The following is a 115,343-nucleotide window of genomic DNA, read 5'->3' as shown; positions in this document are numbered from 1 at the left end:
GAACGACGCCCTTCTCCCCTGCCCGGGGAGAAGGGCGTTTGGCCCCGACAAACAGGGAAACCCGGGGATTGTCACCAGAAATACCACTTTATCTCCAGGAAAAGGCCTGATACCCTAATATTGTCAACAATCGGACGACATATGCCAGATCTCAACGACCAACTCGGGCAACAGGGTGTCACCTTGGCGGATCGGGTCTTTGCGCGCCTGCGCCAGGCCATCGTCGAGGGTGAGATCCCTTCGGGCACCAAGATCAGCGAACCGGAACTGGCCAGTGAATACGGCATCAGCCGCGGCCCCCTCAGGGATGCCATCGGGCGCCTGGAGGCCTGTCACCTGGTGGAGCGTCGTCCCAACGTGGGTGCCCGGGTGGTCTCCCTCACCCAGGAAGATCTGCTGGAACTCTATCTACTGCGCGAGGCCCTGGAAGGCATGGCCGCCCGCCTGGCTGCGGAACGCATGTCCGGCCGCGACATCGACGAGTTGCGCAAGCTGCTCAAGCAGCACCAGGAACGGGCGGAACTGCAGGAAGGCATCGCCTATTTCCAGACCGAGGGCGATCTGGACTTTCATTACCGCATCATCAAGGCCAGCGGCAATGTCCGCCTGATCAAGCTGCTGTGCGACGACCTGTACCACCTGATGCGCATGTACCGCTTCCAGTTCGGTATGGCCAGCTCCCGGGCCCTGATCGCCTTCCGGGAACATGGTCACATCGTCGAGGCCATTGCCGACCGGGACCCGGAAATGGCGGAACTCATCATGCGCCGCCATATCCGCAGTTCACGGATCAACGTGGAACTGCTGTTTGACGAGAAGGCCCCCAAGGGAGCCAGGGCCACCCCGGCCATTCGCTCCGCCAGTGCCGCCAACGGCGCCGGCGCGGCCCCGCCGCTCTGACCACCACGCATCATCCCCTCAATATAAGGAGATCCAATGACCGAGCCATCCACGCCAGGCGCGCGCCTGCGTCGCGCCGTTGAAGAAGAGCACCCGCTGCAGGTGGTGGGCACCATCAATGCCTATCACGCGATGATGGCCGAACACGTGGGCTACCGGGCACTGTACCTGTCCGGCGGCGGTGTCGCCGCCGGTTCCCTGGCCCTGCCGGACCTGGGCATCAGCACCCTGCACGACGTGCTGGAAGACGTACGCCGCATCACCTACGTGACCGATGTTCCCCTGCTGGTGGATGCGGATACCGGCTTCGGACCCAGCGCCTTCAACATCGGTCGCACGGTCAAGGAACTGATCCGCGCCGGGGCCGCCGGCTGCCACATCGAGGATCAGGTCCAGGCCAAGCGCTGCGGTCATCGCCCCGGTAAGGCCATCGTCACCAAGGACGAAATGGTGGACCGCATCAAGGCCGCCACCGATGCCCGTGACCGGGATTTCGTCATCATGGCCCGTACCGACGCCCTGGCCGTGGAAGGCATGGACTCCGCCATCGAACGGGCCGTGGCCTGTGTCGAGGCCGGTGCCGACATGATCTTCCCCGAAGCCATGAACACCCTGGAACAGTACCAACAGTTCGTGGATGCCGTCGGCGTCCCGGTGCTGGCCAACATCACCGAGTTCGGCAGTACCCCCCTGTTCACCACGGAAGAGCTCAAGGGCGTGGGCGTGAGTCTGGTGCTCTACCCCCTGTCCGCGTTCCGCGCCATGAACAAGGCGGCCCTGAACGTGTTCGAAGCCATCCGCCGCGACGGTACCCAGCAGGGTGTCATCGACACCATGCAGACCCGCATGGAGCTCTACGAGCACCTGGGCTACCACGCTTACGAAGAAAAACTGGACCAGCTATACCGCAAAGGCGGCTAAGACGGAGAATGACGAAAATGACCGAGACCGAAATCGCCAAGCCCAAGCCGAAGAAATCGGTAGCCCTGTCGGGCACGGCTGCTGGCAATACCGCCATCTGCACCGTGGGCCGCACCGGCAACGACCTGCACTACCGGGGCTATGACATCCTGGACTTTGCCGATGAAGCGGAGTTTGAGGAAATCGCTCACCTGCTGATCCACGGCACCCTGCCCAACGCCGCCGAACTGGCCCGCTACAAGGCCCGTCTGAAGTCCATGCGCGGCCTGCCCGCCGCCCTGCAGACCGCCCTGGAGCAGATTCCGCCCTCCGCCCACCCGATGGACGTGATGCGCACCGCCGTGTCCATGCTGGGTACCCTGGAGCCGGAAAAGGAAGACATGAACGTGGCCGGCGCCCGTCTGATTGCCGATCGCCTGGTGGCTTGCCTGGGTTCCGCCCTGCTCTACTGGTACCACTTTGCCCATAACGGCCGCTGCATCGACGTGGAAACCGACGACGACAGCGTGGGCGGTCACTTCCTGCACCTGATGCACGGCAGCACCCCGCCGGAAGCCTGGGTGCGAGCCATGCACACCTCCCTGAACCTGTATGCGGAGCACGAGTTCAACGCCTCCACCTTCACCGCCCGTGTGGTGGCAGGCACCAACTCCGACATCTACTCCGCCATCACCGGCGCCATCGGTGCCCTGCGGGGTCCCAAGCACGGCGGCGCCAACGAAGTGGCCTGCGACATCCAGCAGCGTTACCACAACGCCGACGAGGCCGAGGCTGACATCCGCGAGCGCGTCGCCCGCAAGGAGATCGTGATCGGCTTCGGCCACCCGGTCTATACCCTCAGCGACCCGCGCAACAAGGTCATCAAGGACGTGGCCCGTCGCCTGTCCGAGCAGGAAGGCTCCATGCGCATGTATGACGTGGCCGATCGCCTGGAGACGGTGATGTGGGAACTGAAGAAGATGTTCCCCAACCTGGACTGGTTCTCCGCCGTGTCCTACCACATGATGGGCATCCCCACCGCCCTGTTCACGCCGATCTTCGTCATTGCCCGCACCACCGGCTGGGCGGCTCACGTGATCGAGCAGCGTCAGGACGGCAAGATCATCCGCCCCAGCGCCAACTATGTGGGTCCGGAAAACCAGTCCTGGGTACCGATGGACCAGCGGGCCTGAATCTGACGGTCTGATGTCTGGCAAAGCCCCTCTTTCCCGGATGGAAAGAGGGGCTTTTTTGTCATCCCCCCTGTTTTCTGTAACCTGGGAACACCCTCTCAATCACTTGAGGAATCCATTGATGAATCAACCCCATTTCCAGGATCTGGACCACGGCATCACTCTGATCGATGCCCAGGTGGTGCGTCACGGCCTGGCCGCCAGCTATCTGATCGTGGAGAACGGTCGCGCCGCCTTCGTGGAGACGGGCACATCCCACTCCGTGCCGGTGCTGCTTGAGGTGCTGGAACACAAGGGTCTGTCCCGGGAACAGGTGGACTACGTCATCCCCACCCATGTGCATCTGGACCATGCCGGTGGCGCCGGGACCCTGATGGCCCAGCTTCCCAATGCCAGACTGGTGATCCATCCCCGGGGCGCCCGGCACATGATCGATCCCTCCAGGCTCATTGCCGGTGCCACGGCGGTGTACGGTGAAGCGGTCATGGCACGGGATTTCGGCACCATCCTGCCGATCCCCGAAGACCGGGTGATTCAGGCCGGCGACGGTGACAGTGTGTCCCTTGGCGGCCGGGAACTGGTGTTTCTGGACACCCCGGGGCATGCCCTGCATCACTTCTGCGTGGTGGACGAGAAGGGCCGGGGCATCTACACCGGTGACACCTTCGGCATTGCCTACCGGGAGTTGGATACCGAACGGGGGGCCTTTGTGTACCCCACCACCACGCCGGTGCAGTTCGATCCCGAGGCCCTGCATGCCTCGGTGGACCGGCTGGTGGCCCAGGGGCTGGATTACATGTACCTGACCCATTTCGGCCGGGTGGGCGGCGAGTCGCTGGGCCGCTTGCAGACCGAGCAGCATGAGATGATCGAGGAATTTCTGGCCCTGGGGCGTGCCCACCGGCGGGACGGCGAAGGCCGGCACCAAGCCCTGTGCGATGGCATGATGGCCCTGTTCGTGAAACGACTGGCCGCCCATGGCTGTCGGTTGCCGGAATCCAGGATTCGGGAACTGCTGACGATGGACGTGGAACTGAACGTGCAGGGGCTGGAGGTGTGGCTGGACAAGCAGCCGGCGGGATAGGCCGCCGCGATGAGCCCCTCTCCCGCAGGGGGAGAGGGGTTGGGGCGAGGGGAATCAGGACTACCGCGGACCCTTCGCCTTAGCCTCGATGCGACGGCGGTGCAGGACCGGCTCGGTATAGCCGTTGGGCTGCTCCCGGCCACGGAACACCAGGTCACAGGCGGCCTGGAAGGCCACGGAAGCCTCGAAGTCCGGAGCCATGGGATGGTAGGACGGATCGCCGGCATTCTGCTCGTCCACCACGCCGGCCATGCGTTTCATGGTCTCCATCACCTGGGCTTCGGAGCAGATGCCGTGATGCAGCCAGTTGGCAATGTGCTGACTGGAAATACGCAGCGTGGCCCGGTCTTCCATCAGACCCACATTGTTGATGTCCGGCACCTTGGAACAGCCGATGCCCTGATCGATCCAGCGGACCACGTATCCCAGGATGCCCTGGGCATTGTTGTCCAGTTCCTGCTGGATCTCCTCGGCCGTCCAGGTCGGACTGGCCTCCACCGGAATGGCGAGGATGTCGTCCAGGGCGGCGCGGCGCCGGCCCGCCAGGGATGCCTGCACCTCGGCCACGTTCACCTGATGATAATGCAGGGCGTGCAGGGTGGCCGCCGTGGGGGACGGGACCCAGGCGGTATTGGCACCGGCCTTGGGATGGGCCACTTTCTGCTGCAGCATCTGCGCCATCAGATCCGGCATGGCCCACATGCCCTTGCCGATTTGAGCACGGCCCTTGAGGCCGCAGGCCAGACCCACGTCCACGTTCCAGTCCTCGTAGGCGGACAGCCAGCGGGCCGCCTTCATGGCCCCCTTGCGCATCATGGGGCCGGCTTCCATGGAGGTGTGCATTTCGTCACCGGTACGGTCCAGGAACCCGGTATTGATGAAGACGATCCGCTCCTTCACGGCGCGGATGCAGGCCTTGAGGTTCACCGTGGTGCGGCGCTCCTCGTCCATCACGCCCATCTTCAGGGTGTTGCGCTTCATGCCCAGGGCATCTTCCACCCGGGCAAAGAGCTGCTCGGCAAACGCCACTTCCTCCGGGCCGTGCATCTTGGGCTTGACGATGTAGACCGAGCCGCAGCGGGAGTTGTGCAGACCGTCGCCGCGCTTGAGATCGTGCAGGGCGATCAGGCTGGTGATCATGCCGTCCAGGATGCCCTCGGGCACCGGATTGCCGTCCTGATCCAGCACGGCGTCGATGGTCATCAGGTGACCCACGTTGCGCACGAACATCAGGGACCGCCCCGGCAAGGTCAGGCTGCCGCCCTGGGGACGGACATATTCCCGATCCGGATTCATGCGACGGACCACTTCCCGGCCGGCCTTGTGGAAGCCGGCGGTCAGGTCGCCCTTCATCAGGCCCAGCCAGTTGCGATAGACCACCACCTTGTCCTCGGCATCCACCGCGGCCACGGAGTCCTCGCAGTCCATGATGGTGGTGAGGGCCGACTCCATGAGCAGGTCCTTGATGCCGGCGCTGTCGGTCTTGCCGACGGTGCTGGAGGGGTCAAACTGGATCTCGAAGTGCAGACCGTTGTGGGCCACAAGGATGGCCTTGGGGGCGCCGGCATCGCCCTGGTAGCCCTTGAACTGTTCCGGATCCTTGAGTTCACTCAGGCTGCCGTCGGCCAGGGTGACCTGCAGTACACCCTGCACCACCGCGTACCCCCGGGATCCCACATGACTGCCGCGGGCCAGGGGGGCCGCCTGGTCGAGGAATTCACGGGCAAAGGCGATGACCTTTTCGCCACGCCGGGGATTGTAGCTGCTCCCGCGTTCGCAGCCGTCCTCTTCGCTCAGGGCGTCGGTGCCGTAGAGGGCATCATAGAGGCTGCCCCAACGGGCATTGGCGGCATTGAGGGCGTAACGGGCGTTCATCACCGGCACCACCAGCTGCGGTCCGGCCTGGCGCGCGATCTCCGGGTCCACCTGTTCGGTACCGACCTGGAAATCGTCCCCTTCCGGCTGCAGATAGCCGATTTCGGTCAGGAATGCCTTGTAGGCGGCCATGTCCACCGCGCCGGGATGCTGGCGATGCCAGACATCGATACGGGCCTGGAGATCATCCCGTTTGGCCAGCAGTTCGCGGTTTCTGGGCGCCAGGTCGTGAATGATGGCATCCAGGCCGTTCCAGAAGGCGTCGGCGGCCACGCCCGTGCCGGGCAGTGCCTCGTCGTTGATGAAGTCGTGCAGCTCCCGGGCAACCCGCAGGCGGCCCGCCGAGACGTAATCATTCATGAAAGCTGTCCTCTGCTCGAAATTCAGGAGGGTGGGTCGTAACACCCCACGCAACTCGACTACTGGATCACCACCAGCGAGCCGTCGGGCATCAAATCGTACAGTTCTATCACATCCCGGTTGGTCATGCGCACACAGCCCTCGGAAGCCGGGCGCCCGATCAGGCCCTCTTCGTCGGTGCCGTGGATATAGATGAAGCGGGAGAAGGAATCGATCCCCTCCCCCCGGTTGATGCCGTACTCCAGCCCTTCCAGCCACAGGATGCGGGTGGTGATGTTGTCTTCCGGAGTACGCCGGGGTTCGGTGACGATATCGGCAATCCTGCCGGTATCCACCCGACCGCGGAACACGGTGCCCAACGGGGCCTCGTCACCGATCTTCTGGCTGATCCGATGCACGCCCAGGGGTGTTCGATAACTACCCGCCTGATTGCCGATGCCGTGACGGGAGGTGGACACCGGGAACTCCCGTTTCACCCGACCGTCCCTGACCACATAAAGCCGCTGGGTGTCCACGCGGACGATGGCCACCGGGTCCGCCATGAAGTACTGGGGAAAGTCCGACTCCAGCCGCTCCATGACGGGCTGGTACCAGGGCAGCACGATGGTGTCATCGTCATGCACCGGATCGGTCTCCTCCAGTACCCAGGCCCCCACCGAACTCAGGGGGAACAGGCATACGCAGATCCAGCACGCCAGGGCCAGACACAGACGCCTCACGTCAGGCGTTGTTGTGGAGGTCCAGATTGGCGTATTCGCGGTCCTTTTTCCGTTTGGCCAGATCATTGCGGCGTTGTTCCAGGTGTGTCAGGTAGTCGGGGCTGACCCGGGTGACGTATTCACCCGTGAATACGGAGCAGTCGAACCGCTCCAGCCGTGGGTTGCCCTTGCGCACGGCGCCCATCAGGTCTTCCAGATCCTGATAGATCAGGCGATCGGCCGCAATAGCCTCGCAGACCTCCGCTTCGGTGCGCCCATGGGCGATCAGTTCCTGGGCGGCGGGCATGTCGATGCCGTAGACGTTGGGATAGCGCACCGGCGGAGCCGCGGAAGCGAAATAGACCTTCCGTGCACCGGCCTCGCGGGCCATCATGACGATCTCCCGCGAGGTGGTACCGCGCACGATGGAGTCATCCACCAGCAGCACGTTCTTGCCCTTGAACTCCAGACCGATGGCATTGAGCTTCTGGCGCACCGACTTTCTGCGCTGGGTCTGACCCGGCATGATGAAGGTGCGACCGATGTAGCGATTCTTGATGAATCCCTCCCGGTATTTCACGTTCAGCTCGTGGGCCATCTCGATGGCCACGGTACGGCCGGTATCCGGGATGGGGATGATCACGTCGATGTCGTGATCCGGCCATTCCCGCAGAATCTTCTTGCCCAGGCGCGTGCCCATGCGCATGCGGGCGCGATGCACCACCACGTCGTCCATCACCGAGTCGGGACGGGCAAAGTAGACGTACTCGAAGATACAGGGGGAAAGGACGGGGTTTTCCACGCACTGCTGCAGATGCACCGTGCCGTCCATCTCGATGTAGATGGCCTCGCCCGGCGCCAGATCCCGCACCAGCTCGAAGCCCAGGGTATCCAGGGCCACGCTCTCGGAGGCCACCATGTATTCCGTGCCCTCTTCGGTTTCCCGCCGGCCGTAGACCACCGGCCGGATGCCGTGGGGATCACGAAAGCCCAGGATGCCGCGACCGCAGAACATGGCCACCACCCCGTAGGCCCCCTGACAGCGCCGGTGCACACCGCTCACCGCCCGGAACAGGGCCTCGGGGGTGAGGGACAGGCCATCCTGACGGATCAGTTCCTGGGCCAGGATGTTGAGCAGGATCTCGGAATCGGATTCCGTATTGATGTGGCGCCGGTCCTGCAGGAACAGCTCGCGCTTGAGTTCGGCGGCATTGGTGAGGTTGCCGTTATGCCCCAGGGTGATGCCGTAGGGAGAGTTCACATAGAAGGGCTGGGCTTCGGCCGAGGAAGCACTGCCGGCGGTGGGATAGCGCACATGGCCGATGCCCATGTTGCCGGTGAGACTGCGCATGTGCTGTTGGTTGAACACATCGCGCACCAAGCCGTTGTCCTTGCGCAGATGAAGATGCCCATCCTCGTCGCAGGTCACGATACCGGCGGCATCCTGACCGCGATGCTGCAATACCAGGAGGGCGTCGTACAGCGCCTGGTTGACGGGGCTGCGACCGACAATTCCGACTATCCCGCACATGGGGTGTGCCTCTTTGGTGATTCTGGGAAGACAGGAGCCCGATCAGGCCCCGAAAGAAAAGTGAGACGCCAGATCCGGTGGCAGATAATCGCGCAACCACAGGGCGATGCGCTCGAAATGGGGAACCAGGAGGCTGTCCTGCCACCAGGGTTCCTGCGGAATCACCGTCAGGCCCATGAGCAGGATCACCACGGCCACGATCAGGCCGCCGCGGGCCAGGCCGAACACCGCACCGATGCTGCGGTCCGTCCCCGACAGGCCCGTCTTCTTGACCAGCTGACCCGCCAGAACATTGACGATCCCGCCCATCAGCAAGGTGACGATGAACAGGATGGCAAAGGCAATACCCAGCTTGAGGGTGGGGTCTTCCAGACCGAAGGGCAGATGCTCGGCAGCCACCCCCGAATACGCCAGGGCGATCCAGAAGGCCAGAATCCAGGTAGCCAGGGAGATGGCTTCCTTGACGAAGCCACGGAACAGGCTGATCACCGTGGAAACGGCCACGATGCCCAGAATGACGAAGTCGATCCAGATCATGTTCATGCAGATGAAAGTGTCGTGACGCGGAGTGTAACAGAGATTGGGGCGTTCATCGGCAACCGGGAAACGAGCCGTCAGGGATGGCTGACCACGATGCCTCTGAGGGACTGCTCATCCTGGAGCCGGGTCTGCAGGGTCTGAGCGGCATGACGCTCCAGCTCCGGGCCCACCTTCACCCGATACAGGACCCGACCATCGGCGCTGGTGCGCTCCACAAAGGCCGGGAATCCGGCGCGACGCAGCCGATCGGCTTCTCCCCGTGCGTTGGCCTCCTGACCGAAACTGCCCACCTGAACCACCCAGCCGCCGGCAACCGGTGTGCCGGGCTCGGGGGTTCGGGCTACCGGCGGGCTGCGAGGTTCCGCGGGCGGCGGTGGCGCCGGTGCCGCCTCGGGCACGGCCCGGGCCTGCGGGCGGGGCTGGGGCGGCGATGTCGAAGGCATCGGGGATTCCCGCACGACCGACGGTGGCGGCGCCGCGGTCTGCGGTGCCGGCGCCAGGCGCTGCTCCTGGATCGGTGCCGGGACGGGGCGTTCGAAAACCGGTTCCGGCGGCACCGGTTCGGACAGGCTCAGGCGCGCCTCCCGTCCGGCACCATCCAGCAGCATGGGAAGGAAAATGACGGCCAGTGCCACCAGCACGGCAGCCCCGACAAGGCGTTGTTTCAATGGTGTTTCCACGGCTTGGACGTCCTCGGGCGGCAAGTATAAACCATTCCCCGCCCCAAGACCCGCCCCGGCTTCAATCCCCTTCATCGAATTCCCGCTTGCCCAGCCTCAGGTGCATGAGCACGCCGGCGCGTCCCCGGGCATCCTCATGGCGATCCATACCGTAGGGCATGAAGCCTTTTTCGTAGCACATGAGCAGGGCCGGAACGTCCTCTGTGGCCACCTGCACGTGCATCTCCCGGCAACGGGCATCCCGGAAGGCACGTCCCATGAGGTGATCCAGCAGATGGGAACCGATCCCCCGCCCCCGCAGATCAGGACGCACCACCAGATGGCTCACGAAGCCCGCCCCACCCGGCTCCAGGGAGTGCAGGACGCCGAAGGCCACCACCGCCCCCCGGTATTCCACCACTTCGGCATGGGCACTGCCGGCAATCACTGTTCGCAGCCATTCCGGTGATACCGGATGGGCCGCACCGGGGAAGACCCAGTCCGCCTCGCGGGCGTCCGCCGGCAACTGACTGATGACATCCAGATCCGCCGCCTCGGCGGCACGGATGACAAGACGCGATGGATCGTACTTCACGTTCGATAAAACCTCTTTGGATCGCACTGACAGCCTCCCGAGTCCCGATCCGGAACCGCCACCGGCGGCATGGATCCTTCGGACGGCATGGTAGACTGCCCCATTCATTCATTGCCTGCGACACGACGCAATGCACGCCGTCTCTCTCAACACCCGGGAAGCCTATCGCGAATGCCTGCGGCAGGCCCACAGTCACTATGAAAACTTCCCGGTGGCCTCCAGACTGGTGCCGGCCCGCCTGCGCGGCCCCATCGCCGCGATCTATAGCTTTGCCCGCCGCGGCGACGATCTTGCCGACGAGGGTGATCGGCCCGCCGCGGAGCGCCTGGCCGCCCTGGACGACCTGGCGGCGCGCCTGGATGCGGCGGCGGCCGGGACACCGGATCCCGACCCGACCTTCATCGCCCTGGCCCACGCCATCCCCGCCCACGGCCTGCCCACTTCCCTGTTCCATGATCTGCTCAACGCATTTCGTCAGGATGTCGTGAAGACCCGCTATGAGGACTTCGGCGAAGTGGTCCGATATTGCCGCTGCTCCGCCAACCCGGTGGGACGGTTGCTGCTGCACCTGAGCGGCGAGGCCGATGAGCGGCGCCTGGCCCTTTCCGATGCCGTCTGTACCAGTCTGCAGCTGATCAACTTCTACCAGGATCTGGCCCAGGATTACCACGAGATGGGGCGGATCTACATCCCCCGGGATGACATGGCGCGCTTCGGTGTCACCGAGGCCCATTTTCGCGACCGTGTGACCGACACGCCCTTTCGCCAACTGATGCAGCACCAGTACCGGCGCGCCGACCAGCTGCTGCGCAGCGGCGCCCCCCTGGGCGGCCTGCTCAGGGGGCGCATCGGCCTGGAGATCCGCCTGATCATCGTGGCCGGCGCCCGGGTCCTGTGGCATCTGCAGCGTCAGCAGGAGGATCTGTTCTCCCGGCCGCGGCTGCAGACCCGGGATTACCTGGTGATTCTGCGCGACGGCCTCATTCCCCGTCGCCGCTGACACACCGACCTGTGGTAGTTTAAGGCCCTGGCGACAACCAGAACCAAGGCCCCATGACCCCCGACCAGTACTGTCAGGAAAAGGCCGCCGGCAGCGGCTCCAGCTTTTATTACAGCTTCCTGTTCCTGCCTCCGGAACGGCGCCGGGCCATCACGGCCCTCTACGCCTTCTGCCGGGAGGTGGATGACGTGGTGGACGAATGCCATGACCCGGCCGTGGCCCGTGCCAAGCTGGACTGGTGGCGGGAAGAAGTGACCCGTACCTTCCAGGGCCGTGCCACCCACCCGGTCTGCCAGGCCCTGCAACCCCTGCTGGAACGCTTCAACCTGCCGGAGGAGCATTTCCGGGAAATCATCGACGGCATGCAGATGGACCTGGACTATGATGCCTATCCCTCCTTCACGGAACTCTCCCTCTACTGCTATCGGGTGGCTTCCGTGGTGGGCCTGATGTCGGCGGAAATCTTCGGCTATGAAGACCGACAGACCGCCCGCTATGCCCACGACCTGGGTATGGCCTTCCAGCTCACCAACATCCTGCGTGACGTCCTCGAAGACGCCCGGCGGGGCCGCATCTACATCCCCCTGGATGAACTCAAGCGGTTCGACGTGCAGCCGGTGGACCTGCAAAGACCCCAGACCTCGGAACACCTCCAGGCCCTGTTCGCCTTCCAGGCGGATCGTGCCCGGGAATACTACCGCCGGGCCTTCGAGCATCTGCCGGAATCCGATCGCTACGCCCAGCGCCCGGGCATCATCATGGCGGCCATCTATCGCACCCTGCTGGACGAGATCGCCGCCGACGGCTACCGGGTGCTGGAACAGCGGGTCCGGCTCACCCCCCTGAGAAAATTCTGGATCGCGTGGCGGGTCGCCCGCCAGGAAAAACGCCGTCACCGGAAGGCCGCGCGATAATGACCCACCCTGACACCGACATCTGCATCGTGGGTGCCGGCTGGGCCGGACTGAGCGCGGCGGTACGACTGGCCCAGGCCGGCAGACAGGTCACGGTACTGGAGGCCGCCCCGACCCTGGGCGGCCGGGCACGGCAGGTGGACCTGGACGGTCTCCCCCTGGATAACGGCCAGCATCTGCTGCTGGGCGCCTATACCCATGTCCTGCGGATGATCGAGACCATGGGTCTGCAGGAGTCCCGCATCTTCCTGCGCATGGCCCTGGATCTGAACATGCGGGAATCGGGCGTACCGGAACTGTCCATCTCCAGCCTGTTCCTGCCGGCCCCGTTCCATCTGCTGGCCGGACTGCTCACGGCCCGCGGCATGCCCGGCAAGGACCGCCTGCAGGCCCTGCCCGGCCTGGCGCGGCTGATGCGCTGGAATGGCCCGGAAGACATGCCGGTGTCCCGACTGCTGCATGAGCACCGGCAACCCGACACCCTGATCCGGCAACTCTGGATCCCCCTGTGCCTGGCCACCCTTAACACCCATCCCGCCGAGGCCTCGGCCCGGCTGTTCACCGCCGTGCTCAAGGGCGCATTCTCCGGCCATCGCAGCCATGCGGACCTGCTGATTCCGAAGGTCAGCCTGGGCGAGGCCCTGCCGGAGCCGGCCCGTCGCCACATAGAGTCCCTGGGAGGGTCGGTGATCACCGGTGCCCGGGTCCGGGCCGTGGGTCGCGATGGCGACGGCTTCAGGCTGCGGCTACGGGAAGGAGAAACATGCCTCGCCCGTCAGGTGATCCTGGCCACCCCCCATGACATCACTGCCCGGCTGCTGGCCGATTTTCCCACCCTGGCGAAAACCGCCGCCAACCTTGCCGCCCTGCCCTGCGAACCCATCTGCACCGTCTACCTGCGCTATCCGGAGGAGACCCGCCTGAGCACGCCGTTCCACGGCATGCTGGGCACCACCGGGCAATGGGTCTTTGATCGGCGCTTCACCGGCCAGCCCGGCGTCATGGCGGTGGTCATCTCGGCCTCCGGCCCGCACATGGACCTGGACAACCAGGCCCTGGCAACCCAGATCCAGGCGGAGTTGCACATGCTCTTCCCTGCCTGGCCCGCTCCCCTGCAGCACTGGGTGATCCGGGAAAAGCAGGCCACCTTCAAGGCGGCGGTGGACTGCGACCAACTGCGTCCGGGCAACCGTACCGCCGAGGCCGGCCTGTGGCTGGCGGGGGACTACACGGACAACGGCCTGCCGGCCACCCTCGAAGGGGCGGTCATCAGTGGGCTAGAATGCGCCGAATCACTGCTTCATTCGAACGATCCAACCACGGAATAGCCGCGCAAAATGATGATCCCGCAACAACTGCTCACCTATGCTCCGGCCCCGGACCTGCTCAAGGATCGGGTCATCCTGGTGACCGGTGCCACGGGTGGCATCGGTCGCGCCCTGTCCCTGGCCTGTGCCACCCACGGCGCCACCGTGATCCTGCTGGACAAGGTGATCAAGTCACTGGAAAAGGTCTACGACGAGATCGAAGCCGCCGGCGGTCCCCAGCCGGCCATCTACCCCATGAACCTGGAAGGCGCCACCGCCAAGGATTACCAGGATCTGGCGGAGAACGTGGGCAACGAATTCGGCCGCCTGGACGGTCTGGTCCACAATGCCGCCTTCGTGGGGTATCTGACGCCGCTCAAGCACTATGACCTGGAACTGTGGGCCAGGGTCATGACAGTGAACCTGCACGCCCCCTTCCTGCTCACCCACGCGGTGCTGCCGCTGCTGGAGCAGTCCCCCGACCCGTCCGTGGTGTTCTCCACCCATGACTGCCAGAAGGCCTACTGGGGGGGATTCGGGGTGGCCAAGGCAGGCCTGAAGGGACTGATGGACATCCTGTCCAAGGAGTATCAGGGAGATCGCAAGATGCGGGTCAACGGTGTGGACACCGGCCCGATCCGCAGCCGGTTGCGGGCGGAGCAGTATCCGGGCGAGGACCCTGCCACGCTGGCCACCCCTGAAGAGGTCATCGGGCCGTATCTGTATCTGCTGGGGCCGGATGCCGGTCAGACCACCGGGCAGAACCTCAAGCTGGCCTGACACATCGCCCGCAAGGGACAGCCTTCGCAGCGTGGCCGGGGGCGGCAGAAGGTCTTGCCGTGGGCGACGATCAGGGCATGGAACTCGTTCAGGACCGGGACATCCGCCCCCAGTACCGCCTCGACCCCGGTCCTGAGCACGTCATAGGGCTCATCTCCCCCGGCCAGTTCCAGGCGGGCAAACAGACGTCGGGTATAGGCATCCACCACGAACACCGGCCGCTCGAAGGCATACAGCAGGATGTCGTCCGCCGTCTCCGGCCCCACCCCCTTCACCGACAGCAATCCCCGGCGCAGGGCCTCGGTGGACCAGCCCCTCAGGGCGGTCTCCCCGCCCTGCTCCAGATACCAACGGCAGAAGGCCTGAAGCCGTCCCGCCTTGACGTTGAAATATCCGGAAGGCCGGATCAGACCGGCAAGATCATTGCGAGGCAGGGCCGCCAGGCTCTCCGCGTCCAGCACTTCGGCCGCCTTGAGGTTGGCGATGGCCCGCTCCACGTTGGTCCAGGCGGTATTCTGGGTGAGGATCGCCCCCACCATCACCTCGAAAGGCGTCTCACCCGGCCACCAGTGCATCGGCCCGTAATGGGTCGATAGCCGTTCCAGGACCGGATGAAGACGCTCCGGATTCACCGCCCAGGGGCTCGACGGGTCTTGGGAGGACGGATGATGCGGGACTTGCGGGGCGCCTTCCAGGACAGGCCCGCCTGCTGATACAGGGCCTTCATCTCCTGGGACTCCAGCTCCCGCCAGCGGCCCAGGCGTAGCCCGGTCCCCAGCTGAATGCAGCCGTAGCGTACCCGGATCAGGCGACTGACGGTAATGCCTTGGGACTCCCACAGGCGCCGCACCTCACGGTTGCGGCCTTCCTTGAGGGTCACGTGGTACCAGTGGTTTGCACCGGTACCCCCGGCCTCCCGGATATCGTCAAAACGGGCCGGGCCGTCCTCCAGTTCCACGCCGGCCAGCAACCGCTGGATCACCGCCGGTTCCACCGCGCCCAGCACCCGCACGGCGTATTCCCGCTCCACCTCGGTGGAAGGATGCATGAGCCGATTGGCCAGCTCGCCGTCGGTGGTGAACAGCAGCAATCCGGAGGTGTTGAGGTCCAGCCGGCCGATGCTCACCCAGCGGCCCTGGCGTAGCCGGGGCAGATGTTCGAATACGGTGGGGCGACCTTCGGGGTCGGAGCGGGTGGTCACTTCCCCTTCCGGCTTGTGATAGACCACCACACGCGGCGCGGGGACCTCCACGGAGACGGGGCGGCCGCGCACGGCGATCTGGTCTTCCGGGCCGGCCTGATCACCCAGCTGGGCCACCTTGCCGTTGACGGTCACCAGGCCCTGGGCGATCCAGCGCTCCACCTCTCGACGTGAACCCAGACCCGCCTGGGCCAGCAATTTGTGGAGACGTTCGGTCATGATGTGTTATCCATCGCTGTCAAACCGGTAGTGTACTGATCCGCCCCCCCTTTCCGCCACAGGACGATTCCCCATGAGCGACACCCGCCACTTCATCCCACTGGACATCGCCGTACTGACGGTCTCCGATTCACGCACCCTGGCGGAGGATACCTCCGGGCAGGCACTGGTGGACGGGCTGACCCAGGCGGGGCATCGGGCGGCCGACCGGCAACGGGTGGCGGACGACATCTACCAGATCAGGGCCGTGGTCTCGGCCTGGATTGCCGACCCGGAGATTCAGGTGGTTCTCACCACCGGCGGCACCGGCATCACCGGTCGGGACGGGACACCGGAGGCGGTGGCACCCCTGCTGGACAAGGAAATCGAGGGGTTCGGCGAGCTGTTCCGGATGCTCTCCCACGAGGAAATCGGCACCTCCGCCCTGCAGTCCCGGGCGCTGGCGGGGGTGGCCAACGGTACCTATGTGTTCTGCCTGCCCGGCTCTTCCGGTGCCTGCCGCACCGCCTGGACCCGGCTGATCCAGTCCCAGCTTGACCACCGGACCCGGCCCTGCAATCTGGTGATGCTGATGCCCCGACTCAAGGAGCAATAGTCCCGCTGATTACCGGTTCGTTTCCGCCCGGGACCGCGCCGGGTCGGGATCCATACCCAGATCCTTCAACTCCATCAGGCTGGGCAGATCATCCAGGGACGACAGATTGAAATAGTCCAGGAACCGGGGCGTGGTCCCGTACAGGGCCGGACGCCCCGGTACCTCCTTGTGTCCCACCACCCGCACCCACTCCCGCTCCGTCAGGGTCTTGATGATCTGGGTACTCACGGTCACCCCACGCACCGCCTCGATCTCCGCCCGGGTGATGGGTTGTCGGTAGGCAATCAGGGCCAGGGTCTCCAGCAGGGCGCGGGAATACCGCGGCGGCCGTTCCTCCCACAGGCGGGAAATCCAGGGCGAGAGGGCCTCGCGCACCTGGAAACGGTAGCCGCTGCCCACCTGACGCAACTCGTAGCCCCGGTCGTCACAGGCCTGGGCCAGGGCATCCAGGGCCTTGCGCAGTTCGGCCCGGGAAGGCCGCTCGGCGTCCTCGAACAGCCGTTCCATCTGTTCCAGGGAGAGGGGGCGATCAGCGGCCAGAAGGGCGCCTTCCAGAATGCGACAGAGCAGTTCAGGTGTCATGGGCAACATCGGCGCGTCTTGCCGCGCTCAGGTAGATGGGGGCAAACAGTTCCGCCTGCGCCAGCTCCACCAGATGGGCCTTGAGCAGTTCCAGCACCGCCAGGAAGGTGACCACCACCCCCCGCCGGCCTTCCTCCAGGGTGAACAGGGCCGCAAACGGCACCGGCCCTTGCCCCAGGGCCTCCAGCACCCGGGACATGCGCTCGCGCACCGACAGGGGCTCCCGCCGGATCTGATGATGGGTAAACATATCCGCCCGCTGCAGCACCTCCCGCAGGGCCAGCAACAACTCATCCAGCCCCACCTCCGGCAGTGGTCGCTCGCCCGTGAGCGGCGGCGGCTCCAGGGTGGCCGGGAAGATATCCCGCTCCAGCCTGGGCAAGTCGTCCAGGTCCTGTGCCGCCTGCCTGAACTGTTCATATTCCTGCAGCCGCCGCACCAGTTCGGCCCGGGGATCGTCCTCGTCCTCCACCGCCGCGGACCGGGGCAGCAGCATGCGGGACTTGATCTCCGCCAGCATGGCCGCCATCACCAGATACTCCGCGGCCAGTTCCAGACGCATCTCCTGCATCAGCTCGATATACCCCATGTACTGACGGGTGATCTCGGCAATGGGGATGTCCAGAATATCCAGGTTCTGGCGCTTGATCAGGTACAGGAGTAGATCCAGCGGCCCCTCGAAGGTCTCCAGAAAGACCTCCAGGGCATCCGGCGGGATGTAGAGATCCCTGGGCACCAGGGTCAGCGGTTCTCCGCGGACGATGGCCAGCGGCGCCCCCCCGGCCTGCCCGGCACCGTCCGGCGCCGGTGACAGGGCCGCGGGTTCGGCACTCATCGGTAGGCCAGCCCCATGCTGCGCCGGACTTCATCCAGGGTATCCCGGGCGATGTCGCGGGCGGCCTCGCAGCCTTCCGCCACCACGGACCGGACCAGGTTCGGATCGGACTCGTATTCCCGGGCACGGGCCTGCATGGGCCGCAGTTCGTCGAGCACCGCATCCACCACCGGCTGCTTGCATTCCACGCAGCCGATACCGGCGCTACGACAGCCCTCCTGCACCCACTGATGGACATCCTCGCCGGTGTAGATCTGGTGCAGGGACCAGACCGGGCATTTGTCCGGATTGCCCGGATCGGTGCGGCGCACCCGGGCCGGGTCCGTGGGCATGGTACGGATCTTCTTTTCCACCTCCGCCGGCTCATCCCGCAGGGAGATGGTGTTGCCGTAGGACTTGGACATCTTCTGGCCGTCCAGGCCGGGCATCTTGGAGGCCTTGGTGAGCATGGGGTGGGGTTCGGGCAGGATGATGCGGCCGCTGCCTTCCAGATAGCCGAACAGACGCTCCCGGTCACCCAGGGAGATGTTCTGCTGGCTTTCCAGCAGGGCGCGGGCCACGTCCAGGGCCTCGTCCTCACCCTGTTCCTGGTAGCGGCGGCGAAGATCCCGGTACATGCGGGCGTTCTTCTTGCCCATCTTATCGGCGGCCGCCTCGGCCTTTTCCTCGAAGCCGGGTTCACGCCCATAGAGGTGATTGAAGCGACGTGCCACCTCGCGGGTGATTTCCAGGTGGGCCACCTGGTCCTCGCCCACCGGCACCAGACCCGCCTTGTAGATGAGGATGTCCGCGCTTTGCAGCAGCGGGTAGCCCAAAAAACCGTAGGTGGCCAGATCCTTTTCCTTGAGCTTTTCCTGCTGGTCCTTGTAGGTGGGCACCCGCTCCAGCCAGCCCAGGGGCGTGATCATGGACAGCAAAAGATGCAGCTCGGCGTGTTCCGGCACCCGGGACTGGATGAAGATACGCGCCGAACCCGGGCTCACGCCCGCCGCCAACCAGTCCACCACCATGTCCCAGACGCTCTCGCCGAGGATGCCGGGATCTTCATAGTGGGTGGTGAGGGCGTGCCAGTCGGCCACGAAGAACAGACATTCATAGGAATGCTGCAATTCGACCCAGTTCTTGAGGACGCCGTGATAATGACCCAGATGCAGTCGGCCCGTCGGACGCATGCCGGACAGGACGCGCTGGTTTTGTGCAGGCAGGGAACTCAAGTGGACTCCTTGGGTGTGCTCGATGGGATGAAGGTTGAAGACTTAAGGTGGTTACATGCGCCAGGACGGCAGTGCAAACAGGGTCTGGATCAGATCCACGATGAACCCGAAAATGGGAAACAGGACCGCCCCCAGGATGCCCGTGAACAACAAAGCCAGAACGATCACCAGGCCATAGGGCTCCAGACGCTCGTAACGGGCGGCGATCCGGGCGGGCAGGAAACCGGCCACCACCCGTCCCCCATCCAGGGGGGGGATGGGCAGCAGGTTCAGCACCATCAGCAGGATGTTGATGGTGATTCCCGCCATGCCCATGTAAATCAGGGGCACCGCCGCCCAGTCGAAGGTCCCCTGCAGCATCAGGCCGATCTTGATCATCAGCGCCCAGAACAGGGCCATGAGCAGGTTGGCGGTGGGTCCGGCGGCGGCCACGATGGCCATGTCCCGCTGGGGATTGCGCAGATTCCGGGTATTCACCGGTACCGGCTTGGCCCAGCCGAAAACGAAGGGGGGCGCCGGCGTCAGGGCGGTGAAGATCAGCAGGCCGATGGGCACGGCGATGGTCCCCACCGGATCGATATGCTTGATGGGGTTGGCGGTGAGACGACCCAGCATCTTGGCCGTGGGATCTCCCAGTTGCTTGGCCATCCAGCCGTGGGAGGCCTCATGCAGGGTGATGGCAAACAACACCGGCAAGGCCCAGATGGCGATGATCTGCAGAATGCCTTCCATCAGTCCGTCCTCCGCGCCCGAACCGGCCTCACTCCTCCACTCCGGGGGGCACTTCGCCCTTGCCCCGACGCACCAGTCGAGGCACGTCGCTTTCCATGTCGATCACGGTGGTGGGCTCCAGGCCGCAGGGGCCGCCGTCGATGATCAGGTCCACCTGGGAGGACAGGCGTTCCTGAATCTCGTAGATATCGGTCAACGGCAGGTCATCGCCGGGCATCTCCAGACTGCTGCTCATGAGCGGCTGTCCCAGGGACTTGAGCATGGCCTGGGTGATGGGGTGATCCGGCACCCGCAGGCCGACGCTCTTGCGCTTGGGATGCTGCAGGCGTCGGGGCACCTCGTGGGTGGCCTTGAGCAGGAAGGCATAGGGACCGGGGGTGAGGCTCTTGAGCAGACGGTAGGAAGTGTTTCCCACCTTGGCATAGGTAGCGATCTCGGACAGGTCGCGGCAGACCAGGGTGAGGTGATACTGCTCATCCAGCTGACGGATACGCCGAATGCGCTCCATGCCGGACTTGTTGCCGATGGCGCAGCCCAGGGCGTAGCAGGAATCGGTGGGGTAGACGATGACCCCGCCGTCCTGCACCACTTCCACCACCTGCTGGATCAGGCGGGGTTGAGGGTCCACCGGATGGATCTCGATCACGCGGCTCATGGCAATTCCCGGTTATTCGGTATCAGGAGGGTGATTTTATCAGACCTGCGGGCTTGTGCCCGAATCATCTTGGAAGTTCTGAAACAGCCGCCCCTGTGCCAACCCCCCACCATGCGCTACCCTAAGCGCCATTACCCATCAACCAGGGAGTCCCATCGATGCTCTACGCCATCATCAGCCAGGACGTGGAAGACAGCCTGGAGAAGCGCCGCGGCGCCCGTCCCGCCCACCTGGAACGCCTGCAGGCCCTGCAGGACGCGGGGCGGCTGGTGCTGGCCGGGCCACACCCGGCCCTGGACATGGAAGATCCCGGTCCAGCCGGATTCACCGGCAGCCTGGTGGTGGCCGAGTTCGACTCCCTGGATGCCGCCAAGGCCTGGGCCGACACGGACCCTTATGTGGCGGCCGGTGTCTATGCCCAGGTGACGGTCAAGCCCTTCAAATTGGTGTTTCCCTGATTCCGGCCCTGCCTTGAACCCGCCCATCACCACAAGGACCCCATTGCAGATGCACTCCTTCAAGCTGATTCCCCTGGCTGCCGCCCTGGCCTTCACCCTGTCGGCCTGCTCCGGCAACGACCCCGAAACGACGACCGACGCCACCCGCGGCGAGCCGGTGGCCATGGTCAACGACAGCCCCATCTATGACAGCGACCTGGCCGATTTCCTGTCCCTGAGCCGCATGTCCGGCCACCATGGCGGCATGCAGACCCCGGACATGGCGCTGGAGGAGCTGATCAACATGGAACTGCTGCGCCAGGCGGCCCTGAGGGCGGGACTGGACAAGGATCCGCGGATGGTGCGGCAGATGGAACGCATGCGCACCAACCTGCTGATCAACACTCAGGTGGAGAATTTTCTGGACGACCTGAACTTCACCGAGGCGGACCTGCGCGCCGAATATGACCGTCAGGTGGCGGACATGGACACCCTGGAACTGCGGGCCCGCCATATCCTGGTGGCGACGCAGGAAGAAGCAGCGGCGCTGATCACACGCCTTGAGGCGGGAGAAGACTTCGCGGCCCTGGCACGGGAATATTCGGAGGATGGCTCCGCCTCCGCCGGTGGCGATCTGGGCTGGTTCAGCGCGGACATGATGGTGCCGGACTTCTCGGACGCGGTACTGGCGTTGGAGAATGGCCGTTTCACCCATGAGCCGGTGGAAACGGAATTCGGCTGGCATGTGATCCTGCGCGAAGACAGCCGGGACATCGAGCCGCCCCCCTTTGCCGAAGTGCAGGAACAACTGGAGCAGATCCTGGCCCGAAGAGCCCTGCAGGACTATGTGGAACGGCTCCGACAGGAAGCCCGGGTGGAAGTGCGTGAGGACCGCCTTTCTCCCTGACGGCGGGCCGACCCACTCAGGCCCCTCTCCCCTTGGGAGAGGGGTTGGGGTGAGGGCCGAAAAGACTCAGGCTTCCTGAATCAGCCCGGACAGCAACGCCGTCCGGGTACGCATCAGGGCCTCGTCCCCCCGCGACTCCACGTTCAGCCGGATCACCGGTTCCGTGTTGGAACCCCGCAGATTGAAGCGCCAGTCGCCGAAGCCCATACTCAGGCCATCGGTGTCATCTTCTTCCAGGGCACGATCCCGGAACACCTGGCCGATCCTGGCAAGGGTCCGCGCCACGTCCGCCACCCGGAAATTGATCTCGCCGCTGCAGGGAAAGGCCCGCATCCGCTCGTCCACCAGCGCGGACAGGGGCTGACCGGTCCGGCACATGCGCTCGGCCACCAGCAGCCAGGGAATCATGCCGCTGTCGCAGTAGGCAAAGTCGCGGAAGTAATGATGGGCCGACATCTCCCCGCCATAGAGGGCGTCTTCGAGACGCATGCGCTCCTTGATGAAGGCATGTCCGGTCTTGCTCATCACCGGCACGCCACCGGCCGACTGAACCATTTCCACCGTGTTCCAGGTCAGGCGCGGGTCATGGACAATTTTCTCCCCCGGATGGCGTTCCAGCAACTGGGCCGCCAGCAGCCCCACCACGTAATAGCCTTCCACGAACCGGCCCTGCTCGTCGAACAGAAAGCAGCGGTCGAAATCGCCATCCCAGGCGATTCCCAGATCCGCTCCGTGGGCCTTCACCGCGTCGGCGGTGGCACTGCGGTTCTCCGGCAACAGGGGATTGGGAATACCGTTGGGGAAACGGCCGTCGGGGGCATGGTGAACCCGGGTCACCCGGAAGGGCAACCGGGCGGCCAGGGCATCGAAGGTGGGACCGGCGGCCCCATTGCCCGCATTCACCACCAGATGCAGCGGTCTGAGCACCGACTCATCCACCAGACCCAGCACCCGCTCCACATAGCCGGCCATCACGTCCAGCGGCTCGTCCCGGCCCATCTGCACATGGCCCTCGACCGGGACGGCATCACGGGCCAGGGCCTCGATCTCGTTCAGGCCGCTGTCGCCGCTGATGGGCACGGCGCCCGCCTTCACCAGCTTCATGCCGTTGTAGTCCATGGGATTGTGGCTGGCGGTGACCATGATGCCGCCCCCCATGCCGGGCAGTGACGCGGCATGGTAGACGGTCTCGGTGCCGCACAGTCCCAGGGACCGGGTGTCCACCCCCGACTCGTTCAATCCCTGCACCAGTGCTCGCGCCAGTGCCGGACTGCTCAGACGAATATCCTCGCCCACCGCCACCGGCCCCGCCGGACGGATGACGCGGGCGTAGGCCCGGCCGATGCGCCGGGCCAGCTCCGGATTCAGCTCATCGGGGACACGGCCGCGGATGTCATAGGCCTTGAAACAGGCAAGACGATCGGTCATTGCATCAAACCTTATAGAAGTCCCGATACCAGCGCACGAAGTTCTCCACGCCCTGCTCCACCGGCGTACACGGACGATACCCGACGTCGTTCACCAGGTCCTGCACGTCCGCATAGGTATCCGGCACGTCACCCGGCTGCAGGGGCAGCAGGTTCTTTTCCGCCTTCATGCCCAGGCAGTCCTCCAGTACCTGAATGTAATGGAGCAGTTCCACCGGCTGGTTGTTGCCGATGTTGTAGAGCCGGTAGGGGGCAAAGCTGGTGGCGGAGTCGGGCTCGGCACCGGACCAGGCCGGGTTCGGCTCGGCCACCCGGTCCAGGGTGCGGATCACCCCTTCCACGATGTCATCGATATAGGTGAAGTCCCGGCGATGACGACCGTAGTTGAAGACATCGATGGGTTTGCCCTCCAGGATGTTGCGGGTGAACATGAACAGGGCCATGTCCGGGCGCCCCCAGGGGCCGTAGACGGTGAAGAAGCGCAGCCCCACCGTGGGCAGGCCGTAGAGGGAGCTATAGGTATGGGCCATGAGTTCATTGGCCTTCTTGCTGGCGGCGTAGAGGCTCATGGGATGATCCACGTTGTCGTGGACGGTGAAGGGCATGGTGGTGTTGGCCCCGTAGACGGAACTGGAGGAGGCGTAGACCAGGTTCTCCACCCCGTGGTGACGGCAGCCTTCGAGGATGTTGATGAACCCCACCAGATTGGTTTCCACATAGGCGTGTGGATTCTCCAGGGAATAGCGCACCCCGGCCTGCGCCGCCAGGTTCACCACCCGCTGGGGCTTGTGACGGGCGAACAGGTCTTCCATCGCGGCACGATCGGAGATATCGGCCCGCACGTCCGTAAAGCCGGGATGGGCCTTCACCCGCTCCAGACGGGCCAGCTTGAGATTGACGTCGTAATAGTCGTTGAGATTATCGACGCCGATGACCTCATCCCCCCGCGCCAGCAGACGCAGGGCCAGGGCCGAGCCGATAAAGCCGGCAGTGCCGGTGACCAGGATTTTCATCAAAGACTCCAATAGGCCTGGGTGGCCCCCACGACGGACGGGGACAGGGCCGATTTCACGTCGATCAGCACCCCGCTTGAGGCCAGGCGCCGGGCAAGGCTGTCGGACCCCGCCGCCAGGTAGGCCCGGTGAGGCACGGCCAGGATCAGCCCGTCCAGGTCCTGGAAGGCCTCCAGGGGCGACAGGGTCAGACCGTATTCATGGTGCGCCTCCTGGGCATCCGCCAGCGGGTCATGGATCAGGGGTTCGATGCCGAACTGGCGCAGTTCCTTGATGATGTCGGGCACGCGGGAGTTGCGCAGGTCCGGGACATTTTCCTTGAACGTGAGCCCGAGAATGCCCACCCTACCCTGCTTCACGGGGCGATCCTGCTCGATCAGCAGCTTCACCAGGCGCTGGGCCACGTAGGCCCCCATGCCATCGTTGATGCGCCGGCCGGCCAGGATCACCTGGGGGTAGTAGCCCACGGCCTTGGCCTTGGTGGTGAGATAGTAGGGGTCCACGCCGATGCAGTGCCCCCCCACCAGACCGGGGCTGAAGGGCAGGAAGTTCCACTTTGTGCCGGCGGCGGCCAGAACATCCCGGGTGCGGATGCCCAGACGATCGAAGATCAGCGCCAACTCGTTCATCAGGGCGATGTTCAGATCCCGCTGGGTATTCTCGATCACCTTGGCGGCCTCGGCCACCTTGATGGTGGGCGCCCGATGGACGCCCGCCTCGACGATGCGTCCGTAGGCCTCGGCCACCCGTTCCAGCGTCGCCTCGTCCTCGCCGGAGACCACCTTCACGATGCGGGTCAGGGTGTGTTCCTTGTCACCGGGATTGATGCGCTCGGGGGAATACCCCAACTTGAAGTCCACCCCCTGACGCAGACCGGAAATCCGGGCCAGGAGCGGTCCGCAGATCTCCTCGGTCACGCCGGGATAGACCGTGGACTCGAACACCACCACCGCCCCGGGCGACAGTACCCTGCCCACGGTCTCGCAGGCGGACAGCACCGGCCGCAGATCGGGCTGGCGATTGTCGTCGATGGGGGTGGGGACGGTGACCACGAAGAAGGTGGTTCCCACCAGATCGCGAGGATCGGTGGTGTATTTGAGGGTGCTGGCCTTGAGTTCTTCGGGCGTGACCTCGCCGGTGAAGTCGTGGCCTTCCTGGAGCGTGCCGACCCGACGTTCACTAATATCAAACCCGACCGTCCCGGGATAGTGGGCCGCAAAACCCATGGCCACGGGCAGCCCGACATACCCGAGACCGATGACACCGATCTTTTCGCTCATTGCGTGGGTTCCTTGGAAAGGGAGTGTTCCTGAATGACCGCAAGATACCGGAAATCCCGGGTGCTGGCGACAGGCCCGGGGGATCACCCCCCCAGCAGATCCTCAATCATCCGGGCATCGATGGGGGGTGAATCCGGTGCCCGCTCGCCGCCGCGATAGACCTGATCCGCCAGTTGCTGCTTGCGGGCCTGCAGGGCCAGTATCTTTTCCTCCACCGTGTTCTCGGTAACGAGCTTGTAGACGAAGACCGGCTTGTCCTGACCGATGCGATGGGCCCGGTCGGTGACCTGGGCTTCCACGGCGGGATTCCACCACGGGTCGTAGTGGATGACGGTATCCGCCTGGGTGAGATTGAGTCCAACCCCGCCCGCCTTGAGGCTGATCAGCATCAACGGGACGTGACCGTCACAAAAGCGGCTGATCACCTCTTCCCGCTTGCGGGTCTGGCCGGTCAGCTTCGTATAGCTGATCCCCGCCGGGGCCAATTCCTGTTCGATCAACCCCAGCATGGTGGTGAACTGGGAAAACAGCAGCACCCGACGGCCCTCGCTGATCAACTCCGGCAGCATCTCCATGAGCATCTCCAGCTTTGCCGAGGGTATCTTTTTCGTACTTCCCCCGCGCAATGCCTCCGGCAACAGGCGGGGATCACAGCAGACCTGACGCAATTTGAGCAAGGCATCCAGAATGGTGATCTGGCTCCGCGCCAGGCCCTTTTGCGCGATGGCATCGCGCACCTTCTTTTCCATGGCGAGCCGGATGCTCTCGTACAGCGCCGCCTGCTTGCCGTCGATGGGGGTACTGCGCAACAACTCGGATTTCTCCGGCAACTCCCGGGCCACCACATCCTTGGTCCGACGCAACATGAAGGGGGCCACGCGACGGGTCAGCCGTTGCAGTTTCTCCCCATCCCGGTGTTTTTCGATGGGGGTGCGGTAGTTGCGGGTGAACTGCTCCCGGTTGCCCAGAAAGCCCGGCAACAGAAAATCGAACTGGGCCCACAGCTCGCCGAGGTGATTTTCCATGGGCGTACCGGTCAGACACAGTCGGTGATCGGCCTGCAGATGACGCACCACCTGGGCCGCCTGGGCGCGGGGGTTCTTGTCGCGACAGGCGCAACTCGTCCTGATCGGGACCCAACTCGTCGTGCAGATCCACCAGGGTCTGCAACACCGGCTCGATCTGTTCCCGGGCCACTTTCACATACTGCCCCCCGTCCATGGGTAGCCACAGGATCTCCGGCAAGGTACCGGGCACATAGTCGGCCAGCAGGTGGACCACCAGGGGCAACAGGGGAATCCTGCGCCCGTCCACCTCCAGATCAAATCTCAGATCGAACCAGCCCTGCCCCTCCTCCACCTGGGCCTGCAGCCTGTCCGCATGCAGCAAAAAGACGTCCGGAATCGAGCATCATCTCCAGTGCCAACGCCCCGGGGCGGCCCCTGAGAGCGCTGTTGCGATCGTCAGGATCATGGCGATAATGGGCGGCAGGGCTGGGAAAAGTGCTGGTACCACCCCCGGCCGACACCTGTTGCACGATCTCCTTGTCCAGTTCGGTCATGGCCTGATAGGTGGACCCGTAGGGTTGGAACAGAGTGGCAAACCTCACCTCCCGCCCCTTGGTCGGCGTGCCGTCCTTGCGGTAGATGGCCAGACGAAAGCCCACGCTGGCACTGCCGTCGGCGGCGTGGAGTGTCAGCTGGTACAGCAGGCAGTTCTGGTTCGGTATCGCTTCGTCGGAGCCATCGGATGCCAGGGAAGACGATTCCGCCACCCCTTCCAGCCACTGCAGGAACAGCGGTTTACCCGAAGCGGAAGCCGCCAGGGCCTGTTCCTGCTCGCGCATGGCCAGAGCCGCCGACACCACGTGCTTGCAGTTATCGCCCACGGGGCAACTGCATTCACCGTGCAATACCACGAACGCATCCTCGCGATCCGGCCGCACACGGACAAATCGCAAGAACTGTTCATAGACGCGGCCACCACTGCCCCGGGTCACCGCCCGGCAGCTGAATTCCTTATGGTCGCGCCGAATGATCTTGATCTGCCCAGTGCGCCCCTCCTCGAAGTACCGTCTTCCGCGCTCGTAGTTTCTGTATCCGCAATCCTTACGAATGCCACTCAGGGTGATCCACTGCTTCTGTTGTTTCGAGGTCATGGGGTCCAGTGATGGATAAATGGTGAAGGCGCCGAAGATACTCGAAAATCCGGATTTGACGCCTCCAAGCGTTTAAATTTCAGGGATTTTCGCACAATGCGAACACTGCGCATGTACTTGACGGGCACCTGCCTTTCAGAACCCGCCGCGCACCAGGATCAGAACCACCAGGCCGACCAGAAGGAGCGTGCCGATCAACAGCCAGATGAACCAGTCCTTCGGGGTGAACCGCTCCACCTGCCCCACCCTCACCCAGCGACGGGGCTTGACGCCCTGGAACAGGAACACGAACTGGGCCGCGATGATCACGCAAATCACGTTGACGCCGAGCAGGAGCGCCGCTCCCATGGCCGGCTCGAACTCCCCCTTGCCCAGCAACATGCCGAACACGGCAGCAGGCGGCAGCAAGGCGACCGCCACCATGACACCCACCAGACGGGTGGTGATGCCGCTGGTCAGGGCAAGGACACCCGCGGCACCGGCGGTGAGGGCCAGCACCACATGGGCGACATTGACCTCGGTGCGTGCCAGCACTTCGGCATTGCTGACGCTCACCGGCCACAGAAAGCCGATGACCAGACTCAGCAGGACGGCCAGCCCCAGACCGACAAACGCGGTGAACAGGGCGCGCATGGCCAGGGCGCGCGCGCCCATGGAGACGCCGAAGGCAAAGGTGATGACCGGTCCCAGCAACGGAGCGATGACCATGGAACCGATGACCACCGCCGTGTTGTCTTCGGCCAGACCGATGGTGGCGGCAATGGTGGACAGAAAAATCAGCATCACAAAATTACGATCCAGATTTCCCTCCTTGGCCATCCGGGTATACAGTTCCTCAAGGGTGAGATCCCTGCCCCCCGGGGCGTCGGGCCGGGGCGCGGTGTCCGGTTGCCCCGGCATCGGCACCGTGGTTTCAACGGGCAGCACCACGATGCGCGCCGTGGGTTCCTTCATCATCATGCCTTGCAGGGCTTCCATCAGCCGCTGGGTATTTTCCGCGTTGACGACCATGCGCACGGAGATTCGGCCATCCTCATTGGTGGCCCCGCACCAGGCGTCGATGGCATGATGGGCCTGTGCCAGTGCCAGCAGGCGTGGCCGCAGATACTCGGGGCTGATGACTTCTATGAGTCGCATCGACGTATCTCCATGCTCCTGACCCGTGTTGCAACCCGCGCTGCTTACTGGAAACACACCTCAACGCAAGGAGCCTTTCAGATGACAGAGGGCACTTCACCGGTCCTGATTTCTCAGGTCATCCAGTTTTCCGTCGCCCCGGTGTTCCTGTTGGTGGGAATTGCCGGATTCATCAATGCCTTCGTGGTGCGCCTGGCCAGAATCGTGGATCGCAAGCGCGCTCTGGCCGACCGGTTGCGGGAGCCCGAACCGGTGCGGTTCGAGCTGCATCGCCGGGAAATGGACATCCTGGATGAACGGGCGGGATTGATCAACCTGGGCATCAAGCTCAGCATCGCCACGGCCATGCTGGTCTGCTTGACCATCCTGACCGTGTTCATCGATTTTCTGCTGAGCATGGAACATCCACGCTTGATCGGTACCATGTTCGTGTTTGCCATGGCAAGCCTGATCGCCTCCCTGGGGATGTTCGTACGCGATCTACAGCTGGCCTCGGCGGCCATGGCGCTGAACGACGAGGACGTGCCACGCACCCGGAGCACTGCGCCGGACACACAGGAACACTGACCACCGGACCCATGTTTCGGTGGCCCAATGACTGAAACGGCTCAGCCCCCGCCGATATCCCGCAGTCGTGCCATGATGGCCTGCAGTTCCGTCCGGGTATCCTCGGAGGCCTGAATCCGGCCCTGCATCTCTGCCAGGGCCGCCGTGGCCCTGTGCAGTTCGGCAAGGGCCTGGTCCCGCTCCGCCGTCAGGGTCGTCAGGACCTGCCGCAGTTCGCCGACGTCGGCCTCCACGCCTCGAGATTCCGACGGCATTGATGTCGAGGCCGGGGCCTCTCCCTGGCAGGTCACGATCACCCGGCGGCCATGGCCATGGGTGCGATGCTCCCACAGGAAAATCCCTTGCCAGGTTCCCAGGGACAGGCGCCCCCGCGCGAAAGGCACGGTCAGGCCGGTGCCGGTCAGCACGCTGCGGATATGGGCCGACATGTCATCCGGCCCCTCCATGTCGTGAGCATAGCGGGGATCACCATCGGGAATGGTCCGGACCAGATATCCCTCCAGATCCCGCAGTACCGTGGGATCGGCGTTTTCGGTGATAGTCAGGGAGGCGCTGGTATGGCAACAGAACACATGACACAGACCCGTTTCCAGACCGGACTGCCGCAGGTGTTCATTGACATGATGGGTGATCTCCACCGGGCCACGGCCCCGAGTGGTGACGGTGAACGGCGCTTGGTGAATGGGCATGGGTATCGTCCCGGGTATTCGGCATGGCGTGAGTCTATCCTGTCCCGACGGCAAAATCGCGACATGTCCCGCGACCGGCAACGGTACGGGATGCGTCTCGCGGGAAATCTGTGCCATAATCGCCTACGTTCACGCTCCGGTACCCGGAGTGTTCTTTACCGCCCCGGTAGCTCAGGTGGATAGAGCGTCCCCCTCCTAAGGGGAAGGTCCCACGTTCGAGTCGTGGTCGGGGCGCCAGGCATCGCCCGGCGGCGCTGGTTCATGAGGGGTGCCGTGGGGAGTCGGTTTCCCCACGGCGGGGGCCGACTACAGCATGGACTGTTCGTACTTGGTCAGTCCCAGGCGCTCGATCAACTCAAGCTGGGTCTCGATCCAGTCGATGTGCTCTTCTTCCTCGGCCATGATGGCGGCGAACAGATCCCGACTGGGATAGTCTCCCACCTTTTCCGCGTAGGCCACGGCCTCCTTGTAAACGGCATGGCCCTCATGCTCCAGCTTGAGGTCGCACTCCAGGATTTCCTTGGTGTTTTCACCGATGTAGAGCTTGCCCAGGTCCTGCAGATTGGGCAGGCCCTCAAGGAACAGGATACGCTCGATGAGCTTGTCCGCATGCTTCATTTCATCGATGGACTCGTGGTACTCGTACTCGTCCAGCTTGGTCAGACCCCAGTTCTTGAAGATGCGGGCGTGCAGGAAATACTGGTTGATGGCGGTAAGTTCGCCCTTGAGGGCCTTGTTCAGGTATTCGATGACCTTCTTGTCGCCTTTCATGGTGTGCTCTCCTCGAAGTCAGTGTTGGACCCGGTCGGCAGGATCTCTTTTCTTTTTATAGCGTACCTACCCAGTACAGACTTGGAATGACTCTAAAAGTTTAGACCATCACCACGAGGACGTCATCCGTCGGGCGACGCAACCGACGACGTCCCGGATTCTCAGCCCAGCGCCCATTGCGGTGCATCCGCCATGGACACATTGACCGCGGGCGCCGCATTCAGGGTGTCGCGCAACAGACGATTGGCGCAAACCCCACATTTTCCGCAATCGGTACATACCCCGAGTTCCCGGCGCAGATCCCGCATGCTATCAGCGCCCTCGGCCACCGCCCGGCGGATCTGATGATCCGTGATTCCCTTGCAAAGACAGACATACATGCCGTTAAATCCTCATTCACTTATCCGACACACCAGCTGGGAATTTGCGCCTGAATGGTAATCAATGTCAATACCATCCAGACTGAATTTCTTGCGCAAAGGCGCCTAACCGGTTAGAAAGCACGATCCGGACCAACCGGGACAGCTCGCTACACCGGTATTTTCTTGCAGGAAAACATGGACTCCGGGTGTTGCATCGCAATAAAGTGTGCCCCGTCTGGGCCACCTGCAAGGGCTGGTCACAAGAATAAGGCTCGGGACCTGACAGGTCCCTGAACGTCCAAACTGAACAACGGATGACGAGGACAATCCATGAAACCCCGTACCGTCACGGTCATTGATAACGCAACCGGCAAGCAGGTAGAGCTGCCCGTCCTGGAGGGCACCGTCGGTCCCGCCACCGTGGACATCCGCCCCCTGTCCAAGGAACTGGGCTACTTCACCTACGACCCGGGGTTCATGTCCACCGCCAGCTGCCGCAGCGACATCACTTACATCGATGGCGACAAGGGCATCCTGATGTACCGCGGTTATCCCATCGAGCAGCTGGCCGAGCACAGCAGCTATCTGGAGACCTGCTATCTGCTGCTGTACGGTGAACTGCCCACCGCCACCGAGCTGGAGAACTTCACCCGTATCATCCAGAAGCACTCCATGCCCCATCAGGCCATCCGTCGCTTCTACGACGGCTTCCGCCACGATGCCCACCCCATGGCCATCATGGTGGGCGTGTTCGGTGCCCTGTCCGCCTTCTTCCACGACAGCACGGATGTGCACAATCCCCGGCACCGGGAGATCTCGGCCCACCGCATGATCTCCAAAATGCCCACCATCGCCGCCTGGTCCTACAAGTACGCCATCGGCCAGCCCTTCCTGTATCCGGATAACGAGCTGGGCTATTCCGAGAACTTCCTGCGCATGATGTTCGGTGTCCCCACCGAGCGTTACGAGCCCAACCCCATCTTCGCCAAGGCCCTGGATCTGATCCTGATCCTGCACGCCGATCACGAGCAGAACGCCTCCACCTCCACCGTGCGGCTGTCCGCCAGTTCCGAGGCCAACCCGTTTGCCGCTGTGTCCGCCGGCATCACGTCGCTCTGGGGCCCCCTGCACGGTGGTGCCAACGAAGCCGTGGTGCGCATGCTCGAGCAGATCGTGGAAAGCGGTCAGGGCGTGGATCACTTCGTCAACCGCGCCAAGGACAAGGATGACCCCTTCCGTCTGATGGGCTTTGGTCACCGGGTGTACAAGAACTACGACCCGCGGGCCAGAATCATCCGCAAGATGTGTCATGAACTGCTGGCGCAGATGGGTGCCGACAACCAGCCCCTGTTCGAGGTGGCCATGGAGTTGGAGCGCATCGCCACGGAAGACGATTACTTCAAGGAGCGCAAGCTGTACCCCAACGTGGACTTCTACTCCGGTCTGATCCTGCGGGCCATGGGCATCCCGCTGAACATGTTCACCGCCATCTTCGCCCTGGCGCGCATCGTCGGCTGGAACGCTCACTGGTGCGAGATGATGCAGGACCCGGAATCCCGCATCGGTCGTCCGCGTCAGCTCTACACCGGCGCCGCCGCCCGGGACTACGTGCCCATTGAGAAGCGCTAGGTCCACCTGTATATTAGGAAAACCTAAAACACAGGAGGGCCATGCCCATGACGATTGATCGCGCAGTTTTTGCCTTTGCCGGCGGAATGATCCTGCTCAGCCTGCTGCTGTCCCTGGCCAGCCCGCTGTGGCTGTGGCTCACCGCCTTTGTGGGCCTGAACCTGCTGCAGTCGGCCTTCACCGGGTTCTGCCCGCTGGCCATCGTGCTGAAAAAGGCAGGCATCAAGCCGGGCCAGGCGTTCAATTGATCTGAATCGGCCCTGACCGGTGCGCCCTCGGGCGCACCGGTTCATTTCGTTCTTCCCCGCCCGTACCCCTGCCCCGGAGGCAAAATCCGCTGCAACTGGATGGCGGGTTCTCTCCACTCCCTTTCCCTTGACCCGCCAGGGCGACGCTTCTTTCCACCTGTTTCAACCCCGCCCGCGCGAGACGAACCGACAACACCCGGGCTTTCCCTCCCCCCCGGTGGGTCCCGTGGTTCCTGTTTCAGCAACATCTCCAGGGTGGGTTCAGGCGCCTTGGCCGTTTTCATGGACACCGGCAAGACATTCGTCAGGGATGGCCCATGAAGCCATGGGCTGATGCCAAGTGCAGCCACGCCGCCGAGAAAGATCAGTCCCGGCACCCATGCCGATACCCCCATCAGGGTCAGATAGATCGCCAGCAACACCCCACTGCCCCCTGCCATCTGCGCCCAGCGGCACCCCTGCCCATGAAGCACGGTGCCCGCTGCCGCCAGCATCAAAAGGGTCGAGAGGGTCACGGGCACCCCATGCTGCCATAGCACGGGAATGAGGATGCCGGCCAGCAACTGGGCATCCATGTCGGGCGTACTGAAGCTGAAGTCCCTTTGCGAGGCCGCCAGGAACACCGCGGACAGCAGAACCCCCAGAAGATGCAGTAGTGCCGCCAGGGCCGCCGCCATCATCGCCATCGCCGCCACCGGGCAGGCCAGGCGATACAGCAGTGATGATGCCTCCCCGCCCGGATCGGTTTCCTTGTTCATTCCGCCTGCCCTCCTCCCGGTAAGCCTCACGCTCTTCCCAGTCAATATACCTGCCTGTTCTAGTAACATGGACTCTGCCTGGCCAATCGGCCGACCCATGTTCGGAATTTGGGAGCCTTTATCATGACCAAAGACAAGCCTTACCAGATCCATGCCCTGGAACTGGGGCCCATGGGCAACCGGATCTATCTCATTGAGGATAGCGCCTCCGGCACCGCCGCCGTGGTGGATCCCGCCTGGGAAGTGGAAGAAGTGACCGATCTGGCCCGCGCCCGGCGGCTGCGAATCACCCACATCCTGCTCACCCATACCCATCAGGACCACGTCAATGGCCTTGATCGCCTGCGGGCACAGGCCCCTGACGCCCGGGTGCACCTGCTCAAGGCCGAAGCGGACATCTGGGGGGACTGCCCGGTGGATGCACATTTGCACCAGGATGGTGATCTGATCCAGCTGGGGGAGACCACGATCCGGGTGATGCATACCCCCGGACATACGCCGGGGTCAGTCTGCTACCACTTGGGCGATGACCTCATCACCGGTGACACACTGTTTGTTTTCGGCTGCGGTCGCTGTGACTTGAAGGGAGGGGACCCCGCTGCCATGTTCCATACCCTGGCGCGCCTGCAGCAGACACTGCCGGGCGGGACCGTGATCCATCCGGGGCATGACTACGGCGTGAAGCCGCAATCCACGCTCAAGGAACAGGCGGAGGGAAATCCGTTCATGCAGTTTGATGATGTGGCGGCATTCACCCGCTACCGGATGCATGACCATGATCAAGTACGAGATACGCCCTATGGGCCGGTGAGGCTGCGGTAATGCCAAGGATGCGCCGATGATGGCCCATGGCCCGTCATTCCCGCGAACGCGGGAATCCAGTGGCCAAGGATATGCCAGTGATGGCCCATGGTCCGTCATTCCCGCGAAAGCGGGAATCCAGTGGCCAAGGATATGCCAGTGATGGCCCATGATCCGTCATTCCCGCGAAAGCGGGAATCCAGTGGCAGGCTGAAAATCATGGACTCCCGCTTTCGCGGGAGTGACGGATGGGTAGCGGGGGTGACGGCAAACGAGCACATCACCCCAGGGACTCCAGCCAGGCCCGCCGGCAATTGGCCTGGCGCCGTTGCTCCAGGATCTGACGGATGCGACCACCGGCCTCGTCCAGGGTCACGGGTCCGGCGGGATGGATGGTTTCGCAGTAGAGCAGATGCAGCCCCACTTCTGTCTGCACCGGCTCGCTCACCATACCCGCCGTCATCCGGAACAGTACAGCGTCCAACTCCGGGTACAGATGCCCCTCGGGCACCCGCCCCAGCAGCCCGCCCTGGAGTGCGCTGGGACACTCGGAGTGGCGCATGGCCAGATCGGCGAACATCCCCGGATCAGCAAGCAGGGTCTCCCGGATCGCCTCCAACCGCGCCCGGGCAGCCTCCGGGGTGTTTTCAGGAAAATCCGGATTCAGGGTGATCAGGATCTGCCTCACCGTACGGGTTTCCGGACGCTGCAGGCGATCCTTGTGACACGCATGGTACCGGGCCACTTCCTCGTCCGTCACCGGCTCGGCCCGGGCAGCCACCCGCTCCAGCAGGGCCTCCAGGCGTAATTCCCGGTAAAGGGCCTGCAAAAGACCCTCCCGATCAAGACCATGGCGACTCAGCTCTTCCTGAAACTGCCGCGGCTCCGGGTAACGGGATTCGATCTCCCGCAAGGCCCGGGTCACCTGCCCCTCGGGCACATGGACATCCCGGGCCTCGCTGGAGGCCAGGGCTCGCGCACCGATGTCATAGGCCCTAAGGGCGCGATGGCGAACAATGCCTCGCTCGTCATCGGAGAGGCTGCCCAGGGGCTTGTCGAAGTAGTCCAGGGCAGCCCGCAGCTCGATGTAAAGGAGTTCGGGGCGCTGTTCCAGTGTAAGACTCATGAAGGTTGCTCCTCGGTCGGATCGGTCAGAGCCTGCTCCGGCACCTGCAGGACCCGTCCGGCAAAGTTCACGTGATAGGCCACACCGTCCGGCAGATCCCTCAAGACCTTGCAGACCTCGCCCACGGTCCCGGGGCTCACCACCGTCTCGCCGTTGATCCCCAGCGGAATTGCCGGAGTCACCTTGTCACGGAATTCATACCGGGTGGGCACCCAGGGGGCGTCGGCGTCGATCAATTCTTCCTGTCGGCACCCCACCACACGGCCCGCATCCAGAAAGTTGACGGTGTAGATCACCTGATCCTGCAGGAAGGTGCCCCTGCCGATGACCACCCCGATACTGCCCCGGGGCACCAGCAGCTCGCCCCGGTCCATGCCGGGGTAGGTGCCGTCGTTGCGCAAGGGGCGGACCACCCTGACCTGCTCGCCGTACTCTCGATAGTGCTCCATGGGGCTATCTCCGGATGAAGGCCTGTTCCAGGGGCACCACGGTGACGCCCGGCGCCGGGCGCTTGAAAACCTTGAACACCTTTTCGGTGCGGGCATCGGATTCCACAAAATCCACGTAGGACTGCATCAGCAGGCTGCGGTAGATATCCCGTCGGGCCGACAGGTCCGTGGGCAGGTTGTCCAGGGTACCGGAGAGGTAGTCATGGAAGCGCTGCAGGATATGCAGGCGATTCACCCGGACAACGGCCTCATCGTAAGGAATGTTGAAATACTCAAGAAACTCTTCGGCAGACCCCATTTCCCGCAGGTCTTCTTCCAGTTCGGTGGTTTCAGTCATGGTTCAGACCTCGATGGTGGATATCAATGAAACACGCGGCCTCACGCCACCGCCCCGTTCAGGCAGGCGAGTTCCGCATACCAGGTGGCCAGTTCATGCTCCGTCGGCGGCCGCTTGGACTGGGAAACGGATCGACGCAAACGACTCAGCAACAGGGCCGCCTGGGCCTTGTCCAGGGTCACTCCCATGCGCGCATAGGCCGCCATCACGGCATGGGCGCCGGAATGCTTGCCCAGCACCAGACGGTGCTCCCGGCCCAGTTCCGCCGGATCCACGCCCTGGTAATTGGCCGGATCCTTGAGCAGACCGTCCACATGGATGCCCGCTTCGTGGGTGAAGACCCCCTCTCCCACCAGGCTCTTCTGCCAGTGGATGGGACGGCCGGAAGCGGTCTCCACCAGATGGGACAGGGCCGGGAAACGGCGCAGCTCCACTCCGGTTTCGATGCCGTGAAGCCGACGCAACCCCATCACCACCTCTTCCAGGGCGGCGTTGCCGGCCCGTTCCCCGATGCCGTTGACGGTGGTGTTCACATGGGTGGCTCCCCCAAGGGCGGCGGCCAGGGTGTTGGCGGTGGCCAGGCCCAGGTCGTCATGGGCATGCATCTCGATCTCCAGGTCGGAGACAGCGCGCAGCTGCCGGATGCGTGCCAGCACACCGAAGGGTTCCATGATGCCCACGGTGTCGGCGAAGCGGAAACGGCGTGCCCCGGCAGCCTGGGCGATCTCGATCACCCGGCAGAGAAAATCGGGATCGGCCCGGGAGGCATCCTCCCCGCCCACGCCCACCTCCAGTCCCAGTTCCAGGGCCTGGGCCACGTGACGGCGGATGCTTTCCAGCACCCACTCCCGATCCCGGCCCAGTTTGCGCCGGATCTGCTGATCCGAAACGGGGATGGACAGGTCCACCATGTGAACCCCCAGACCCGCGCAGTCGGCCAGGTCATCGGCGCGCATGCGGCTCCACACCAGCAAACGGGCCTTGAGTCCCAGCCGGGCCAGCAGAGCGATGGATTCCCGTTCCTCGGGACCCATGGAAGGAATGCCGATTTCCAACTCGGGAACACCCAGGTCATCCAACCCCCTGGCGATGGCTACCCGCTCGGCGTCATTGAAGGCCACGCCGGCGGATTGTTCGCCGTCTCTCAAGGTGGTGTCGTCGATGACGATGCCGAGCGGTTGGGTCATGGATGTCCTCGTCGGGCGAATGGGGCCATGCCGAGGAGTTAGCGATTATCGTGCCAGGCAATCAAACTAATGATTTTAAATGATTATTTAATGACGGGATGATGGTGGTTATGTGACTTGACGGGGGGATTGTGGGATTTACTACAAAGCGCCTTGCTCCTGCCTCAAGAAAGACACCCTGACCGCCATCCCCCGAAGGCGCCTTGCCGTCATCAACCCGCCACCACTCCCACGTCATCAACCCGCCGTCACTCCCGCGAAGGCGGGAGTCCAGGATGTCCCTTTTGCCTCAAGGCAAAGGCGGCAACCACCATCGGTCGGGAGAATGGCGTGGTTCCGTCCTGATCCTGAATTTGCAGGCGGAGAAAATGATATAAGTAAAGACCAAACCTCCCCCCCCTCGGGGTCGGCCACGAACACACCAGGATGGCCGTCACCCGTACCCATCTCGGGAGCCTAAAAATCCGTGATACCCGCACCAGGACACTCCCGGTGACCCAATACCCGCCGCTTGGCGATGGCCGCCACCGGCACATCGTTATCAAGGCCTGGATGCTCTATCTGGGTTTTTGCCTGGTACTGGCCCTGATCATCGCCTGGGACCTGACCACCTCCAGAGCACAGGACACGGAAGCTGCCCGCCAGCGTACCCATTCCACCAGCGTGCTGGTGAGCGAATGGCTGTATGCCGCCTTTGAGACCAGTGGTGCCCTGCTCAGCAGCATGGCCGGCGAGATCCGACCCGAGAACCTCCCACCACCCGAGGGTGATCCGGAAGCCCATGCCCGCATCAACCAGTGGCTCGAACGGCACCTTCGCCTCCTGCCCCATGCCCAGGCCATCGCCCTGTTCGATCGCGAAGGGGTGATGACCCATGCTTCCGGCAGCGATCTGAAGATCGATCACGACATCAGCGATCAGAGCCATTTTCTGGCCCTGCGCGCCGACCCCGACCTGGAACGCCTGGTCTCCCGGGCCTTCTGGTCCCGTGAGAGCGAACGGTTTCTCGTCGTCCATGCCCAGTCCCTTCGTGACGCCGAGGGCCGATTTGCCGGGTTGCTGGAGGTGGGCCTGGATCTGGGTTTCTTCGACCACTGGCTGGAACGCGCCGAACCCACCCCCGGCAGCAGCCTGACCATCGTGGATCACGGGGAACGGTTACTGGCGCGGCGTCCCCGGGATGCCCTTGCGAGCCTGGAGGCCCAGATCGGCCAGCCGGTGGAGGTCGGCCGACTGATGCCCCTGATTCTTGGTGAGAAGGACACATTGCATTTCGTCATTGTCTCGCCGGTGGACGGGATGCGCCGCGCCTACACGGCCCAGATGGTCAGGGACCTGCCTTTCCTGGTGGTGGCCGGCGAAGCGCAAGATGTCGTGATGGCCGCCTGGTGGCGAAAGGTGTGGACCCTGAGCCTCGCCTGGTGGGTCATTGTCGGTCTGGGTTTGCTGGTACTGCGCGGCTATCTGCATACCCTGCGGTCCGATCTGGCGCTACAGCGCAGCCATCGTTCCCTGGAAGCGGCCAACCGGTTCCTGAGCCGGGAGATCCAGGAGCGTCAGGAGGCGGAAGCAGATCTGCGGCGTTCCGAGGAGAAATACCGCTTTTTGGTGGATAACAGTTACGACATCATTTATCTGTTTTCGCCCGACGGGCATATCCGGTTCGTTTCCCCCAGCTGGAAGACCCTCCTGGGCCACGATCCTGACAGTGTCCTGGGTCACCATTTCTCCGAATTCGTCCACCCGGAGGATCTCCATCTCTGCCTCCGGGCATTTGCCGACGTCATGCACCACGGCCACCATATACAGGACATCGAATACCGGGTGCTGCATTCGGACGGCAGTTGGCGCTGGCATAGCTCCAGTGCCCTACCCTCACGGGACGAGGGGGGGAAGATCGCCGGCTTCCAGGGCATCGCCCGGGACATCACCGCCCGCAAGCAGGCTGAGGAAGAGATCAGGACCCTGGCCTTTTACGACCCGTTGACCCAGTTGCCCAACCGGCGTCTGCTCACCGAACGCCTGGAGGCGTCCGTCGATCTCTGCCGCCGCGAGCACCATCATGGGGCATTACTGTTCATCGATCTGGACAACTTCAAGATCCTCAACGACACCCTGGGTCATGATCAGGGTGACCGTTTGCTCATGCAGGCGGCCAAACGCATCATCGGCTGCGTGCACGAAAACGACACCGTGGCCCGTTTGGGTGGGGATGAATTCGTGGTCATGCTGCACAGGCTCAGCCACGAGGCTCAGGAGGCCACTCAACAGGCTGGATTTGTCGCCGACAAGATCCTGGCCGCCTTGAACCATCCTTATCGCCTCGGTGACCAGGAGCACCACGGCACCGCCAGTGTCGGCATCACCCTGTTTGATCGTGAATCGTTGAGCGTGGACGAACTCATGAAGCGTGCCGACCTGGCCATGTATCAGGCCAAGGCGGCGGGACGCAACACCCATCGGCTGTTCGACCCGGCAATGCAGGCATCGGTAATGGCCCGGGCCGCCCTGGAGGGAGATCTGCGCCGAGCGCTCGTGGAAAAACAGTTTTTGCTGCATTACCAGGCAGTGGTAAACGACGACAGCCAATTGATGGGCGCCGAGGCCCTGTTGCGCTGGCAGCATCCGGAGCGGGGCTTGGTACCTCCCGGTGAGTTCGTTGCCCTGGCCGAAGACACGGGCTTGATCCTGCCCCTGGGGCAATGGGTACTGGAGACTGCCTGTACCCAACTGGCCCAATGGGCCGGGGACGCCTCCCTGAGGCACCTGAAGATGGCTGTCAATGTGAGCGCCCGTCAGTTTCGGCACCCGGACTTCGTGCCCGGCGTGCTGAAGATCCTGAACACCACCGGCGCCGACCCTCACCGTCTCAAACTGGAGATCACCGAGAGCCTGTTACTGGAGGACGTGGAGGATGTGATCGACAAGATGCGGCAGTTACGGGCGCGGGGCATCACGTTTTCCCTGGATGACTTCGGCACGGGATATTCTTCCCTGAGCTACCTCAAGCGGCTGCCCCTGGACGACGTGAAGATCGACCAGTCGTTCGTCCGTGATGTGCTCAACGATCCCAACGACGCGGCCATTGCCCGAACCATCGTGGCCCTGGCCGGCACGCTCGGCCTGAGGGTGATCGCCGAGGGGGTGGAAACCCGGGAACACTGGGAGTGGCTGAGCCGAAACGGCTGCCATACTCACCAAGGGTATTATTTCGGGCGACCGGGGCCGGTGGGGATGATTCAGGAAGCCATCCGGAACTGGACACCTCCCACCCGCCGGGCAGGTAACCCGGGTACGGGCTAACCGTCGCCCGCCGGCACCCAGGCTTAGCGGGCCGGTTCGATGCGATACAGGGCACCATTGGAGGCATCCGTGAGGACGTAGAGATACCCGTCCGGCCCCTGGCGGACATCCCGGATCCGCCCCACCCGGTCCCGCAGCAGTTCTTCGGCGTGGACCACCGTCCGATCCTCCAGCACCAGGCGCAGGATGCGCTGCGCCCGCAGGCCGCCCGCCAGCAGATTGCCCTGCCAGCGCGGGAAATGGTCACTGTCCACCACCGCCAGCCCGGAGGGTGCCAGGGTGGGCAGGAACTCGAATACCGGGTCCACCATGTCCTCCCGATGGCGGGTCTGGGCATCGGGAAAGCGCGCTTCGGTCCGGTAATCCCGCCCCAGGGTCACCACGGGCCAGCCGTAGTTGTTGCCCGCTTCGATCAGATTCAGCTCATCCCCGCCCCGGGGGCCGTGTTCGGTGACCCAGACCTCGCCCGTGGCGGGATGCAGGGCCAGGCCCTGGATGTTGCGGTTGCCGTAGGTGTAGATCTCCGGGGCATACCCTTCCCGCCCGACGAAGGGATTGTCCTCGGGCACCGTGCCGTCATCATTCAGGCGCACGATGCTGCCGGAGTGATCCATTGTGTCCTGGGCCCTGGGAGGATGGGCGCCGCGATCACCGATGGTCATCAGCAGGGTGCCGTCGGGCAGAAACAGCAACCGGGAGCCGTAATGGCGGCCGGGCTGGGTGCGGGTGTTGGACTCGAAGATGTTTTCCACCGCCGTGAGCCGGTCGCCGTCCAGCCGGGCACGGATCAGGGCCGGCACCGTGCCGCGGGCATCGCCCTTGGAATAGGTCACGTAGATCCAGCCGTTGTCCTCATGGCGGGGATGGAGCACCACATCCAGTACCCCGCCCTGGTTGACGGCATGGAAGGCAGGAAACCCTTGCACGGGTGTCTTGCGACCGTTTCGGTCCACCAGGACCAGTCCATTGGGGCGCTCGGAGATCAGCTTGCGCCCATCGGGCAGGAAGGCCACCGCCCAGGGATGGGTGAGCCCATCCACCACCTTGACCAGGCGCATGGATTGATATTCGGAGCTGATATTGGGCGCCACCACTTCATCGGCCAGGGCAGGCGCCGCGACCAGGGTAAGGCACAAAGACACCACCCCCCATAGACTGCCGGCATGGATCCTCATCTCGTCCCTCCTTTCCTGTTCCGTTGCATGATCCTGAGTTGGAAGATTAGACCATTTTGCAAACCACCTCCCGTTTCATGCGTATGGGCGCCCGTCGGGACAACCCCTCATGACATCAATCCGAACCACCTCAATCGGCTGAAGGACGAGTCATCACCCGCTCCACGGATTTCAGCGGCACACCCGCCATGCGGGCAAGCTTGCGTGGATCGAAATGCTTGCCCTCCCGCCGGCACCGCTCCCGCACGAGGGTCACGAGCCAATCCGGAATACGATTGTCCGGGCACAGGTTGTGCGGCGAATCCTGGCGGGGCTGGGCCGCCCTGGCCACGGACAACACCAGTTCACGCACATTCGTGTCACCCTGGATGATGGAAGGATCCACATGGACCACATAATCTTTCAGATCACGGGCGATATCGGCCACGATGCCCGAAATCAATCCCCTGTCGGTTCCCACGATGCTGTTGATCCGATCGTCGGCATAAATCGTATGCACCGCGCGTCGTCCGGCGCCGGCAAGCGCGCGTTTGACGACGGAATAGAGTTTCTGCTGGCTGGGCATAGCCGCCACCTGCTCCCAGACCGCCCAAGCGCCTTCCGAATAGGAAGCGTTTGCCGCCGTCTCAAGCCAGGAGTTCGGTGCAATCAGTTCAGGCAGCTTCACGCTCGCATGGATCAGGGAATCAAGTCCACTGCGCAGCATCGGCGGGAAACCGAGTGGTAACTGGTCCGTGATACTCATACCGAAGATTTCCCCAGCTACCGCGTCGAGTTCCCCGAGGCTGTCCGGAATCCCGTCCGGCTCTCGTTCCAGTGCCAGCAGCAACAAGGCAATCACGTCCGTGGAACCTTCGAGCAGATGCCAGAGATTGCGCAGTATGTCCCTCTCCAGCCGTTCACTTCGACGCCCTCCCAAAAGATGCGCATAAGCCCCGACCATTCCATGAAACGGATGCCGGAACTTGCCGAAGATGGCCTCCTTCAGTAACACATCGGAAAGCAGATTCAGTCGCGAGCCCAGCCCCTGAAGCGCCGCATCGATCTCCTGCGTGAAGCGGTCTCCGGGATCATAGCCCTCGCCGCGTCTTCGCATATCGATACTGGAGGCTGCCAGTTGCGGCACACCCTCGAAGGGAACGAAGACAAACGTGTCCCAACCACCGTTCAGCAAAACCGGCAAACTGACGGCGCGGCCTTCGTGAATGTCGGTCAGGATATAGTTGCCCGGGTGCAGCCGGGCCGAAAACACCACCCAGCCCTCGCGCTGGTTGCGTTGGGTATTTTCCGGCTCGAAGCGGGTCACGACACTGCCGTCTTCGCGGATCAGTGACAGCGTCCCGGCGGGGAAGCTGTCGGAGTGATCCTGGTCTCCCGTGGCCCGCACCAGAACCATCAGGCGTGGATCATCATCCAGCGCACCCGGCACCTCGCAGCTCGACTCCCGACTGTAGCGCATGCTGACCGCCTGCAGAAATTCATGGGTATGCGCGGTATCCGCCGAGGGCATGGCCGAATGACGGCGAGGCGAAGACAGGGTCATTTCCAGGTCCCGGTCAAGCAGGATGACCCGATCTTCGCCCATCTCGCCCAATCGCTCGGTGCGGAGCGTGTAAAGACCCCGTGCCAAGGTGACCGAAAGCAGGCCTGCTTCTCGTGCGACCAGCATGCCGTGACCATCGTAAACGCTGATCCGCGTGTCGTGATCGGTATCGCCGGTATGGGTGTTCCGGGCCCTGAGTCCAAGACGCACCAAGGCGCTGTCATCAGAAGGTGTCATGGGTCCCCTCCATGTCGGCGAGGAAAACGAAGACACGTCTCTGGCCGCTGCCTTCGTCGATCAACAGATACGTCTCGCCTGGCTCAAGCCGAACTCGCCACGACGCTTCCGATGGATTCCCGGCACGCATCTCGGTGGCTGATGCGTCAAAAAGACGCACTGGCCCCTGGCGCGCGGCGCTGAAGCGGATCTCGAAATTTTCGGCTTCTGGCGCCGTAGCCTGTCCCGCGGCACCGAATACCACCGTATCGGAGAAGCGCAGCGGCACCCGTTGAGGTATCTGTCGACGGCCGTTTTCGTCGGCCAGTTGCGGTACCCGGTATTCCAGATACTGCCACAGAGCCTCCGCCCCGATGCCGCCCCCGGGGCGTGACGATCCTTTCTGCAACGCTTCCATGAGCGCGGTGGAAAAAAAGCCGTGCACATCCGTCGCTTGATCATCCTCCGTCTGCACACTGCCCTCGAAGGCGCGCCGCATGGGCTCGGCGGCAAAATAGGCCATGCATTCCACTTGTTCAAAGCCCTCCAGCGGCGCATGACAGCCCACCGAGCTGTTCATCGCCCGTACCTTGATCGCTGGAACACGGCAGCAGTCAAGAAACATCACGATCTCGCGGAACGGCATGCAGGTCTGCACAACCCTGGGATAGCTGTCGGCATTGAGTGCGGCATGGGGCATGGTCTGGGACCACTGCGGCAGACAGAACGACTGATCGTAGGTCGTGGCATCCGAACCCACGACCGACTGTCCATGGCCAGAAAAGAAAAAATAGAACCGCCGCCCGCCCCCGGCATTCCGGGCTCTCGCCCACAGATCGTCAAGCGCCAGATCCACCGTCGTCTGCGTGAGCGCCATCGGGTTTTGTTCCGATGTGATCAGGCGACAATTGTCGGAATCGAGCCCGCCGCCCGTGTCCTGATTCAAAAGCCACTGGTAAAAGCGTTTTGCATCCCGCACCGCACCGCGGAGATGACGCCCGTTAGCGCCATAGCGCGGATAGGCATCGATGCCAACCACAATGGCGTAGTCTCCCGGCTCGCGACTCGACATGGCACGGATCTACGGCTTCGCGACCAGATGAGTGATCGACCCCCGGGTGGGTTCGTCATCATCGAACCCACCGTGGGAGCCCGATGTGGTACGAAGTCCCTCCAGTGCCTCATCGGGTGTTTTCGAGAGCACGGCGCGGTTTTCGGTCTCTGCCAGGAGCCAGCGCGCCGTCTCCATCAGATAACCCTCATTGAAGGGGGGTGTTCCGCTCCAGAAACGAGCCATGCCCGCCAATGGGGTATCGACCTCGTCCTCAAGCACGCCCGAGATGAAATAGAGTAATGAACGTGTATAGACACCCGGAACGAGCGGGTCCTTCTGTTCCAGGGCATCGGCCATGGTGAACATCCGGAAAGTGTCGTAACGCTCGGGGTGGGCGATGATTTCATCATGCAAAAGCCGCGTCAGACAGGCGGGGGCGAGAAAGATGATGGCGCGGATGTCCGGCAGGACGCCCGCTGCGTCGCCGGCATGCAACATATGACAAATCGCGATGGACCCGGCACTATGTCCCACCAGATCGACCTTGAAACCAGGGTGACGCTCCTGATGCGCCTTGAGCTTGTGGAGAAAGTAGGTCCCGGGATGGGAGTTCTCGTCGAGGGTCGCACCATTGGGTAGCCACATCTCGGCAGCGACATCCTTCATCCGTCCCCATGTCCATGCGCCGAAATCGGCCAGGTAAAATTCACGCAGGATTTCCTCGATCACGGTCGGGTACAGACCATGATCCCGCTTGTCCACATAGCGCTTCAGAACCCGGTAAGTGATCCTGGCGAGGTACTTGGCCACCTGGAACAACGCAACCCCGCGCCCGGTTTCATCACGCAATTCATGCGCAATGGACGGATCCAGTACCGCCGCCCCGACAAGCGCATCAAAATCCCCGTCCGCAAGATCAGTGTCGCCTTGAAGCTCCAGCAGAAACTCCAGCTCCATCTCACCCAGCGCAAATTCAAGATCCGCTTCGTCAAGCCGATCGGCACCGCCCCGCGCGGCACTCTCCAACGCCTCGAATTTGTCGATCCGTGACAGCTCGGCCTCAATCTCGGACATCGTCATGGGTTCCCCGGGGCCTCGGCCCGAAAGGTCTCCACCGAGTCGTTTGCTCAACTGACGGAAGACGTAGCGGACCAGTTTCTGAAAGAACCTTGTCTGATTCACCCGTGTCACGTTTCGCATCAGGGTCTCGACGAGTCCTGTCTCCCAGATGAAGGTCAGTCCATGGGCGTTGCCCTTCTCGAAAACCGTCTGCATGGAGCGGGCAATCATCTCCCCCCGCCCCTCCGGCACGAGCCCACCATGAAAATGCACGGCGAGCTTATCCACGCCGGTCCGGGCGAGATACTCAAACAGTGCATCGATATCCTGCGGGGTCGTATGCAATCCCCCGCTACGCTTGAACGTGCCGTGGGGACCCACGTTGACATAATTCAATTTGGAAAAGGCCATGACACCCTCGCAGCGGGAGACCTCCCAATGAGTATAGTGCGGGTTCATCTTCAGGAGACACCGCATGGCAAGACGCAAGCACACATCCCGGGAGGGAAATCATCACTGTCACTGCGGCTCGGGACTCACCCGAGAGCACTGTTGCGGCCCGTTTCTGGATGGTCGGTCCATCCCCCAAACCGCCGAAGCCCTGATGCGCTCCCGCTACACGGCTTTCGTGGAAGGGCGCGCGGACTATCTGTTGGATACCTGGCACCCGGAAACCCGACCCGAGGTGCTGGAACTGGAGGCAAAACAGCAATGGCTGGGCTTGAGCATCCGCGCGACGTCAGGAGGTGGACCGGCGGACGAGAACGGCGAGGTGGAATTCGTGGCCCGGTCCCGGGTCGGCGGCAAGGGTATCCGTCTGCATGAGCGCAGCCATTTTCTGCGCATCGACGGGCGCTGGTATTACGTGGATGGGGATTTTCTTGTCTGACCTGGGCAATCAGGGCATGACAACATAAAAATTCAAAAAAGGAATGAAAATAAAAATATTAATTCTTTATTGACAATAAGCAATCCCTGTAAAGTCAGGCCAGGATCGTTGAGGAGCACTATCATGGCCCATACCACGCTGATCGTACCCGGCTTTCACGGCAGTGAAGCCGAACACTGGCAAACCTGGATGGAATCGCTGCTTCCGGATGCCCGCCGGGTCACCGGCATCGACTGGGAATCGCCGGTCCTGTCCCGCTGGGTGGAGGCCGTGGGCAACGAGATCACACGTTCGGTGGAACCGGTCTGGCTGGTGGCCCACAGCTTCGGTTGCCTGGCGACGGTCACCGCCGCCAGTCATCTGTCCTCACGGGTGGCCGGGGTCATGCTGGTGGCACCGGCGGACCCGGACCGGTTCTCCTCCTTCGGTACACGGGACCCGTCAGACCCGGCCGAAAGCCTGGCCTCCCGGTTGCCCTCCCGCCCACTGGAATTTCCCGGTCTGGTGGTGGCCAGCACCAATGACCCCTGGATGCCCATGGCCAAGCTGCTCCCCTGGACCACCCGATGGGGCATGCCGGTCATCAACATCGGCAACGCCGGTCACATCAACGTGGCATCCGGCTTCGGCCCCTGGCCCCAGGGACTGGATCTGTTGCGCACCCTGCAACAGCAGTCTGCCACGGGAGTACGCCAGGCCGGGTAGCAACGGCACAGACCCAACCAGGCTTTCAGAACGACCCGGCACCGGGTCGTTCCATTTTCAGCATCGCCAGCACCGACTCTCTCAGGCCCATGGCCGCAAAGATCGAAACCAGGGCGATGATCGGCCCCAGTGCCAGCCACCAGATCACGAACCCCAGAATCAGTCCCGCCTGCTCCACCCGCCAGATCCGCTCCAGAATGAACAGCGTCAGCGAGACGCCCAGCAGTCGCACCCAGAAGATATCCCGGGGGTTTGCGACCGGGGACACCCGCGACCACTGGGACGAGAGACAACTGGACCACACTCCCACCATAATGGTCACGACCGATACGAAGATGGCGAACCAAAGCATGATCCTGATCCTCCCAGTGCAAGGCGTGGATGGGCCGTCACATGACCCACACGACGAAAAAAACCGGCCTGATACCGGAATACTCTGACCACAGGATGTGCGATAAAATTCTAAGGGACTTTTTTTATATGGTTTTGTCAACTACCCCCGACTGAAGTCGGGGGCTTGTGAGAGCAAGCCGGGTTGACCAGGGAGAGCGGTGAAAGTCCGCTACGTTTGCAACAGGTCGTTAAGACCCACCGGCGGATGCTGCCTCAGTCCGCCGCTCTGTAAGGCTGGGATCATGCTGGCGAAAGGTAAAGCGCCGAAGGTTCCAGCCGCCGCGTCAGCGGGAGCCGGTTGCAGACATTCCCGAGGGGAGATGGGGCGAAAGCCCCACGTCACCGGACCCGTAAGGGTTCTGTTTTGAGAGCATTTGAGATGGCGGTTTTGGTACTGGACAAGAGGAAAAAGCCCCTGATGCCCTGCTCGGAGAAGCGGGCACGGTTGCTGCTGGAGCGGGGCCGGGCCGTGGTCCACCGGATGCGTCCGTTCACCATCCGGCTCAAGGATCGCACGGTAGAGGAATCCGCGCTGCAACCCATCCAGATCAAGATCGATCCCGGCAGCAAGACCACCGGAGTCACGGTGATCCGCGAGGATGATGCTGATCCGGAGCATCAGCAGGTACTGATGCTGATGGAGATCGAGCATCGGGGCCAACACATCAAGGATGCATTGACCCAGCGCCGTGCCTTTCGTCGGCGGCGCCGGGGACAGTTGCGCCACCGGGCGCCCCGATTCCACAACCGGACCCGGCCATCGGGCTGGCTGGCCCCGAGCCTGCAACATCGCGTGGACACCACCATGGCCTGGGTGAACCGATTGTGCCGACTGGCCCCGGTGACGGGGATCACCATGGAGCGGGTTCGGTTCGATACGCAGGCGATGGAAAATCCAGAAATCAGCGGCGTTGAATACCAACAGGGGACATTGCACGGTTATGAGGTCAGGGAATATCTGCTGGAGAAGTGGCAACGGTGCTGCGCCTACTGCGGAGCCAAGGATCTGCCCCTGGAGGTGGAACACATCCACCCCCGGAGTCGGGGCGGGTCAGATCGGGTCAGCAATCTGACCCTGGCCTGTCCTGATTGCAATCAGGCCAAGGGGAATCAGCCCGTGGAAGTGTTTCTGGCCGATGATCCCAAGCGCCTGCAACGGATCGAGGCCCAGGCCAAGGCCCCCCTCAAGGATGCCGCCGCCGTCAACAGCACCCGCTGGGCGCTATTCCGACAGATTCAGGCCACGGGCCTGCCGGTGATCACCAGTAGCGGTGGCCGCACCAAATACAACCGACAGCGATTGGGCATTCCCAAGACCCACGCCCTGGATGCGGCCTGTGTCGGGCCAGTCACTGCCATCACTCACTGGAACGTGCCCACCTTGACGGTGCGGGCCACGGGCCGGGGCAGTTATCAGCGCACACGGCTCAATCGCTTTGGCTTTCCCCGTGGTTACCTGATGCGACAAAAACAGGTAAAAGGCTTTCAGACCGGAGACTTGGTGCAGGCCAACGTACCGACCGGCAAAAAGGCCGGCACCTATCAGGGCCGGGTGGCCATTCGCGCCACCGGCAGTTTCAATATCCAGACCCGAGAGGGTGTGGTTCAGGGGATTTCACACCGCCATTGCCGCCTGCTGCAAAGGGCTGATGGCTATGGCTATGCCTTGCAACCCAAGCCGACACAGGAGGACGCGACCAGGGCCGCGTGATCGTGCTGCGCACGATGCGCTATCCCTCCCCGCCCTGAAGGCCGGGGTTTCTCGCGCAAAATGATGAAAGAACGTCCGCTTCTACTGGTTTCCATCCTGGCCCTCTCCCTGGCCTGCGTGGCGCTGATCCTGGGTCCGACCCTGCTGGGCTCCCAGGTGCGCCTGGGCATGACCACTTCCGCCGACAAGATCACCAGTGCGCATCGACAGGTGACGGTACGGGGCCTGTCGGAACGGGAAATTCCTGCCAACCTGGTTCTCTGGCCGGTGGTATTCCAGGTCCAGGCGCAGCGACTGGATGAGCTGCAACAGGGTATCGACGGCCAGCGCGGTCAGGTCATCGACTTTCTGCTCGGCCAGGGGTTTGACAGGGAACAGATCCGGATCGTGCCGCCCACCATTACCGACCGGGAACAGAACATCTACGGAGAACACCGTCCGTCCTACCGATTCGGGGCGGACGTGGTGGTGCTGGTACGCAGCGATGATGCCCCGCGGGTGAGCCAGGCCATGCGCGAGACCGGCGCCCTGGTGAGCGCGGGCGTGGCCTTGACCCAGAGCTATGAACACCGGCCCCAGTTCCTGTTCACGGAACTGGAGCGGGTCAAACCGGACATGGTGGCCGAAGCCACCCGGGACGCACGCCGTGCCGCCGAGCAGTTCGCCCAGGATTCCGGCAGCCGGGTGGGCGGTATCCTCACCGCTACCCAAGGCTTGTTCAGCATCGAGGATCTGGATAACTACACCCCTGAAATCAAGAAGGTACGGGTAGTCACCACCATTTCCTTCCAGCTGGAGACCCCCTGAGCAGACATCGTGGATCCGAGGCACTGAACGGATTGATCATAAAATGACCAATCCGTTCAGGCCCCCACGTCCTTCAAGGCATCCGGACAGGTATCCCGACATTATCCACAGGATTGTCCACGTTTTCTGTGGATACCGGCCGCCTAAATCCTGAACCGCCCGACCCAGCCCTGCAGATCGGACGCCAGGCGGGCCAGTTCGTCGCTGGCGCGGGCGATCTGATCAGATCCTGTTGCGGTTTGTTCCACCGCATGACTGATATTGTTGATATTGCGGTTGATTTCATCAGCCACCGCCGACTGTTCCTCGGCGGCGCTGGCAATCTGCGCATTCATGTCATTGATGGCACCGACCGCCTCATCGATGGTCTGCAGGCTCTGCCCCGCCTGGCTGGCCAGCGCCACACTGCCTCTTGCCTTGCCCCGCCCTTCCTCCATGGCGTCCACCGCATTCCGGGAACCCTGCTGCAAACGCGAAATGATCTCGTGAATCTCCTGAGTGGAAGCCTCGGTACGACTCGCCAGGGTACGTACCTCATCGGCCACCACCGCAAAGCCTCGCCCCTGCTCGCCGGCGCGGGCGGCTTCGATGGCCGCGTTCAAGGCCAGCAGATTGGTCTGCTCGGCCACGTCGCGGATCACCTCCAGGACCTTGCCGATCGCTTCGGTATCGCTGGACAAGGATCCGATGACCCCGGCCGCATTCTCGATTTCGGCCGCCAGCGTCTCAATGGAGGCAATGCTCTGTTGCACGACCCGACTGCCTGACATCGAGCTTTGCCGGGCCGAGGTGGCGGCTTGAGCGGCATCGGCCGCATTACGTGCCACGTCCTGCACCGTGGCGGCCATCTGATTCATGGCAGTGGCCACCTGATCCGACTCGCTTTGCTGTTGTCGTACCTGCTTGACTGTGTTTTCGGTCGTCGATGACAGTTCTTCGGCAGCGGCCGCCAGCTGCGAGGAAGCCCCCACGATCTGTCGAATCAACTGATGGATCTTGTCCACGAAGCCGTTGAAAGCCTTTGAGAGATCGGACAGTTCGTCACGTCCTTCCGTGGGCAGGCGCTGGGTCAGATCTCCATCCCCCTGGGCGATCTCGTTCATCCGCGCGGCAGTGGCCTGCAAGGGGCCTACAATGCCACGGGCGATCAGCCAGGCGGCACTCAGACCGATCACCACCAGCAGCAGGGCGATGCCAAGGATGGTGGTCACCGCCTGTCGATACTCGACCACATAGTCGGTCCGATCGATCAGGATTTCCAGCACACCCAAAGGCTGTCCCGCAAAATCACGGACCACATGGCCATAGACAGCGACGGGGACGCCGCCATGGGTGATGTTGCGGATCAGCGGCTCTCCGTCAAGGACCCGTTGCAGCTCCGCGGACGTGAAACGGGCATCCCCCGCGATGGTGCCGGCAAACGTTTCAAAACCACGCTCTCCCCGTAGATGAAGGGCCGCGGGCGCATTGTACTGTTCGGTGAATTCCGTAAAGAAGGACGCCCCGAAAGACAGGCCGAACTCCACCACCCCGACATGCGTGCCCTGATGAAACACGGGCGCCACCCCTCGCAATCCAAGACCTGCCACGCCACGCTCAAGACCATGGAGAGGGCGACGGTCACGGTTGGCCTGGACGATGGTCTCCCGCATGCGGCTCAGATCATCCCCGTGACGATCCAGCATGTGCAGACGCAGGAACGAGGTGGCCGGTGCGGTCAGGAACTGAAACTGCACGGCATCATAGGTATCACGCATCGCTTCGAAAACAGGCAATGTGATCGCCTGCAGAGCCTCGCGATCCCGCATTGCAAATGCCTGCTGTACCGCGGGCATGGAGGCCACCACCATGGCTTGGGACTCGGCTCTCACACCGGCATCTTCGATCGACGCCTGAAGTGTTCTAAACAGTTCCTCCGCCTGCCTGATCTGGGCACGATCACTGACGCGATCAATGGCATTGAGCGCCACCGGCACGGTCGTTCCCAGGGCCACCAGGAGCACCAGGGCAAACCCGACCATCAGGCGTGTCCCGACCCGAAAGTTCTTGAGCATCACTGCGACTCCTAATTTTTCCCTGTGCGGTTTTGACCGTGAGTGGATGCGTGGAAACACGGTGATCACTCACTATAGCGGCATGACCCCTATATCTTTAAAGAATATATTCAGTCACCGGAATTATGGGCCAGATTCATGCCCCTGCTCCGGGCAGGCACGATTGCGGCCTTCCTGCTTGGCCCGATACAGCGCCTTGTCCGCGCGCTCCATCAGCCGCACCAGACTCTCGCCCGGTTGCCACTGGGCCACGCCGGCGCTGAGAGTGACCTCTCCGCCATGGGAGAAGGCATGCGCCGCCACATCGGCGCGGATGCGCTCCGCCGCCTCCATGGCCGACTGAATGTCGCTGTCATGGAACAGCAGCATGAACTCTTCCCCACCCCAACGGCCGAGGCGATCGCTGCCACGCCCATTGCGCGCCATGAGGGCGGCCACTTCCCGGAGCACCTGATCACCGACCACATGCCCGCAAGTGTCATTGATGCGCTTGAAGTGGTCGATGTCGAACAGGGCCAGTGAATAGGGACACCCGCTGCGCTGGGCACGCAGGCTGTCTTCCTCGAAACAGAGCATCAGGCGGGCGCGGTTGTTCAGACCCGTGAGCGGATCGGTGGTGGCCGCCTTTTCCAACAGCAGATTGAGTTGGCTCAGGCGCCGGTTCAGGGCACGCTGGCGCAGGATCCAGAACCCGCTGGTCAACAGCACCACCCACAGCACACCCAGCAGCGGCCAGAAGATGGATTTTTCAATCACCTCCACCTCATGCCTGACCACATTGACATGCCGGTTGATGATGGCCTCCCGTTCGCTGTGACTGATGCTGCGCACCCCGGCATCGAGCACGGCATGCAGCATGGGATCATCCCGACGCACACCGATACGCAGGAGGTTGACGTAATCGGCCTGCATCCCGGAGATACGGAGATTGAACCAGCCGTCCTTGCGGATGGTATGGGCGGCCACGATCAGGGAACGAATGGTCATGTCCGCCCGGCGGTCGGACACCAGCTGAAAGGCCTCGTTCTCGGTCTGTGTGAGAATCAGTTGCAAACGGGGGAAGTCCCGACGCACCCATTCCTCCACGGCGGTACCGGCGGGGATGGCCAGACGTTCACCGTCGAAACGATCCAGGCTGACCACATAGGGATGGTCTTCCCGGGTGATGATGACGTTTTCATCAATCAGCAGGGGCTCGGTAAAGTGCAACCAGGCCTCCCGGGCAGGGGTCCGGTTGAGCAGGCTGAGAAATTCGCAATCCCCCCGTCGCGATGCCGCCAGGGACGCCTCCCAGGTTGGCGTCGGATGGAGTTGCAGAGTCAGCCCGACCCGCTCAGCCGCCAGCCTGAGCAGGTCGGCTCCGATACCCTGATGTTCTCCCGCGGCATCCATATATTCAAACGGTGCCCAGTCGGGATCAGCGCAATACCGAACGACGCCTCGGGAAGCGACATAATCCCATTGTTCCGGACTCAGCCACGCCCGATCCTGCGCCCACAGTGGGGGAACCCAGAACAGCCCGATGAAAATCAGGGTGATCAAGCCACTGGAGATGCCTGGTACGAGATTCAAGAGCGGGATTCCTGCGCATGAATAGCGGGCTCAATCATACCGATTCCGGAAGATGATCACCGTCCATGATGGCTTGATCATTTTCTGTCCAATCCAGGGGATGCCCCCCGTCCGACAAGGCATTCGGATGGCTATCCCTGCATTATCCACAGGGTTGTCCACCCTTTCTGTGGATACAGGACATGCCGTCCGTCCCAAGCCCGGATCATGATGATCAAGAAAGGTCTTGCAGAGACAAGCAAAGCCTCATATAACCGAGATTTATAGTCCATTCATCGAGACAGCGAGTGAGCATGCATATCCCCCCAGAAGGAGGGTGATGTGGGCAAAGACGACGCAGGTCCCCCGCCTGAATTCAAGCCGTGCACGGAGACACCCGCATATCGTCAATGGCTGCGCGACTCGGGTCATGTCCCCGAAAGGCTTTGCGTGGATGCGCAACGCTTGGGCCTCTACTGCCGGTATGCCGGTGTGGGGCTTTGGGATATGTGCGTGGTGGAGGCGGATCCTCTGAACCCCGACAACGTCTTTTTCTGGTCGGAGAGCTTTCGCAGGCTTCTGGGGTTTGAAACGGAGGAGGAATTTCCCAATCGCCTGGAAAGCTGGTCTTCCCGCCTGCATCCCGCCGACAAGGCCCGTACCCTGCGGACCTTCCAAAAACACTTGATGGACCGGGACCAACAGACACCCTACGACCTGAAATACCGTCTGAAATGCCGGGATGGACACTATCGCTGGTTTCGGGCCACCGGCGATACCCAACGAGATGCCAGCGGGCGCCCCATTCGAGTTGCCGGCTCGCTGATTGACATTCACGACTCCACCCTCAATCAGAAGACCGCCCAACAGGCGGAAATTCTCAAGGAACTCAATCGCTTTCACGATGCCGCCGCCCGACTGGCCACCGCCAACGCAAAACTTCGAATCGACCGCATGGATGAAGGCCTGCACGAGTGCCTTGCCATTCTGGGAGGCTTTCTGGATGCGGACAGGGCCTATCTGTTCAGTAATAATCTGAGGGAAAGATACTGGACCAATACTCACGAGTGGTGTGCCCCGGGGATCAGCAGTCACATTGAAGATCTTCAGCGGGTCTCCTTCGATTATCTCCCGGGTATCATCGAACGCTTCCAGCAGGGACAACCCTTCATTCTGACCGCCCTGGACCATCTGCCTCCCGAATTCAAGATTTGCCGGGAACTCCTGGAAATGCAGGGCATCCGTTCCGTGATCCTCCACCCACTGCTTGCAGATGGCGAACTGCTGGGCTTCGTGGGGTTTGACGATGTGGAGGAAGAGCGGGATTTTTCTTCCACCGAAAAGGCCATGCTCAGCCTGGCCGCGGAAAACTTTTCAGCGACCCTGGCCAGACAACAACAGTATCAGCATGTACGACAGGCCAAGACCGAGCTTGAAATCGTCAACCAGCGTCTGCGCGAGGCTCTGGAAGAAGTTCAGCGCTTGGCCCGAACCGACCCCCTGACAGGACTTTCCAATCGTCGCTGGATGCAGGAATGCCTGGCCAAGGAGGCGGCCCGCCGCCTGCGCACACCCAGCCCGCTTTCGATCATCCTCATGGATGTGGATCACTTCAAAAAGATCAATGACCGATTCGGACACGACGTGGGTGACAAGGTCCTGAGAAGACTGGCAGACACGCTCAAGGATACGGTGCGATGCAATGACGTCATTGCACGCTGGGGGGGCGAGGAATTCATGGTGATGGCGGCGGATACGGACCTTCAGGAAGCCCTGAAGCTGGCGGAACGCCTGCGGAGAGAGGTAGCCCGGTTGCGAGTGCCGCCATTGGAGCAGATCACCATCAGCCTGGGGCTGGCGGAGGCCGGCCCGGGGGAAGACCTCGGCCAGCTCATCGTGCGCGCGGATCGCGCCCTGTACCGGGCAAAGTCCGAAGGCAGAAACCAAGCCGTGCTTGCCGAACCTTTCTGATCCCCCATGACCACCCTGGACCTCCTCTCGCTCCTGTCCTTTGTGCTCTTTCTGGGCGTCATCGTCGGCGCCGTCCTGGGCTGGGTGGGTTTCTTTCATGTACGCGCCCTGCGGCAAAGGGTCTTCCGGCTGGAACAGGCACTGACCGCCCGGCCATCCACGGTACCGATACCGCCCCCTGAACCCGATCAGGCGACGGAGACACCCACGCCGGACCCGCAACCGGTCACGGCCATGCCCTCATCCGCCCCGCCTTCGGATACCTCATGGTCCGCCGACGGGGCGCCGGGACGCCCGGCCTGGCTGGTGCACCTGTCCCGACACTGGATGATCTGGCTGGGCGGCCTGTGCGTGGCCCTGGCCGGCGTCTTCATGGTCAAGTACAGCATCGATGCCGGGCTGCTCGGTCCCTGGGGACGGGTGATGATGGGATTGGTCACCGGGATCGGCCTGCACGTCCTGGCCGAATGGCTGCGGCGCAGGAGCGGACCGGACCCGTCCATCGCCGCCCTGGCCGGCGGCGCCAGCATCACCCTCTACGCCGCCCTGCTGGCCGCCCTGCACCTGTACGGCCTCATGGACCCCAGGCTGATCTTCGTCCTGCTGGCCCTGGTTTCCCTGTTCACCATGATGCAGTCCCTGCTCCACGGCCCTGCCCTGGCGGCCATGGGTCTGGTGGGTGCCTATGGGGTTCCCCTGCTGGTGTCCGAAGAGAGCGGCAACATCCTGAGCGCCTTGCTCTACGCCCTGATCATCAGCGGCGCCGCCCTGCTGCTGTTGCGGCGGATATTCCGTACCTGGCTCTGGTGGGGCGTGGTGGTCGGCGCCCTGGGCTGGTGGCTGCTGTCCCTGACCCTCCCCCAGGCCGATGGATTCCGGGGTCTGTATCTGGCCTTGCTGGCCTGGGGCGTGCTGGCCATCCCCACCTTCGACTGGCGCCTGGATCGCGGCGAGCCCGCCGATACCCGGCCCGGACATCAACCCATGAGCCTGTTTGGCCGGGTGTTTCGGCTGGACCAGATCACCCTCGTGCTTATCATCCTGGCCTGGGGTCTATCCATCCGGCAACAAGGCTTTGACGACCAAGCCCTGTGGCAATGGGGGCCGATGGTGCTGTTGCTGGCCCTGGCTGCCCGGCATCGGGACAGCCTGCGCTGGCTGCCCTGGATGACCCTGGGCGTGCAGTGGCTGGCCTGGATGGGTGCCGCCATGGTCCTGGACTGGACAGGCGGGCAGTATCGATTGATCGGCATTGACGCCGATCTGCAACCGGCCTTTTTGCAATTCGCCGCGCTCATGGCCCTGCTCTATGCGGTCATGGCGGCCCTGCACCTGCGGGTACGGGGATTTTCCCACCCCTGGGCCGCCCTGGCCTTCGTCTCCCCGCTGGCCTGGGTGGCCCTGGCCTATCTGCTGACCGAGGATCTGTCCCGCTCACCGGGCTGGGCCGCGGGCCTGCTGCTGACGGGCATGATCTATGGTGCCATTGCCGCCTGGCGCCTGGAGCGGCACCGGGGTGAGACCGGTGCCGGGGTCTGGTTCGTCATCGGCGGGCATCTGGCCTACTCCCTGGCCGCGGCCATCATGTTCCGGGAGGCCGGACTGACCCTGGTCCTGTCGGCCCAGCTGCTGTCCCTGGCCTGGGTGATGAAGCGCTACCAGTTGCCCTGGCTGGACACCCTGATCAAGGGCATCCTGGTGCTGGTGGTCATCCGCCTCACCTTCAATCCCTGGATCCTGAGCTATCCGCCCGAGCTGCACTGGTCCCTGTGGACCGGCGGCGGCGCCACCCTGTTCTGCGCCCTGGCCGCCTGGCAGACCCGATCCCGGCCCGATCTGCAACGCTGGCTGGAGGCGGGCGCCCTGCATCTGCTGGTCCTCACCCTGGGGGCCGAGGTCCGTTACCAGCTCTATGACGGCAATATCTTCATTGCCCGCTACAGCCTCACGGAAGCCGCCATCAACGCCGCCCTCTGGTCGGGCCTGGCTCTGACCTACCGGCAACGGGCCCGGCACAGCCAGACACTGGCAGGTCTCTACCGGCTCTGCTCCAGGCTCCTGTTGCTCATGGCCCTGGGCAGCTATGCCCTGGCGGTCACGATCCTCAATCCCCTGTGGGGACAGGAAACCGTCGCCACCCGCCCCATCGCCAATCTGCTGCTCCTGGCCTACGGCCTGCCGGTGATGATGGCCCTGCTGGTGGCCCGCTACCACGAAGCGCGTTTTCGTCCCGTCGCGCTGGCCATCGCCGGCCTGGGCCTGTGGCTGTTCATCACTTTGGAGATCCGCCATCTCTGGCAGCAGGGGGCACTGTCCATCACCCTGCCCACCGGCAACGGCGAACTCTACACCTACTCCGCGGCCTGGCTGATCCTGGCGGCGAGTGCCATTGTCGCCGGCGGTTACTGGCGCGGGATCCGCCTGTACCGGGCCGGCATGGCCCTGCTGGTCATCGTCATTGCCAAGCTGTTCCTGGTGGACCTGTCGGGCCTGGATGGCCTGTGGCGGGTGGCCTCCTTCATGGGGCTGGGGCTGTCGCTGCTGGGACTGGCCTGGCTGCACCGGCGCATGGGTGAAATCCGGCGGGTATAATTCCGCCCCTGCCACCTCTTCCGATAGCGAAATCTCCCATGCTGCGCATCACCGAACTCAAGCTGCCCCTGGATCACCCCGACGCGGCCCTGCGCGAGGCCATCATCAGGCGCCTGGGGATCGATGCAGCGGACCTGATCACCTTTCGGCTGTTCCGCCGCAGCTATGATGCCCGCAAGAAACACAGCGAGATCCAGTTCATCTATACGGTGGATGTGGAAGTCCGCAACGAGGCGGACCTGCTCCGGCAATTGGCCGAGGACCGGCATGTGGGTCCGGCCCCGGACATGCGCTACAGGCCGGAGGTGCATGCACCGGAAGGTCTGCGGGAGCGTCCGGTGATCGTGGGCTTTGGCCCCGCCGGCATCTTCGCCGCCCTGATCCTGGCCCAGGGCGGTTTCAGGCCCATCGTGCTGGAGCGGGGTCCCGAGGTCCGTCAGCGCACCCGTGACACCTGGGGCCTGTGGCGCAACGAGATCCTGAACCCGGAATCCAACGTGCAGTTCGGTGAAGGCGGGGCCGGGACCTTTTCCGACGGCAAGCTCTACAGCCAGATCAAGGACCCCAGGCACCACGGGCGCAAGGTGCTTGAGGAGTTCGTCAAGGCCGGGGCGCCGGAAGAGATCCTTTACAGCAGCAAACCCCATATCGGCACCTTCCGGCTCACCGGCGTCGTGGCGCACATCCGGGAACAGATCAAGGCCCTGGGTGGCGAGGTGCGCTTCCGGAACAAGGTCACGGATCTGCTGATGGAAGATGGCCATGTGCGGGGGGTGATGCTGGAAGGCGGGGAAGAGATCCCGAGCCGTCATGTGATCCTGGCCCTGGGTCACAGCGCCCGGGACACCTTCCGCATGCTCCACGCCCGTGGGGTATTCATGGAATCCAAGCCGTTCTCGGTGGGGTTTCGCATCGAACATCCCCAGTCCCTGATCGACAAGGCCCGTCTGGGCAAGTATGCGGGACACCCGAAGCTCGGTGCGGCCGACTACAAGCTGGTCCACCACGCCGGCAATGGTCGCTCGGTCTACAGCTTCTGCATGTGCCCGGGTGGCACCGTGGTGGCCGCCACGTCCGAACCGGAGCGGGTGGTCACCAATGGCATGAGTCAGTACTCCCGCAATGAAAGAAACGCCAATGCGGGGATCGTGGTGGGTATTTCCCCGGCGCAGGATTATCCTGGTGGTCCGCTGGCGGGCATTGAGTTTCAGGAGGGTCTGGAATCCCTGGCCTATCGGCTGGGGGGCGGCAATTACCACGCCCCGGCCCAGCGGGTGGGGGACTTTCTCGCCGGACAGGCCTCCAGTGCCCTGGGCAGTGTGGAGCCCTCCTACACACCGGGCGTCACGGCCACGGACCTGGCCCAGGCCCTGCCGGACTTCGCCATCCAGGCCCTGCGCGAGGCATTGCCGGTGTTTGATCGACAGATCAAGGGGTTCGCCATGGGCGACGCCGTACTCACCGGAGTGGAGACCCGGACCTCCGCCCCTTTGCGCATTACCCGCGGCCAGGACCTGCAAAGCCTGAACCTCAAGGGTCTGTACCCGGCGGGCGAAGGGGCCGGTTACGCCGGCGGCATTCTCTCCTCCGGGGTGGACGGCATCCGCGTAGCCGAGGCGGTGGCCAGGGACCTGGTCAGGCCACTGTAGGGGCATCATGATGGATTTCCCCCTCAACATCTCTCAGTGGCTAATGGCCAGTCTCGTGATCATCATCGGCGCCGTCATCCAGGGCGGCATCGGCTACGGCGTGGCCCTGCTGGGAGCGCCCCTGCTCTACCTGATCCATCCCCAACTGATTCCGGCCCCCATGATCATTATCGGCATGACCCTGCCGTTGCTGATCCTGTCCAGGGAATGGCGCGCCGTGCGTCCCAGGGACGTGGCCTGGGCCCTGCCCGGCAGTCTGGCCGGCACGGCGCTGGCCGCCGCCCTGCTGGGCAGCATCGCGGAAGATGTCATGGGGGTGCTGCTAGGCGGTCTGGTGCTGCTGGCCGTGGCCCTGAGCCTGGTGCATCGGGTGCCCGAACCTCGACCGGCCCACCTGGTGGGTGCCGCGGGCCTGTCCGGTTTCATGGCCACCATCACCTCCATCGGCGGTCCGCCTCTGGCCCTGGCCTTCCAGAATGTCACCGGCCCCCGGCTGCGGGGCACCCTGTCGGCCATCTTCGTGCCCGCCGGCCTGCTGTCCCTGACCGCCCTGGCCCTGCTGGACCGATTCGGAATGACGGAAATCCTGCTGGGATTGTCACTGCTGCCGGCCATCCTGGTGGGATTCTGGATCTCCGGCTGGGTGGCGGGTTATCTGGACCGTCACTGGCTACGGCCCGCCGTGCTGTGGCTTTCCGGCGTCGCCGGCATGGCTGCCATCGTGCGGTCAGTGATCTGAACCACAGGGATCAGCCATTGAGTACATCACCAAAACACAGGGCATGAACATCGGTCAGGCCCCAGTCTCGCGGGTCTTCACGCTGGATGATGGATTCGTCGCATCCGGGACGAGACAGATCCATCACCACCGGAGAGATCTTCCGGGCCCGATTCACCGAATAGAATGTCCTGACAATGGGCTTGAGCAAGGATCCCTCCGACTGCTCCATGACAATGGCCAGTTTCCCGGAACTCAACCGGACCAGCGAGCCAACAGGATAGATGCCCAGCGTCTTGACGAAGGCCTGGAAGATGCGTTGATCAAAATGACCTCCAGCCCAGCTCATCATCTTCTGTATTGCAATGGAGGGATCCCATCCCTCTCTGTAGGGGCGGTTTGATGTAATGGCATCGTAAACATCGCAAACCGCTCCCATCTTGGCCTGCATGCTGATTTGATCACCAGCCAGGCCATGGGGATAACCCGAACCATCCATTTTCTCATGATGATGGAGACAGACATCAAGCGTGACTGAATCGCTGGACACCCCCTGGGACAAAAGCATTTCACCGCCTCGCCGCGGGTGAGACTTCATGACTCCGAATTCGTAGTTTGTCAATCTTCCCGGTTTATTGAGGATCGCCCTAGGAATGGCGGCCTTACCGATATCGTGCATCAATCCTGCCATGCCCGCTTCCTTGACCTTGGCCTGGTCGAATTTCAGCTCCCGAGCCAACGCCATCATCAAGGCCGCAACGGCCACTGAATGCATGTAGGTATATTCATCCACTTGCTTCAGCCGGCTCAGACTGATCAAGGCAGAGGGATTTCGAGCTAGGGAATTCGATATTTGCTCGATGATATTTCTGGCCACGCCCATGTCCACGGCATTACCCATCCGCGCGGCGGAAAACATTTCCGCCACGGCTTCCCTGGACAAATGGAGAATTTTCCTGGCCTGGGTCAACTCCTCCTCCATGTCGACCGGTGACGCAGCACGGCTGATATCAGCCATTTCCTCAAGCCGGGTATCGATCCCGGATTTCAGAGGGTCCAGTGATGCAGCGTATGGGGCACTATCTACATCCTCTCCCCTGTCGCTATCAATCCAGACTTCCTTGATATGACTGGCCTGAATGGCATTGAGGTCATTGGGGTTGGAGAGCAGGAAGCTGGTACGCCAGAAGGGGTGCTCCAGCCAAGAGCCGCAGAATTCCGTGATATACACCCCTAATTTCAGGTCTTCGACACGAATCTTCTTGAGCAATTTCCATTCACCCCAGTATTGACCGGAAGCCAGACCGATCCTTCGTTCTGATCTTACTATCCGGCCTTTTCAAACTCCACTGAACAACCCGCCCACCACACACCAAATTTTGCCGGGATGCCGACATATCATCCGAGCCGACCTGGACTGCAAACAAAAAAAGCCCGCGTTCAAGCGGGCTTTTTCAGAAGGACGAGAAAGACGTCCTCAATCATCTGGAGGCTGGGGTCGGAATCGAACCGGCGTCCACGGCTTTGCAGGCCGCTGCATAACCACTCTGCCACCCAGCCATGGGAATCGACAAGTGAAGGGCGGATTCTATCCAGATACCCGGTGTTTGGCAACCCCTTGTAACCTGGCGCTTCATCTTCCCGATGGACACAAATACCACTTGCCACCGGTACGGGAAATGCAAAAAGCCGCCCTGTGAGGCGGCTTTTTTTCCTTGAATCACAAGGACTTGTTTGGAGCGGGAAACGAGACTCGAACTCGCGACCCCAACCTTGGCAAGGTTGTGCTCTACCAACTGAGCTATTCCCGCGTCACTTGATGGCGCGTATTCTACAGATCTGTTTCAGGGTGTCAACACTTTTTTATCCACCCATGAAAATCAGCCGCCGGCACTTATCCAGACCGTGCCAGGCGGTCATTAAACCCCATGCCCTGGGCGTATCCCATCCACACTGCCGACATCCACAGAACCACGGAACCGAGCACATACCCCGCGGCCAATCCGGGACGCCCCTGCTGCAACCAGATCAGCGCCTCCAGGCTGAAAACGGAAAAGGTGGTGAATCCACCACAAAAGCCGGCGAGCACGAACTGGCGCATGGCCGGCCCCACCATCAGGGCTCCGCCCGGCTCGGTCAGGGCGGCATAGAGGCCGATGAGCCAGGAACCCACCAAGTTCACCGCCAGCGTACCCCACGCAAAGGCTGGTCCCAATGCGGTGAGCGCGGCCACCGACACCAAGTGCCGTGACACAGCCCCCAGGCCACTGCCCAGGGCCACGGCTAGCCAGATTCGGTAACGGTCACGCATCAGATACCTCGCGCCAGTACGTATCCCGTGACGGTGTACGCCAACGCGGCACCTCCCAGACATAAAAAGACGGAAAGGAAGATATTGAAAAACGCCTGCGGAAGTCGGCTACCGCGCAACAGAATCAGGGTCTGCAGGCTGAAGGAGGAGACGGTGGTGTAGCTGCCCAGAATCCCTACCACCAGCCACGCCCAAGCATTGATCTGACCTCCTCCCGGACCTCCTGACAGCATCCAGGCGGCGGCCACGCCGATCAGGCTGGCGCCGCTGACATTGACCACCAGGGTACCCCAGGGAAAGGTGTCCCCTATCCGCGAACTGATCCACGCGGTCATCCAATAGCGGAGCAGCCCGCCCAGGGCGCCACCCAGCAGAATGAGGGTCAGGGATGAGGGATTCAGGCCCACCACGGGCATTGCGTCAGACATGCCGCGCATTATGCACGGTACTGTCCGGAGTGGGGCACCACCGATTCTCGTCCCAAAGTTTGAGACACAGCACCGAATCCCTGGTCAAAGGAACATAAGCTGTGCCGTGCAATCCATAGACATGGGTCTGCCGTCATTGAGGCATGGCTTTCCCACGCATCTTTTGATCAATGGATTCATCACCCAATCACTCGTGTAGGAGGTTTGCATGAAGCACCGTCACACATTCATCGCCGCTCTGTCCATGTTCCCCCTGGCTTTCCTGGTGGGATGCTCCGACCGAGGCCCGGCCGAAGAGGCCGGCCAGACCGTGGATGAAGTGGTTGAAGAGGCTCAGGAACGTTACGAAGACGCCGTGGAAGCCGCGGAAGAGAGGCTGGACGACGCCGCGGAAGCCATCGGCGATGCCGTGGATGAACCCGGTCCGGCAGAGCAGGCCGGTCGTGAGATCGATGACGCCGTGGACGCGGCGGAGGAAGCCGTGGAAGACGCGCGGGAATAATCGAGTGTCCCGCGGGCACCGGGAATGGAGTCCCGGTGCCTATCTACCCTTGATCTCTCAGGATTTTAATCAGTCATTCCCGCGAAAGCGGGAATCCGGTCACGGAACACAGGCTGAAAATACTGGACTCCCGCCTTCGCGGGAGTGACGGAGAAAAAGGCGGGAATGACGGAAAAGAAAAAAGAGAACGGGAGTCATGGGTGGAAAAGGCACGGGAGGCACGGGAAAAGACAAAAGACAGATGAGGAGTCGTGGGAAGAGACTTGTTCCGTGCCCTCTTAAAATGTGACACTCCTCACAGTATTGTGGCTGATACTGAAGATGAAGGCAGCAAAATGGCCGATGGCCGGAATGTCGTTTCCTTGCGGCATCGCTAGACTGTATCCAACAGCCTGAGCCTGTCGCCATGTCACGGGGAGGTATATCGCATTGTGGTAGAGATCATCAAGGCCTTGAATCTCACACCGGAGCAGGAAGCCTTGGTGGATCTGCACAGTTTTCTCAATGTGCTCAACGTACTTTCAGCGGAAATGGATCTGCTGGCGCTGCATCTGGACCGCCCTGAGTCGCTGAAACGCGGCATCGGCACCGTGCATGAGTTTGCCCAGGCCCTGCAAGACCCGTTTCAGGCCATACTCTGGGTCAGGGACATTGATGCCATTCACCGGGAAATCCAGCAGGCGGTCGCAACCGCCGTGGCCGGCATCACCCCTACCCCGGCCGCCCAGGAATGTCTGGACAACATTGAAGCCGTCATGGCGATCTTCAAGACCCGGGTCAAGGAGCTGACGGCCCGTGCCGGCGTGCCGATGATCTGGCAATGGTATGACCTGGAACTGCTCAAGGAAGATCTGGCGATCCTGTTTCAGGTGATGCAGCAGAAAAGCAACGGCGGCTTCGGCATCAAGCACAACATCGCCGGACAGGAAGAGCGGGACTATCTGGTGAAATTCGATGTCACCAGCCGGGATGGAAACCAGATTTTCATGCCAGCCGTGTTCAACGACGTGATTCGCGACCTGGTCGCCAATGCGCGCAAGTACACTCCACCCGGCGGGCGCATCCTGTCAGGCCTGGATGATGACGGCCAAAGAATCCGCTTCGTGGTGGAGGATACCGGCGTCGGCATTCCCCCCGGACAGGTCGAGGATGTCGTCAAGCTCGGGTTTCGGGCGGATAACGTACAGAACCGCAGAACCTACGGCGGGGGCTTCGGCCTGACCAAGGCCTATTGGGTGACCCAGCGCCTCCAGGGACGCATGTGGATCGACTCCCGCCTCGATCAAGGCACCCGGATCGAGATCCAGTTTCCCCGTGCTCCTAGCGGTTGACATCCACCACCGTGCGCCCCCGCACCTGCCCGGCCAGGATCCGTTCAGCCAGCGGAATCACCTCCGCCAATGCCACCTCCGTGGTGGCCGCCGCCAGCCGCTCCGGATCCAGTTCCCGGGCCAGGCAATCCCAGGCCTCCAGACGCCGCTCCATGGGTGTGTAGACGCTGTCCACACCCAGCAGGTTCACCCCCCGCAGGATGAAGGGTGCCACGGTCGCCGGCAGGTCCATGCCCTGGGCCAGCCCGCAGGCGGCCACACTGCCGCCGTAGCAGGTGGAAGCCAGCACATTGGCCAGGGTATGACTGCCCACCGTGTCCACTGCCCCGGCCCAGCGGATCTTGCCCAGGGGCTTGCCGGGGGACGACAGCTCCGCCCGATCCATGACTTCCGCCGCGCCCAGGCCCTTGAGGTATGCCGCCTCCCCCGACCGCCCGGTGGATGCCACCACCCGGTAGCCGCGCCCCGCCAGCAGCATCACCGCGATGCTGCCCACCCCACCACCGGCGCCGGTCACCAGAACATCACCCTGGTCGGGCCGGACACCCTGGCGGGCCAGGGCCAGCACACAGAGCATGGCGGTGTAGCCGGCGGTGCCGATGGCCATTGCCTGGCGCAGGTCAAAGGCCTCCGGCAGGGGTACCAACCAGTCCCCCTTGAGGCGCGCCTTCTCGGCCAGACCGCCGGGGTGGGCTTCACCCACCCCCCAGCCATTGAGGATGACCCGGTCACCCGGCCGCCAGCGGGGGTGATCGCTGTGTTCCACCGTGCCCGACAGATCCACTCCCGGGACCATGGGATAGTGGCGGACCACGGGGGCCTTGCCGGTGATTGCCAGGCCGTCCTTGTAGTTGAGGGTGGACCAGGCCACCCTGACGGTCACATCGCCTTCCGGTAGCGCCTGCTCATCCAGGGATTCCAGCTTCGCCTCGACGCCGCTTTCGGTCTTGTTCAGTACGATGGCTCGATACATCCTCCGCCCTCCTGTGGGTGGTCGTTATGGTCTGCCCGCTCTACGGCAGGGCTTGAGTGAGCTCCGATTCCAGCCGGGTCAGGATATCCGCCAGCCCCCGGGACAGGCCCGCGGCCACCTGGGCCGGGGTGGCTTCGGACAGCGGCTGACGGGACTGCAGGGTAGAGGCCAGCAGGATACGACGCTCTCCCTCCTGTCCACGGGATGACAGGTAGGCCTGCAGTTCCAGCACCGCTGCCGGAGACTGCTCATCCCGCAGATCGCCATGGATGGTGTTGACCAGAATATCCAGGCGGTAGTCCGCTTCCCGGGCCAGGCTGGGCGGCAACAGGGTGTGGAACACCCGGGCGTCATGCAACCACTCCCGGGTCGTGCTGTACACCTGATCCCGCACTGGAGCAAACCAGTCATGATGGAAATCGGAGACATACCGGGTGTCATCCATGCGGTAGATCAGGCCCCGGGTGGCGAACTCCGGTGCCACCCGCACCGTCCCCATGACCAAACTGCCGCCGACCGGCTCGTGCACCGGCAGGGCCGGCCGCTTGGCCTCCATCAGATAGGTGGTACGTACCGGCGGATCGCGGTCCAGACTCACGCTGCAGGCGGCGGTCATCAGCAAGGCCGGCACCAGCAGGAACAGCAACAGGGACTTGATGAGTCGAGGCATGATCGGGCTCCGGATCATCGGGACAGTTCGGCGGGTTCAGGGGGACGATTCAGGATCGCCCCCGGATGGCGGCGCAGATCCTCGGTGAGGGCACGCAGGTTGTCGGTCATGGCCCGCAGGTTGTCCAGCGAAGCGGCAATGTCCTGCTCATGACCGGCGATCAGGTCGTCGGCACGTCCCACGGTGCCCTTGAGCTGATCCAGGGAGCGGGTCAGGCCTTCCAACGACTGGCGGATCTCGGGGGACTCCGACAAGCGCCGGAGATTCTGTGCCGTTGCCCCCAGGTCTTCCGGAATCCTGGCCAATTGGGGTGAGTCCGCCAGGCGCTGCACCCGCTTGAGGATATCGTGGGTCTGCTCCAGGCTGCCGGCCAGTTCACTCATGAGCTGCTTGGCGTCCACGCCCTCCACGATCTCGTTCAGGTTGATGGTGAAACGCTCGATGTTGGACAGGATGGACTCCACGTCCATCCTGTCCACCCGGCGCATGATATTGTCCGCATACTGCAGGAACTGGGTCATGGTGCTGGGGGCGGAGGGGATGTACAGGTACTCCGGGGTCCAGTCGATGACCACCGGGGTGAAGGTGTCCGCATCGAAGAAATCCAGTTCCAGAAAGTTGATCCCGGTCACTCCCTGGCTGGTCATGCGTACCCGCAACCCCCGTTCCACGAACAGCGCCAGCTCATCCTTGATATCCGCCTCCCTCATGGGCGCACTGAGCAGATCCGGACGCAACCAACCCCTGACCATCACATACTGGGCACGGTCGGCGACAGGCAGCTCTTTCTGGTAATGGGCATAGGTGAAGCTGATCTGACTCACCTCGCCGATGGTGACCCCGCGCAGCTTGATGGGCGCCCCCACGTCCAGCCCCTGGATGGAGCCGTCGAAATAGGTTTCCATCATCAACTTGGGCCGCAACAGCGCGCCCACACCCAGCGCCAGCAGGATCACGACGGTAGCGGCAAAGGCACCGACGATGAACAACCCCAGACGAAAATAACCGGCACGACTACTCACGATGCCTCCGTGGCTTCACGGTTGAAGAAACGACGCACCCACGGGTGTTCACTGTGGTCCCGTAGATGGGCGGGATCGCCCTGTGCCAGGATACCCCGGGTTTCCTTGTCCAGCATGATCACCCGGTCGGCAATGGTGAAGATGCTGGGCAATTCGTGGGTCACCACCACGAAGGTGATGCCCAGGATGCGGCTCAGGCGCAGGATCAACTGATCCAGTTCGGCCGAGGTGATGGGATCCAGACCGGCGGAGGGCTCGTCCAGAAACAGGATGTCCGGGTCCAGCGCCATGGCCCGGGCGATGGCCGCGCGTTTTTGCATCCCGCCGGAAATCTCCGCCGGCATGTGCTGTTCGAACCCGGCCAGTCCCACCAGCTGCAGCTTGAGGCGGGCCACCAGATCCATGGCTTCGTCGGGCAGGTCGGTGAACTCCTCCAGGGGCAGGCGCACGTTTTCCAGCAAGGTCATGGAGCCGAACAGGGCCCCCATCTGGTACATGACACCGAAACGTCGCAGGATATCCCGACGGGCCTGGCCCTCGGTCCCGGTAAAGACCTCGCCGCCGATGACCACCTCCCCGGCCATGGGCTCGTAGAGTCCGATCATATGCTTGAGCAGGGTGCTCTTGCCGCAGCCGGAACCACCCAGGATGACGAAGATCTCGCCCGGCGCAATGTCGAAGGACAGATGCGCCAGCAGCGGCGTACCGCCGAACCCCAGAGTGAGGTCCCGTACCTGGATGATCGGCGGTGGCGATTGAGAGTCGGGCTGCATCAGATACCCAGATGGAAGAAAATCACGGCAAACAGACCGTCCAGAACCACGATCAGGATAATCGCGCTGACCACCGCCCGGGTGGTGGAAATCCCCACGGCGGAGGCACCGGTGCGGGTTTCCAGGCCGCGCAGACAGCCCACGCCGGCGATGACCAGGCCGAACACGGTGGCCTTGAACAGGCCGCCCAGGAAGTCTCCCGGCGACACCGCCTGACTGACCTGGTTCATGAACGCCACCAGGGGCACGTCGAAAGTCATCATCACCATGGCCCCCCCCATCAGCCCCACCAGGTCCGCAAAGATGGTCAACAAAGGCGCGATGATCACCGCCGCCATGACCCGGGTCACCACCAGGAAACGGACCGGATCCAGTCCCATGGTGGTCAGGGCATTGAGTTCCTCGTTGACCTTCATGGTACCGATCTCGGCGGCAAAGGCGGAAGCGGAACGGCCCGCCAGCAGGATCGCCGTCATCAACGGACCCAGCTCCCGGAACAGGGACAGGGCCACCAGGTTGGCGACGAAGATCTCGGCACCAAACTGTTTCATCGCCACGGCGGACTGAAACGCCAGGATCACCCCCATGAGAAAGGCAATCAGGGCGACGATGGGCAGGGCATTGACCCCGGCTTCCTGGGCAATGCGCAGGGCGTCCTTCCAGCGCACGCGGGAGGGGTGGGCCAGGCCATGGGCCAGGGCGGCCGCGGCCTCGCCCACAAACACCACGTGGTTATACAGATCGCGCCCCAGGTCATGGACCCCGTCACCCAGGCGCCGGCCCAGTCCGGGCGCGCGACGCGCCTCCGGGGTACCGCTCAAGGCCCTGGCATCGAAGGGCTCCAGCAGTTGCGCCACCTTGGTTGGCACATTCACCAGCGCCACCTCTGCCCCCGGTGCCCGGGTCTGACGCAGCAGATCCAGCAACAGGGCCACGCCGGCGCCGTCGCAGTAGTCGACCGCCGCCAGATCCACCCGCACCGGCGTATCGACATGATCCTCCAGCATGCGTCCGGCCCGGGGCCAGAGCGGGCCTATCGTATAGGCGTCCAGGCGGCCGGACAGCTCGAGGATACACTCACCCGCCGGGCCGGGTGAGACCTTCAGTTGTGCGCCGCCTTCATTCACGGATGTCTTTTTACCCACGGGAACACGCGAACTCCATGGCAAACCATTGAACATGTCGCTCCATATTGCCAGACTGAACAGGAGAAGAAAGCGACGATGAACCCCCTCGCACGGGGACAGTCCAATTATTTTTTGACAGAACACCCGGGATCGTCATGTCCAGTACCCTGCACATCGAACGCCTGGCGGGTCCACAGGCCACCCCCTGGCTAGCCGAGCTGGCCCGGCTCAGGATCAACGTCTTCCGCGCCTATCCCTATCTCTATGACGGCGACCCGGAGTACGAGGAGAACTACCTGGCCACCTACACGGCCTCCCCCAAAAGCGTCGTGGTGCTGGTCCGTGACGGCGACAGGATCGTCGGCGCCTCCACCGCCCTGCCCCTGGCGCACGAGCCGGAGAACGTGATCCGCCCCCTGCGTCAGCACGGCTACGATCCGGCGCGGGTCTTCTATCTGGGGGAATCCGTGCTGCTGCCCGAATACCGGGGTCAGGGGCTGGGGGTGAGATTCTTCCAGGAACGGGAGGCCCATGCCAGATCCCTGGGCGGTTTCACCCACGCCACCTTCTGCGCCGTCTATCGGCCGAAAGACGACCCCCGCCGTCCTTCCGACTACACACCGCTGGATGAGTTCTGGAAAAAACGGGGTTATCGCAAGCAACCCAGCCTCACCACCCTCTTTTCCTGGAAGGATCTGGATCAGCCAAGGGAATCGGAAAAGAGCATGGTCTTCTGGGTCAAGTCCCTCTAGCAGGGTTCACAACCGATCACGGAGGGCCGGAGCCGCCCATGAACAAGACCCTGCCCGATACTGCGATGGCGGCCCGCATCGATGCCATCCTGGCGCAGTTGAACACGGTCATTTTCGGCAAACCCGGCCCCATCCGACTGGCCCTGGCCTGCCTGCTGGCACGGGGTCACCTACTGGTGGAAGACCTGCCGGGGGTCGGCAAGACCACCCTGGCCCATGCCCTGGCCCGCACCCTGGGGCTGCAATTCCAACGCATTCAGTTCACCAGCGATCTACTGCCGGCGGACATCCTCGGCGTCTCGGTGTTCAGCACGGAGCGCAAGCGCTTCGAGTTCCATCCCGGTCCGGTCTTTTCCCAACTGGTGCTGGCGGACGAGATCAACCGCACCACGCCCAAATCCCAAAGCGCCCTGCTGGAGGCCATGGAGGAACAGCAGGTCACCATCGAAGGCACCACCCGGCGTCTGCCGGAGCCGTTCTTCGTCATCGCCACCCAGAATCCCCAGGAACAGATCGGCACCTTCCCCCTGCCCGAATCCCAGATGGACCGCTTCCTGATGCGCATCCATCTGGGTTATCCGGACGCGGCGGCAGAACGTGCACTGCTGCGGGGGCGGGACCGCCGTGAGCTGGTGGAGGAACTCCCCGCCCAGGTGGATGCCCCTGCCCTGCTGGCGCTGCAGCGACAAGTCACGCAGGTTCATGTCTCCGATGCCCTGCTGGACTACCTGCAGGCCATCGTCGCCCATACCCGTCGACCGGGGGTGTACCGGATGGGTTTATCACCACGGGCGGTGCTGGCACTGCTGCGCGCCGCCCAGGCCTGGGCCCTGGTGGACCATCGGGATCATGTCCTGCCGGAAGACATCCAGGCGGTCCTACCACCGGTGGCCGGGCATCGACTGCACCTGAGCGAATCCCCCGGCCTGGCACCGGAACAAGTCACCCGGCGTCTGATCGAGGCCGTTCCGGTCCCGTGATGAAGGCCCTGGTCCTGGATCGTCGGCGGCTGAGGGAACGGGCCATCGCCTGGATCACCCGGCGCCAACTGCCGGAAGGACGGACCCTGCGGCTGCACCGGCGCTGCATCTACATCCTGCCCACCCGTCAGGGCTACACCTTTGCCCTGATCCTCCTGGTGATGTTGCTGGGGGCCATCAATTACAGCAACAGCATGGCCTTCATGCTGACCTTCCTGCTGGCGGCCCTGGGCGCCAATGCCATGTGGCATACCCACAGAAACCTGCTGGGGCTGCGGGTCACGCGCCGACCGGCTCAGCCGGTCTTTGCCGGCCAGACCGCCCAATTCGTCTACACCGTGGAAAACCCCAGTCGGGTGACCCGTCGCGGCCTGCTACTGGAGACCCTGGATGGCACACCGGTGCCCTTTGATGTCGGCGCCCGGGATGAAACCCAGGTCACCCTGGACCTGCCCGCCCGGCGCCGGGGCGTGTTGCGACCCGGTCGCCTGCGACTCCATGGCCGCTATCCCATGGGACTGTTCCGGGCCTGGTCCTGGCTGCATTTCGATGAATCCGTGCTGGTCTACCCCAAGCCCCTACCCATGGATCAGGCACCCCCCTTTGCCGGGCAGGATGAAGGCGAAAGCCGGGAACGGACCGATCCCGCCGGAGAGGAGTTTGCCGGTGTCCGGGGCTATCAGCCGGGAGACTCCCCCCGCCATCTGGACTGGAAGGCCCTGGCCCGTACCGGTGATCTTTACATCAAGCAGTTCGGCGAGGTGAGCGGCGGGCAGGTCTGGCTGGACTGGGACCAGTTGCCGGCAGGCGATCTGGAGATCCGGCTGTCCATGATGTGTCACCAGGTCCTTCAGGCCCAGGCTCAGGGGCTACGCTTCGGCCTGCGCATGCCCGGCCTGGAGCTGGAGCCGGACACGGGCGAGGCCCATCAGCGACGCTGCCTGGAATACCTGGCCTGCTTCGCCCTGCCGGCGGACGCCTGTCCATGAGCGTCGCACCCATGAGGCTGGAAGACCGGCTACCGGCCCGTTCCGGCGCCCTGCTGTGGGTGATCGCCGCCATCGGCGTGGCCATCGTGCCCCACCTGTTCAATCAACCCGTGTGGGTGGTGCTGACCACGGTCCTGGCCCTGGCCTGGCGCGGCGGCGTCCATCTGGGCCGACTGCCCATGCCCTCCCGCTGGATACTGGTGCTGCTCACCATACTCATGACCGGCCTGGTCCTGGGTCGCTACGGCACCCTCTTCGGCCGCGACGCCGGCGTGGCCCTGCTGGTCCTGATGACAGGCCTGAAACTGCTGGAAACCCGCACCTACCGGGATGCCATGCTGGTGGTGTTCCTGGGCTATTTCGTCATCATCACCAACTTCTTCTACTCCCAGGAGATCCCGGCCGCCCTCTACATGCTGGTGGCGGTGTTCGCCACCACCGCCGCCCTGGTCAGGCTCAATGCCGGTGAAGGGGTACAACCGGCAAGGGAGTCCTTCGGCCTGGCCGGTCTGATGCTGGGCCAGGCGGTGCCGGTGATGATCATCCTGTTCCTGCTCTTTCCCCGTCTGCCCGGCCCCCTCTGGGGCATGCCCCAGGACAGCACCACCGGCGTGACCGGCCTGTCCGACAGCATGTCCCCCGGTTCCATCAGTGAATTACTGCAGTCCGACGCCCCCGCTTTCCGGGTTTCATTCACCGACGAGCCGCCCGCGCCGGCACAGCGGTACTGGCGCGGGCCGGTATTCGCCCATTTCGACGGGCGCACCTGGCGGGCGGGCCGGGAGACGGAAATCGACGCCCTGCCCCTGCTGCCGGATACCGATGGCATGGTGACCTACACCCTTAATCTGGAACCCCACGAACGCCGCTGGCTGCTGGCCCTGGATGTCCCCGTCGCCGTGCCGCCCGATGCCCGCATGACCGAGGATCACTATCTGGTGGCCGACCGCCCGGTACGGCGCCTGGTGCAGTACAGCCTGGCCTCGCGGACGGATCTGATCCTGGAACCGGAACTGTCCGAGGCACGTCGCCGCCAGGCACTGAGCCTGCCGGCTCGCGCGGCCCCACGGGCGCAGGCACTGGCGCAGGCCTGGCGGGCACAACATGAAGAAGACGACACCCTGATCCAGGCCGCCCTGCGGCACTTCAACGAAGAACCCTTCTTCTACACCCTGTCTCCCCCCAGACTGGAGCGGGACCCGGTGGATCAGTTCCTGTTCGAGGCCCGGGCCGGTTTCTGCGAACACTATGCCAGCGCCTTCGTGGTGCTGATGCGGGCCGCCGGCATCCCGGCACGGGTGGTCACCGGTTACCAGGGCGGCGAATACAACCGCCTGGGCAATTACCTGCTGGTGCGTCAGTCCGATGCCCATGCCTGGGCCGAGGTCTGGCTGGAAGGCCGGGGCTGGGTACGGGTGGACCCCACCGCCGCGGTCGCTCCGGAACGCATCGAACAAGGGATCCGGATCGCCCTGTCGGGGGATCTGGGCGCCCCGGACTTTATCCGTCGCAGCCTGGACTGGGGCATGGTGAGGCTGCAGTGGGAGCTATGGCGCGACAGCATCGACTACTACTGGAGCGGCTGGGTGCTGGCCTTCGGTCCCGAGCGACAGGAGGAACTGCTGGAGCGGCTGGGCCTGGGACGCCTGGACTGGCGCGGGATGATCACCCTGATGGTGGTACTCATCGGCGCGGTGGTGCTGGTGTTCGCGGCCGTGTTCCTGTGGCGCAATCGCCTGCCGGTCGCCGATCCGCTGGCCGTGGTCTATCGGCGTTTCTGCCGTCGTCTGGCCCGGGCCGGACTGACCCGCGCCCCCCATGAACCGCCCATGGACTTTGCCCGACGCATCGCCCGGGAACGCCCGGATCTGGCGGAACCGGTGGCGGCCTTCACCCGGGAATACGTGGCCCTGCGCTACGGTGCCGGTCCCGACCCGGAACGTTTCGGGCAACTGCGCGGGCTGTTGCGGCGAATCAATCCCTGATCGAAAAAAACCCGCCGTTGCCGGCGGGTACAAAGCCCAATGGGGAGGGAAGCAGACAAGCCCACGTCCCTGTGAGCCGGGCTTTGTCGGGGGGATGCCGGCGGGTTATGCCGACAGTCGTTGGGGTTCCTCATGATCGCCGGGATGGCCCTGGACCGACTTCTTGCGAAAATCCGCGATCGCGGCCTTGATGGCGTCCTCGGCCAGGACCGAACAGTGGATTTTCACCGGCGGCAGGGCCAGTTCCTCGGCAATCTGGGTATTCTTGATGGCGCCGGCCTCCTCCAGGGTTTTCCCTTTCACCCACTCGGTGAGCAGGCTGGAGCTGGCAATGGCGGAACCGCAACCGTAGGTCTTGAACCTGGCGTCCTCGATGACGCCGGCATCGTTGACCCGGATCTGCAGTTTCATCACGTCACCACAGGCCGGTGCGCCCACCATGCCGGTGCCCACGTGGGGGTCTGCCTTGTCCAGGGAGCCCACGTTGCGGGGGTTTTCGTAGTGGTCGATGACTTTGTCGCTGTAGGCCATGTTCGATTACCTCTCGAATGGGTTGTCCCGGGTGGCTCAGTGGGCCACCCACTCCACGGTCTTGAGATCCACCCCTTCCTGGTGCATTTCCCAGAGGGGGGACAGCTCGCGCAGCTTCTCCACCGCCGATTTGACCAGGGCGATGGTGTGATCGATGTCCTCCACGGTGGTATAGCGGCCCACGGAGAAGCGGATGGAACTGTGGGCCAGCTCATCATCCCGCCCCAGGGCACGCAGTACGTAGGAGGGCTCCAGACTGGCGCTGGTGCAGGCGGAACCGGAGGAGACGGCGATGTCCTTGAGGGCCATGATCAGGCTCTCCCCTTCCACGAAGTTGAAGGAGACATTGAGATTGCCGGCCACCCGTCGCTCCAGGTCACCATTGAGATAAACCTCGTCCATGCCGGACAGGCCTTCCCAGAGCCGGTCCCGCAGCATGCGCAGGCGCTCGTTCTCCGCCCCCATCTCCTCGCGGGCGATGCGAAAGGCCTCGCCCATGCCGATGATCTGATGGGGCGCCAGGGTGCCTGACCGCATGCCGCGCTCATGGCCGCCTCCGTGCATCTGGGCCTCAATCCGCACCCGGGGCTTGCGACTCACGTACAGGGCGCCCACGCCCTTGGGGCCATAGGTCTTGTGAGCCGAAAAACTCATCAGATCCACGGGCAGTTTCGACAGATCCAGAGGCACCTTGCCGGTGGACTGGGCGGCATCCACATGGAACAGGACACCGCGGGATCGGGTCAGGTTGCCGATGGCCTCGATATCCTGGATCACGCCGATCTCGTTGTTCACGTGCATCACGGAAACCAGCACCGTGTCGTCACGCAGGGCCGCCTCCAGCTTGGCCATGTCCAGCAGGCCGCTGGGCTCCGGGTCCAGGTAGGTGACTTCGAACCCTTCCCGTTCCAGTTGACGGCAGGTGTCGAGCACCGCCTTGTGCTCGGTCTTGACGGTGACGATATGACGTCCCTTCTTCTGGTAGAAATGGGCCGCCCCCTTGATGGCCAGGTTGTCCGCCTCGGTGGCACCGCTGGTCCAGACGATCTCCCGGGGATCGGCCCCCACCAGAGCGGCCACCTGCTCCCGGGCCTCTTCCACCGCCTTTTCCGCTTCCCAGCCGAAACTGTGGGAGCGGGAAGCGGGGTTGCCGAAGGCACCGCCCACGGTCATGAACCGGAACATCGTTTCCGCCACCCGCTCGTCGACCGGCGTGGTGGCGGCATAATCCAGGTAGATGGGCCTTCTCGATGACATGGGGATCTCCTCAGGCGGCGGAGCGACGGAAAATGAAATGCTGGTGGGCATGGCGAGGATGCTGCTGTTCCTGGCGCCGGGCGATCTGCTGAACCTCGGGACGGTTGGCGAACTGGTCCAGGGTGATCCCGTCCAGGAACGCAAACAGTTGCTGACTGAGTTCATCCCAAAGCTGGTGAGTCAGGCAACGCTGCCCGTCGTGGCAGTCACCGGTACCCAGGCAACGGGTCATCTTCACGTTTTCGTCCACCGCCATGATGATGCTCGCCACGGTGATCTCGTCGGCGGGCTGCGCCAGGCGATAGCCGCCGCCGGGACCCCGCACCCCCTCCACCAGACCATGCTTGCGCAGCTTGGCGAAGAGCTGTTCCAGGTAGGACAGGGAAATCCCCTGGGTCTGGGAAATATCCGCCAGGGTGACAGGGCCGATCCCATCGTGGATGGCCAGGTCCAGCATGGCGGTCACCGCGTATCGACTCTTGGTTGACAGTTTCATGGACGCCCCCTTCCTCGGTTGTCAGGCTTCACAATTCCCGACTTGCTAAGTCAGGTTTAGAGGCAGTCTCACAAAACCAAGCTGGGGAGTCAAGAATTTTTTGCAGCGGCGCCCTCAAACCGATGGCCCTGATGCAGGCAATAGCCGAGCCATTTATAGAGAAAGCGGTTGAAACGCCAGCGGTGCTCCAGGGCCTGCCAGTCCGGATGATCGCCCAGACTGACTTCCTCGCCGGAGCGACGGCAGGCACACCCCATCACTTCCACCTGACGGGCGTCATGATAGACCCGCAGATGCAGATTGGGGCTCTTGCGACGATGCCGTCCCTCGTCGCCTTCAAAGTGATAGGTCAGTATCAGGGTGGTGGTGTAGGGGCAACACTCGATCACCTCCAGATGCAGGTCCATGGCCCCCGCCACCCGGGAAACCAGCGCACCCTGCTGTGATCTCAGTTCGGGAGAGAGTCGGCGCAGGCGGATGTAATTAGCCTCATACAGGTCCATCAACGCCGCAAAACTGCGGGGCCTGGGGTCCAGATAGGCGGGTTTGCGAGCCTCGATCAACATGGGCGGCATATTACCAAGGAGAACACTGGGAAAGCCATCGAGCCGAGACCCTCCATGCCCGATCGGGACAGATGACCGCGTATTTGGTAACTTCAATGACTCAAGCCACTCACCGCCGCGAGCCCATGAACATCAACCTGGTTGCCACCACCCCCTTCAAAGACCAGAAACCGGGCACTTCCGGCCTGCGCAAGCAGGTACGCGTCTTTCAGCAGCCCCATTATCTGGAAAACTTCGTCCAGGCCGTCTTCAACACCCAGACTGCGCTCAAGGGCGGCACCCTGGTGCTGGGCGGTGATGGCCGCTACTTCAACCGGGAAGCCATCCAGATCATCCTGCGCATGGCGGCGGCTCACGGGGTGGCCAAGGTCATCGTGGGACTCGGCGGGATCCTCTCCACCCCGGCGGCCTCCTGTCTGATCCGACGCTACCGCACCCAGGGTGGACTCATCCTCTCTGCCAGCCATAACCCCGGCGGCCCCCATGCCGACTTCGGCATCAAGTTCAATACGCCCAACGGGGGACCGGCACCGGAAAAGGTCACCAATGAGATCCACGCCGCCACCCTGACGCTGAGCGAGTACCGGATTGCCGATATCCAGCACGTGGACATCGATCACCTGGGCACCAGCAAACTGGGCACCATGGAGATTGCCGTGGTGGATCCGGTGCAGGATTACGCGGCACTGATGCAGAACCTGTTCGACTTTGATCGCATGCGCGCCCTGTTCAACAGCGTTCCCTTCCGCATGCGTTTTGATGCCATGCACGCGGTGACCGGCCCCTATGCCCGGCGCATCCTGGAAGACATGCTCGGTGCCCCTCCGGGCACGGTGATGCGGGCCGAGCCGCTGGCGGATTTCGGCGGCCACCACCCGGACCCCAACCTGGTCCATGCGCACGATCTGGTGGAGGCCATGAACGGGCGCACCGGCCCCGATTTCGGTGCCGCCTCCGATGGGGACGGGGATCGCAACATGATCCTGGGGCGTCGCTTCTTCGTCACGCCCAGCGACAGTCTGGCGGTTCTCGCGGCCAATGCCCACCATGTTCCCGGCTACCGCGGCGGCATTGTCGGCATTGCCCGCTCCATGCCCACCAGCCAGGCGGCGGACCGGGTGGCGGAGCATTTGGGCATTGAGTGCTTCGAGACCCCCACCGGCTGGAAGTTCTTCGGCAACCTGCTGGATGCCGGCCGGGTCACCCTCTGCGGCGAGGAGAGTTTTGGCACCGGTTCCGACCATGTACGGGAAAAGGACGGGCTGTGGGCGGTGCTGTTCTGGCTCAACCTGCTGGCGGTGCGCCACGAATCGGTGGAAAACATCGTCAAGTCCCACTGGCGTCAGTTCGGACGCAATTATTACACCCGCCATGACTTCGAAGAGGTGGACGCCCAGCGGGCGGAAACCCTGATGAACCGGTTGCGGGACCGTTTGCCGGGCCTGACCGGCAAACGCCTGGGTGACCACACCGTGAGCCTGGCGGATGACTTCGCCTATGAAGACCCCATTGACGGGTCCATCAGTCAGGGACAGGGGGTTCGCATCCTGTTCGAGGGCGGTTCACGGCTGGTGTTCCGACTGTCGGGCACGGGTACGGCGGGGGCGACGCTGCGGCTCTACGTGGAACGGTATGAGCCGGATCCGCAACGGCACGCACTGGAGACCCAGTCGGCGCTGGCGCCGCTGATTGCCATTGCCCACGAGGTGGCGGGCATCCGGGAACATACCGGGCGCGAGGCGCCAACGGTGATCACCTGAAGAGACAAAAGGCCCTGTTTTCAGGCCCGCTCCCAGTCAAAGGCCAGCACCTGCCGGATGTGGTCGCAACCACTCAGGCACATGAGCAACCGGTCCACGCCCAGGGCCACGCCGGCGCAGTCCGGCAAACCCTCGGCCAGGGCCGCCAGAAGATGATGGTCCACCGCCACCGCCGCTTGCCCGGCGGCCCGGCGGCGGCGGTTGTCCGCCTCGAAACGGGCGCCCTGCTCCACCGCATCCCCCAACTCATGAAAACCGTTGGCCAGTTCCACCCCACCCCAATACAGCTCGAAGCGCTCGGCCACCGCCGGATTCTCCGGACAGATCCGGGCCAGCGCGGCCTGGCTGGCAGGATAATCATGGATGAAAGTCAGACCATCCGCGGGTAGCGCGGGTGCCACCACCATGGACATGATCAGGTCCAGCCAGCCATCCCGATCCAGTTCACCCCGCACATCCAGCCCGAGCGCCCGCGCCCTGTCGGCCAGTTCCCCGACATCGGCATGCAGGGGATCGATACCGGCATGATCGAGCATGGCCTGCCGGTAACTCAGCCAGATGGTCGGACGGGATAGCCGGTCACCGGCCAGACCACGCACCAGATCATCGACTTCAGCCATCAGCCGATGGTGGTCGAACCCGACCCGATACCATTCCAGCAGGGTGAATTCCGGATTGTGAAAGCGACCGGCTTCCCCGGCACGAAAGACCCGAGCAATCTGATAGATATCCCCCGACCCGGCGGCCAACAGGCGCTTCATGGGAAACTCAGGGGAGGTATGCAGCCAGAGGGTAGCCTCCGGCAGGGTCACGGTCAGGCTCTCGATGGCGGGATCCGTGGCCCCCGCCCGGGACAGGCAGGGGGTTTCCACTTCCAGCACCCCCCGCGCATGGAAAAAGTGGCGGATCGACCGAAGCAGATCCGCCCGACGACGCAACATCGCCGGAGCGGCGGAGGGAAACCAACTCACGCGCGGGAGACGTAGTCGCCGGTGCGGGTATCCACGCGGATCACGTCCCCTTCGTTCACGAACAGGGGCACCTTGACCACGGCCCCGGTCTCCAGCGTGGCCGGCTTGGTGCCGCCGGTGGCGGTGTCGCCGCGGATGCCCGGATCACACTGGGTAATCTTCAATTCCACGAAATTGGGCGGGCTGACCGACAGGGGTACGTTGTTCCACAGGGTCACGGTGCACATGTCCTGCTCCTTGAGCCACTTCATGGCATCAATGACCGCTGCCTCGTTGGCGGCATACTGCTCGAAACTCTCCGGCATCATGAAGTGCCAGAACTCGCCGTCGGCGTAGAGGTATTGCATGTCCGTGTCCATCACGTCGGCAGCTTCCACCGAGTCGCCGGACTTGAAGGTCTTGTCCAGCACGCGACCGGTCTTGAGGTTGCGCATCTTCACGCGATTGAAGGCCTGCCCCTTGCCGGGCTTGACGAACTCGTTTTCCACGATGGCGTACGGATCACCATCCAGCAGAATCTTGAGCCCGCTCTTGAATTCATTGGTACTGTACATTGCCATAACGATGCATCTCCGGATCGAGCAGGGCTCGAAGGGGTTTCCAACAGGGACAATCCCGGGTGGGCGGGGAATCTGGCAAACAGTCGGTCAAAACCGGCACAATGGGCTGGCCTGCCACGATCCACCCTGAAAAATCCGCCTATGATAACGCGATTAAATGTCCACCGTCAGTCGGCGGATTGGCAACGCGCCCTTGCCCAGGCCGTGACCGATCCGGAAGATCTGCTCAAGCGCCTGGGGCTGGACCCGGCCCTGCTGCCCGCCGCCCTGAAGGCCGCGGAACGCTTCCGGGTGCGGGTGCCCCTGGGTTACCTGGGGCGCATGACCCCCGGAGATCCCGCGGATCCCTTGTTGCGACAGGTCCTGCCCCTGGCCGAGGAATGCCTGGAAATCCCCGGCTTTCAGTGTGATCCAGTGGGAGATCTGGAGTCGATGCCGATCCCGGGGCTGTTGCACAAGTATCATGGTCGAGTGCTGCTGGTCACCTCCGGCGCCTGCGCCATCCATTGCCGTTACTGCTTCCGGCAGCATTTTCCCTATCGGGACGCCTCCGCCATCCGGGAAGCCTGGCCACGGATACTCTGCTATCTGCGCGCCCATGAAGAGGTACGCGAGGTGATCCTGAGCGGCGGCGACCCGCTGACCCTGAGCGATGACAAGCTGGCGGCGATGGTTTCGGATCTGGCCGGCATTCCCCATCTGCGCACCCTGCGCCTGCACAGCCGCCTGCCGGTGGTGCTGCCTGAGCGGATCGACGATGCGCTGCTGAGCTGGCTGACCGGCACCCGCCTGCGCCCGATCATGGTCATCCATGCCAATCACGCCCGTGAACTGGACGGTACCACCCGGGCGGCCATGGAACGCCTGGAACTGGCCGGCGTACGTCTGTTCAACCAGACCGTCCTGCTCAAGGGCATCAATGATGACCCGGACACCTTGGCGGCACTCAGTCATGCCCTGTTCGACAGCGGCGTGCAGCCCTATTACCTGCACATGCTGGATCCAGTGCAAGGTGCCGCACACTTTGCCGTCACCGAGGAGCGGGCCCTGGCCATCCTGGACCATCTGAACCGGCAGCTTCCCGGTTACCTGATACCGCGCCTGGTCCAGGACATCTCCGGGCGGGACAGCAAGACCCCTCTGGTTCGCACGTTTCAAACCGTGAGTGATTCCGCGGTTTGAAAACTGGAAAAATAAGGTCTATAGACGTTAAAATAGTGAACCCCATCACAGAAAACCAGTCTCAAGGCCGAGACATAGGCCCCCTCAGAGAGTGAAACGAGATGCTGGTCGGAACCCCCATGGTGCAGCTTCAAGGCGATGATGCCCTCCCTTTACAACCAAGGAAGGTCAAACGCTGGCTGAAGGCGCTGCCCATGGCGGACATGGGGGAGACAACCCGCAGATTGCTGCAGGCGCTCCAAGCACTGAACGGACGATCACTGCCCCCGGCAGAGCGTCTTGAGATCATGGAACTCCTGCATCCCTCCCTGCTCATGGTGCAGGATCACCTGGGACGCCACTTCATCAATCGCTCCCTTCCCCTGCCGCCGCGAGGCCTTCAAATTGCCCATATCGCGGGAGAACTGCTGGCGGAAACCAGCACCGGCTATCTGCGGGTTCTCAGGGATTTAAGGGGCATCAAGAAAACAGGACTCTCCACCAGACAGCTGACGACGGCCATCTACCAGGGTCTGAACATGCTGGGAGCCCAGCAGAGACACGCCGCACGCCTGTATCTGCCCGCCCCACCGGGAACCTGGCAGGCCATGCATGAACTCCTGGCCGATGCGGAATATCATGGCATTCTGCACCAGGAACTGACGGACGAGCAGTCGAAACAGCGCACCCCCGCTCAGGCCTACCTGCAAGCGGCCCTTCTGGCCCTGGCCGCTCCACTGACCCTGCGTCAAGGTGAATCGGACCGGCTGCATCGCCATCTGGAAGCCCATTGTGCAACCTGCCATATCGGATCGGACGCCCTGCCCGATCATGCCGGCATGCTCTACCGGATCGATCTGCGCAGCGACCGCGCGCCGGACTACATCACACCGGATGAACTGGACAACACGGCAACCAGCCGGTTCCTGCGGATCGCGCCACTGATTCGTCAACTCCGCGACCTGGTGCGTCAGGAAAACAGCCGGCCACTGGACAACGACCTGATCCACAGAGCCCTGATTGCTTGGACGAACACGGCTCGGCGGCGTTTCAACCGCACCGGACGCGCCGGTCGGATCGATGTGACCACCGGCCTGGCCGACATCCATCATTGCATCACTCGGAAGGTCGATGCCGACCTGGGCAAGCGCTCCACGGACACGGACTTGACCCAACTGTCGCTGCAAGAGATCGATTACAACCTCCGCTCCATGGAGATGGGCATCTCGGTACGTTATCTGGCTGACATGCCCAAAGACCTGGGATCTTCCGCCTGGGACAGCATTGCCAAGGGCAATCTGGTAACCAGCACCACCCTCCCGGACAACGGAACCGCGCCGCCGAGTCCTGAGACTCCGACCCCGCAGGCATGGCAGCTGGTGGATAGCAGTGCCGGCGGTTTTCGCCTGCGTTGGGAGCAACCTCAGGCAGGACGTGTCCAGGTGGGAGAGCTGGTCGGCCTGCGCAGCAGCCATGAGGGCGCCGGGGCCGGCTGGCAACTGGGCATCGTGCGCTGGATGATGTTTCATCCCGCAACCGGTCTGGAAATCGGGGTTCAGATTCTGGCCCCGCGCAGTCTGCCGATCATGTTAAGACGCGCCAAGCGGCGGCTGGCCCATGGGCAACCGCTGGAGGGACTCATGTCCCCCACCATTCAGGTACTGCAACAGGCCACCAGCCTGTTCTGTCCCGCCGGTGCCTTCCAGGTCGATGACGAAGTGGCCGTGATTTTGGCGGGACGCACTCTGTCCGTAAGGCTTACCCGCAAGCTGGCGCACTCCAGCCGCTTCGAACAGTTCGCCTATGAACCCCTCAAAGACTTGCCTCAAGACCGCGAAGACAGCGACCCGACGTTGGCGAGCCCGGCGATCTGGTCCAGTATCTAGAAAATATTGAAGCGGGAGTCCGGAATTTCCCGTCCGTGACCGGATTCCCACCTGCTGGGGCATGACCTGACAAGAATATCCAGTGGTATTGCCTGCCCTTGCCCGAGGACATCCGGACCCTTCGGGGCCACATCCCTGATTGGCGATATCGGGGCGCTTGTCTATATAATCGAGGCCAGTGACCTCCGCCGGCACCCAGCCCGGCCCCATCCCGCGCACTCAGGCCAGGCACCGAATGGACAACCTTCTACGCCTACTGATCATTGATGACAACCTAAACGACGCCGAGATGATGGTGAGCACGCTCAAGTCCGCCGGCCTGGCCGTCAGACCCGAGCGCGCAGAAGACGAAGAAGACCTGCTGGCCAAGCTGAAGCAGCACCCCCCGGATGTCATTGTCTGTACCCTCGGGCACCCTTCCCTCTCCCTTGAAAAAGTCATTCAGGCCAGTCGCCAGATGGGGCGTCATGCCCCCGTGGTCGCCGTGGCCACGAATCCCGATACCGATGTCGTGGAATGCCTGGAGTCCGGTGCTCACGACATGGTACGCAAGGGTCACCTGGATCATCTGCGCCTGGTGATCACCCGAGCCCTGACCTTTCAGCAGCAGTGGCGCTCCCTGAAGTCCCTGGAGTCTTCGCTGAGAGAAACGGAGCGACGCTGTAAGATGCTGTTGGACAATGCCCGGGATGCCATTGCCTATGTCCACGAGGGCATGCATCTTTACGCCAATCCTGCCTACCTGGGACTGTTCGGATTTGCCGACATCGAGGAGATTGAAGGCATCCCCATCATGGACATGGTGGTACGCGAGGACCAGCAAAAGCTGAAGGAATGTCTGCGACAGCATGACCACAGCCAGACCGAGGACGTGCCCGCCGACACCACCACCCAGACCCAGGAACTGCAACTCAAGTCCATTTCCGGAGAAAGCTTTTCGGCAGACATGGAATTCAGCAGTGCCATCGTCGACGGCGAACCCTGCATTCAGATACTCATCCGGTCCGAGGCGGGCGGAAACACCCGGGAACTGGAAAAGAAGCTCAACTATCTGTCGCAGCGCGACCTGATCACCGGCCTTTACAATCGGCAGTATTTTCTGGAGTGCCTGCAAAAGTCCCTGGGACAGGCCACCCAGGGCAAGTCCAATGCCACGCTGATCGAACTGGCCGTTGACCAGTTCAGCAACATCAGGGAACTGGTGGGTGTGGCCGGCGCGGATCTGGTGCTCAGCGACCTGGGCAAACTACTGGAAGAGGCCTGCGGCCAATCCGATATCGTGGCCCGACTTGAAGGGCAGGCCTACGGCATCCTCAGTCAACACTGGGAAATGCAGGACATCCTGCAGTTCACCCGGGATCTGCTCAGCCGGATATCAGAACACATCTGCGAAGTGGAAGGGCGCTCCATCAGCATCACCGCCTCCATCGGGGCCGTGCAGATCGACGAAAATGCACCCGATATCGATGAACTGCTGTCCCGATCACACAAGGCCTGCGAGGAGGCGGCGGCATCGGGCGGCAACCGGACGATCATCTATCAGCCCAAGGAAGGGGAGATGACCCAGAAGCAACTGGATGAGACCTGGTCCAGGCGCATCCATGAGGCGATGAAGGGCAACCGACTGATTCTGCTGTTCCAACCTCTCATCAGCCTCCACGGCGAGGCCGGGGAACGCTACGAAGTCTTCATGCGACTTCTCAACGAGGGGGGCGAGGCCATCAGCCCCAGTCACTTCATGCCCAGCGCGGAACGTACCGATCTGGCACGGCAGCTGGATCAATGGGTCATCGAACAGGCTCTCGTGACTCTCGCGGCACGGCGCAAAGCCGGACATGACACGGTATTTTTCATCAAGATCACCGGCGGCACCCTCCACGACCCGGGCATGGTTCCCTGGATTGCCGAGCGGCTCAAGGAGCACCGCATCCCGGCCGAATGCGTGGTGTTCCAGATCAAGGTGGCCACCGTGATCGCTCATCTCAAACAGGCCCGGGATCTGGTCAAGTCGCTCAAGAGCATTCACTGCCAGTTCGTTCTGGACGACTTCGGCGTCGGAATCAACCCCTTCCAGATACTGCAGCACATTCCGGTGGATTACCTGAAGGTGGATGCCTCCTATACCCGCAACCTGGTCAAAAGTCACGAAGACCAGGAAGTGCTCAAGCACCTCACGAACACAGGCCATACCCAGGGCAAGATGATCATTGCCCAGCAGGTGGAAGACGCCGCCACACTCTCGGTGCTCTGGGGCCTGGGCGTGAACTTCATTCAGGGGAATTTCCTGCAGGCGCCCTCCGGTGCCCTGGAATACGACTTCTCGTCCATGGGGTGACCCTGCCCTTCTCCCCCAAGGGGAGAAGGGAGGGCACTGAAGATCAGCGGCCGCCGGCCTTGAGGGCCATGATGCGCTCTTCCAACGGCGGGTGGGTCATGAACAGCTTCTTGATGCCGTCACCCATGCCACCCCGAATACCGAAGGCACGCATCTGATCGGGCATCTGGCTGGGCTGCCCCTGGGCGGCACGCAGGCGCTCCAGGGCGGCGATCATCTTCTCGCGGCCGGCCAGTTTGGCACCCCCTTCGTCGGCACGGAATTCCCGCTGACGGGAGAACCACATGACGATGATGGAGGCCAGGATGGCCAGGATGATTTCCGCCACGATGGTGGTCACCCAGAAGGCCGGGCCATGGCCTTCCTCGTTCTTGAACACCACCCGGTCCACCAAGTGACCGATGACGCGGGCCAGGAAGATCACGAAGGTGTTGATCACTCCCTGAATCAGGGCCAGGGTGACCATGTCGCCGTTGGCCACATGGGCCACTTCGTGTCCCAGCACGGCCTCCACTTCATCCCGGTTCATGTTGTGCATGAGGCCGGTGCTCACGGCCACCAGGGCATTGTTCTTGCTCATGCCGGTGGCAAAGGCGTTGGGGTCCGGTGAATCGAAGATGCCCACTTCCGGCATACCGATACCGGCCTGCTGGGCCTGACGGCGCACGGTGTCCACCAGCCAACGCTCGGTCTCGTTGCCGGGCTGCTCGATGACCTGCACGTTCATGGTCTTCTTGGCCATCCACTTGGAAATGGCCAGGGAGATGAAGGAGCCGCCAAAGCCGAAGACGGCGGCGAAGACCAGCAGGTTGCTCAGGTTCAGGTTGGTCCCTGATTCATCCAGGATGCGCTCCACTCCCAGAATCCGCAGGGTGATGCTTAACACCACGATGATGGCCAGGTTAGTGGCCAGGAACAGGGCGATGCGCTTCATGCTGTCTCCATGATCTGAAGGTTGGGGTTTGTCAATGAAAGGTCCGGCGTATTAGATGGGGTTTGGCATGAAAAATTCAAGCACAAAGCGTCAGTCCGCCACGTGCAGGGCATTACCCGGCTTTCACTGGACCGCTATGGAATCACGGCATTGAGGGCATCCACCTTCTGGAACCCCCGGGGCAGCTTCCGGCCCCGACGGCCCCGCTCTCCCAGGTACTCCTCCAGCTCCGGTCCCTTCACCGCCTTGAACTTTTTGCCGGCCACCACATTGAGCACCTCGCCCTCCGCTACCAGGGCCGGTTCCACCATCCATTCCTCCCTCGCCTTGAGACGGGCCGGGGGGATGCTGATGATCTTGTTGCCCTTGCCCCGGGCCATCCGGGGCAGGTCCGACAGGACCGTGACCAGCAGATAGCCATCACTGGTGGCTGCCGCCAGACGCTGACGCTCCAGATCCCGAATCCGGACCGGCGGCAGCACGTTGGCCCCCTCCGGTACCATCAGCACCACCTTGCCTCCCCGGTTGCGGGAAATCATGTCTTCCAAGGTGCAGATGAAGCCGTAGCCGTGATCGGTGGCCAGCAGGTAGAGATCGTCCGGCGCCCCCATCATCACGCCGACAAAGCGGGCACCGTCCGGTGGGGACAGACGCCCGGATAGGGGCTCCCCCTGCCCTCGCGCCGACGGCAGGGTATGGGCGGCCAGGGCATAGGTGCGACCGGTGGAATCGATGAACACCGCCTGCTGATTGCTGCGTCCGGGGGAAGCGGACAAAAAGCCGTCACCGGATTTGTAACTGAGTCCGGCGGCATCCACTTCATGGCCCTTGGCGGCGCGCACCCAGCCCATGCGGGAGAGCACCACGGTCAATGGCTCCGAGGGGATCAGGGCCGACTCGTCCAGGGCCTGGGCGGCGGCCCGCTCGACGATGGGGGAGCGACGATCATCACCAAACTTCTCCGCGTCGGCGGCGATCTCGTCACGCACCAGGTTCCTGAGCAGTTCGCCGGAGCCCAGGATGGCCCGTAACTGGTCACGCTCCCGGGACAACTCGTCCTGCTCACCGCGGATCTTCATTTCCTCCAGCTTGGCCAGATGGCGCAGCTTGAGTTCCAGGATGGCTTCGGCCTGGGCATCGGTGAGTCCGAAGCGTTCCATCAGCACCGGCTTGGGCTCGTCGTGCTCGCGAATGATGCGGATCACCTCGTCGATATTCAGATAGGCGATCAACAGCCCCGCCAGGATGTGCAGCCGCTTTTCCACCTTGTCCAGGCGCCACTGCAGGCGGCGACGCACGGTCTCGGTACGGAAGGACAGCCACTCGGTCAGGAGCTGGACCAGGTTTTTCACCTGGGGCCGACCGTCCAGACCGATGACGTTCAGGTTCACCCGATAACTGCGCTCCAGATCCGTGGTGGCGAACAGGTGGGCCATGAGACCCGGGATGTCCACCCGGTTGGAGCGGGGTGTGATCACCAGTCGGGTGGGATGCTCATGGTCCGACTCATCCCGCAGATCCTCCACCATCGGCAGTTTCTTGGCGTTCATCTGGGCGGCGATCTGTTCCAGTACCTTGGCCCCGGAGACCTGATGAGGCAGGGCCGTGATGATGATGTCGCCGTTTTCCCGTTCATAACGGGCACGCATGCGCAGACTGCCGTTACCGGTGCGGTACAGGGCCACCAGTTCCCGGCGGGGGGTGATGATCTCCGCCTCGGTGGGAAAGTCCGGCCCCTGGACATGGCGGCACAGATCCTCCACCGAGGCCTCGGGATGGGCCAGCAGGTGGATGCAGGCGGCGGCCACTTCCCTGAGATTATGGGGCGGGATGTCCGTGGCCATGCCGACGGCGATGCCGGTGCCGCCGTTGAGCAGCACGTTGGGCAGACGGGCGGGGAGGACCCGGGGCTCTTCCAGGGTGCCGTCGAAGTTGGGCACCCAGTCGGCGGTCCCCTGCCCCAGTTCCGACAGCAGCAGCTGGGCATAGGGGGACAATCGCGCCTCGGTATAGCGCATGGCGGCAAAGGACTTGGGATCGTCCGGCGACCCCCAGTTGCCCTGGCCGTCCACGAAGGGATAGCGGGAAGAGAAGGGCTGGGCCAGCAGCACCATGGCCTCATAGCAGGCAGAATCCCCATGGGGATGAAACTTGCCCAGCACGTCCCCCACGGTACGGGCGGACTTCTTGTGCTTGGAGACGGCGGACAGGCCCAGCTCGCTCATGGCGTAGATGATGCGTCGCTGCACGGGTTTGAGCCCGTCCCCCACGTGGGGCAGGGCACGGTCCAGGATGACGTACATGGAGTAGTCCAGGTACGCCTTTTCGGTAAAGGTCTTGAGCGGCAGGCGTTCGACGCCTTCCAGGTTCAGATCGTAATGGCTCATGAATGTCCGTCGATTGCGGGCAAGGAATCGGGAAGCTTCAGTCCTCTTCGGACTTCATGTCCCGCAGGTACAGCCAGCCCATGGGGATCATCAGCAGATAGCCGCCCACGGTGAGTATCCAGGCGTAACCCGGGAAGCGCCAGGCCGGAGGATAGAGTCCCCCCATGCCGGCGGTGGCCAGTTCCATGATGCCCACCATGGCCATGATGATGCCCGCGAAACTGAGCAGGACCAGCGCCAGACGCTTTCCGAATCCGATGGGTGTTGCCATTTCAAGCTCCTGTTTCCGTGTGAGTCCCGCACTGGGTGCGGCACTCTGAATCACTCAGATCACTTCGGCCAGGTGGCCCTTGTGCTCCAGCCAGCCCTTGCGGTCCGCCGCCCGCTTCTTGGCCAGCAGCATGTCCAGCAGGGCATCGGTCCCATCCCCCTCATCCAGGGTGAGCTGGACCAGACGCCGGGTATCCGGGGCCATGGTGGTCTCCCGCAACTGCAACGGGTTCATCTCGCCCAGACCCTTGAACCGGGTCACCGCCACCTTGCCCTTCTTCTTCTCCGCCGCAATGCGTTGCAGCACCCCCTGCTTTTCCTCCTCGTCCAGGGCATAGAAGATCTCCTTGCCCACGTCGATGCGGAACAGGGGCGGCATGGCCACGTACACCCGACCCTGGGCCACCAGCGGACGGAAATGACGCAGGAACAGGGCACACAGCAGGGTTGCGATGTGGGCACCGTCGGAGTCCGCGTCCGCCAGGATGCAGATCTTGCCGTAACGCAGGTCCTTCAGGTCCGCGGATCCGGGATTCACGCCGATGGCCACGCTGATGTCATGAATCTCCTGGGAACCCAGCACCTGATCCGGATCCACCTCCCAGGCGTTGAGGATCTTGCCCCGCAGGGGCATGATGGCCTGAAACTCCCGGTCGCGGGCCTGCTTGGCGCTGCCGCCGGCGGAATCCCCTTCCACCAGGAACAGTTCGGTCCGCGCCAGATCCTGGGCCGCGCAGTCGGCCAGCTTGCCGGGCAGGGTCGGCCCCTGGGTCACCTTCTTGCGCACCACCTTCTTGCCCGCCCGCAGCCGACGCTGGGCCGAGGAGATGGCCAGTTCGGCGATGCGCTCCCCCGCCGCCGGATGCTGGTTCAACCACAGGCTGAAACTGTCCTTGACCACGCCGGACACGAACGGTGCCGCCTCCCGGGAGGACAGGCGCTCCTTGGTCTGCCCGGCGAACTGGGGATCGAGCATCTTGAAAGACAGGATGTAGGACACCCCGTCCCAGACATCCTCGGGAGCCAGCTTGACGCCCCGGGGAATCAGATTGCGAAACTCGCAGAATTCCCGCACCGCGTCGGTCAGGCCGGTGCGCAGACCATTCACATGGGTGCCGCCCTGGGCGGTGGGGATCAGGTTCACATAACTCTCGGCCACGCCCTCGCCACCCTCCGGCAGCCAGACCACGGCCCAGTCCGCGGCGTCGGTGTCGCCGGAGATGCTGCCCATGAAGGGCTCTTCGGGCAAGGTCTCCGCCCCCTGCAGCGCCTCCATGAGGTAGTCCTTCAGGCCCGCCTCGTAACGCCAGTCACAGTGCTCGCCGGTGACCTCGTCATGGAAGGACATGGCCAGACCGGGACAGAGCACCGCCTTGGCCCGCAGCACGTGCTTGAGCCGGGGCACCGAGAATTTCGGGCTGTCGAAATATTTGGGATCGGGCCAGAAGCGCAGCATGGTGCCGGTGTTGCGGCGACCCACCTCCCCCACCACCTTCAGATCACTGAGCTTGTGACCGTCGGCAAAGGCCATGTGATGTTCCTTGCCGTCACGACGGATCCAGACTTCCAGCTTCAGGGACAGGGCATTGACCACGGAGACACCCACCCCGTGCAGGCCGCCGGAGAACTTGTAGCTCTTGTTGGAGAACTTGCCGCCCGCGTGCAGGGTACCCAGGATCACCTCCACCCCGGGACGCTTTTCCTTGGGGTGCAGGTCCACGGGCATGCCGCGGCCGTCGTCGCTGACCGACAGGGAACCATCGCCGTGGAGCACCACGTCGATGCGTCCGGCGTGGCCGGCAAGGGCCTCGTCCACGGAATTGTCGATCACCTCCTGGGCCATGTGATTAGGCCGGGTGGTGTCGGTATACATGCCCGGGCGCTTGCGCACCGGGTCCAGTCCGGAGAGGACTTCGATATCTGAGGCGGTATAGGAACTGGCGCTCATGCGCAATACTTCCGGCTGCAAAGGCGCGCCTAATGTATGAAACATCACAACAAGTTACAAGCGCGCGGCGGGAACACCCCTTGAAACGGGACGGCGGGAGCCCCAACAATGGGAAGGAGGCAGTGACCAAAGCCTTTGCCGTCACTTTCGCGAAAGCGGGAGCCCAGCGCTTTCAGTCCTTAACTGGATTCCCGCTTACGCGGGAATGACGTGACAGCCGATGGGTCTGTCAGCCTGGAAACCTCATCACAATGGGTCACCCCCTACCTACAACCACAGGATCTTCTACCCATGAGCCTTTCTCCCTTCATCGTCGATGTCACGGAAGCCGACTTCCAGCAAGTGGTGATCGAAGGTTCCCGCGAACACTTGGTGCTGGTGGACTTCTGGGCCGACTGGTGCCAGCCCTGCAAGATGCTGCTGCCCCTGCTCTCGGGACTGGCGGAGGAATATGGCGGCAAGTTCGTGCTGGCCAAGGTGAACAGTGACCGGGAACAGGGACTGGCCATGGAGCACGGCGTGCGCAGCATCCCGACGGTGATCTTCTACCGGGACGGCAGGCCGGTGGATCAGTTCATGGGCATGCAGCCCGAATCCGCCATTCGTGCCCAACTGGAAAAATACCTGCCCGGCCCCGAGGCGGCCGAGCGGGAGGCGGCGCAAGCAGCCCTGGCGGCGGGGGACGCGACCCGGGCGGTGACTCTGCTGGAGGAGGCGCTGCAAGGTCATCCTGACCGGCAGGCACTGAAGATCGACCTGGCTGACGCCCTGATGCAGGCCGGACGGGCGGATGAGGCGGAAACCGCCATCAAGACCCTGCCCATGGATCTGTATGAACAGGAGGCGGTGCGCTTGCTGGAAGCCCGACTCCATTTTGCGCGGGCGGTCGGGCAACCGGAAACCCTGTCGGCGCTGGAAAAAAGACTGGCAACCGATCCGGATGACCCGGACGCCCTACATCGACTGGGCTGCGCGTTGATCCTCAAGGGAGAGCATCAGGCCGGACTGGAGAAGTTGCTCCAGCTCATGCGCAAGCACCGCAAGTATGGTGACGATGCCGGCCACAAGGGCCTGCTGGCGGCATTCGAACTGCTGGGGGCAAGACACCCACTGGTGAACGAGTATCGGCGCAGGATGATGGCGCTGATGTACTGATCCCGGCAGGACCGCTCCCACACCCACCCATCTCCCCCGTGGAGATGGGTGGGGATGAGAAAAGGATCACTGGGCCGCGGCTTTCACGTGCCGGATCATTTCCATGATGTCGCCGGCCGGACGATAGCCGGGGATCAGGTCGCCGCTTTCCAGCAGGATGGCCGGAGTGCCGTTGATGCCCATCATCTGCCCCATGATGACGTGTTCCATGACCGGCGTGTCACAGGTCTTTTCCGTGACATTCTTGCCGTCCTTGACCTGATCCATGGCCTTGGCGCGGTCATCGGCACACCAGATACCCACCATCTTGCGGAAGGTGGGGCTGCCCTCGCCGGAACGGGGGAACATGGCATAACGCACCTTGACCCCCTGCTCGGTCAGCGCCGGCACTTCTTCATGCAGGCGGCGGCAATAGGGGCAATCCACATCGGTGAACACGGTGATGACATGCTCGGTCCTGCCCTTGGGGGCATAGACCACCATGCCGGCTTCATCCATTTCGGTCAGCATCTCGCGCCGCCCCAAGGAGCGGGATGCCGCCGTCAGGCTGCGCCGGGTGTCCAGTTCCACCAGCTCACCATCCAGGACATACCGGCCATCCGCGCTGATGTAGAACAGCTGAGCCCCGTATCTCACCTCATAGAGTCCCTTCACCGGCGTTTCCAGGATGCTGGTGGGTTCGGCATTGGGCACCAGCAGGGAGACCCGCTCCTTGAGCTGTCGCTGGATCTGGGCGTCGGCACCGGCCATGGCCGGCACCGCCAGCAGGATAACGAGGACAAGCGAAAGACCGTATCTGTACATGTAGATGACTCTTTGGTGGTGTTTGGCGATCACTGCAAATCGCAACGCTGTCAGGGTAAGACAAGGCACGGCGCCATTCGATCCCCTGGCAAGACATGAGATTCATCAAAGGGGGGCCATGGTAACGGGAACCGGTGGTGGGTTCACCCCCTGGGATGATGGACGGCGTGCAGATCCTTGAGCCGCTGCGTGGCCACATGGGTATAGATCTGGGTCGTGGAGAGGCTGGAATGGCCCAGCAACATCTGCACCACCCGCAGATCCGCCCCATGATTGAGCAGGTGGGTGGCAAAGGCGTGACGCAGGGTATGGGGCGAGAGGTGCTTACGGATGCCCGCGCTTTGCGCATGGCGCTTGATCAGGTACCAGAAGGCCTGCCGGGTCATGCCCTCGCCCCGACGGGTGACGAACAGGGCCTCCGACTGACCATGGCCCTGCATCAGTGCCGGCCTGCCCTCCGCCAGATAACGTTCCAGCCAGTCCATGGATTCCTCCCCCAGGGGGACCAGCCGCTCCTTGCCGCCCTTGCCCAGGGTACGTACCACCCCATGACGACGGCTCACCTGTCCCAGCCGCAGCCCCACCAACTCCGAGACCCGCAGCCCGGTGGCGTAAAGCACCTCCAGCATGGCCCGGTCGCGCAGACCGTTGGTGTCCTCCACGTCCGGGGCGGCCAGCAGGGCCTCCACCTCCGCCTCGGTCAGGGTATCGGGCAACGGCCGCCCCAGCCGGGGGGCATCGATACGGGCGGTGGGATCATCCCGGATCTGGCCGGCCTGGAGCAAAGAGCCGTAGAAACGACGCAGGGTGGACAGCAACCGCGCCAGGCTCCGCGGCTTGGCCCCGGCCTCCAGGCGCAGGGCCAGATAGGCCAGCAATCGCCCCCGGTCCGCGTCGGCCAGGGAGATACCTTCCATCTCCAGATATCGGGCCAGACCGCTCAGATCGGCCCGGTAGGCCGCCAGGGTGTGCTGACTCAGGCCTTCCTGCATCCATAGTGTGTCGAGAAACCGGTCGATGACCGGCTGATCCTTGAGTCCTTCCGCCACGAATCAACCCTTGTCCTCGGTTTTCTTCTCCACCACCCGGGGAAGTCCATCCCCCAGCAGATCCTTGAAGGCGCTTACCAGGTCCATCGGGAACGGGAAGATGACGGTGGAGGCGTTCTTGTTGGTCATGTCGCTCATGGTCTGCAGATAGCGCAACTGCAGGGCCTGAGGGCTGCGGGCAATGATGTCGGCGGCCTCGGTCAGCTTCACCGCCGCCTGCAGTTCCCCTTCGGCGTGGATCACCTTGGCCCGACGTTCACGCTCGGCCTCCGCCTGCCGGGCAATGGCACGGATCATGGTTTCGTTGAGATCCACGTGCTTGATCTCCACGTTGGCCACCTTGATGCCCCAGGCATCGGTCTGGGAATCCAGGATGCTCTGGATGTCGTCGTTGAGCTTGTCCCGCTCCGACAGCATTTCATCCAGATCATGCTTGCCCAGCACGGAACGCAGCGTGGTCTGGGCCAGCTGGCTGGTGGCGTTGTAATAATCCTCCACCTGGATGATGGCCTTGGCCGGGTCCACCACCCGGAAATAGAGCACCGCGTTCACCCGCACCGTGACGTTGTCCTGGGAGATCACGTCCTGGCTGGGCACGTCCAGGGTGATGACCCGAAGGTCCACCCGGACCATCTGTTGAATGCCGGGAATGACGATGATCAGACCCGGTCCCTTGACCGACTGAAATCGTCCCAGAAAGAAGATGACGCCCCGTTCATACTCCGGAAGAATCCGGATGGACATCACCAGAAAGCCGAGAATCAGGCCCAGCGGGACCAATAGCGCGGTGATCATGATGTAACAGCTCCTGTCGTGATGGTCTTGTCGGAGACGGGCTCGACGGTCAGCGTCAGTCCGTCGATGGACTTGACATGGACGGTGTCTCCCTTGGCCAGGGGCACATCGCAACGAGCCAGCCAGGATTCACTATGCACCCAGACCCGGCCGCTGCCGCCGGAAAAATGCTTCATGACGGTGCCGGTGGCGCCGATGAGCTCTTCCCGGCCGGTGGTGACCTGACGGCTGCGGATACCCACCAGCTTGCCCAGCACCCACATCAGGAAGGCGGCGGAGACCAGGGCGGTGCCGCCCACCAGGGGCAAGGAGATATGCAGGTTGGCCTCGTCCACCAGGATGATGGACCCTACCACGAAGGCGGCGATGCCACCGAAGCCCAAAATGCCGAAACTGGGCAGGAAGGCCTCGGCGATCATGAAGACGATGCCCAGGAAGATCAGGGCCAGACCGGCATAATTGATGGGCAGTACCTGGAAGGCGTACAGGGCCAGTACCAGACAGATGGCCCCGACCACCCCGGGGAAGATATTGCCGGGGTTGGCCAGCTCGAAGATGATGCCGTAGATGCCCACCAACATCAGGATATAGGCAATATTGGGATTGGTGATCACTGCCAGCAGGCGGGTGCGCCAGTCGGGTTCCAGCTCCACCAGCTGCAGGTTTTCGGTGTTGAGCTCACGTTCGCCCACCTCCAGCTTGACCACCCGGCCATGGATCTGGCCGAGCAGATCCTCCAGACTTTCGGCCACCACGTCGATGACGTTCTTTTCCAGGGCATCGCTGGCGGTCAGGCTGACCGCTTCGCGCACGGCCTCCTCGGCCCAGTCCGCATTGCGCCCCCGCAGCTCCGCCAGTCCGCGGATGTAGGCCACCGCGTCCTCCAGCACCTTGCGCTCCATGGCCGTGGCGCCACGGCGCGGCTGCGGCTTGGCTTCCTCCTTGGCCTCGGTCTCCGCGGCATCCGATTCCCGTACCTCATCCGCGGTCCCGTCGTCTGCCGTCACATCCAGGCGTTGGTCGGACTCGCCCCCAGGCCGCTCCTGGGGCTCGTCGGGCATGCCCGGCATCCCGCCCACCTGCACCGGCGTGGCCGAACCCAGATTGGTGGCGGGGGCCATGGCGGCAATGTGGCTGGCATAGAGCAGATAGGTGCCGGCGCTGGCCGCCCTGGCACCGGAAGGCGACACATAGGTGACCACGGGAACGGGCGAGGACAGAATGCCCTTGATCATGTCGCGCATCGCGGTATCCAGACCGCCGGGGGTGTCCATGCGAACCACCACCACCTCGGCATTGCGCTCCCGTGCCTTCTCCAGTCCACGCACGAAATAATCGCTGGTGGCCGGCCCGATGGCGCCCTCCACATTCAGGATCAGGGCGATCCGTCCCTCCTGTGCCTGAGTCACGAAGGCCAGCCCGCCCCCCAGGCACAGCAGCAGAAACCACAGCATCAGCCGGGCCGGGAATGATCGGGACGAACGGAAGGATCGGATCATGGTTGTCACGACGAATGGACCTCGTACAGTGCGGCCAGGTCACGCTCCAATAGAGACTGGTCACCCAAATTGAGCTCTACCAGACGTTTGAGGTGCTGGGCACTCTCCAGTTCCATCTGGGTGATCCTAAGCCCCAGATCCCGACCTTCGATACGCTGCAATTGCACCATGAGCAGAATGTCCAGTTCCTCGGCCAGGGGCACCCGCAGATAGGCATATTCACCCAGGCGCCGCTGGGGCATGGGCCGGGCAGTTCGCACAAGCACCCCCTGCAGGGAGAGATCCACCAGTTCCACCGGGGTTTCGTCCGGCGACTCCAGGGTCATGTAGGCCACGCCCTTGAAGCTGACCCGATGAAAATGACGCCGTTCCTGACTCTGTTCTTCGCTCATGGGGTCCTCATCGCATGCCAATGGCGGGGGATCCGGTCATCCACCGACCTCCCACGAGTATAAGACCGCGCCGGGTGCTTTGCTGAAAAGCCCGCGACCGGGGCTATAATGCCCGCCCATCCCGCGGCTTCATCCATCCCCCAAGACACGCACCGACGCAGCCGGAACTTGCCATGACCGACGCCCAGACATCCGCCCCCCTCCAGCCCATCGGCATCCTGCGCCGCCTGGCCTGCATCGTCTATGAGAGCATGCTGCTCCTGGCCGTACTCATGCTGACCGCGCTGGGCGCCACCTTGCTGACCGGTCTCACCGAGGAACACCCCCTGTTCCCGCTGTTCACCCTGTTCACCCTGTGCGTGGCCTTTCTCTATTTCGGCTGGTTCTGGACCCGGGGAGGTGTGTCCCTGGCCATGCAGACTTGGCGCATTCAGCTGGTGGGCCGGCGGGGGCAGGCCGTGACCTGGATGCACGCCATGCGCCGTTTCCTGGTGGCCCTGCTGCAGTGGGTGGTGATCCTCGTCGGTCTCCAGGCTTGGCGCACCGGCTTGTGGCCGGTGGCGCTGGGCGTGCTGGTGGTGGTGGCCGCCGGTCTGGTCTGGACCTGGCGCCACCCGCAGAAGCTGATGCTGCACGACCTGCTGTCGGACACCCGCCTGGTGCGCCTGCCGGATCACAAGAAAACCGGGGTTTGAACGGCTAACGCACCCGTCGCAAGGCCCACAGGGCCACCAGCAGGAATACCGTCAGCGGCAGCACGGCGCTGAGGAAGGGGGGAATCCCGTACACCAGCCCCATATGGTTGAGGGTCCGGTTGAGCAGGTGGAATCCCACCCCGATCAGGATGCCGATGAACAGTCGCTGCCCCGCACCGCCGGTGCGCAGGGAACCGAAGATGAAAGGTATCGCCAGCAGCAGCATCACCAGACTGGACAACGGGGTGGTGAAGCGGGACCAGAAGGCCAGCTCGTAGGGGGCCGACTCCAGGTTATTCTCCCGCAGATAGGTGATGTAGCGGGCCAGCGCCCAGGCGGACATCTGCCTGGGCTCCACCACGATGACGTCAAACAGCTCGGGGGCCAGCAACCGCTCCCACCGTTCCATGGCCACCCGTTCCGCCTGGATGCCCGTGGACGAGATGCGACTGCGCACCACGTCCTCCATGACCCAGACACCTTCCCGGTAGCGGGCCTGGCCGGCCTGGACCGACTCCACCAAGCGTCCGGTGTCGTCGAACCGGTAGATGCGCAGATCCTGCAGCCGCAATCCGGGCATGATGGTGCGGACATTCAGGAAGCGGTCGCCATCCCTGGCCCAAAGGCCGCCACTGCCCACATGAACCTGGTCGGAATGGGAGAAGGTGCGCAGGCTCTGGGCCTGACGCTCCGCGGCCGGTGCCACCACCTCTCCCAGCAGCACCGCCGCCAGCATCATGACCAGTCCGGCCTGCAACACGGCGATGACGATGCGGTAAACGGACAGCCCGGCCGCCCGCATGGCGGTGAGTTCGCTGTTCTCGGCGGCAGTGCCCAGACTCAGCAGGGTGCCCAGCAGCACCGCGGTGGGAAACAGTTCGTAGAGACGGCGGGGGATGGTGAGTGCCGTATAGGTCACCGCCTGGATCCAGCCATAGGCCCCCTGCCCCACGTCATCCAGTTCGCCGATGAAGGTGAAAGCCACATCCAGCGCGGTCAGCACCAACAAGGCCAGCAGGGTGCCGCCGATCACCTGACGGGCGATGTACAGACGCAGGATCATCATGCCGGCACCTCCCGGCGGCGCCAGGCGATCATCAGCCAGCGCAGGCCGTAGCGATGCACCAGCAGATAAATGAGCAATATCCCCACCAGGACATGTACCCACCACATCCCCAACCAGGGTGGGGAAACCCCGTCCGCGTACCAGGACTGGGCCATGATCTGCAACTGGGCATACACCACATAAACCGCCACCCCCAGGGCCAGCTTGGCAAAGCGCCCCTGACGGGGCGAGGTATAGGACAGCGGCAGGGCCACCAGGGCCAGCAGCAGCATGGAGATGGGCGCGGCCAGCCGCCATTGCAGTTCGGCCCGGTAATCCAGACGCTCCGAACCCAGCAGCGTCAGGGTGGGCACGTTATCCGTGCGGTTGCGCACCGACACGGCATCGGGCTCGGGCATCCTCACCCCATGGGTCTTGAATTCGATGATGCGAAAATCCAGATCCCCCGGACTGCCCTCGTAGCGATAACCATCCCGCAGGACCAGAAAACGCTGTCCCGACACCGGGTCCACCTGTTGGGTGGCGGTGCGCGCCACCACCACCTCGGTCCGGTCACCCATGCGGCGCTGGATGAAAACGTTGTTCATGGTGCGGCGCTCATCGGCGAAGGACTCCACGAACAGCACCACACCGCCGAAACCGGCGCGGGTGAACCGGCCCGGCGTGACACCCATGAGGTCGGAGCGCTGACTCGCTTCGGCACGGATCTGGTCCACCATCAGGGAGGTCTGGGGCGACACGAACAGGGACAGGAAGGCCAGGATCAGGGTCAGCGGCAGGGCCAGGATGAGAATGGTCCTGTACAGGCGCCCGTACCCCACCCCGGAGGCCATCAGAGCGGCCATCTCGCTGTCCTTGTAGAGTCGTCCCAGGGAGAGCATCAGCGCCAGGAACAACGAGACGGGCAACAGCAGGATTAGCCCGTTGAACGTGCCAAGGATCAGGATGGGGGGCAGCACATCGCCGGGAATGCGGCCCTCGGCCGCCTCCCGTAGCAGCCGGGCCAGCACGCCGCCCATGATGATCAGCAGCAGCACCAGGGTCACGGCAAGCTGGGTGAACAGCATCTCCCGGACCAGATAACGGTCGAGCACCTTCAGGCGCATGCCGTCACCGCGGCCCCGGCGCCCCGGGCGCCTGTTGGTGAAGAGAACGGATTTTCCATAGAATGGATAAACTCTTGTCAGTCATGGGCAGGCTGATGAGCACGGCCCTTGCCCTGCCCTCACCATCCCCCACCCAGTTTCTCCCGAGGAACGGCATGGAATTCACAGTCGAAAGCACCCATCCCGCACAACAGCGCAGCGCCTGCATCATCGCAGGGGTGTTCGAGCGCCGGAAGCTCTCCGCCGCCGCCAAGGCCCTGGACGAGGCCACCGGCGGCGCCATCAGCGCCCTGGTCAAGCGGGGCGACATGGACGGCGAGCGCGGGCAGTGCCTGTGGCTGCATCATGTCCCCAATGATCTGGCGGACCGGATTTTGCTGATCGGCTGCGGCAAGGAACGGGAGTTCGGCGAAGCCGCCTTCCGCCAGGTCACCGCCGCCATGGTGGGCGCCCTGCGCCGGACCGGTGCCGACCAAGTGCATAATTATCTCACGGATCTGCCGGTCAAGGGACATGACCTGGAATGGAAGCTGGTACAGAGCGTGCTGGTGGTGGAAGACGGCCTTTACCGATTCGACGAATTCAAGAGCGGCAAGAAGTCCGACCCGCTCGCCCTCAAGCGCATGGTCCTCAACGTGGCGGACGCCAAGGACCTGGAAGCCGGCGCCAATGCCATGGCCCGGGCCTCGGCCACCGCCCTGGGCATGGCCCTGACCCGGGATCTGGCCAACCGTCCCGGCAACGTCTGCACCCCCACCCACCTGGCGGAACAGGCCCGACAGCTCAAAAAGGCCTACAAGGACCTGAAGCTGGAAGTGCTGGACGAGGAAGAGATGGAGAAGCTGGGCATGGGCGCCCTGCTGGCGGTCTCCCGAGGGTCCGAACAGCCGGCGAAACTCATCGTCATGGACTACCGGGGCGGTAAAAAGGGCGACAAGCCGGTGGTCCTGGTGGGCAAGGGCATCACCTTCGACACCGGCGGCATCTCCATCAAACCCGGCGAGGCCATGGACGAGATGAAGTTCGACATGGGCGGCGCGGCGGCGGTCATGGGCACCATGAAGGCCGTGGCCGAACTCCGCCTGCCCATGAACATCATCGGTGTCATCGCCGCCGCCGAAAACATGCCCGACGGCAAGGCCACCAAGCCCGGCGATATCGTCACCACCCTCTCGGGACAAACGGTGGAGATTCTCAACACCGACGCCGAGGGCCGTCTGGTGCTGTGTGACGCCCTGACCTATGTGGAACGCTTCGATCCGGACGTGGTGGTGGACCTGGCCACACTCACCGGCGCCTGCATCATCGCCCTGGGCCATCAGGCCTCGGCGGTACTGGGCAACCATGGTCCGCTGATCAATGAACTGCTGGCCGCGGGCAGGCACAGCGGCGATCGGGCCTGGGAAATGCCCCTGTGGGATGAATACCAGGAACAGCTCAAGAGCAACTTCGCCGACATGGCCAACATCGGCGGCCGACCGGCCGGCACCATCACCGCGGCCTGTTTCCTGTCCCGGTTCACCAAGAAGTACAAGTGGGCCCACCTGGACATCGCCGGGGTGGCCTGGAAGAGCGGCAAGGAAAAGGGGGCCACCGGACGTCCGGTGCCGCTGCTGATGCAGTTCCTGGCCAGCCGGGTGAAGGACTAGACGGCGCCCCGCGGCTCACACCATGACCCGAGTCGATTTTTACACCATCAAGAGCGACCAGCCCCAGGCCCGCCTGGCCATCACCTGCCGGCTGATCCAAAAGGCCTTCGGGCTGGGGCACCGGGTGCACGTGCATACCGGTTCCCCCGGCCTGTCACGGCAACTGGATGAGCTGCTGTGGACCTTCCGGGACGATGCCTTCATCCCCCACGGGATCAACCCCCAGGATCCGGACATGCCGGTGAGCATCGGCCATGACCGGGTCCCACCCACGGCCCGGGATCTGCTGCTGAACCTGGCCGACACCGTGCCCGAAGGCTACGAAGGCTTTGCCCGGGTGGCGGAAATCGTCAACGAGGACCCCGTGGTGAAACAGGCCGGGCGCGACCGTTTCCGCTACTACCGGGAACACGGCTGCGACCTGCACCACCACCCGCTGGGATGACCACTCCCACCGAAAAGCATCATATAATCCGCCACTTTCGCCCGCACCCAGACACAGGCACCATGGACAAGACTTACGACCCCCACGCCATCGAGCAAGCCATCTACCAGGAATGGGAGGGCCGCGGCTGGTTCGCTCCCGCGGGCGAGGGCACGCCCTACTGCATCATGCTGCCGCCGCCCAACGTCACCGGCACCCTGCACATGGGGCACGCCTTCCAGGACACCCTGATGGATACCCTCATCCGCTACCACCGGATGCGGGGCGACAACACCCTCTGGCAGGGCGGCACCGACCATGCGGGCATCGCCACCCAGATGGTGGTGGAACGCCAGCTGGCCCGGAACGGCCAGTCCCGCCATGATCTGGGCCGGGAGGCATTCCTCGACAAGGTCTGGGAATGGCGGGACCACTCCGGCAACCAGATTCAGCAACAGCTGCGTCGCCTGGGCACCTCCATCGACTGGCACCGGGAGCGTTTCACCATGGATGCCGGCCTGTCTCGGGCGGTGACCGAGGTCTTCGTGCGCCTGTACGAGGAAGGCCTGATCTATCGCGGCAAGCGCCTGGTGAACTGGGACCCGGTGCTGCACACCGCCGTTTCCGACCTGGAGGTCATCTCCGAGGAAGAACAGGGCAAGCTCTGGCACCTGCGCTACCCCCTGAGCGACGGCTCCGGTCATCTGGTGGTGGCCACCACCCGCCCGGAAACCATGCTGGGGGATACCGCCGTGGCGGTGAATCCGGAGGATGAGCGCTATCGCCACCTCATCGGCAAAACCGTCACCCTGCCCCTCACCGGCCGCGAGATCCCCGTGATCGCCGACGACTACGTGGACCCGGAATTCGGTTCCGGCTGCGTGAAGATCACCCCCGCCCACGATTTCAACGACTACGCCGTGGGCAGCCGGCACGATCTGCCCATGATCAACATCTTCACCGTGGATGCCCGCATCAACGATGCCGCGCCCGAAGCCTACCGCGGCCTGGATCGCTTCGATGCCCGTCGGCAGATCATCGCCGACCTGGAGGCCCAGGGCCTGCTGGAGCGCATCGACGATCACAAGCTCATGGTGCCCCGGGGTGACCGCAGCGGTGCCGTCATCGAACCCTTCCTCACCGACCAGTGGTACGTGAAGGCCGCGCCCCTGGCCGAACCCGCCATCCGGGCGGTGGAGGACGGCCGCATCCGCTTCGTGCCCGAGAACTGGAGCAAGACCTACTTCGAGTGGATGCGCAACATCGAGGACTGGTGCATCTCCCGCCAGATCTGGTGGGGTCACCGCATCCCCGCCTGGTACGACGAGGCCGGCAACATCTACGTGGGCGAGGACGAGGCCGCCGTGCGCCGCAAGCACCGGCTGGGGGACGAGGTACGCCTGACCCAGGACCCGGACGTACTGGATACCTGGTTCAGCTCCGCCCTGTGGCCCTTCTCCACCCTGGGCTGGCCGGAGCAGACCCCGGAACTCAAGACTTTCTACCCCACTGCGGTACTGGTCACCGGCTTTGACATCATCTTCTTCTGGGTGGCCCGCATGATCATGATGGGCCTCAAGTTCATGGGCGACGTGCCGTTCCGGGAAGTCTACGTCACCGGCCTGATCCGTGATGCGGAAGGCCAGAAGATGTCCAAGTCCAAGGGCAACGTGCTCGACCCCATCGACCTCATCGACGGCATCAGCCTGGAAGACCTGCTGGCCAAGCGCACCACCGGGCTGATGCAGCCGCAGATGGAAAAGCGCATCGCCCAGGCCACCAAAAAACAGTTCCCCGACGGCATCCCCGCGTTTGGCACCGACGCCCTGCGCTTCACCCTGGCGGCCCTGGCCTCCAGCGGCCGGGACATCAAGTTCGACCTGGGCCGCATCGAAGGCTACCGCAACTTCTGCAACAAGCTGTGGAACGCCGCCCGCTATGTGCTCATGAACACCGAGGGCCAGGACACAGGCCTTTGCGGCGGCGCGGTGGAACTGTCCCTGGCGGATCGCTGGATCACCTCCCGTCTGCAGGACACCATCGCCGAGACCCATCGCCAACTGGGGGAATACCGCTTCGACCTGGCGGCCAAGGCCCTGTACGAGTTCACCTGGTACGACTACTGCGACTGGTACCTGGAGCTGTGCAAGCCGGTGCTCACCGGCGAGGACAGCAGCGAGGCCGCCCGCCGCGGCACCCGCCGTACCCTGGTGCAAGTCCTGGAAACCCTGCTGCGCCTGATGCACCCGGTGATGCCCTTCATCACCGAGGCCATCTGGCGCCAGGTGGCCCCGCTGGCCGGCGTGACCGGCGACACCCTCATGCACCGCCCCTACCCGGTGGTGGAGGAAGCCCTGAAGGATGCCGGCGCGGAACAGGAAATCGAGTGGGTGAAGACCTTCATCCTGGGCATGCGCCGCATCCGCGCCGAGATGGACATCTCCCCCGGCAAGCCCCTGCCGGTGCTGCTGGACAACTGGAAACCGGAAGACCAGGCCCGCTTCACCGCCAACCAGGGCTTCATCCGGTTCCTGGCCAGGCCCGAGTCGGTACAGTGGCTGGAAGGCACCGAGGCCCCGGAATCCGCCATGACCCTGGTGGGTGAAATGCGCCTTTTGATCCCCCTGGCGGGCCTGATCGACAAGGACGCGGAAATCGCCCGTCTGGAAAAGGAGATCGCCAAGGTGCAGAAGAACCTGGCCCAGTGCGAGGGCAAGCTCGCCAACGCGGGCTTCGTGGAGCGTGCCCCGGCCGAAGTCGTGGCCAAGGAGCGGGAGCGGGTGGCCGAAATGGCAACGACCCTGCGGGAACTGGAAACCCAGCTGGAGAAGATCCGGCGGCTGTGAGGCCGTCGCGCCGAAAAACCCCCTCTCCCGCCTGCGGGAGAGGGGCTGGGGTGAGGGCCTCAAAAAGCCCAAAACCTGTCATATTCCCTACAATCCCCCGCGCATCCTGTGCCCTGCCCCGGCAATTCCGTCATATTAACAGGCACTTACAAATCCATAGAAACTGGCTCGCTCCTTGCTTGATACTCAGCACAATACCGATTCAAGGAGCCCGTTCGTGACCCGTCCCAATCTCCACCCCGACGCCGCCAACGCCCGCTACATCAGCTTCAAGGACCTGGATTGCGACGGCAACGCCCGCCGGGTCATGAGCCTGATCGAGGAATACACCGCCGATCCGGCCCAACAGTCTCCCTTCTGGGACTACTTCCTGGGCAAACGCAACCCGAAATCCGGCCCCAAACCGGACGACCTGTTCCTGATCCACGCCAACATCAACCAGATCCGCGAACTGTTCGAGGCATGCGGCGATGAAGACGCCCAGGCCCTGCTCACCTGGGTGGAGGAGGCCTGCTGCTGAAACATCCCTGCCCTCCCGGAAAGGTCAGGAGTTCAAGATCGTATAGACTGCAGGCCTGCCTGGAAAAACACCTGCGCCGATACCCCGTCCCCCCGCGCTCTTTGAGAGGCTGTCTTTTCGTCACCTCATATGAAGGCAAGCCCAGCCAAGGATTCTAGAACACGAAAAACCATTTTCAAGACAAAAGCATACTGAGTTGATTCAGGGCAATCTCTCCGCACGGGGAATCCCGATCGCCCTTGAAACAGTACCTGGGGCATCTAGCCTATATGACACAGCGTCATGAGCTTATGGCGCCTGCAAGCCTCTTCCCCGCGGATGCCGTTTCCGCGCCCGATGGTTCATGGATGAGGGGTGCTCCATGGCCTTGTCTCGACAGCAGATCTCCGCCGTCACCATGAATACCATGGCCTTCACCGTGTGCTTCGCGGTGTGGACCATGTTCTCGGTGATCGGTGTCCCCATCCAGCAGGAACTGGGACTGACCGACACGCAGTTCGGCATTCTGGTGGCTACTCCCATCCTCACCGGTGCCCTGATCCGCCTGCCCCTGGGCATGCTCACCGACCGCTTCGGTGGGCGGATCGTGTTCACCCTGCTCATGCTGTCCACCATTGTTCCAGTATGGATGGTGTCCACCCTGGAGCAATATTGGGCCATGCTCGTTGCCGGGCTGTTCGTGGGCGTGGCCGGCGGCTCCTTTGCGGTGGGCATCTCCGCCACCGCCCGCTGGTTCGACCGTCGACACCAAGGGTTTGCGATGGGCATCTTCGGTGCCGGCAACGCCGGTGCCGCGGTGACCAAATTTGTGGCCCCGACCCTGGTGGTGATCTACGGCTGGACCATGGTGCCCAAGGTCTACGCGATCTTGATGACCATCATGGCCCTGCTCTACTGGCTGCTCACCTACCGGGAACCCAGGGAACACCTGGCCCCCAAGACCATCACCATCCGTGAACAGCTCTCCGCACTCAAGGATCCCAAGGTCTGGAAGTACTGCCAGTACTACTCCCTGGTTTTCGGTGGCTATGTGGGTGTATCGCTGTGGATGACCCGCTACTACATCAGTGAATACGGCGTCGGGATCCAACTGGCCGCCCTGCTGGCGGCCATCTTCGTGCTGCCCTCCGGGGTAATACGGGCCGCCGGAGGCTGGCTTTCCGACCGTTTCGGTCCCCACCGGGTCACCTGGTGGGTCATGTGGTCCAGCCTGATCTGTCTGTTCTTCATGGCCTATCCCGAAACCCGCATGGTGATCCCCCGCACCGACGGCGAGGCATGGGATGTGACCCTCAAGTTGGACATGTGGGTGTTCACCGCCTTGCTGTTCGTCGTCGGCATCGCCTGGGGCGTGGGAAAGGCCTCCGTGTTCAAGTACATCTCCAACGAATACCCGAACAACATCGGCGTCATCTCCGGCACCGTCGGCCTGGTGGGTGGTCTAGGCGGTTTTCTGCTGCCCATCATGTTCGGTGTCCTGGTGGACATCTTCAAGTTCAACGAGATCGTCTGGTGGCTCTGCTTCGGCGTCACCGCCGTCTCCCTGATCTGGATGTGGTGGACCGAACGCAAACCCATGGCGACAAGCACTGCCGAAAGGCACTCACCCCCCCGGACGGACACACAACCGGACCAGGCATGAACCTCGGGAGATCAAGTCATGGCTGCCGACATCAAGGAATGGAATGTGGAAGACAAGGCCTTCTGGGACTCCCGGGGCCGACGGATCGCCAACCGAAATCTCTGGATCTCCATACCCAATCTGCTCTGTGCCTTCGCCATCTGGACCATGTGGGGCATGATCACGGTGCAGATGATCAACCTGGGTTTTCCTTTTGAACCCGCCGAACTCTTCGCCCTGACCGCCATCGCCGGTCTCACCGGCGCCACCCTGCGCATCCCCGCATCGTTCATGATTCGCCTGGCGGGCGGACGCAATACCCTGTTCCTGACCTCGGCACTGCTGATCCTGCCGGCCCTGGGCGCCGGTCTGGCCCTGCAAAGCCAGGATACCCCGTTATGGGCATTCCAGTTGCTGGCCTTCCTGTCGGGCATCGGCGGCGGCAATTTTGCCGCCTCCATGAGCAACATCAGCACCTTCTTCCCCAAGAGCCGTCAGGGGCTGGCCCTGGGCATGAATGCCGGTCTGGGCAACTTCGGCGTCACCACCACCCAGATCCTGATACCGGTGGTCATGACCGTGGGCCTATTCGGCTTCATCGGCGCCGGGGGATCCATGACCCTGCTGTCCGACAGCGGGACCCTCATCGGGCGTATCCCCGCCGGCACCGAGACCTGGATCCAGAATGCCGGTTTCATCTGGGTGGTGATCCTCGCCCCCCTGGTCATGGCCGCCTGGTTCGGCATGAACAACCTGCGCCCCATCACCCCCGAGCCGGGGCACCCACTGGCGGCCTTCAGTCGCATTCTGGGGCTGTATGCCATCGGTTTTGTCACCGCCGGGATCGGGCTGTGGCTCTATCTGCCGCCTCCCACGGGGCTCGGCATCCTCAACATGTGGCTGGCCATGCTGCTCATCATCCTGCTCACCCTGGGACTGATGCGGGCCACGCCGGGGCGGATCGGCCAGAACTCGGCCCGCCAGTTCGCCATTTTCAAGGACAGGCACACCTGGTCCATGACGATCCTCTACATCGTCACTTTCGGTTCCTTCATCGGGTTTTCCATGGCCTTGCCCCTGTCCATCACGGTGATCTTCGGCTTCAGTGCCGTGGAGATCGACGGCGTGATGGTGCGGGTGGCCAATCCCAATGCACCCTCGGCCATGACCTATGCCTGGATGGGGCCCTTCGTCGGTGCCCTGGTACGCCCGGTCGGCGGCTGGATCTCGGACAGGATGGGCGGGTCCATCGTCACCCAGATCATCGCCGGGGTGATGGTGGCGGCCTCGGTGGCTGCAGGCTACATCATGATGCTGGCCTATCAGTCACCCACGCCGGAACAGTATTTCCTGCCCTTTTTGCTGCTGTTCATCCTGATCTTCGCCGCCACCGGCATCGGTAACGGTTCCACCTTCCGCAGCATCGGCATCATCTTCAACCGTGAACAGGCCGGTCCGGTACTGGGCTGGACCTCGGCGGTGGCCGCCTACGGCGCCTTCGTCGCCCCGATGGTGATCGGTGAGCAGATCCGCGCCGGCACCCCCGAGAATGCCATGTACGGCTTCGCCGTCTTCTATGCCCTGTGCATGGTGCTCAACTGGTGGTTCTACCTGCGTCGCAACGCCTATGTGAAGAATCCTTGAAAGCCATGGACGCTTCACAGCAATGGGCCGATGAACGCCATCACGGCATCGGCCACAGGAGGAATATCCCATGAGTCATTTGCTGGACAGGCTGACCTTTTTCAAGAAAGTCGAAAGCACGTTTTCCGAAGGACACGGCAGCGTGACCCGGGAAGACCGGCGCTGGGAAGACGGTTATCGCAAACGCTGGCAACATGACAAGGTGGTGCGCTCCACCCACGGCGTCAATTGCACCGGATCCTGCAGCTGGAAGGTCTATGTCAAGAACGGTCTGGTGACCTGGGAGGTCCAGCAGACGGATTACCCGCAAACCCGTGCCGAGTTGCCCAATCATGAGCCCCGCGGCTGTGCCCGCGGCGCCAGTTACTCCTGGTACCTTTACAGCGCCAACCGGGTGAAATACCCACTGATCCGCAGCCGCCTGCTGCAGCTCTGGCGTAAAGCCCTGGCGGAGCATGCCGATCCGGTGGAGGCCTGGCGCAGCATCGTGGAAGATCCCGACAAGGCCCGAGCCTACAAGACCGCCCGCGGCATGGGCGGCTTTGTCCGCAGCCGCTGGGAGGAAGTGAACACCCTGATCGCCGCCGCCAACATCTACACCATCAAGGCCTACGGCCCCGACCGCATCTACGGCTTCTCCCCCATCCCCGCCATGTCCATGGTGTCCTACGCGGCGGGCTCCCGTTATTTGTCCCTCATCGGCGGTGCCTGCGGCAGCTTCTACGACTGGTACTGCGACCTGCCCCCCTCCTCGCCCCAGACCTGGGGTGAACAGACGGATGTGCCGGAATCCGCAGACTGGTACAACGCCGGCTTCCTGATGATGTGGGGCTCCAATGTTCCCCAGACCCGTACCCCGGATGCCCACTTCATGACCGAGGCGCGCTACCGCGGCACCAAGATCGTCGTGGTCTGTCCGGACTACTCCGAGGCCTCCAAGTTCGCCGACCTGTGGCTGCATCCCAAGCAGGGCACGGACGCGGCACTGGCCATGGCCATGGGCCATGTGATCATGAAGGAATTCCACCTGGACAATCCCAGTGATTATTTCACCGGGTATGTCCGGGAAAAGACCGACATGCCCTGTCTGGTGATGCTCGAATCCCGGGGAGACCATCATGTGGCCGGTCGCATGCTGCGGGCCGCGGATCTCAAGGGCGGCCTGGGCCAGGACAACAACCCGGAATGGAAGACCCTGGCCTATGACGCGGCAGGAAAAACACTGGTGGTACCCAACGGCTCCATCGGCTTTCGCTGGGGTGAAAAGGGTCCGGGGGCGGGGCGCTGGAACCTGGAACCCAAGGATGCCGCCAGCGGTGAGGACGTCACCCTGGCCCTGACCCTGATCAATGACCGGGAAGACGTCGCGGCGGTGGCCTTCCCCTACTTCGGCGGCTCCCGTCATCCCCATTTCACCCATACCGACCACGACCCGATCCAGGTCCGTCACGTCCCCGTCAAGCGGGTGAAACTGGCCAACGGCGACGAGGCCCTGGTGGCCACGGTGTTCGATCTGAGTTGCGCCAACTACGGCATCGATCGAGGCCTTGGGGGTGAAAACGTAGCGTCCAGCTATGATGACGATATCCCCTACACCCCCGCCTGGCAGGAGCGCATCACCGGCGTGAAGCGGGATCAGGTCATCACCGTGGCCCGGCAGTTCGCTCAGAACGCCCACCGGACCCACGGCCGCTCCATGGTCATCATCGGCGCGGCGATGAACCACTGGTACCACATGGACATGAACTACCGGGGCATCATCAACATGCTGATGATGTGCGGCTGCATCGGCCGGAGCGGCGGCGGCTGGTCCCACTATGTGGGCCAGGAAAAGCTCCGCCCGCAAACCGGCTGGCTACCGCTGGCCTTTGCCCTGGACTGGCATCGTCCGCCCCGCCACATGAACAGCACGTCCTTCTTCTACATCCACTCCAGCCAGTGGCGTCATGAAAAGCTGTCCATGCGCGAGATCCTCTCCCCCCTGGCTTCCGACCAGGACTGGACCGGCACCCAGATCGACTACAACCTGCGTGCCGTTCGCATGGGCTGGCTGCCCAGCGCCCCGCAACTGTCGAAAAACCCGCTGGAGATCTGCCGTGACGCCCAGGCGGCCGGCAGGAGCAGCGCCGACCATGTGGTGGAACAGCTCAAGTCCGGGGAACTGGGTTTTGCCTTCGAGGATCCGGACAACCCGGCCAATGTGCCTCGCAACCTCTTCGTCTGGCGCTCCAATCTGCTGGGTGCCTCCGCCAAGGGTCATGAATATATGCTCAAGTACCTGCTGGGCACCCGCCACGGCATCCTGCAGGAAGACCATCCGGATCACCCGATGGAGCGTCCGGAAGAAGTCACCTGGCGGGATGTCCCCATGGAGGGCAAGCTGGACCTGCTGGTGACCCTGGACTTTCGCATGTCCACCACCTGCATGTACTCGGACATCGTCCTGCCCACGGCCACCTGGTACGAAAAGCACGATCTCAATACCTCGGACATGCATCCCTTCATCCACCCGCTGACCGCCGCGGTGGACCCGGCCTGGGAATCCCGAACGGACTGGGACATCTTCAAGGGCATTGCCAAACGCTTCTCGGAGGTCTGCCAGGGACATCTGGGGGTGGAAAAGGACATTGTCACCCTGCCCCTGCTCCACGACACCCCCACCGAACTGGGTCAGCCCCTGAGCGTGGCCGACTGGAAGCGGGGAGAATGCGATCCGGTGCCGGGCAAGACCCTCCCGGCGCTGGTGGAAGTGGAGCGGGATTATCCGTCCACCTATCGCAAGTTCACCGCCCTGGGTCCCCTCATGACCAAGGCCGGCAACGGCGGCAAGGGAATCCAGTGGAACACCGAAGCAGAAGTGGCGGCACTGGGCGATCTGAACCTGCGGGTCGAGGAGCCCGGCGTGAGCCAGGGCATGCCCAGGATCGAAACGGATATCCAGGCGGCCGAGACGGTGCTCATGCTGGCACCGGAAACCAACGGTCATGTGGCCGTGAAGGCCTGGGAGGCCCTGTCACGGATCACCGGCCGGGATCACACCCATCTGGCCCGGCCCAAGGAGCACGAAAAGATCCGCTTCGCGGATATCGTTGCCCAACCCCGCAAGATCATCTCCTCCCCCACCTGGTCGGGGCTGGAGGACGAGAAGGTGTCCTACAACGCCGGCTACACCAACGTCCACGAACTGATCCCGTGGCGCACACTCACGGGGCGCCAGCACTTCTACCAGGATCACCCCTGGATGCGGGCCTTCGGAGAACCCCTGTGCGTGTATCGACCACCGGTGGACATGAAGACCATCGATTGCCTGGGAGACCAATACGGCGACGGCAGTCCCCAGGTGGTACTGAACTTCATCACCCCTCACCAGAAATGGGGTATCCACAGCACCTATACCGACAACCTGCTCATGCTCACCCTGTCCCGAGGCGGTCCCATCATCTGGATGAGCGAGGTGGATGCCCAAAAGGCCGGCATCGAGGACAACGACTGGATCGACGCCTTCAATGCCAACGGTGCCATCGCCGCCCGGGCCGTGGTCAGTCAGCGGGTACCGGAAGGCATGTGCATGATGTACCACGCACAGGAAAAGATCGTGAATACCCCGGGATCCGTACTCACCGGCACCCGTGGTGGCATTCACAACTCGGTCACCCGCACCGTGCTCAAGCCCACCCACATGATCGGTGGTTATGCCCAGCTCAGCTACGGCTTCAACTACTACGGCACGGTGGGGGCCAACCGGGATGATTTTGTCATCATCCGCAAGATGCGTCGGGTGAACTGGATGGATCAGGCCACCGGGATACCACAGCCCGAGCAGGAGGATCGCTGAAATGAAGATACGTGCCCAGATCGCCATGGTCCTGAATCTGGACAAGTGCATCGGATGCCACACCTGTTCGGTGACCTGCAAGAACGTGTGGACGTCCCGGGACGGCATGGAATACGCCTGGTTCAACAATGTGGAAACCAAACCGGGGATCGGCTACCCCAGGGAATGGGAAAACCAGGGGCGCTGGAAGGGAGGCTGGCATCGGCGCCGGGACGGCGGCATCGTCCCGGCGATGGGCGCCCGCTGGAAGGTGCTGTCCAATATCTTTGCCAATCCGGATATGCCCCAGATCGACGAGTACTACGAGCCCTGGGACTATCACTATGCGAATCTGCAAAACGCGCCCGAGTCCGGGACCATGCCGATGGCCAGACCCTACTCGGCCATCACCGGCCTGACCATGGACAAGATCGAATGGGGGCCCAACTGGGAGGAGATCCTGGGCACCGAGTTCAGCAAACGCTCCCGGGACTACAACTTTGATCAGGTGCAAAAGGACATGTACGGGGCCTTTGAAAACACCTTCATGATGTATCTGCCCCGCCTGTGCGAACACTGCCTGAACCCTGCCTGCGTGGCCGTCTGCCCCAGCGGCGCCCTCTACAAGCGCGAGGAAGACGGCATTGTCCTCATCGACCAGGATAAATGCCGGGGCTGGCGCATGTGCGTCTCCGGCTGTCCCTACAAGAAGATCTACTACAACTGGCATACCGGCAAATCGGAGAAGTGCATCTTCTGCTACCCTCGCATCGAAAACGGTCAGCCCACCGTGTGTGCCGAAACCTGTGTCGGCCGCATCCGCTATCTGGGGGTACTGCTCTACGACGCCGACCGCATCGGCGAGATCGCCGCCACCGAAAGCCACGCGGACCTCTACCAAGCTCAGCTGGACATGTTCCTGGATCCGGAAGATCCCGACATCCAGACCCTGGCGCGCCGGGAAGGGATTCCCGAATCCTGGCTGGAGGCCGCCCGTCGCTCGCCGATCTACAAGCTCGCCATGGACTGGCAGATCGCTTTCCCCCTGCACCCGGAGTACCGCACCCTGCCCATGGTCTGGTATGTGCCGCCCTTGTCGCCCATTCAGTCTGCCTGCGAATCCGGTGCCCTGGGCCACAACGGCATCATCCCCGATGTCGAAACCCTGCGCATCCCGATGCGCTACCTGGCCAACCTGCTTACGGGCGGCAACGAGGCCCCCGTGACCCTGGCACTCAAACGCATGCTGGCCATGCGGGCCTGGATGCGCAGCAAGACCGTGGAAGGCAGACCGGAGCCGGAGGCCCTGGAGGTGGCCCAACTGACTGAATCCCAGGTGGATGCCATGTACCGTCTCCTGGCCCTCGCCAACTACGAGGATCGCTACGTCATCCCCACCAGTCACCGGGAATATGCCGACACCCTCTACGACGCCCTCGGCGAACGCGGTGGTTGCGGCTTCAGCTTCGGCAACGGCTGTGCCGATGGAGCCAGTAGTCACAACCTGTTCGGCAACAAGCCGCTCACGGATCGCCGCATGCCGCCGATCAAGGTTGAGCCACCCCGCTCATGACAGGAGCAAGACCCATGCAAAAGACACTCAAGCTCATCTCCTGTCTGCTGTGCTACCCCGACGAGGCGCTGCAGCAAGCCATGGGGACCCTGACATCCATCATCGATCAGGAGGGGGCCATTCCCCCGGCGCGGCGGGAGGCGCTGCGGACATTCATGGACGACTACCTGCATACGGACCTGTACGCACTGCAGGAACGCTATGTGGCGTTGTTCGATCGGGGGCGTGCACTGTCCCTGCATCTATTCGAACACGTGCATGGCGAGTCCCGGGACCGGGGACAGGCCATGGTGGACCTGATGGACCTGTATGAACGCCATGGCATGAAGCTGGATGCCAGGGAACTACCCGACTATCTGCCGTTGTTCCTGGAGTTCCTCTCCGTCCTGCCGCCGGATCAGGCACGCTCGCTGCTGGGTGATGCCCTGCCCGTGATCACGCTGGTGGGGGCCAGGCTGGAAAAACTCAACAGCCCCTACCACGTGTTGTTCCAGGCCCTGGAAACCTTGACCGAGGCACGCGAGGATCTGCGGGACATTCGGAACCAGGCGGCCACGGAAGGTCCGGATGAGAGTCTGGTGAACATGGACAGGGCATGGGAGGAAGAGGCCGTGAGATTCATGGGCGCCGCCCCCTGCGGGAATCAGGACACCCGCCACGAGCACCCCCTGGTGCAACGACCGTATCCCGGGCACCGCGTGACTGCGTTATCGATCGACTCTGGAGGACGGCAGTGATGAACTA

104 protein-coding genes, 3 tRNA genes and 1 pseudogene (1 of these 108 running past the window's edge) are annotated in these 115,343 nt (G+C 63.3%); 47 read left to right on the top strand and 61 right to left on the bottom strand.

Annotated elements, in window-relative coordinates:
* Positions 1-141: 141 nt before the first annotated feature.
* The 4 genes from LQD11_RS02470 to LQD11_RS02455 all read left to right on the top strand — a co-directional run bounded on the left by LQD11_RS02470 (position 142) and on the right by LQD11_RS02455 (position 4,077).
* A complete protein-coding gene (locus tag LQD11_RS02470) occupies positions 142-900 on the top strand; it encodes a GntR family transcriptional regulator (protein ID WP_238616115.1) in 759 nt (252 codons plus the stop codon).
* A 36-nt stretch (positions 901-936) separates the two neighbouring features.
* Positions 937-1,821 carry a methylisocitrate lyase gene (prpB, locus tag LQD11_RS02465; RefSeq protein ID WP_238616114.1) on the top strand — a complete coding sequence of 295 codons (885 nt, stop codon included), beginning with the start codon at positions 937-939 and terminating at the stop codon, positions 1,819-1,821.
* A 17-nt stretch (positions 1,822-1,838) separates the two neighbouring features.
* Positions 1,839-2,993: a bifunctional 2-methylcitrate synthase/citrate synthase gene (gene prpC, locus LQD11_RS02460; RefSeq protein ID WP_238616113.1), complete on the top strand. Its 1,155-nt coding sequence runs from the start codon at positions 1,839-1,841 to the stop codon at positions 2,991-2,993.
* 121 nt (positions 2,994-3,114) lie between these two features.
* Positions 3,115-4,077 (top strand): MBL fold metallo-hydrolase, encoded by a 963-nt coding sequence (locus tag LQD11_RS02455; RefSeq protein WP_238616112.1) that lies wholly within the window; start codon positions 3,115-3,117, stop codon positions 4,075-4,077.
* A gap of 60 nt (positions 4,078-4,137) precedes the next feature.
* On the opposite strand, the gene LQD11_RS02450 is transcribed toward LQD11_RS02455, so the two are convergent.
* The 6 genes from LQD11_RS02450 to LQD11_RS02425 all read right to left on the bottom strand — a co-directional run bounded on the left by LQD11_RS02450 (position 4,138) and on the right by LQD11_RS02425 (position 10,335).
* On the bottom strand, positions 4,138-6,312 hold the full coding sequence (locus LQD11_RS02450) for a malate synthase G (RefSeq protein ID WP_238616111.1): 2,175 nt from the start codon (positions 6,310-6,312) through the stop codon (positions 4,138-4,140).
* 59 nt (positions 6,313-6,371) lie between these two features.
* Entirely contained in the window at positions 6,372-6,890 is a 519-nt protein-coding gene (locus LQD11_RS02445) for a L,D-transpeptidase (RefSeq protein ID WP_141565268.1), read from the bottom strand.
* Positions 6,891-7,032: 142 nt separating this feature from the next.
* The gene (gene purF, locus LQD11_RS02440; RefSeq protein ID WP_238616110.1) at positions 7,033-8,541 is read right to left on the bottom strand and encodes an amidophosphoribosyltransferase; all 1,509 of its coding nucleotides are present in this window, start codon (positions 8,539-8,541) and stop codon (positions 7,033-7,035) included.
* A 42-nt stretch (positions 8,542-8,583) separates the two neighbouring features.
* Positions 8,584-9,078, bottom strand: coding sequence for a CvpA family protein (locus tag LQD11_RS02435; RefSeq protein ID WP_008931669.1), 495 nt, complete (start codon positions 9,076-9,078; stop codon positions 8,584-8,586).
* 77 nt (positions 9,079-9,155) lie between these two features.
* Positions 9,156-9,749 carry an SPOR domain-containing protein gene (locus LQD11_RS02430; RefSeq protein ID WP_238616108.1) on the bottom strand — a complete coding sequence of 198 codons (594 nt, stop codon included), beginning with the start codon at positions 9,747-9,749 and terminating at the stop codon, positions 9,156-9,158.
* Positions 9,750-9,822: 73 nt separating this feature from the next.
* A complete protein-coding gene (locus LQD11_RS02425; protein ID WP_238616107.1) occupies positions 9,823-10,335 on the bottom strand; it encodes a GNAT family N-acetyltransferase in 513 nt (170 codons plus the stop codon).
* Positions 10,336-10,465: 130 nt separating this feature from the next.
* Here LQD11_RS02425 and hpnC point away from each other — a divergent pair, with 130 nt between their 5' ends.
* From hpnC to LQD11_RS02405, 4 genes are read left to right on the top strand one after another with little or no spacing between them, the layout of a single operon-like run.
* The gene (hpnC, locus tag LQD11_RS02420) at positions 10,466-11,335 is read left to right on the top strand and encodes a squalene synthase HpnC (protein ID WP_008931666.1); all 870 of its coding nucleotides are present in this window, start codon (positions 10,466-10,468) and stop codon (positions 11,333-11,335) included.
* Between the two features lie 53 nt (positions 11,336-11,388).
* Complete coding sequence (gene hpnD, locus LQD11_RS02415) at positions 11,389-12,249, top strand: presqualene diphosphate synthase HpnD (protein WP_008931665.1); 861 nt, start codon at positions 11,389-11,391, stop codon at positions 12,247-12,249.
* Positions 12,249-13,577 carry a hydroxysqualene dehydroxylase HpnE gene (gene hpnE / locus LQD11_RS02410; protein ID WP_238616106.1) on the top strand — a complete coding sequence of 443 codons (1,329 nt, stop codon included), beginning with the start codon at positions 12,249-12,251 and terminating at the stop codon, positions 13,575-13,577. Before hpnD ends, hpnE begins: the two co-directional genes overlap by 1 nt.
* A 9-nt stretch (positions 13,578-13,586) precedes the next feature.
* Entirely contained in the window at positions 13,587-14,336 is a 750-nt protein-coding gene (locus tag LQD11_RS02405; RefSeq protein WP_238616105.1) for a YciK family oxidoreductase, read from the top strand.
* Here LQD11_RS02405 and LQD11_RS02400 read toward each other — a convergent pair.
* Together LQD11_RS02400 and rluB are read right to left on the bottom strand one after the other, a co-directional pair.
* Positions 14,303-14,968 carry an endonuclease III domain-containing protein gene (locus LQD11_RS02400; protein ID WP_420828242.1) on the bottom strand — a complete coding sequence of 222 codons (666 nt, stop codon included), beginning with the start codon at positions 14,966-14,968 and terminating at the stop codon, positions 14,303-14,305. The genes LQD11_RS02405 and LQD11_RS02400 overlap by 34 nt on opposite strands.
* A complete protein-coding gene (gene rluB / locus LQD11_RS02395) occupies positions 14,965-15,756 on the bottom strand; it encodes a 23S rRNA pseudouridine(2605) synthase RluB (protein ID WP_090209486.1) in 792 nt (263 codons plus the stop codon). The genes LQD11_RS02400 and rluB overlap by 4 nt, the downstream gene beginning before the upstream one ends.
* Before the next feature lie 73 nt (positions 15,757-15,829).
* On the opposite strand from rluB, the gene moaB reads away from it, so the two are divergent.
* Positions 15,830-16,351 (top strand): molybdenum cofactor biosynthesis protein B, encoded by a 522-nt coding sequence (moaB, locus tag LQD11_RS02390; protein ID WP_200175177.1) that lies wholly within the window; start codon positions 15,830-15,832, stop codon positions 16,349-16,351.
* A 9-nt stretch (positions 16,352-16,360) separates the two neighbouring features.
* Here moaB and scpB read toward each other — a convergent pair whose 3' ends face one another.
* The 5 genes from scpB to LQD11_RS02365 are packed head-to-tail and all read right to left on the bottom strand — an operon-like array spanning position 16,361 to position 20,369.
* Entirely contained in the window at positions 16,361-16,933 is a 573-nt protein-coding gene (scpB, locus tag LQD11_RS02385) for an SMC-Scp complex subunit ScpB (RefSeq protein ID WP_141565265.1), read from the bottom strand.
* Positions 16,923-17,768, bottom strand: coding sequence for a segregation and condensation protein A (locus LQD11_RS02380; RefSeq protein ID WP_238616104.1), 846 nt, complete (start codon positions 17,766-17,768; stop codon positions 16,923-16,925). Before LQD11_RS02380 ends, scpB begins: the two co-directional genes overlap by 11 nt.
* Entirely contained in the window at positions 17,765-18,982 is a 1,218-nt protein-coding gene (locus LQD11_RS02375) for a tryptophan--tRNA ligase (protein WP_276315647.1), read from the bottom strand. The genes LQD11_RS02380 and LQD11_RS02375 overlap by 4 nt, the downstream gene beginning before the upstream one ends.
* Positions 18,983-19,033: 51 nt before the next feature.
* Positions 19,034-19,714: a site-2 protease family protein gene (locus tag LQD11_RS02370; protein WP_238616103.1), complete on the bottom strand. Its 681-nt coding sequence runs from the start codon at positions 19,712-19,714 to the stop codon at positions 19,034-19,036.
* A gap of 28 nt (positions 19,715-19,742) precedes the next feature.
* Positions 19,743-20,369, bottom strand: a complete 627-nt coding sequence (locus LQD11_RS02365) for an L-threonylcarbamoyladenylate synthase (protein ID WP_238616102.1) — start codon at positions 20,367-20,369, stop codon at positions 19,743-19,745.
* Positions 20,370-20,527: 158 nt separating this feature from the next.
* On the opposite strand from LQD11_RS02365, the gene LQD11_RS02360 reads away from it, so the two are divergent.
* On the top strand, positions 20,528-20,827 hold the full coding sequence (locus LQD11_RS02360; RefSeq protein WP_008931654.1) for a YciI family protein: 300 nt from the start codon (positions 20,528-20,530) through the stop codon (positions 20,825-20,827).
* A gap of 49 nt (positions 20,828-20,876) precedes the next feature.
* On the top strand, positions 20,877-21,713 hold the full coding sequence (locus tag LQD11_RS02355; protein ID WP_238616101.1) for a peptidylprolyl isomerase: 837 nt from the start codon (positions 20,877-20,879) through the stop codon (positions 21,711-21,713).
* A gap of 66 nt (positions 21,714-21,779) precedes the next feature.
* Here LQD11_RS02355 and LQD11_RS02350 read toward each other — a convergent pair whose 3' ends face one another.
* The 6 genes from LQD11_RS02350 to LQD11_RS02325 all read right to left on the bottom strand — a co-directional run bounded on the left by LQD11_RS02350 (position 21,780) and on the right by LQD11_RS02325 (position 28,728).
* Positions 21,780-23,141: a phosphohexomutase domain-containing protein gene (locus tag LQD11_RS02350; RefSeq protein ID WP_238616100.1), complete on the bottom strand. Its 1,362-nt coding sequence runs from the start codon at positions 23,139-23,141 to the stop codon at positions 21,780-21,782.
* Positions 23,142-23,145: 4 nt separating this feature from the next.
* Positions 23,146-24,153, bottom strand: a complete 1,008-nt coding sequence (locus LQD11_RS02345) for an NAD-dependent epimerase (RefSeq protein ID WP_238616099.1) — start codon at positions 24,151-24,153, stop codon at positions 23,146-23,148.
* The gene (locus LQD11_RS02340; protein WP_238616098.1) at positions 24,153-25,433 is read right to left on the bottom strand and encodes a nucleotide sugar dehydrogenase; all 1,281 of its coding nucleotides are present in this window, start codon (positions 25,431-25,433) and stop codon (positions 24,153-24,155) included. Before LQD11_RS02340 ends, LQD11_RS02345 begins: the two co-directional genes overlap by 1 nt.
* Positions 25,434-25,516: 83 nt before the next feature.
* Entirely contained in the window at positions 25,517-26,509 is a 993-nt protein-coding gene (locus LQD11_RS02335; protein ID WP_238616097.1) for a DEAD/DEAH box helicase, read from the bottom strand.
* A 245-nt stretch (positions 26,510-26,754) separates the two neighbouring features.
* Complete coding sequence (locus tag LQD11_RS02330; RefSeq protein WP_238616096.1) at positions 26,755-27,591, bottom strand: SWIM zinc finger family protein; 837 nt, start codon at positions 27,589-27,591, stop codon at positions 26,755-26,757.
* A gap of 135 nt (positions 27,592-27,726) precedes the next feature.
* A complete protein-coding gene (locus tag LQD11_RS02325) occupies positions 27,727-28,728 on the bottom strand; it encodes a TIGR00341 family protein (protein ID WP_238616095.1) in 1,002 nt (333 codons plus the stop codon).
* Between the two features lie 81 nt (positions 28,729-28,809).
* Between LQD11_RS02325 and LQD11_RS02320 the strand changes: the two genes are divergently transcribed.
* A complete protein-coding gene (locus LQD11_RS02320) occupies positions 28,810-29,295 on the top strand; it encodes a DUF2721 domain-containing protein (RefSeq protein ID WP_238616094.1) in 486 nt (161 codons plus the stop codon).
* Between the two features lie 272 nt (positions 29,296-29,567).
* Here the strand turns inward: LQD11_RS02320 and LQD11_RS02315 are convergent.
* A pseudogene (locus LQD11_RS02315) lies at positions 29,568-29,984 on the bottom strand (secondary thiamine-phosphate synthase enzyme YjbQ); the annotation flags it as partial.
* Between the two features lie 160 nt (positions 29,985-30,144).
* Between LQD11_RS02315 and LQD11_RS02310 the strand changes: the two are divergent.
* Positions 30,145-30,221, top strand: a tRNA-Arg gene (locus tag LQD11_RS02310).
* Between the two features lie 69 nt (positions 30,222-30,290).
* Here the strand turns inward: LQD11_RS02310 and bfr are convergent.
* Both bfr and LQD11_RS02300 read right to left on the bottom strand, forming a co-directional pair.
* A complete protein-coding gene (gene bfr / locus LQD11_RS02305) occupies positions 30,291-30,755 on the bottom strand; it encodes a bacterioferritin (protein ID WP_008931643.1) in 465 nt (154 codons plus the stop codon).
* A 161-nt stretch (positions 30,756-30,916) separates the two neighbouring features.
* Complete coding sequence (locus tag LQD11_RS02300) at positions 30,917-31,135, bottom strand: bacterioferritin-associated ferredoxin (RefSeq protein WP_238616093.1); 219 nt, start codon at positions 31,133-31,135, stop codon at positions 30,917-30,919.
* Between the two features lie 312 nt (positions 31,136-31,447).
* Here LQD11_RS02300 and LQD11_RS02295 point away from each other — a divergent pair, with 312 nt between their 5' ends.
* Positions 31,448-32,746 (top strand): citrate synthase, encoded by a 1,299-nt coding sequence (locus LQD11_RS02295; protein WP_008931641.1) that lies wholly within the window; start codon positions 31,448-31,450, stop codon positions 32,744-32,746.
* Between the two features lie 47 nt (positions 32,747-32,793).
* The gene (locus tag LQD11_RS02290) at positions 32,794-32,994 is read left to right on the top strand and encodes a YgaP family membrane protein (RefSeq protein WP_008931640.1); all 201 of its coding nucleotides are present in this window, start codon (positions 32,794-32,796) and stop codon (positions 32,992-32,994) included.
* Positions 32,995-33,035: 41 nt separating this feature from the next.
* Here the strand turns inward: LQD11_RS02290 and LQD11_RS02285 are convergent, their stop codons facing one another.
* Complete coding sequence (locus LQD11_RS02285) at positions 33,036-33,752, bottom strand: hypothetical protein (RefSeq protein ID WP_238616092.1); 717 nt, start codon at positions 33,750-33,752, stop codon at positions 33,036-33,038.
* 123 nt (positions 33,753-33,875) lie between these two features.
* Here LQD11_RS02285 and LQD11_RS02280 point away from each other — a divergent pair, with 123 nt between their 5' ends.
* On the top strand, positions 33,876-34,574 hold the full coding sequence (locus LQD11_RS02280; RefSeq protein WP_238616091.1) for an MBL fold metallo-hydrolase: 699 nt from the start codon (positions 33,876-33,878) through the stop codon (positions 34,572-34,574).
* Positions 34,575-34,833: 259 nt separating this feature from the next.
* Here LQD11_RS02280 and nifM read toward each other — a convergent pair whose 3' ends face one another.
* The 4 genes from nifM to nifV are packed head-to-tail and all read right to left on the bottom strand — an operon-like array spanning position 34,834 to position 37,652.
* Positions 34,834-35,679 (bottom strand): nitrogen fixation protein NifM, encoded by an 846-nt coding sequence (gene nifM / locus LQD11_RS02275; protein ID WP_238616090.1) that lies wholly within the window; start codon positions 35,677-35,679, stop codon positions 34,834-34,836.
* The gene (locus LQD11_RS02270; protein WP_238616089.1) at positions 35,676-36,128 is read right to left on the bottom strand and encodes a nitrogen fixation protein NifZ; all 453 of its coding nucleotides are present in this window, start codon (positions 36,126-36,128) and stop codon (positions 35,676-35,678) included. The genes nifM and LQD11_RS02270 overlap by 4 nt, the downstream gene beginning before the upstream one ends.
* A 4-nt stretch (positions 36,129-36,132) precedes the next feature.
* Positions 36,133-36,465, bottom strand: a complete 333-nt coding sequence (gene nifW, locus LQD11_RS02265; RefSeq protein ID WP_238616088.1) for a nitrogenase-stabilizing/protective protein NifW — start codon at positions 36,463-36,465, stop codon at positions 36,133-36,135.
* Positions 36,466-36,506: 41 nt separating this feature from the next.
* Complete coding sequence (gene nifV, locus LQD11_RS02260; RefSeq protein WP_238616087.1) at positions 36,507-37,652, bottom strand: homocitrate synthase; 1,146 nt, start codon at positions 37,650-37,652, stop codon at positions 36,507-36,509.
* 492 nt (positions 37,653-38,144) lie between these two features.
* Here nifV and LQD11_RS02255 point away from each other — a divergent pair, with 492 nt between their 5' ends.
* Entirely contained in the window at positions 38,145-40,955 is a 2,811-nt protein-coding gene (locus tag LQD11_RS02255; RefSeq protein ID WP_238616086.1) for a bifunctional diguanylate cyclase/phosphodiesterase, read from the top strand.
* Between the two features lie 23 nt (positions 40,956-40,978).
* Here LQD11_RS02255 and LQD11_RS02250 read toward each other — a convergent pair whose 3' ends face one another.
* The 4 genes from LQD11_RS02250 to LQD11_RS02235 all read right to left on the bottom strand — a co-directional run bounded on the left by LQD11_RS02250 (position 40,979) and on the right by LQD11_RS02235 (position 46,413).
* Entirely contained in the window at positions 40,979-42,130 is a 1,152-nt protein-coding gene (locus LQD11_RS02250; protein WP_238616085.1) for a PQQ-dependent sugar dehydrogenase, read from the bottom strand.
* Positions 42,131-42,260: 130 nt separating this feature from the next.
* The gene (locus LQD11_RS02245; protein WP_238616084.1) at positions 42,261-43,910 is read right to left on the bottom strand and encodes a hypothetical protein; all 1,650 of its coding nucleotides are present in this window, start codon (positions 43,908-43,910) and stop codon (positions 42,261-42,263) included.
* Complete coding sequence (locus LQD11_RS02240; protein ID WP_238616083.1) at positions 43,897-44,961, bottom strand: caspase family protein; 1,065 nt, start codon at positions 44,959-44,961, stop codon at positions 43,897-43,899. Before LQD11_RS02240 ends, LQD11_RS02245 begins: the two co-directional genes overlap by 14 nt.
* A gap of 9 nt (positions 44,962-44,970) precedes the next feature.
* Positions 44,971-46,413 (bottom strand): alpha/beta hydrolase, encoded by a 1,443-nt coding sequence (locus tag LQD11_RS02235; RefSeq protein WP_238616082.1) that lies wholly within the window; start codon positions 46,411-46,413, stop codon positions 44,971-44,973.
* A 64-nt stretch (positions 46,414-46,477) separates the two neighbouring features.
* Between LQD11_RS02235 and LQD11_RS02230 the strand changes: the two genes are divergently transcribed.
* Positions 46,478-46,891, top strand: coding sequence for a YchJ family protein (locus LQD11_RS02230; protein WP_238616081.1), 414 nt, complete (start codon positions 46,478-46,480; stop codon positions 46,889-46,891).
* Between the two features lie 123 nt (positions 46,892-47,014).
* Positions 47,015-47,596: an RBBP9/YdeN family alpha/beta hydrolase gene (locus tag LQD11_RS02225; RefSeq protein WP_238616080.1), complete on the top strand. Its 582-nt coding sequence runs from the start codon at positions 47,015-47,017 to the stop codon at positions 47,594-47,596.
* Positions 47,597-47,621: 25 nt separating this feature from the next.
* Here LQD11_RS02225 and LQD11_RS02220 read toward each other — a convergent pair whose 3' ends face one another.
* Positions 47,622-47,948: a hypothetical protein gene (locus LQD11_RS02220; protein WP_238616079.1), complete on the bottom strand. Its 327-nt coding sequence runs from the start codon at positions 47,946-47,948 to the stop codon at positions 47,622-47,624.
* Between the two features lie 420 nt (positions 47,949-48,368).
* Here LQD11_RS02220 and iscB point away from each other — a divergent pair, with 420 nt between their 5' ends.
* Positions 48,369-49,700 carry an RNA-guided endonuclease IscB gene (gene iscB / locus LQD11_RS02215; protein WP_238616078.1) on the top strand — a complete coding sequence of 444 codons (1,332 nt, stop codon included), beginning with the start codon at positions 48,369-48,371 and terminating at the stop codon, positions 49,698-49,700.
* A gap of 60 nt (positions 49,701-49,760) precedes the next feature.
* Complete coding sequence (locus LQD11_RS02210) at positions 49,761-50,507, top strand: SIMPL domain-containing protein (RefSeq protein WP_238616077.1); 747 nt, start codon at positions 49,761-49,763, stop codon at positions 50,505-50,507.
* Between the two features lie 143 nt (positions 50,508-50,650).
* Here the strand turns inward: LQD11_RS02210 and LQD11_RS02205 are convergent, their stop codons facing one another.
* Both LQD11_RS02205 and LQD11_RS02200 read right to left on the bottom strand, forming a co-directional pair.
* Complete coding sequence (locus LQD11_RS02205) at positions 50,651-52,561, bottom strand: methyl-accepting chemotaxis protein (RefSeq protein WP_238616076.1); 1,911 nt, start codon at positions 52,559-52,561, stop codon at positions 50,651-50,653.
* 123 nt (positions 52,562-52,684) lie between these two features.
* Positions 52,685-54,133 carry a diguanylate cyclase gene (locus LQD11_RS02200; protein ID WP_238616075.1) on the bottom strand — a complete coding sequence of 483 codons (1,449 nt, stop codon included), beginning with the start codon at positions 54,131-54,133 and terminating at the stop codon, positions 52,685-52,687.
* A gap of 429 nt (positions 54,134-54,562) precedes the next feature.
* On the opposite strand from LQD11_RS02200, the gene LQD11_RS02195 reads away from it, so the two are divergent.
* The 4 genes from LQD11_RS02195 to LQD11_RS02180 are packed head-to-tail and all read left to right on the top strand — an operon-like array spanning position 54,563 to position 61,063.
* Positions 54,563-56,083, top strand: coding sequence for a sensor domain-containing diguanylate cyclase (locus tag LQD11_RS02195; protein ID WP_238616074.1), 1,521 nt, complete (start codon positions 54,563-54,565; stop codon positions 56,081-56,083).
* 6 nt (positions 56,084-56,089) lie between these two features.
* Positions 56,090-58,675: a DUF2339 domain-containing protein gene (locus LQD11_RS02190; protein WP_238616073.1), complete on the top strand. Its 2,586-nt coding sequence runs from the start codon at positions 56,090-56,092 to the stop codon at positions 58,673-58,675.
* A gap of 38 nt (positions 58,676-58,713) precedes the next feature.
* On the top strand, positions 58,714-60,324 hold the full coding sequence (locus LQD11_RS02185) for an NAD(P)/FAD-dependent oxidoreductase (RefSeq protein WP_238616072.1): 1,611 nt from the start codon (positions 58,714-58,716) through the stop codon (positions 60,322-60,324).
* A 7-nt stretch (positions 60,325-60,331) separates the two neighbouring features.
* Positions 60,332-61,063, top strand: a complete 732-nt coding sequence (locus LQD11_RS02180; protein WP_238616071.1) for a sulfite exporter TauE/SafE family protein — start codon at positions 60,332-60,334, stop codon at positions 61,061-61,063.
* A gap of 10 nt (positions 61,064-61,073) precedes the next feature.
* Here LQD11_RS02180 and LQD11_RS02175 read toward each other — a convergent pair whose 3' ends face one another.
* The 5 genes from LQD11_RS02175 to LQD11_RS02155 form a co-directional block, all read right to left on the bottom strand.
* Positions 61,074-62,312, bottom strand: coding sequence for an HD-GYP domain-containing protein (locus tag LQD11_RS02175; protein WP_238616070.1), 1,239 nt, complete (start codon positions 62,310-62,312; stop codon positions 61,074-61,076).
* 216 nt (positions 62,313-62,528) lie between these two features.
* Positions 62,529-62,602 (bottom strand) — tRNA-Cys (locus LQD11_RS02170).
* Between the two features lie 175 nt (positions 62,603-62,777).
* Positions 62,778-62,853, bottom strand: a tRNA-Gly gene (locus LQD11_RS02165).
* An 83-nt stretch (positions 62,854-62,936) separates the two neighbouring features.
* Positions 62,937-63,353 (bottom strand): fluoride efflux transporter FluC, encoded by a 417-nt coding sequence (locus LQD11_RS02160; protein WP_238616069.1) that lies wholly within the window; start codon positions 63,351-63,353, stop codon positions 62,937-62,939.
* On the bottom strand, positions 63,353-63,781 hold the full coding sequence (locus LQD11_RS02155; RefSeq protein ID WP_141565263.1) for a CrcB family protein: 429 nt from the start codon (positions 63,779-63,781) through the stop codon (positions 63,353-63,355). Before LQD11_RS02155 ends, LQD11_RS02160 begins: the two co-directional genes overlap by 1 nt.
* Before the next feature lie 208 nt (positions 63,782-63,989).
* On the opposite strand from LQD11_RS02155, the gene LQD11_RS02150 reads away from it, so the two are divergent.
* Together LQD11_RS02150 and LQD11_RS15670 are read left to right on the top strand one after the other, a co-directional pair.
* Positions 63,990-64,283 (top strand): hypothetical protein, encoded by a 294-nt coding sequence (locus LQD11_RS02150; RefSeq protein WP_238616068.1) that lies wholly within the window; start codon positions 63,990-63,992, stop codon positions 64,281-64,283.
* 431 nt (positions 64,284-64,714) lie between these two features.
* A complete protein-coding gene (locus tag LQD11_RS15670; protein ID WP_238616067.1) occupies positions 64,715-65,614 on the top strand; it encodes an ATP-binding protein in 900 nt (299 codons plus the stop codon).
* On the opposite strand, the gene acuI is transcribed toward LQD11_RS15670, so the two are convergent.
* From acuI to LQD11_RS02120, 5 genes are read right to left on the bottom strand one after another with little or no spacing between them, the layout of a single operon-like run.
* Positions 65,604-66,587, bottom strand: coding sequence for an acrylyl-CoA reductase (NADPH) (gene acuI, locus LQD11_RS02140; RefSeq protein ID WP_238616066.1), 984 nt, complete (start codon positions 66,585-66,587; stop codon positions 65,604-65,606). The genes LQD11_RS15670 and acuI overlap by 11 nt on opposite strands.
* A 40-nt stretch (positions 66,588-66,627) precedes the next feature.
* Positions 66,628-67,257, bottom strand: a complete 630-nt coding sequence (locus tag LQD11_RS02135) for an ABC-type transport auxiliary lipoprotein family protein (RefSeq protein ID WP_238616065.1) — start codon at positions 67,255-67,257, stop codon at positions 66,628-66,630.
* Between the two features lie 14 nt (positions 67,258-67,271).
* Positions 67,272-68,279, bottom strand: a complete 1,008-nt coding sequence (locus tag LQD11_RS02130; protein WP_238616064.1) for an MlaD family protein — start codon at positions 68,277-68,279, stop codon at positions 67,272-67,274.
* Positions 68,276-69,052, bottom strand: coding sequence for an ABC transporter ATP-binding protein (locus LQD11_RS02125; protein ID WP_238616063.1), 777 nt, complete (start codon positions 69,050-69,052; stop codon positions 68,276-68,278). The genes LQD11_RS02130 and LQD11_RS02125 overlap by 4 nt, the downstream gene beginning before the upstream one ends.
* A complete protein-coding gene (locus LQD11_RS02120) occupies positions 69,052-70,197 on the bottom strand; it encodes an ABC transporter permease (RefSeq protein WP_238616062.1) in 1,146 nt (381 codons plus the stop codon). The genes LQD11_RS02125 and LQD11_RS02120 overlap by 1 nt, the downstream gene beginning before the upstream one ends.
* Positions 70,198-70,334: 137 nt before the next feature.
* On the opposite strand from LQD11_RS02120, the gene LQD11_RS02115 reads away from it, so the two are divergent.
* From LQD11_RS02115 to LQD11_RS02100, 4 genes are read left to right on the top strand one after another with little or no spacing between them, the layout of a single operon-like run.
* A complete protein-coding gene (locus tag LQD11_RS02115; protein WP_238616061.1) occupies positions 70,335-70,931 on the top strand; it encodes a GNAT family N-acetyltransferase in 597 nt (198 codons plus the stop codon).
* A gap of 38 nt (positions 70,932-70,969) precedes the next feature.
* Entirely contained in the window at positions 70,970-71,911 is a 942-nt protein-coding gene (locus LQD11_RS02110; protein ID WP_238616060.1) for an AAA family ATPase, read from the top strand.
* On the top strand, positions 71,911-72,900 hold the full coding sequence (locus LQD11_RS02105; protein ID WP_238616059.1) for a DUF58 domain-containing protein: 990 nt from the start codon (positions 71,911-71,913) through the stop codon (positions 72,898-72,900). The genes LQD11_RS02110 and LQD11_RS02105 overlap by 1 nt, the downstream gene beginning before the upstream one ends.
* Positions 72,897-74,885, top strand: coding sequence for a transglutaminase TgpA family protein (locus tag LQD11_RS02100; RefSeq protein WP_238616058.1), 1,989 nt, complete (start codon positions 72,897-72,899; stop codon positions 74,883-74,885). Before LQD11_RS02105 ends, LQD11_RS02100 begins: the two co-directional genes overlap by 4 nt.
* Before the next feature lie 105 nt (positions 74,886-74,990).
* On the opposite strand, the gene iscU is transcribed toward LQD11_RS02100, so the two are convergent.
* The 4 genes from iscU to LQD11_RS02080 form a co-directional block, all read right to left on the bottom strand.
* Positions 74,991-75,416, bottom strand: a complete 426-nt coding sequence (gene iscU / locus LQD11_RS02095) for a Fe-S cluster assembly scaffold IscU (RefSeq protein WP_238616057.1) — start codon at positions 75,414-75,416, stop codon at positions 74,991-74,993.
* Between the two features lie 36 nt (positions 75,417-75,452).
* Positions 75,453-76,673 carry an IscS subfamily cysteine desulfurase gene (locus tag LQD11_RS02090; RefSeq protein WP_238616056.1) on the bottom strand — a complete coding sequence of 407 codons (1,221 nt, stop codon included), beginning with the start codon at positions 76,671-76,673 and terminating at the stop codon, positions 75,453-75,455.
* 10 nt (positions 76,674-76,683) lie between these two features.
* Positions 76,684-77,169 carry an Rrf2 family transcriptional regulator gene (locus tag LQD11_RS02085; RefSeq protein ID WP_200176050.1) on the bottom strand — a complete coding sequence of 162 codons (486 nt, stop codon included), beginning with the start codon at positions 77,167-77,169 and terminating at the stop codon, positions 76,684-76,686.
* Positions 77,170-77,258: 89 nt separating this feature from the next.
* The gene (locus LQD11_RS02080; protein WP_238616055.1) at positions 77,259-77,735 is read right to left on the bottom strand and encodes a DUF1249 domain-containing protein; all 477 of its coding nucleotides are present in this window, start codon (positions 77,733-77,735) and stop codon (positions 77,259-77,261) included.
* Between the two features lie 125 nt (positions 77,736-77,860).
* Between LQD11_RS02080 and LQD11_RS02075 the strand changes: the two genes are divergently transcribed.
* Positions 77,861-79,495 (top strand): alpha-D-glucose phosphate-specific phosphoglucomutase, encoded by a 1,635-nt coding sequence (locus tag LQD11_RS02075; protein WP_238616146.1) that lies wholly within the window; start codon positions 77,861-77,863, stop codon positions 79,493-79,495.
* A gap of 20 nt (positions 79,496-79,515) precedes the next feature.
* On the opposite strand, the gene epmA is transcribed toward LQD11_RS02075, so the two are convergent.
* Complete coding sequence (gene epmA, locus LQD11_RS02070) at positions 79,516-80,466, bottom strand: EF-P lysine aminoacylase EpmA (protein ID WP_338081461.1); 951 nt, start codon at positions 80,464-80,466, stop codon at positions 79,516-79,518.
* Positions 80,463-81,026, bottom strand: a complete 564-nt coding sequence (efp, locus tag LQD11_RS02065) for an elongation factor P (protein ID WP_008931599.1) — start codon at positions 81,024-81,026, stop codon at positions 80,463-80,465. Before efp ends, epmA begins: the two co-directional genes overlap by 4 nt.
* 141 nt (positions 81,027-81,167) lie before the next feature.
* Here efp and epmB point away from each other — a divergent pair, with 141 nt between their 5' ends.
* From epmB to LQD11_RS02050, 3 genes are all read left to right on the top strand, one after another.
* Complete coding sequence (epmB, locus tag LQD11_RS02060) at positions 81,168-82,208, top strand: EF-P beta-lysylation protein EpmB (RefSeq protein WP_238616054.1); 1,041 nt, start codon at positions 81,168-81,170, stop codon at positions 82,206-82,208.
* Between the two features lie 101 nt (positions 82,209-82,309).
* Positions 82,310-84,073 carry a hypothetical protein gene (locus LQD11_RS02055; RefSeq protein WP_238616053.1) on the top strand — a complete coding sequence of 588 codons (1,764 nt, stop codon included), beginning with the start codon at positions 82,310-82,312 and terminating at the stop codon, positions 84,071-84,073.
* Positions 84,074-84,308: 235 nt separating this feature from the next.
* On the top strand, positions 84,309-86,408 hold the full coding sequence (locus tag LQD11_RS02050) for an EAL domain-containing response regulator (RefSeq protein ID WP_238616052.1): 2,100 nt from the start codon (positions 84,309-84,311) through the stop codon (positions 86,406-86,408).
* 43 nt (positions 86,409-86,451) lie between these two features.
* On the opposite strand, the gene htpX is transcribed toward LQD11_RS02050, so the two are convergent.
* The 4 genes from htpX to parE form a co-directional block, all read right to left on the bottom strand.
* Positions 86,452-87,342: a protease HtpX gene (gene htpX, locus LQD11_RS02045; RefSeq protein WP_238616051.1), complete on the bottom strand. Its 891-nt coding sequence runs from the start codon at positions 87,340-87,342 to the stop codon at positions 86,452-86,454.
* 134 nt (positions 87,343-87,476) lie between these two features.
* Positions 87,477-89,729 (bottom strand): DNA topoisomerase IV subunit A, encoded by a 2,253-nt coding sequence (gene parC, locus LQD11_RS02040; RefSeq protein WP_238616050.1) that lies wholly within the window; start codon positions 89,727-89,729, stop codon positions 87,477-87,479.
* A 37-nt stretch (positions 89,730-89,766) separates the two neighbouring features.
* Positions 89,767-90,000, bottom strand: coding sequence for a hypothetical protein (locus LQD11_RS02035; RefSeq protein ID WP_008931591.1), 234 nt, complete (start codon positions 89,998-90,000; stop codon positions 89,767-89,769).
* A gap of 54 nt (positions 90,001-90,054) precedes the next feature.
* Positions 90,055-91,947 carry a DNA topoisomerase IV subunit B gene (gene parE, locus LQD11_RS02030; protein WP_238616049.1) on the bottom strand — a complete coding sequence of 631 codons (1,893 nt, stop codon included), beginning with the start codon at positions 91,945-91,947 and terminating at the stop codon, positions 90,055-90,057.
* A gap of 291 nt (positions 91,948-92,238) precedes the next feature.
* On the opposite strand from parE, the gene trxA reads away from it, so the two are divergent.
* Positions 92,239-93,102 (top strand): thioredoxin, encoded by an 864-nt coding sequence (gene trxA / locus LQD11_RS02025; protein ID WP_238616048.1) that lies wholly within the window; start codon positions 92,239-92,241, stop codon positions 93,100-93,102.
* A gap of 66 nt (positions 93,103-93,168) precedes the next feature.
* Here trxA and LQD11_RS02020 read toward each other — a convergent pair whose 3' ends face one another.
* From LQD11_RS02020 to LQD11_RS02000, 5 genes are all read right to left on the bottom strand, one after another.
* A complete protein-coding gene (locus LQD11_RS02020) occupies positions 93,169-93,906 on the bottom strand; it encodes a DsbC family protein (RefSeq protein WP_238616047.1) in 738 nt (245 codons plus the stop codon).
* A gap of 143 nt (positions 93,907-94,049) precedes the next feature.
* Complete coding sequence (gene xerD / locus LQD11_RS02015) at positions 94,050-94,955, bottom strand: site-specific tyrosine recombinase XerD (RefSeq protein WP_008931587.1); 906 nt, start codon at positions 94,953-94,955, stop codon at positions 94,050-94,052.
* 3 nt (positions 94,956-94,958) lie between these two features.
* Positions 94,959-95,750, bottom strand: a complete 792-nt coding sequence (locus LQD11_RS02010; RefSeq protein ID WP_238616046.1) for a slipin family protein — start codon at positions 95,748-95,750, stop codon at positions 94,959-94,961.
* Positions 95,747-97,249 carry an NfeD family protein gene (locus tag LQD11_RS02005; protein ID WP_238616045.1) on the bottom strand — a complete coding sequence of 501 codons (1,503 nt, stop codon included), beginning with the start codon at positions 97,247-97,249 and terminating at the stop codon, positions 95,747-95,749. Before LQD11_RS02005 ends, LQD11_RS02010 begins: the two co-directional genes overlap by 4 nt.
* 5 nt (positions 97,250-97,254) lie before the next feature.
* Positions 97,255-97,641 carry a PilZ domain-containing protein gene (locus tag LQD11_RS02000; protein WP_008931584.1) on the bottom strand — a complete coding sequence of 129 codons (387 nt, stop codon included), beginning with the start codon at positions 97,639-97,641 and terminating at the stop codon, positions 97,255-97,257.
* A 173-nt stretch (positions 97,642-97,814) separates the two neighbouring features.
* Here LQD11_RS02000 and LQD11_RS01995 point away from each other — a divergent pair, with 173 nt between their 5' ends.
* A complete protein-coding gene (locus LQD11_RS01995; RefSeq protein ID WP_238616044.1) occupies positions 97,815-98,336 on the top strand; it encodes an RDD family protein in 522 nt (173 codons plus the stop codon).
* A gap of 4 nt (positions 98,337-98,340) precedes the next feature.
* Here the strand turns inward: LQD11_RS01995 and lptG are convergent, their stop codons facing one another.
* Positions 98,341-99,402: an LPS export ABC transporter permease LptG gene (gene lptG / locus LQD11_RS01990; protein WP_008931582.1), complete on the bottom strand. Its 1,062-nt coding sequence runs from the start codon at positions 99,400-99,402 to the stop codon at positions 98,341-98,343.
* Positions 99,399-100,508, bottom strand: a complete 1,110-nt coding sequence (gene lptF, locus LQD11_RS01985) for an LPS export ABC transporter permease LptF (protein WP_238616043.1) — start codon at positions 100,506-100,508, stop codon at positions 99,399-99,401. Before lptF ends, lptG begins: the two co-directional genes overlap by 4 nt.
* 155 nt (positions 100,509-100,663) lie before the next feature.
* On the opposite strand from lptF, the gene LQD11_RS01980 reads away from it, so the two are divergent.
* From LQD11_RS01980 to narI, 10 genes are all read left to right on the top strand, one after another.
* A complete protein-coding gene (locus tag LQD11_RS01980) occupies positions 100,664-102,157 on the top strand; it encodes a leucyl aminopeptidase (protein ID WP_238616042.1) in 1,494 nt (497 codons plus the stop codon).
* A 22-nt stretch (positions 102,158-102,179) separates the two neighbouring features.
* The gene (locus tag LQD11_RS01975; RefSeq protein WP_008931579.1) at positions 102,180-102,602 is read left to right on the top strand and encodes a DNA polymerase III subunit chi; all 423 of its coding nucleotides are present in this window, start codon (positions 102,180-102,182) and stop codon (positions 102,600-102,602) included.
* A 62-nt stretch (positions 102,603-102,664) separates the two neighbouring features.
* Positions 102,665-105,427, top strand: coding sequence for a valine--tRNA ligase (locus tag LQD11_RS01970; RefSeq protein ID WP_238616041.1), 2,763 nt, complete (start codon positions 102,665-102,667; stop codon positions 105,425-105,427).
* A gap of 217 nt (positions 105,428-105,644) precedes the next feature.
* Positions 105,645-105,947: a N(2)-fixation sustaining protein CowN gene (gene cowN / locus LQD11_RS01965; protein WP_238616040.1), complete on the top strand. Its 303-nt coding sequence runs from the start codon at positions 105,645-105,647 to the stop codon at positions 105,945-105,947.
* A gap of 361 nt (positions 105,948-106,308) precedes the next feature.
* Positions 106,309-107,589, top strand: a complete 1,281-nt coding sequence (locus LQD11_RS01960; protein ID WP_238616039.1) for an MFS transporter — start codon at positions 106,309-106,311, stop codon at positions 107,587-107,589.
* A gap of 18 nt (positions 107,590-107,607) precedes the next feature.
* The gene (locus LQD11_RS01955) at positions 107,608-109,212 is read left to right on the top strand and encodes an MFS transporter (protein WP_238616038.1); all 1,605 of its coding nucleotides are present in this window, start codon (positions 107,608-107,610) and stop codon (positions 109,210-109,212) included.
* A gap of 70 nt (positions 109,213-109,282) precedes the next feature.
* Positions 109,283-113,047, top strand: a complete 3,765-nt coding sequence (locus LQD11_RS01950) for a nitrate reductase subunit alpha (RefSeq protein ID WP_238616037.1) — start codon at positions 109,283-109,285, stop codon at positions 113,045-113,047.
* A gap of 1 nt (position 113,048) precedes the next feature.
* A complete protein-coding gene (gene narH, locus LQD11_RS01945; protein ID WP_238616036.1) occupies positions 113,049-114,599 on the top strand; it encodes a nitrate reductase subunit beta in 1,551 nt (516 codons plus the stop codon).
* A 14-nt stretch (positions 114,600-114,613) separates the two neighbouring features.
* On the top strand, positions 114,614-115,336 hold the full coding sequence (narJ, locus tag LQD11_RS01940; RefSeq protein ID WP_238616035.1) for a nitrate reductase molybdenum cofactor assembly chaperone: 723 nt from the start codon (positions 114,614-114,616) through the stop codon (positions 115,334-115,336).
* Positions 115,336-115,343: the 5' portion of a respiratory nitrate reductase subunit gamma gene (gene narI / locus LQD11_RS01935; RefSeq protein WP_238616034.1), read on the top strand. 670 nt of this gene lie beyond the right edge of the window; 8 of the gene's 678 nt are visible here — the first part of the coding sequence; the start codon lies at positions 115,336-115,338; the stop codon falls past the right edge of the window. Before narJ ends, narI begins: the two co-directional genes overlap by 1 nt.

Source organism: Ectothiorhodospira shaposhnikovii (assembly GCF_022227765.1).
In the GTDB taxonomy this organism is placed as follows: Bacteria; Pseudomonadota; Gammaproteobacteria; order Ectothiorhodospirales; family Ectothiorhodospiraceae; genus Ectothiorhodospira.
The sequence above is the reverse complement of the archived record's forward strand: the minus strand, read 5'-3'. Positions and strand labels throughout refer to the sequence as shown.

Coding starts and splice junctions, on each gene's coding strand:
- LQD11_RS02470 (WP_238616115.1), top strand. CDS start 142: ATGCCAGATCTCAACGACCAACTCGGGCAACAGGGTGTCACCTTGGCG.
- prpB (WP_238616114.1), top strand. CDS start 937: ATGACCGAGCCATCCACGCCAGGCGCGCGCCTGCGTCGCGCCGTTGAA.
- prpC (WP_238616113.1), top strand. CDS start 1,839: ATGACCGAGACCGAAATCGCCAAGCCCAAGCCGAAGAAATCGGTAGCC.
- LQD11_RS02455 (WP_238616112.1), top strand. CDS start 3,115: ATGAATCAACCCCATTTCCAGGATCTGGACCACGGCATCACTCTGATC.
- LQD11_RS02450 (WP_238616111.1), bottom strand. CDS start 6,312: ATGAATGATTACGTCTCGGCGGGCCGCCTGCGGGTTGCCCGGGAGCTG.
- LQD11_RS02445 (WP_141565268.1), bottom strand. CDS start 6,890: ATGGAGCGGCTGGAGTCGGACTTTCCCCAGTACTTCATGGCGGACCCG.
- purF (WP_238616110.1), bottom strand. CDS start 8,541: ATGTGCGGGATAGTCGGAATTGTCGGTCGCAGCCCCGTCAACCAGGCG.
- LQD11_RS02435 (WP_008931669.1), bottom strand. CDS start 9,078: ATGATCTGGATCGACTTCGTCATTCTGGGCATCGTGGCCGTTTCCACG.
- hpnC (WP_008931666.1), top strand. CDS start 10,466: ATGCACGCCGTCTCTCTCAACACCCGGGAAGCCTATCGCGAATGCCTG.
- hpnD (WP_008931665.1), top strand. CDS start 11,389: ATGACCCCCGACCAGTACTGTCAGGAAAAGGCCGCCGGCAGCGGCTCC.
- hpnE (WP_238616106.1), top strand. CDS start 12,249: ATGACCCACCCTGACACCGACATCTGCATCGTGGGTGCCGGCTGGGCC.
- LQD11_RS02405 (WP_238616105.1), top strand. CDS start 13,587: ATGATGATCCCGCAACAACTGCTCACCTATGCTCCGGCCCCGGACCTG.
- rluB (WP_090209486.1), bottom strand. CDS start 15,756: ATGACCGAACGTCTCCACAAATTGCTGGCCCAGGCGGGTCTGGGTTCA.
- moaB (WP_200175177.1), top strand. CDS start 15,830: ATGAGCGACACCCGCCACTTCATCCCACTGGACATCGCCGTACTGACG.
- scpB (WP_141565265.1), bottom strand. CDS start 16,933: ATGACACCTGAACTGCTCTGTCGCATTCTGGAAGGCGCCCTTCTGGCC.
- LQD11_RS02380 (WP_238616104.1), bottom strand. CDS start 17,768: ATGAGTGCCGAACCCGCGGCCCTGTCACCGGCGCCGGACGGTGCCGGG.
- LQD11_RS02370 (WP_238616103.1), bottom strand. CDS start 19,714: ATGGAAGGCATTCTGCAGATCATCGCCATCTGGGCCTTGCCGGTGTTG.
- LQD11_RS02365 (WP_238616102.1), bottom strand. CDS start 20,369: ATGAGCCGCGTGATCGAGATCCATCCGGTGGACCCTCAACCCCGCCTG.
- LQD11_RS02360 (WP_008931654.1), top strand. CDS start 20,528: ATGCTCTACGCCATCATCAGCCAGGACGTGGAAGACAGCCTGGAGAAG.
- LQD11_RS02355 (WP_238616101.1), top strand. CDS start 20,877: ATGCACTCCTTCAAGCTGATTCCCCTGGCTGCCGCCCTGGCCTTCACC.
- LQD11_RS02350 (WP_238616100.1), bottom strand. CDS start 23,141: ATGACCGATCGTCTTGCCTGTTTCAAGGCCTATGACATCCGCGGCCGT.
- LQD11_RS02345 (WP_238616099.1), bottom strand. CDS start 24,153: ATGAAAATCCTGGTCACCGGCACTGCCGGCTTTATCGGCTCGGCCCTG.
- LQD11_RS02340 (WP_238616098.1), bottom strand. CDS start 25,433: ATGAGCGAAAAGATCGGTGTCATCGGTCTCGGGTATGTCGGGCTGCCC.
- LQD11_RS02330 (WP_238616096.1), bottom strand. CDS start 27,591: ATGACCTCGAAACAACAGAAGCAGTGGATCACCCTGAGTGGCATTCGT.
- LQD11_RS02325 (WP_238616095.1), bottom strand. CDS start 28,728: ATGCGACTCATAGAAGTCATCAGCCCCGAGTATCTGCGGCCACGCCTG.
- LQD11_RS02320 (WP_238616094.1), top strand. CDS start 28,810: ATGACAGAGGGCACTTCACCGGTCCTGATTTCTCAGGTCATCCAGTTT.
- bfr (WP_008931643.1), bottom strand. CDS start 30,755: ATGAAAGGCGACAAGAAGGTCATCGAATACCTGAACAAGGCCCTCAAG.
- LQD11_RS02300 (WP_238616093.1), bottom strand. CDS start 31,135: ATGTATGTCTGTCTTTGCAAGGGAATCACGGATCATCAGATCCGCCGG.
- LQD11_RS02295 (WP_008931641.1), top strand. CDS start 31,448: ATGAAACCCCGTACCGTCACGGTCATTGATAACGCAACCGGCAAGCAG.
- LQD11_RS02290 (WP_008931640.1), top strand. CDS start 32,794: ATGACGATTGATCGCGCAGTTTTTGCCTTTGCCGGCGGAATGATCCTG.
- LQD11_RS02285 (WP_238616092.1), bottom strand. CDS start 33,752: ATGAACAAGGAAACCGATCCGGGCGGGGAGGCATCATCACTGCTGTAT.
- LQD11_RS02280 (WP_238616091.1), top strand. CDS start 33,876: ATGACCAAAGACAAGCCTTACCAGATCCATGCCCTGGAACTGGGGCCC.
- nifM (WP_238616090.1), bottom strand. CDS start 35,679: ATGAGTCTTACACTGGAACAGCGCCCCGAACTCCTTTACATCGAGCTG.
- LQD11_RS02270 (WP_238616089.1), bottom strand. CDS start 36,128: ATGGAGCACTATCGAGAGTACGGCGAGCAGGTCAGGGTGGTCCGCCCC.
- nifW (WP_238616088.1), bottom strand. CDS start 36,465: ATGACTGAAACCACCGAACTGGAAGAAGACCTGCGGGAAATGGGGTCT.
- nifV (WP_238616087.1), bottom strand. CDS start 37,652: ATGACCCAACCGCTCGGCATCGTCATCGACGACACCACCTTGAGAGAC.
- LQD11_RS02250 (WP_238616085.1), bottom strand. CDS start 42,130: ATGAGGATCCATGCCGGCAGTCTATGGGGGGTGGTGTCTTTGTGCCTT.
- LQD11_RS02245 (WP_238616084.1), bottom strand. CDS start 43,910: ATGACACCTTCTGATGACAGCGCCTTGGTGCGTCTTGGACTCAGGGCC.
- LQD11_RS02240 (WP_238616083.1), bottom strand. CDS start 44,961: ATGTCGAGTCGCGAGCCGGGAGACTACGCCATTGTGGTTGGCATCGAT.
- LQD11_RS02235 (WP_238616082.1), bottom strand. CDS start 46,413: ATGGCCTTTTCCAAATTGAATTATGTCAACGTGGGTCCCCACGGCACG.
- LQD11_RS02230 (WP_238616081.1), top strand. CDS start 46,478: ATGGCAAGACGCAAGCACACATCCCGGGAGGGAAATCATCACTGTCAC.
- LQD11_RS02225 (WP_238616080.1), top strand. CDS start 47,015: ATGGCCCATACCACGCTGATCGTACCCGGCTTTCACGGCAGTGAAGCC.
- LQD11_RS02220 (WP_238616079.1), bottom strand. CDS start 47,948: ATGCTTTGGTTCGCCATCTTCGTATCGGTCGTGACCATTATGGTGGGA.
- iscB (WP_238616078.1), top strand. CDS start 48,369: ATGGCGGTTTTGGTACTGGACAAGAGGAAAAAGCCCCTGATGCCCTGC.
- LQD11_RS02210 (WP_238616077.1), top strand. CDS start 49,761: ATGATGAAAGAACGTCCGCTTCTACTGGTTTCCATCCTGGCCCTCTCC.
- LQD11_RS02205 (WP_238616076.1), bottom strand. CDS start 52,561: ATGCTCAAGAACTTTCGGGTCGGGACACGCCTGATGGTCGGGTTTGCC.
- LQD11_RS02190 (WP_238616073.1), top strand. CDS start 56,090: ATGACCACCCTGGACCTCCTCTCGCTCCTGTCCTTTGTGCTCTTTCTG.
- LQD11_RS02185 (WP_238616072.1), top strand. CDS start 58,714: ATGCTGCGCATCACCGAACTCAAGCTGCCCCTGGATCACCCCGACGCG.
- LQD11_RS02180 (WP_238616071.1), top strand. CDS start 60,332: ATGATGGATTTCCCCCTCAACATCTCTCAGTGGCTAATGGCCAGTCTC.
- LQD11_RS02160 (WP_238616069.1), bottom strand. CDS start 63,353: ATGCGTGACCGTTACCGAATCTGGCTAGCCGTGGCCCTGGGCAGTGGC.
- LQD11_RS02155 (WP_141565263.1), bottom strand. CDS start 63,781: ATGTCTGACGCAATGCCCGTGGTGGGCCTGAATCCCTCATCCCTGACC.
- LQD11_RS02150 (WP_238616068.1), top strand. CDS start 63,990: ATGAAGCACCGTCACACATTCATCGCCGCTCTGTCCATGTTCCCCCTG.
- acuI (WP_238616066.1), bottom strand. CDS start 66,587: ATGTATCGAGCCATCGTACTGAACAAGACCGAAAGCGGCGTCGAGGCG.
- LQD11_RS02135 (WP_238616065.1), bottom strand. CDS start 67,257: ATGCCTCGACTCATCAAGTCCCTGTTGCTGTTCCTGCTGGTGCCGGCC.
- LQD11_RS02125 (WP_238616063.1), bottom strand. CDS start 69,052: ATGCAGCCCGACTCTCAATCGCCACCGCCGATCATCCAGGTACGGGAC.
- LQD11_RS02115 (WP_238616061.1), top strand. CDS start 70,335: ATGTCCAGTACCCTGCACATCGAACGCCTGGCGGGTCCACAGGCCACC.
- LQD11_RS02110 (WP_238616060.1), top strand. CDS start 70,970: ATGAACAAGACCCTGCCCGATACTGCGATGGCGGCCCGCATCGATGCC.
- LQD11_RS02105 (WP_238616059.1), top strand. CDS start 71,911: ATGAAGGCCCTGGTCCTGGATCGTCGGCGGCTGAGGGAACGGGCCATC.
- LQD11_RS02100 (WP_238616058.1), top strand. CDS start 72,897: ATGAGCGTCGCACCCATGAGGCTGGAAGACCGGCTACCGGCCCGTTCC.
- iscU (WP_238616057.1), bottom strand. CDS start 75,416: ATGGCCTACAGCGACAAAGTCATCGACCACTACGAAAACCCCCGCAAC.
- LQD11_RS02090 (WP_238616056.1), bottom strand. CDS start 76,673: ATGTCATCGAGAAGGCCCATCTACCTGGATTATGCCGCCACCACGCCG.
- LQD11_RS02085 (WP_200176050.1), bottom strand. CDS start 77,169: ATGAAACTGTCAACCAAGAGTCGATACGCGGTGACCGCCATGCTGGAC.
- LQD11_RS02080 (WP_238616055.1), bottom strand. CDS start 77,735: ATGTTGATCGAGGCTCGCAAACCCGCCTATCTGGACCCCAGGCCCCGC.
- LQD11_RS02075 (WP_238616146.1), top strand. CDS start 77,861: ATGAACATCAACCTGGTTGCCACCACCCCCTTCAAAGACCAGAAACCG.
- efp (WP_008931599.1), bottom strand. CDS start 81,026: ATGGCAATGTACAGTACCAATGAATTCAAGAGCGGGCTCAAGATTCTG.
- epmB (WP_238616054.1), top strand. CDS start 81,168: ATGATAACGCGATTAAATGTCCACCGTCAGTCGGCGGATTGGCAACGC.
- LQD11_RS02055 (WP_238616053.1), top strand. CDS start 82,310: ATGCTGGTCGGAACCCCCATGGTGCAGCTTCAAGGCGATGATGCCCTC.
- LQD11_RS02050 (WP_238616052.1), top strand. CDS start 84,309: ATGGACAACCTTCTACGCCTACTGATCATTGATGACAACCTAAACGAC.
- htpX (WP_238616051.1), bottom strand. CDS start 87,342: ATGAAGCGCATCGCCCTGTTCCTGGCCACTAACCTGGCCATCATCGTG.
- parC (WP_238616050.1), bottom strand. CDS start 89,729: ATGAGCCATTACGATCTGAACCTGGAAGGCGTCGAACGCCTGCCGCTC.
- LQD11_RS02035 (WP_008931591.1), bottom strand. CDS start 90,000: ATGGCAACACCCATCGGATTCGGAAAGCGTCTGGCGCTGGTCCTGCTC.
- parE (WP_238616049.1), bottom strand. CDS start 91,947: ATGAGCGCCAGTTCCTATACCGCCTCAGATATCGAAGTCCTCTCCGGA.
- trxA (WP_238616048.1), top strand. CDS start 92,239: ATGAGCCTTTCTCCCTTCATCGTCGATGTCACGGAAGCCGACTTCCAG.
- LQD11_RS02020 (WP_238616047.1), bottom strand. CDS start 93,906: ATGTACAGATACGGTCTTTCGCTTGTCCTCGTTATCCTGCTGGCGGTG.
- LQD11_RS02010 (WP_238616046.1), bottom strand. CDS start 95,750: ATGATCACCGCGCTATTGGTCCCGCTGGGCCTGATTCTCGGCTTTCTG.
- LQD11_RS02005 (WP_238616045.1), bottom strand. CDS start 97,249: ATGATCCGATCCTTCCGTTCGTCCCGATCATTCCCGGCCCGGCTGATG.
- LQD11_RS02000 (WP_008931584.1), bottom strand. CDS start 97,641: ATGAGCGAAGAACAGAGTCAGGAACGGCGTCATTTTCATCGGGTCAGC.
- LQD11_RS01995 (WP_238616044.1), top strand. CDS start 97,815: ATGACCGACGCCCAGACATCCGCCCCCCTCCAGCCCATCGGCATCCTG.
- lptG (WP_008931582.1), bottom strand. CDS start 99,402: ATGATGATCCTGCGTCTGTACATCGCCCGTCAGGTGATCGGCGGCACC.
- lptF (WP_238616043.1), bottom strand. CDS start 100,508: ATGCGCCTGAAGGTGCTCGACCGTTATCTGGTCCGGGAGATGCTGTTC.
- LQD11_RS01980 (WP_238616042.1), top strand. CDS start 100,664: ATGGAATTCACAGTCGAAAGCACCCATCCCGCACAACAGCGCAGCGCC.
- LQD11_RS01975 (WP_008931579.1), top strand. CDS start 102,180: ATGACCCGAGTCGATTTTTACACCATCAAGAGCGACCAGCCCCAGGCC.
- LQD11_RS01970 (WP_238616041.1), top strand. CDS start 102,665: ATGGACAAGACTTACGACCCCCACGCCATCGAGCAAGCCATCTACCAG.
- LQD11_RS01960 (WP_238616039.1), top strand. CDS start 106,309: ATGGCCTTGTCTCGACAGCAGATCTCCGCCGTCACCATGAATACCATG.
- LQD11_RS01955 (WP_238616038.1), top strand. CDS start 107,608: ATGGCTGCCGACATCAAGGAATGGAATGTGGAAGACAAGGCCTTCTGG.
- LQD11_RS01950 (WP_238616037.1), top strand. CDS start 109,283: ATGAGTCATTTGCTGGACAGGCTGACCTTTTTCAAGAAAGTCGAAAGC.
- narH (WP_238616036.1), top strand. CDS start 113,049: ATGAAGATACGTGCCCAGATCGCCATGGTCCTGAATCTGGACAAGTGC.
- narJ (WP_238616035.1), top strand. CDS start 114,614: ATGCAAAAGACACTCAAGCTCATCTCCTGTCTGCTGTGCTACCCCGAC.